The following is a 103,980-nucleotide window of genomic DNA, read 5'->3' on the forward strand; positions in this document are numbered from 1 at the left end:
AGGATCCATCGTTCAGCTGCTCAGGTCTTTGCAGGACGGCCGAGGTTTGAGCGGTCGCCGGCATGGGCCCTCGCCACGGGGGCGAGGGAGGCGGAGTTTTGTTGCTGGGCGCGGAGACGGCCGGCGTCGCGGAAGCTGAAAACGGCCCCCCTCCGGCCCTTCGGGCCACCTCCCCCAGAGGGGGAGGATCTTGGCTAGCGCTGCGCCTGCACCACCTTCACCGCAGGCGCGTTCTCCCAGCCGCCGCCTAGCGCCAGGAAGAGGTTGACCTGATCGGCGGCCACGGCGGCGTCGGAGGCCGCGAGGGCGGCTTCGGCGCCGGCCAGGGTGCGTTGGGCGTCGAGGCCTTGCAGGTAAGGCGTGCGGCCGGCCTTGTAGAGGGTCGCGGCCTGGCGTTCGGCCTTGGCGGCCTCGTCGCGAGCGGCGCGCAGGGCGGCGTTGCGGTCGAGTTCGTGGGCGTAGGCGGTGAGGCTGGTTTCGGTCTCGCGCAGGGCGTTCAGCACCACGCCGTCGAACCTGGCCAGCGCCCCGTCGGCGCCGGCCTCGGCGCCTCGGATGCGGGCGCGCTCGCCCTCGCCCGGCAGGGTCCAGGAAACCAGGCCCGACAGGCTCCAGCGGTTGGCGGCCGGTTGGCCGATGTCCGCCAGCAGGCCCGTCGAGCCGGCGCCCAGGCCGAAGCTGATGTTCGGATAGAGCGCGCCGCGGGCCACGCCGATGCGGGCCGTGGCGCCGGCCAGGGTGCGTTCGGCCTGGCGGACATCCGGACGACGCTTGAGCAGCGCCGCGCCGTCGCCGACCGGCAGGGGCTGGGACAGCTTCGGCGGCGACGCACAGGCCTCGACGGCTTTCGGAAACTCGGCGGGCGGCTTGCCGGTCAGGACGGCCAGCTTGTAGAGCGCGGCCTTGCGATGGGCCTCAAAGGTCGGGATGGCGGCGCGTTGCAGCTCGACCTGGGCGCGGGCGCGGGTGGCGTCCAGCGCCGTGCCGCGGCCGGCGGCGATCAGGCGGTTGGTGACGTCCAGGCTCTTGTGCTGAAGATCCAGGGTCTGCTCGGCGACGTGGATCTCGTGGCCGGATGAGCAGGCCTCGACATAGGCGCGGGCCACGTCGGCGGCGACGCTGACGCGGGCCAGATCGAGGGCCGCCTGGCTGGCGTCTTCATCGGCGTGGGCGGCCTCGGCGGCGCGCTTGAGGCGGCCGACCAGATCGACCTGGTAGGAGACCTTCACCCCGGCGTCGGCCAGGTTCTCGACCGGCAGGGGCTCGGTCATCAGATATTGCTCACCGGACTCCCGAGCGTGCATCGCAGCGGCCGAGGCGCCGGCCGAGAAGCCGCCGGCGTCGTCGGCCTCGCCGGCCACGGCGCGGGCGCGGGCCAGGTTGGCGGCGGCGACGCGCAGGTCGGCATTGGCGGTCAGAGCTTGTTCGACCAATCCGTTGAGGGTCTCGTCGTCATAGAGCTTCCACCAGCCGTCGGGGACCGGGTCCTGGCTGATCGCGTCGTTCGAGGCGCCCATGAACGCGCCCTGCGCGGCCGGTTCGTTGATCTTGGCGGCGTCGGGGCGCTTGTAGTCGGGGCCGACGGTCGTGCAGGCGGCCAGGACCAGCAGCGAGGCGGCCGCGCCGAGGGTGCGCAGCGCGCTCACTTCGCCCCCCCCAGAACCGCGACGGTGGCGGTGCGGCCGGCGATCAGGCGCAGGTCCTTGGGGGTCTCGTCCAGCGCGACCCGGACGGGCACGCGCTGAGCCAGGCGCACCCAGCTGAAGGTCGGGTTGACGTTGGGCAGCAGGCTGGCGCCCGAAGCGCGGTCGCGGTCTTCGATGCCGGCGGCGATCGACTGGATGTGGCCGTGCAGCGGACGGTCCTCGCCCATGACCCGGACGTCGACCTTCTGGCCGACGTGCAGGCCCTTGAGCTTGGTCTCCTCGAAATAGCCCTCGACCCGGAACGAGCGGCTGTCGATCAGGGCCAGCACCGGCTTGCCGGCGGTGACGTAGTCGCCGGTGCGCAAGGTGAGGTCAGACAGGAAGCCGTCGGTGGGCGCGGTGACCAGGGTGCGCTTGAGGTTCAGGGCCGCGAGATCCCGGGCGGCCTCGGCCTGGGCCAGGGCGGCCTGGCCTTGCTCGACCTTGGCCAGGCTCTGCTCGGTGACCTCGCCGGCGACGAGGTCGCCCAGCAGGCGGTTGCGGGCCAGTTCGCGGCGGGCTTGGGCCAGCTGGGCCCTCTGGGCGGCGACGGCGGCGTCGGCCTGGCGGACGGCGAGCGCGTAGCGGTCGCGGTCGACATAGAACAGCGGCTGGCCGGCCTTGACCGTCTGGTCGTTGACCACCTGGACGTCGGTCACCAGGCCCGAGACGTCGGGGGCGACCTGGACGATGTCGGCGCGGACGCGGCCGTCACGGGTCCAGGGATCGACCTGGTAGTGGTCCCAGAGGCGCTTGCCGCCGACAGCGGCGACGGCGACGACGGCCAGGGTGACCGCGACGCGGCCGGCTTGGGGGAGGATGGTCTTGAGCTGGGGCATGGTTTTCTACGGACGGACGAGGGCCACGGCGGCGGCCCAGAGGATGACGAAGAGCGCGGTGTCGAAGAGCGCCGGGTGCCAGACGAGGCGGTAGGCGCCGGTCCAGGACAGCACGCGGCGCAGCACGAAGGTGGCGGCCAGGGCGGCCACGGCCGAGACGAGGACGGACGACAGGAAGACGCCGTCGATGTTGTATTCGCCGATCATGCGGCGGGCTCCGGATTGAAGGCGGGGGCGTCGGGGAAGAGGTTGCGGCGCAGGCCGACGAGACCGGTGACGCCGCCGGCTACGAAAGTGGTCTGGCCCATGCGGATCAGGGCGCGGTCGAGGCGGGCCAGCAGGTCGGCGTGCGGCGGCTGGCGGCGGCCGGCCGACAGCGCGGCGTAGTGATCGCCGATCCCGTCGAGCACGGCGTCGAGGGAGGCGCGGGCCTGGCCAGAGACCTCGCCCCGCGCGCCCTGGACGGCGACGAGGTTCATGCCCACCCGCAGGTCGCGCAGGACGTCGACGCCGACAAGGTCATGGCGCTCGCCGACCGCGGCCAGCTTGGGGGTCAGAAGGCCCAGGCGGTCGACCAGGGTGGCGGCGAAGGCGGCCGGTTCGGGCGCGTTGCGGGCGCGGGCCAGGCGGGCCAGGCCCTTCCAGGTGCGCGACAGCAGGCGGCGGGCGCCGGCGTCGATGCTCATCGAGCGCATGGCGGCGGTGACGAAGATCGCCGCCCCCAGGCCGACGAACTGGCCCAGATTGACGTTCAGGAAGCTGGCGAAGTCGGCGCTGAAAGTCTCCTGCAGGGCCATAGCGTTGCAGAATCCCATCAGCACGGCCAGGGCCGCCCCCATGGTCTTGGGATTGGGAATGAACAGGCCGATGAACAGCAGCGGCGGGGCCAGCGTCAGGACCAGCAGCGGGAAGCCGTCGATGGCCGGCAGCACGGCGAACATGTAGAGCGCCGACAGCGGCAGCGAGACCAGGGTGAAGATGCCGAAGCTGCGGATAGCCGGCACGGGATCGTCCATGGCCGCGAAAAAGCAGCAGAACACCGCCGCCATGACCGGGGCCGAGGCGCCGTCGCCCCAGCCGGAGACGATCCAGATGGCGCAGGACAGCAGCACGGCGATCGCGGCGGCCGCGCCCGAGAGCAGCGCCAGCGGGAAGTCGCTGTGCATGCGGCGGCGGGCGGCGGTGAGCGTGGCGGCGGCCAGGGCCGGCGACAGCGGGGCGTCGGGATTCTCGAAGCGGACCATCAGGGCGTGGCCCTCGGCCAGGGCCTGGACGGTCTCGGCCAGGCGCACCAGCAGGCTTTCCACCAGCAGGGCGTTCCAGTCGCCGCCGCGGCGCGTGGCGGCCTCGGCGCGCAGGTGGTCGATCAGCTCCAGGCCCGGACCGCGCGTGGCGCCGGCCTCGATCCAGGCGACGACGGCGTCGAGCGCCTGGCGGGCGGCCGGGTCGCGGACGTCCTTGAGGGCCAGCATGCGGTCGGATAGGCCCGACAGCAGCGGGATGAGGATCAGCAGGCGTTCGTGCAAAGCCCGCACGACGCCGGTGGTCTCGCGCAGCCGCGAGGTGTCGAACGGCAGGTGGACGGCCAGCATCTGGATCTCGCTGGCGGCGGCGGCGAGATGCCGGCGGTCGCGGGCGAAGGCCTGGGCGTCGGCGCCCTTCAGCACATCCAGCGCCCAGCGGTCGGCCTCGCCCAGCCAGGCGGTCAGGCGGGCGCGCAGCACCGTGCCGACCGGGCGCGGAAACACAAGGCTATGGACCAGGGTGGCGCAGACGATGCCAAGGCCGATCTCGACCACGCGCCAGACGGCCAGGTCGAAGATGGCCGACGGCTGGCTGACGGCCGGGAAGCCGATGATGGCGGCGGTGTAGCCGGCCAGCATCAGGACATAGCTGCGCGGCGTGCGGTCCAGCAGCGAGACGGACAGACACCCGCCGACCCACAGGGCCAAGGCCAGGCACAGCAGGACCGGCGCATTGACCAGGGCCGGGACCAGGGCGACGGCGGCCGCGCCGCCCAGCATGGTGCCGAGCACACGGTACAGCGCCTTGGAGCGCACGGCGCCGGCCAGGGGCTGGCTGACGATATAGGCCGTGGTCATGGCCCAGTACGGACGCGGCAGGCCGACGGCGAAGCCGATCCAGAGGGCGAGCATGGCGGCCGCGAAGCTGTTCACCGAGAACAGCAGCGTCCACCGATCGAACTTGGGCATGGCGGGGACCTAAGCCCCCTGCCCGTTGGCGGCTTCAAGCGCCGCCTCGAAGGCGGCGAAGGTGCGCAGGGTGGCGGCGAGATCCTCGTCGCTGACGCCGACCAGCAGGCGCGAGCGGACGGCCTGGACGGTGTCTTCGGCGATCACGGCCAGGGCCTGGCCGTCGGGGGTGAGGTGCAGGGTCTTGGCGCGACCGTCGGCCGGGTCGTCGCGGCGCTCGACCAGACCGGCGGCGCACAGCTGGTCGAGAATACGGACCAGGGACGGCCCTTCGACGCCCAGTTCCTCGGCCAGCATCCCCTGGCGCAGGCCGCCGCCGGCGCGGGCGATGTGCAGCACCGGCAGGGCGCGGGCGTCGGACAGGCCGTGCTCGGCCAGGGCGCGATTGACCTCGCGGCGGTAGATGCGCGCCAGGCGCAGGATGGCGCCGGTGAAGGCGCGCTCGCTGAGGATGCGGACGTCGGTCATGGAACGATGCTCGAAGAACGATAGGTAGCTTGCTATCTATTTAGATAGCTTCCTATCGATGTTCGTGCAAGCGGGCGAATGACGAAAAACGGCCCCGCTCGTGGAGCGGGGCCGTTTCAAGTTGTCGCAGTGTGAGGAGAGACCCTCCCGATGGATGGCGTCATCAATGACGCCCAACCCAAACCGCCTTCCTGGGCCTCGTGCCCAGGATCCATCGTTCAGCCTGCTCAGACCTTTGCATGATGGCTCAGGTCTGAGCAGCGGCCGACATGGGCCCTCGCCACAAGGGCGAGGGAGGCGGCTCTTTTTCGGAGCTAGAACAGAGCCCCCCTTGAGAGGCTCCCCTTCCCTACTTCCCGGCCAGGGCCGCCTGAGCGGCCGCCAGGCGGGCGATCGGCACGCGGTAGGGCGAGCAGGAGACGTAGTCGAGGCCGACCTTTTCGCAGAACGCGATCGAGGCCGGGTCGCCGCCGTGCTCGCCGCAGATGCCGAGCTTGGCGTCCGGACGCACGGCCCGGCTGCGCTCGGCGGCGATGCGGATCAGGTCGCCGACGCCTTCCTGGTCGAGGCTGACGAAGGGGTCCTTTTCGAAGATGCCCTTGTCGATATAGGCGCCCAGGAACTTGCCGGCGTCGTCGCGGCTGATGCCGAACGTCGTCTGGGTCAGGTCGTTGGTGCCGAAGCTGAAGAACTCGGCGTTGGCGGCCAGGTCGCCGGCCCGCAGGGCGGCGCGCGGCAGCTCGATCATGGTGCCTACGGTGTACTTCAGGTCGACGCCCTGCTCGGCCAGCACCGCCTTGGCGACGCGGTCGGTCAGTTCGCGCAGGTACTTCATCTCCTCGCCCTTGGCGACGAGGGGGTGCATGATTTCCGGCACCGGGGCGGCCTTGCCCGACTTGGCGATCTCGCAGGCGGCCTCGATGATGGCCCGGACCTGCATCTCGTAGATCTCGGGATAGGAGACGCCCAGGCGGCAGCCGCGGTGGCCGAGCATGGGGTTGGTCTCGTGCAGTTCCTTGGCCCGGCGCAGCAGCTTGGCGGCGTCCAGACCCGTGGCCTGGGCCACGGCCTGCACGTCTTCTTCGGTGTGCGGCAGGAACTCGTGCAGCGGCGGGTCGAGCAGGCGGATGGTGACCGGCAAGCCTTCCATGATCGTGAAGAGCTCGACGAAGTCGGCCTTCTGGAAGGGCGCGATCTTGGCCAGGGCCGTACGGCGGCCGGCCTCGTCGTCGGCCAGGATCATCTCGCGCACCGCGGCGATGCGGGTGTCGTCGAAGAACATGTGCTCGGTGCGGCACAGACCGATGCCTTCGGCGCCGAACTGGCGGGCGGTCTTGGCGTCGAGCGGCGTCTCGGCGTTGGCGCGCACCTTCAGGCGGCGGACCTGGTCGGCCCAGCCCATCAGGGTGGCGAAGTCGCCGGTCAGCTCGGGCTCGACCATCTTCGGCGAGCCGGCGAGGATCTCGCCGGTGGAGCCGTCGATGGTGATGACCTCACCGGCCTTAAACTCGCGGCCCTTGGCCCGGAACAGGCCTTCCTTGGCGAAGATCGACACGTCGCCGGCGCCCGAGACGCAGGGACGGCCCATGCCGCGCGCCACGACGGCGGCGTGGCTGGTCATGCCGCCCCGGGCGGTGATGATGCCGCGGGCGGCGTGCATGCCGTGGATGTCTTCCGGCGAGGTCTCTTCACGCACCAGGATGACGGCTTCGCCATTGGCGGCGGCCTTTTCGGCCTCGTCGCTGTCGAAGACGATCTTGCCGGTGGCCGCGCCGGGCGAGGCCGGCAGGCCGACGGTGACGACGTCGCGGTGGGCGGTCGGGTCGATGGTCGGGTGCAGCAGCTGGTCCAGCGAGGCCGGCTCGACGCGCGAAACGCCCTCTTCCTTGCTGATCACGCCTTCGGCGGCCATGTCGACGGCGATCTTCAGCGCGGCCTTGGCGGTGCGCTTGCCGTTGCGAGTCTGCAGCATGTAGAGCACGCCCTGCTCCACCGTGAACTCGATGTCCTGCATGTCGCGATAGTGGCGTTCCAACGTCTCGACCACGGTCTTGAACTGCTGGAAGACGGTCGGCATCGCCTCTTCCATCGACGGCGAGGTGTCGCCCATCTCTTCGCGGGCGGCCTTGGTCAGCGACTGCGGGGTGCGGATGCCGGCGACGACGTCCTCGCCCTGGGCGTTGATCAGGAACTCGCCGTAGAGGCGGTTGTCGCCGTTCGACGGGTTGCGGGTGAACGCAACGCCCGTGGCCGAGGTGTCGCCCATGTTGCCGAACACCATCGACTGGATGTTCACGGCCGTGCCCCAGCTTTCCGGGATGTCGTGCATGCGGCGATAGAACTTGGCGCGGTCGTTCATCCAGCTGGCGAACACGGCGCCGACGGCGCCCCACAGCTGCTCCTGGGCGTCCTGCGGGAACGGCTTGCCCAGCTCGTTCTGGACGGCGGCCTTGTAGTCCTTGATGACCGCGGCCCAGTCGTCGGCGGTGAGGCCGGTGTCGACGTGGACGTCGAGGCGGTCCTTATGGTCGTCGAGGATCTCCTCGAACATGTGGTGCTCCAGGTCGAGCACGACGTTCGAGTACATCTGGATGAAGCGGCGATAGCTGTCGTAGGCGAAGCGGCGGTCGCCCGACAGCTTGGCCAGGCCCTCGACGGTCTCGTCGTTGAGGCCCAGGTTCAGCACGGTGTCCATCATGCCCGGCATCGAGGCGCGGGCGCCCGAGCGCACCGACACCAGCAGCGGGTTGGTCACGTCGCCGAAGCGCTTGCCGGTGATGGCTTCCACCTTGGCCAGGCCCGCGGCGACCTGCCCGGCCAGCTCGGCCGGGTACTGCTTGCCGTTGCTGTAATAGTGGACGCAGGCCTCGGTGGTGACCGTAAAGCCGGGCGGAACGGGCAGACCCAGCGACGACATCTCAGCGAGATTCGCGCCCTTGCCTCCGAGGAGGTTCTTCATCGAAGCGTCGCCATCGGCGCCGCCTCCCCCGAACGAATAGACCCAAAGGGACTTCGTCAGCGTCTCAACCGGCATTTTGAATTCACCCTGCGATAAAGTGAAAAAAGGCCGCGCCCTCTATCGGGGTCGTCTCGCCTTGGAACATGACCGCGTTCTTGAATCCCGCAGTGCAATATCCGTGGCCTCCCTAGCATTTTGGCCAAGAACGCGTCCACCTGCGCTTTGCGTTCCCGCAGTTTTGCCAAGAATTCAGCAAATCATTGCTATGACAACGTTGTCTTGATCGCAGTTTGACGGCGCTCGCCATTTCAAAGGCACGAAACGTCGCCACACGGACAATTACGCCGCCTTTTCGGGACTGGCGGACGACCACCGCGCGTCGCCGATTTGAATTGTGATCGCACAGCGGGAGTCGCGAGACGGACTCATGGGGCCAGCGGGGGGCGAGCGCCCTCGCCGCTCAGCGCTTCTTGCCGAGCTCGGCGGCGATGTCCTTGGTCATCTTGCCGACCTTGCGGTGGGCGGCGGTCAGCTGGTCGCGGGTGACGCCCCAGCGCTTCATCCAATATTCGACGGCCTGGCGCTCGGAGAGGTCGAGGCGCTCCTTGTCGATGAAGCCACGCTTGTCCTTGAGACCGGCCATCAGCTGTTCCACGGCTTGGAGGAGCCGGCCGCGATGCGGTTGGCCTGCTCACGTTGGAAGCGACCGCCGCGCGGCGGCTTGGGACGCGCGGCCAGGGCCGCCTGCTTGAGCCGCAGGGCGCGCTGGATCGGGGTCTCGCCCGGCGGGCCGTCGTCGTTGGAGTCGCTCATTTGGGGGAGCCTAGCACGGGTCTGGACCTGCCCCACATCCGTAAAACCCCCGCGAAAGCGGGGGCCCAGGCTTTTTCTGAAACGCGGGGCGCTAGACGACAAAACGCCTGGGTCCCCGCTTTCGCGGGGATTTTACGGAAGAGATGGTTCCCGCCGGGAAAGCCTCAGCCCTCGATGATGTGCGGCACGAACCGCGCCAGGTTCTTGGTGACCTGACTGTCGTCCTCGCGGATGCCCATGCCCACGGGCTCGGCCCCGACGATCCAGGCGCCGACGACCGGATGCCTGCCGTCGAAGCTGGGCGGCGGGTGGAAGGCCTGGACGATCGCGCCTTCGGCTCCGTAGCCCTGGTCGAGCACGGGCTCGGCGCCCGCCCCGACGATCTCGATATTGGCCCCTTCGCGCGAGAACAGCGGCTTGCGCACATAGTTGGCGCCGAGATTGGACGCCGCCGGGTCGCCCTCGAAATAGGCCTCCAGCAGGTTGGGGTGGCCCTTGTGGCGCTCCCACAGCAGCGGAAGGATCGCCTTGTTGGACAGGATCGCCTTCCACGGCGGCTCCAGCCAGCGGACCTTCGCCGTCGTGAGGTTGGCCGCGTAGGGCTCGCGCAGCATGTCTTCCCAGGGATAGAGCTTGAACGCCGCCTGCAGCAGGTAGCCGTCGGTGTCGACGAACTGCCCCTCCTCGTTCAGGCCGATGGCGTCCATGGCCACGAACTTGGGGTCCAGCCCCGCCTGGGTGGCGAGGTCTTCGAGGAAGCGCACCGTCTGGCGGTCCTCGACGGCGTCGGCGTCGCTGGCGAAGTGCACGAAGCCGCCCTTGGGGAACAGCACGCCGAAGCGCTCGCGCATGGCCTCGAACAGGCTGTTGAACTGGTCGGTCCCCGCCGGCAGCGTTCCTTGCGCCAGCAGGTCCTCGAGCCACAGCCACTGGAAGGTGGCGGCCTCGAACAGGCTGGTGGGGGTGTCGGCGTTGTACTCGTAGAGCTTGGGCGGGGCCGAGCCGTCATAGCCGAAGTCGAACCGTCCGTAGAGGGACGGCTCCTTGGCGCGCCAGGAGGCGGCGACGAAATCCCAGTGCTCGGGCGGGATCGCCAGCTTCTCCAGGAGCTCTTCGCTGGCGACGGCCTCGTCGACCAGATCCAGGCACAGGTCGTGAAGCTGGGCCGCGGCCGGCTCCAGGTCCTCCTCGACCTCGCGCAGGGTGAAGGCGTACGCCGTCCCCTCGTCCCAATAGGCCTGTCCGCCGGTGTGGTGGTAGACGAAGCCGACGGCTTCGGCCTTCTCGCGCCAGTCTGGGCGCGGGGTCAGGGAAAGACGGCGCACGCGGGTTCCTTATTCGGTCTTCGAACCGTCGGTGGACTTCTGCTCGATCTGCAGCGGCGGGGCGGCCGGGGCCAGGCGAGCCAGGATGTCGTCGGCCGACGACTGGCCCGGCAGGATGCCGGCCACGCGCAGCTTCTCGTCGAGATCCGCGCCGGTGCGGCGGTCTTCCAGTTCGCCGGCGGCCTTGATCTTCTCGCCGCGGACCATCTGGCGCTCCTTGATGCGCGCCAGACTGTCGGCGGCCGAGCCGAGGGACGCGCCGGCGCCCGCGCCGCGGGCGGTGACGGCGGCCTGGGCGCGCTGCACCGACTCGTTGACCTTCACGACCTCGACTTCGCGCTTGAGCGTGTCGATGCGGCGGTCGGTGGCGGCGATGGCGGTGTGCAGCTGGTCCTCGGCCTCGCGCATGCCGCCGATCTGCGGCTCCTTCAGCGCGATGTCGCTTTCGAGGTCGGCGATGCGCTGGGCCACCTGGCGGGCCAGGTCCATGTCGCCCTTGGTGACGGCGGCGCGGGCCGAGTTCTCGTACTTGGCGACCTGCTCGCGCAGGCTCTTGACGTCGTTCTCCTGGATGCGCCGGCGGGCGACCAGTGTGGCCAGGTTGTCGCGCGCCTTGGCCTGGGCCGTGTCGGCGTCGCGAATCTCCTGGTCGAGGATGCGGATGGCGTTCGCGTCGACGACGGCGGACGTGGCTTCGTGGGCGCCGGCGCGACCCAGGGTGAACAGCTTGCGCCAGATGGACATCGGAGGGCTCCGGGAAACTTCGGTTAGGGTCAGGCGGCGGTGGAGAACGAGGCGCGCAGGTCCGAGGCGGCCTCGATGGCGTTCTCGGCGAGGGTGCGCAGCTCGATGACGATATCCTCGATCGAGGTCGTGGTCGAAAGCTCGCCGAACAGCTCGTAGTAGTCGCGGCCGCCGACGGCGCTGATGCCGAAGTTCGACAGCGGCACCAGCTTCTGGGCCTTCAGCAGGAATTCGTTGAAGGCGTGGCGGTCTTCCTGTTCGTCGACGGGCCACAGCAGGGCCGAGGCGGCGATCTGCTGGTCGCTGACGCTGACATAGATCTCGAGGTCGCCCTGCCAGTGCATGGTGGCCAGCAGGATCGGGTCGGAGCCTTCCAGCACCCGCACGCTCAGCTCGTCGGCGCCCACGCCGGGCGCTTCGTCCAGGGCCGCCTTCAGGGAGCGGACAGTCCAGGGCGTCTGACTCATCGGGTCGTGATCCTCTCTAGCCGGCCATCTTGACCGTTTCATACAAGATGGGAGGCCGAAGGCCAGTCGTCGAGAGCGAGCATGGCCCCTTTTACAGCGCAGGCTGGCGCCGTACATGAGGAAGCGTTCTTTCAGGGACCAGCCATGTTCAGTCGCTTATTCGGCCGCAAGGAGCCCGCTCCCGAGTCGGCCCTGCCCGCCATCCGCAACGTTACGCTGGGGCGGACCGTCTGGCTGGACCCTCTGGCCTGGAAGCGCTTCGGCGCCGACAGCAAGTTCCCGCTCGACCACGACACGCTGGAAATCACCGCTCAGGGCCTGGTGGACCTGAAGGACGGCGGCTTCGTGCACCGGTTCTACACCGACGACCACGTGATGTTTCAGGCGGTGTCCGACGACCGCGAGGGCCAACGGCTGACCGACGTCACCCTGTTCGTCCCCTGGGACAGCGCCTATCCGGGCGGCCGCGCCGATCGCGACGCCTGGGGCAAGCGCCTGCGCGCCCGCACCTTCACGCCCGCCGGCCTGCCCGAGTACCACCGCTTCTGGTTCGGCGAGGACGCCGAGAGCCAGGAACCCGTGACCTTCTGGGAAGACCTGCACGACGACCGGGACGGGATCCCCGACCGGCGGATCTTCCAGACCTGCATGCTGTTCGCCCGCGACCTGCCGGGCGAGGGCCGTGAACTGCTGCTGGCGATCGAGATGGAGACCGAGGACCGCGAGGTCTCGTTCGAAACCATGATCGGCGTGCCGCTCGAAGTCGGCGAATTCCGCGCCTGAACCAAGGTCCATAGGGGAAACTAGAGATGTTCGACGTCCAAGCCTTCGGCGAAAGCGCCCTGGCCTTCCTGGTGGCCTTCGTCGCCGCCGGCGTGTTCACGGTGATCTTCAAGATCGTCTACCAGGCGGTGACGCCCTACAACGAGGCCAAGCTGATCCGCGAGGGCAACGTCGCCGCCGCCATCGCCCTGGGCGGCGCCGTGGTCGGCTACGTGCTGCCGCTGGCGTCCGCGCTCAGCCACACCGTCAGCCTGCTGGAGTTCGCCGCCTGGGCCCTGCTGGCCGCCGTCATCCAGATCGCCGCCTTCACCCTGGTGCGGTTCACGGTGCTCAAGGACCTGATCGACCGGATCGAGAAGGCCGAGGTCGCCGCCGGCGTCTATCTGGCTTCGATCTCGCTGGCCGTCGGCCTGCTGAACGCCGCCTGCATGACCTCGTGAGGCCGGACATGAACGCCCACTCCCCCGCCCCGTCCCGCCGCCGCAAGCGCTCCAGCGCCGTGGCCCTGACGGGCCTGATGGCCGGCTCGGCCTTCACCCTGTCCGCGTGCGGCGATCCCGGCTCGGCCACCCAGTGGGGCGACCCGCCGGCGGCCGTCTCGGGCAAGAAGGTCGACGCCTCCAGCTTCGCCAATCTCGACGAGTGCAAGGCCTCGGGCGATTTCACGGCCGACCAGTGCCAGACGGCCTATGACGAAGCCCAGAAGGCCAGCGCCGAGAACGCGCCCAAGTTCTCCGACCAGCAGAGCTGCGAGGAGCGCTACGGCGTCGACCAGTGCGTGCCGCGCAGCCAGGCCAATGGCGGCGGCAGCTTCTTCACCCCGCTGCTGACCGGCTTCATCATCGGCCAGGCGCTCGAGGGCATGAACAACCGCGGCTATCGCGGCGCGCCGATGTACCGCGACCGCGACGGCACCTACTACAGCGGCTCGGGCTATCCGGTGTCGCGCGACTATCTCTCGGGCCGCAGCCGGGTGCGCAGCGACAGCTTCGACGCCCCCTCGCGCTACGAGGCGCCGACCCGCGTGCAGAGCCGCAGCAGCGTCATCTCGCGCGGCGGCTTCGGCGGCGGCTCGCGCGGCTTCGGCGGCTAAACGGAACTAAAGGCGGGTCGTCTCGCGTTGGTTGGTCGACGACCACGCGAGGCGACCGCATGACCGACAAGACCATCACCGGCGTTCCCCATCCCCGATGGTGGCAGCGCCATCCGACCCTGGCCCTGTGCGCGGCCTGGGGTCTGGGTCTTGGACTTCTGGCGACCGCCGTCGCGCTGGGACTTCAGGCCGCGGCCTGAACGCCGGCGCGCTCCATGGCGCGCACCGCCGACAGCAGCCTGGCCGGCGTCACCGGCTTTTCGAGCCACAGGTCGGGCTCGACCTTCAGCACGCGCGGATCGCTGGCCGAGACCATCAGCACCGGCGTCCCCCGCCCTTCGAGCGAACGGATCAGTTCGGCGCCGGTCATGCGCGGCATGGCGTTGTCGGTGATCAGCAGGTCGGGCGCGAAGGCCTCGAAGGCTTCCAGCGCTTCCTGGCCGTCACGGCTCCACAGCACCTCGAAACCCGCCTCTTCCAGCAGGATCTCGTAGACGCCGCCGAGCAGCATGTCGTCTTCGGCGATGAGGATCCGTCGCATGGCAGCCCGCCCGTCGAATTAAGTGAATTCGAATGTGTAAATAGGTCTTAACCATGCCTGCGCCCCCGGTGTCAGCGTGCGCAATCGTCGCATCGCCGAAAGTTGAGCAATCGGGGCGGGAGCGCCGAGAATCACTTCATCCGCAGGCTTAGCCCAGCGACGACCAGTTCAACGGCGTCGGCGACGGCCGCCAGGGCCTGATGCAGACGGCCGGCCTCGTCGCGGAACCTGCGGGCCAAGGCGTTGTCGGGCACGACGCCCCAGCCGACCTCGTTGGACACCAGCCAGAGTTCGCCGTCGACGGCCGAGGCCGCCGCGACCAGCGCTGCCGCTTCGGTCGAGAGATCTTTTTCCGCCAGCATGAGGTTGGTCAACCAAAGGGTCAGGCAATCGACCACCGCCACGCTGCCCGACGGCAGGCCGCGCAAGGCGGAAACGAGATCGAAGGGCGCCTCCAGGGTGGTCCAGGCCTGGCCGCGATCGGCCTGGTGGCGGGCGATGCGCTCCTCCATCTCGGCGTCGAAGGCCTGGGCGGTGACGATCATCACCGGCCGGACGCCGACCGCGGCTGCCATCGCCTCGGCCGCCCCTTGCGCGAAGGCGCTCTTACCCGAACGCGCGCCGCCCAGAACGAGTGTCAGTGACAACGGGGAACTCCAGATTGACGGTGTGCAGCGCACCCTATAGTCCAGCCGGCGCGACAGGTTCCTCCCAAAGAGGATGAAAAGGGAACTCGGGTGTGAAACCCGGGCTGCCCCCGCAACTGTAAGCGGCGAGTTCGCGCGTCACACGCCACTGGGTCTGTTCCTCGGAAAAGAGCTGGGAAGGCGACGCGCAGCAACGATGACCCGCGAGCCAGGAGACCTGCCTGTCGCAGTCGTCCTTCGTCCGGCCGGGGTGCGCCGTACGATCGGGTCTTCCCGCATGGCGACGCTTCGGTCCGGGCGTGTTCACCAGAACACGCTCCTTCTTGTCGCGCACGGAGGAATGACATGCGCCCTGTTTCCCTGCTGGCCCTCGCGGCCGCAGTTCCCGCCCTGGCCCTGCCTGGCCTGGCTTTCGCCGATACGGCCGTGGCCGAAGTCGATCAGGTGGTGGTCACCGCCGGTCGCGAGCCTGAAAAGCTGTCGGAAGTCTCGACCAGCATGACCGTGATCGACGCCGAGGCCCTGAAGAAGGCCCAGGCCGTCGTGATCTCCGACCTGCTGTCGCGCACCCCGGGCGTCACCGTCACCCGCAACGGCGGCGTCGGCGGCACGACCCAGCTGCGCATCCGCGGCGCCGAGACCGACCAGACCGTGGTGCTGATCGACGGCGTCAAGCTGAACGATCCGTCCTCGACCGGCGGCGGCTACAACTTCGCCACCCTGCTGGCCGGCAACGTCAACCGCATCGAGGTGCTGCGCGGCTCGCAGTCGACCCTGTGGGGCAGCCAGGCCATCGGCGGCGTCGTCAACCTGCTGACCGCCACGCCCAGCGGCCCGCTGACCACCCAGCTGGCGACCGAGGTCGGCTCGCGCGACACCGCCTACGGCAACGCCGCGCTCAGCGCCGGCGGCGACTGGGGCGGCTGGCGGATCGCCGGCGCCTACTACACTACCGACGGCGTCTCGGCCTTCGGCAAGTCGTACGGCGGCAAGGAAAAGGACGGCTACCGCAACGCTGGGGTCAGCGGCCGCCTGGACCTGAACGTCACCGACTGGGCCACCGTCGACCTGCGCACGTCGTACGCCGCCTCGAAGAACGAGTTCGACGGCTTCCCCGCCCCGCTCTACGCCTTCGCCGACAGCCCCGAGTACGGCAAGACCAAGGAACTGGTCAGCTACGCCGGCGTGCGCCTGAGCGCCTTCGACGGCGCGCTGAAGAACCGCCTCGGCTTCGGCTACACCCAGACCGACCGCGACAACTTCGATCCCAGCTCGTCGGTCCCCAAGACCTTCGACGCCCGCGGCACCAACAAGCGCTTCGAGTACCAGGGGACCTGGCAGGTCAGCGAGATCCTCCGCGCAACCTTCGGCGCCGAGACCGAGCGCTCGTGGTTCCGCACCGCCTCGCCGTCGGAATGGGAACCGAACCCCAAGCCCGACAGCCACGCCGCGCGCACCGACAGCCTGTACCTGCACCTGCGCGCCCAGCCGCTCGAAGGCCTGACCCTGACCGGCGGCGTGCGCCGGGAGGACCACTCGGCCTTCGGCGACGCCACGGTCTACCAAGCCGGCGCGTCCTATTCGCCCAACGGCGGCGTGACGGTGTTCCGCGCCAACTACGGCGAGGGCTTCAAGGCCCCGTCGCTGTACCAGCTCTACAGCATCTACGGCGATGCGAACCTGAAGCCCGAGGAGTCGGAAAGCGTCGACCTGGGCGTCGAGCACAGCGTACTGAACGGCCGGGTGCGCGCGGGCCTGACCTGGTTCCACCGCGACATCACCAACCAGATCGACTACGTCTCCAACAACACCCCGCCCAACTACGGCGGCTACGCCAACTTCGCCAAGACGGAGACCAGCGGCGTGGAGCTGGAGACCACCATCGAGGTGACCTCGTCGCTGCAGGTGACGGCGAACTACACCAACATGGACCCGATCAACCGTTCGGCCGCCAACAACGGCAAGCGCCTTCCGCGCCGCGCCGGCGAAACGGCCAACCTGAACGCCGACTATGACTGGAAGAGCGGCCTGACCACCGGCGTCTCGGTGCAGTACGTGGGCGAGAGCTACGACAACGCCACCAACGCCCGCCGCCTGAAGAGCTACGCCCTCTTCGACCTGCGGGCCGCCTATCCGCTGAACGACACCTTCGAGGTGTTCGGCCGCGTCGAGAACCTCTTCGACAAGGAATACCAGACCATCTACCGCTACGGCTCGGTGGGCCGCGGCGCCTTCGCCGGCGTCCGGGCGAAGTTCTGATGAACGGCTCGCCGTCGTCCCTTTCCGGACACGGCGGCCGCCTGGCGGCGGCGCGGGTGCGTTTTCCTGACGCGCCCGCGCCGTGGCTGGACCTGTCGACGGGGATCAATCCCCGCCCCTATCCGGTTCCGCGCCAGGCCTTCGAGGACTGGGGCCGACTGCCCGATCCGGCCGACCTGGCGCGGCTGGAGGCCGTGGCCGCACGGGCCTTCGGCGTCGATGACTCCGCTCGCGTCGTCGCCGTACCCGGCAGCGAGACGGCGATCCGCCTGCTGCCCAAGCTCCTGCCGCGCGGCCGCGTGAGCTTGCCGGTTCCCACCTATTCCAGCCATCCGCTCGCCTGGCGGCGCGTCGGTTCCGAGGTCGTGGCCGACCCGGACGAAGCCGACCTCTGCGTGGTGGTGAACCCCAACAATCCCGACGGCCGCAGCCTGGCGCCCGAGGCGGTGCTGGCTTTGGGCCAGCGCGGCGCGGTGGTCGACGAGGCCTTCGTCGAGTGCCAGCCGTCGCTGTCGGTCGCGGCCTTCGCCGGTGCGCCCGGCCATGAGCGGCTGATCGTGCTGCGCTCGTTCGGCAAGTTCTACGGCCTGGCGGGCCTGCGCCTGGGCTTCGTGATCGCCCGTCCCGCGCTCGCCAGGCGTCTGCGCGACACCCTGGGCGAATGGCCCCTCTCCGCCCCGGCCCTGGCCGCGGGCCTGGCCGCCTATCCAGACGCCGCCTGGGCCGACGCGACGCGCGCCAGCCTGGCCGACGACGCCGCGCGGCTGGACGCCCTGCTTGTCGGCGCCGGTTTCGAGGTGCTCGGCGGGACCAGCCTGTTCCGCCTGGCCCGTGCGGCCGACGCAACCGTCCGCTTCGAGGCCCTGGCGCGCGCCGGGATCCTCACCCGCCCCTTCGATCACGACCCGAGCCTGCTACGGTTCGGCCTGCCCGGTTTCGACGCCGACTGGGCGCGCCTGGCCGCCGCCCTGGAGATCCAGCAATGAGCGACAACGCCAACGAGCAGCACGCCGAGGCGATGCGCGCCCTCAAGGCCGAGCGCGAAGAGCTGATGAAGACCAAGACCCTGGAGAAGGGTCTGCTGCTGGTTCACACCGGCGACGGCAAGGGCAAATCCTCGGCCGGCTTCGGCATGGTCGCCCGCTCGCTGGGCTGGGGCATGCAGGTGGGCGTGGTGCAGTTCATCAAGGGCAAGTGGAAGACCGGCGAGCGCCTGTTCTTCAGCCGCTTTCCCGACCAGGTTCGCTACCGCGTCATGGGCGAGGGCTTCACCTGGGACACCCAGGACCGCGAGCGCGACGTCGCCGCCGCCAAGGCCGCCTGGAAAGAGTCCAAGGCGATGATCGCCGATCCGACGCTCGACTTCGTGCTGCTGGACGAGATCAACATCGCCCTGCGCTACGACTATCTCAACATCGACGAGGTGGTGGAGACGCTGAAGGCCCGCCCCAACGACAAGCACGTCTGCCTGACCGGCCGCAACGCCAAGCCGCAACTGCTGGAGATCGCCGACCTGGTCACCGAGATGACCCTGGTCAAGCATCCCTTCGAGCAGGGCTTCAAGGCCCAGCGCGGGGTGGAATTTTGACTGGTTTCAGCAGGCGTGTCGCTCTGGGCGCAGGCCTTACTGTCGGCCTTGGGGCGTCCGCGCCCTGGGCGCCGATCCAGAAGCCGCGCCTGGTCTCCCTCAATCCCTGCCTGGACGGCGTGCTCGTCGAGGTCGCCGACCGCGACCAGATCGCGGCGCTGAGCCACTACGCCCGCGATCCGCAGCAATCGAGCATCGCCGAGCGGGCCAAGTCCTATCCGATGACCTACGAGAGCGCCGAGGAGGTGATCGCGCTGCGGCCCGACGTGGTGCTGAGCGCGGCCCATTCCTCGCCCGCCACCCGCGCGGCGCTGAAGCGGCTGGGCGTGCGGGCCGAGCTCTTCAAGGTGCCCAACAGCTGGGCCGAGAACCAGGAAGACATCCGCCGCATCGCCGCCGCCGCCGGCAATCCCAGACGCGGCGAGGCGCTGATCGCGCGGATCGACCAGGCCCTGGCCGCCGCCGCCCCGCCGCCGGGCTCCAGGCCGCTGGAGGCGCTGGTCTTCCAGCCCAACGGCTTCGCGGCCGGCGAAGGCACGCTGGTCGACGAGATGCTGACCCGCACGGGATTTCGGAATGTCGCTAGCCGCTACGGCCTGAAGAAGTGGGGCAATGTCCCGCTGGAGCGGCTGCTGGCCGATCCGCCGCAGGTGCTGCTGGCCGGACAGGCCCGCCCCGACGCCCCGACCTGGGCCGAGCGGATGCTCAACCACCCCGCCCTCGCCAAGGTGAGCCATCGCATGACCCGCGAGACCTTCCCCGAGCGGCTGCTCTATTGCGGCGGCCCGACCCTGATCCACACCGCCGCGACCCTGGCGGCCGCCCGCCGCCACGCCCTTGAGGCCCGAGCATGAGCCACAATCGCCGCACCCTTCTGCTGATCGCCGGCCTGCTGCTGGCCGTCGCGGTCCTCTTCGGGCTGTCTCTGATGAGCGGCCGCGTCTGGGCGCCGTGGAGCGCCTGGGTCGATCAATCGGACCCGCGCTGGGCGATCATCTTCGAACTGCGCCTGCCGCGCACCGTGCTGGCCGTGGCCATCGGCGCGGCCCTGGGCATGTCGGGCGCGGCCATGCAGGGCTACACCCGCAACCCGCTGGCCGACCCGGGCGTGCTGGGCGTGTCGTCGATGGCGGCGTTGGGGGCGGTGATGAGCCTCTATCTGGGCCTGGCCTTCACCGCCACCTGGCTGCTGCCGGCCTGCGCGGTGCTGGGCGCGGCGGTCGGCGTCGGCCTGATGCTGGCCCTGGCCGGCACGACCGGCGGCGCGGTGACCTTCCTGCTGGCCGGCGTGATCCTCAACACCGTGGCCAGCGCCGGCGTCGCGCTCGCCCTGTCGCTGGCTCCGAACCCTTGGGCGGCGCAGGAAATCATCAGCTGGCTGCTGGGTTCGCTGGCCGACCGCAGCGTCGAAGAGGTGCGCCTGGCCGTGCCGCTGATCGTGGCGGGCCTGGCAGTGCTGCTGACCCTGCCCCGCTCGCTGGACGCCCTGACCCTGGGCGAGACCGGGGCTACGGCCCTGGGCGTCAACCTGTCGGCCGTGCGGGTGCTGCTGGCCGTCGGCGTCGGCGTCGCCTCGGGCGCCAGCGTGGCGGTGACCGGCCTGATCGGCTTCGTCGGCCTGATCGCCCCGCACCTGGTGCGGCCGCTGGTCGGGCACCGGCCGGGCGCGCTGCTTGTGCCCTCGGCCCTGGCCGGCTCGGCCCTGGTGCTGGCGGCAGACATCGTCGTGCGCCTGACCCCCTCGGCGGCCGAGATGCGGCTGGGCGTGGCCACCGCCGCCGTCGGCGGGCCGTTCTTCCTGGCCCTCCTGATCACCATGCGCCGGAGGCTTGCATGATCCCCCCGCTCTCTGGCGACATCCTTTCGGCCGAGAACCTGACTGTCGCCTTGGGCGGCCGCGCGGTGCTGCAAGGCGTCAGCGCGGATTTCCGCCCCGGCGAAGTCACCGCCGTGGTCGGCCCCAACGGCGCGGGCAAGTCGACCCTGCTGGCGTGCCTGGCGGGCCTGCGCAAGCCGGACGCCGGCGGCGTCTCTCTGGGCGGCGCGCCCCTGGCCTCCCTGGCGCATCGCGAGCGCGCCCGACGCATCGGCTTCCTGCCGCAGACGCCGGAGGTGGCCTGGGCCGTCGACGTCGAGACCCTGGTGGGCCTTGGCCGCACGCCGCACAGCGGCGCGCGGGGCCTTTCAGAGGCCGACCGTCTGGCCGTGGCCAGGGCCCTGAAACAGACCCACCTCGAAGACCTGGCCCTGCGCGAGGTCAAGAGCCTGTCGGGCGGCGAGCGCGGCCGGGCCCTGTTTGCCCGCGTGCTGGCCGGCGAGCCGTCGTGGCTGCTGGCCGACGAGCCGCTGGCGGGGCTGGACCCCGGCCACCAGCTGGACGCCGTCGACCTGATGCGCGACTTCGCCGCCAGGGACGGCCAGGGCGTGGTCATGACCCTGCACGACCTGGCCGTGGCCGCGCGCCTGGCCGATCGGGTGCTGGTGCTGGTGGACGGACGGCTGATCGCCGACGGCCCGCCGCGCGAGGCCCTGACCCCGGATGTCCTGGCCAGGGCCTACGGAGTCACGGCAAGGCTGGTGGAGGGCCAGACCGGCCCGCTGATCGAACTGGTCGGACGCCATGGCTGAACCGCTGCTGCTCGCCCCTCCGCTGGCCCTCGTGATCGAGGCCCTGGTCGGCTATCCGGCGAGCCTGCACGCGGTCATACCCCATCCGGTGACCTGGATCGGCAAGGCCATAGACGCCCTGGAACGGCGCTGGAACCGGCCGGAGACCTCGGAGCTGCGCCGCCGGGAGCTGGGCGTCGTCACCGTGGCGCTGCTGATCCTCGGCGCGGTGCTGATCGGCGGCGCGCTGGAGTCGATGTTCGACAGCGGCCTGCTGGCGACCCTGGCGATCGCTCTGCTGGCCACCCTGGGCCTGGCCCAGCGCAGCCTGCACCAGCACGTGATGGCCGTGCTCGACCCGCTGGAGGCCGGCGACCTGCCCGCCGCCCGCCTCGCCGTCGGCAAGATCGTCGGCCGCGACGTCGAGGAGCTGGACCTGCATGGGATCACCGCGGCGGCGCTGGAGAGCCTGGCCGAGAGCTTCAACGACGGGGTCGTGGCGCCCGCCTCGTGGCTGACCCTGTTCGGCCTGCCCGGCCTCTTCGCCTACAAGGCGGTGAACACCGCAGACAGCCAGATCGGCCACATGGAGCCGCGCTGGCGCTCGTTCGGCTGGGCGGCGGCCAAAACCGACGATGTGATGAACTTCGTCCCGGCGCGGCTGGCCGGCCTGCTGATCTGCCTGGGCGCGGGCTGGAAGGGCTGGGACGTCATGCGCCGCGACGCCCGCAAGCACGCCTCGCCCAACGCCGGCTGGCCGGAAGCCGCCATGGCCGGCGCCCTGGGCGTCAAGCTGGGCGGCGCCGCACGCTATGACGGCGAGACGACGGAGCGCCCGAGCTTCGGCGACGGCCGCGCGCCGGACCTGACCGACCTGCGCCGGGGCCTGCAGATCTATCGCCGGGCCTGCGCCCTGCTGTGGCTGCTGGTGGCCCTGGCCTGCGCCGCCGGCTGGAGACTTGTGCAATGACCTTCACGCCCCCCGCCATCCCCGCCGTCGACCGCGCCCTGGAAGCGAGCTTGCGCGCCAGGCTCGACGGCAAGGCCAAACCGCCAGGGTCGCTGGGCCGGATCGAGGACCTGGCCGTCCAGCTGGGCCTGATCGAGGACCGCCTCTCGCCCCGCGCCGCCCGCACGGCCCTGCTGGTGTTCGCCGGCGACCATGGGCTGACCGAGGAAGGCGTCTCCAGCTATCCGTCCAGCGTCACCGTGGCGATGGTCGGCCTGTTCCTGAGCGGCCGGTCCAGCGTCAACGCCTTCGCCAAGGCGACGGGCGTGACGGTGAAGGTGGTGGACGCCGGCGTCGCCGCCGACCTGCCCGCCCATCCCGACCTGATCGACGCCAAGGTGCGCCTGGGCGCCCGCAACGCCTCCCGCGAAGCCGCGCTGACGCCGGAGGAGACGACCCTGGCCCTGACGCGCGGGATCGAGATCGTCGGCCGCGCGCTGGAGAGCGCCGACGTGCTGGCCATCGGCGAGATGGGCATCGGCAACAGCTCGGCCGCGGCCCTGGTCATGCACCGGCTGGCGCCGGCCCCGCTGGAAGCCTGCGTCGGCCAGGGCACGGGCCACGACGAGGCCGGTCTGGCCCGCAAGACCGCCGCTATCGCCCGCGCCGCCGCACGCAGCGACGCGACCGAGCCCTTCGCCGTGCTGTCGCAGTTCGGCGGCTGCGAGATCGCCATGATGGCCGGCGCGGTGCTGGGCGCGGCCGCGCGCCGGCGGCCGGTGCTGGTGGACGGCTTCATCGCCACAGCCGCGGCCCTGGCGGCCGTGCGCCTCGTCCCTGAAGCCCTCGACTACTGCGTCTTCGCCCACGGCTCGGCCGAGAAGGGTCACGGCGCCATGCTGGCGGCCCTGGGCGCGAAGCCCTTGCTCGACCTTGGCCTGCGGCTGGGCGAAGGCACGGGCGCTGCGCTGGCCGCGCCCCTGCTGGCGGCGGCCGCCAATCTGCTGACCGAGGTCGCCGACCTCGCCGACGTGCTGGGATGATGGGCCGGCAGGTCCAGCTGCTGCTCTGCGCGGTGCAGTTCCTGACGCGCCTGCCCACCCCGCCCCTGCGCGGTTTCGAGCCCGACTGGATCACCCGCTCGGCGCGTTACTACCCGCTGGTCGGGCTGATGGTCGGCGGGCTCTGCGCCCTGGTGCTGCTGGGCGCGAGCCAGGTGTGGAGCGGCTGGGTTCCGGCGATCCTGGCCCTGGGCGCGGGCTTCCTGTTGACCGGCGGTTTCCACGAGGACGGCTTGGCCGACACCGCCGACGGCCTGGGCGGCGGCCAGACCCGCGAGCGGCGGCTGGAGATCATGAAGGACAGCCGGGTCGGGACCTACGGCGTCCTGGCCCTGGTCGTGGTGCTGGGCGCCAAGGCCGCGACCCTGGCGACGCTGACGCCCCTGCACGCCGCCCTGGCCCTGCTGGCCGCCCACGGCGTCGGACGCGTGGCGGCCGTCGCCGCCATGGCCGTCCTGCCCCACGTCAGCGACCGCGCCGACGCCAAGTACAAGCCCGCGCCAGACGGCGTGAAGCCGGTCGAGGTGCTGGTCGCCGCCGTTCTGGGCCTGTGGCCGCTGCTGCTGGCGCCGCCGGCCGCCGCTGTCGCCGCCCTGGCGCTGGCCGCCGTCCTTGCCATCGCCCTGGCCCTGCTGTCGCGCCGGCTGATCGGCGGCTATGTCGGCGACGTGCTGGGCGGCATCGAGCAGGTCGCCGAGCTGGGCGCGCTGCTGGGCCTGGCGGCGGTGCTGGCGTGATCCTGGCCGTCTGCCCGCTCAGCCGGCTGGACGAACAGCTGGCGGCGCATAGCCCCTCGCACCTCGTCAGCCTGCTGTCGCCCGCCGCCGAGCCGCCGCCTTTCGAGGGCGTGGAGCGGCTGCATCTGGCGTTCCACGACATCGCCGAGCCCCGGCCCGACCTCGTCGCGCCGGACGCGGCCATGGTCGCCGCCCTGCTGGCCTTCGCCGAGGGCTGGACCGGCGAGCGGCCGCTGCTGCTGCACTGCTACGCCGGGGTCAGCCGTTCCACCGCGGCGGCCTTCATCCTGGCCTGCGCCCGACGCCCGGACCGCGACGAAGCGGAACTGGCCCAGGCCCTGCGCCGCCTGTCGCCCTCGGCCACGCCCAACCGGCTGATGGTCGCCCTGGCCGACGCGGCGCTGGGACGCGAAGGACTGATGTCGGCGGCGATCGAGGCCATCGGGCGAGGCGCTGAGTGCTTCGAGGGCGAGGCCTTCGCCTGGGACCTGTCCAGGGATCTCGTCAGTAGGTGACCGTCGCCACCACCTGGTCGCCGTAGGAGGCCGGGGCCGGCGTGGTCTGGGCCGGCACGCGGCCATAGAGCGTCAGCGGCTGGGCCCCGCCCGTTCCGGTTCCGCCGGCCGTCTGGCCCGCCGTCGATCCCCACGGCGAGCCGCGCGCGACGTCCTGGTAGATGCCGTAGGTGACGTACGCGGCTCCCGCCTTCATCCGCCGCGCCGTGGCCGAGGTTCCCTGCTGGCCGTTGTCGAGCCCGATGGCATAGGGCGTGTCCTTGGTGCAGGTCACCGACATGCCGCTCTGGGCGTCCTTGGCGGCGCTGAGCACCCCGACGCTGCCGAAGCTGAGATTGCCGGTCGAGATCGTGCAGTCGGGGATCAGGGTGGCGCTGAAGGTGAAGGTCGCCGGCACGACGGCATAGCCGATGGTGACGCCGGCGCAGGTCAGCAGGTTCAGGCCCCAGAAGAAGTTCTGGCCGGAAAAGCTGGTCGAATAGGCCCCGGGAACCGTCGTGGTCGTGGTCGTCAGCCTCAGATAGACGGTCTGGTTGACGTTGATCGAGGTCCCCGTGCCGGGGCTGGCGGTGATGGTCGGCACCGTGCCGAACACCAGCAGCGACGAGGATCCCCAGGTCTGGGTGCGGCCGGCGTCCTGATAGATCTGGAACGCCACCGTCGCTCCGCCCGGCCCGACCATGTAGCGCTGGCCCGCGCCGTCGCTGCCCCCCGAGCCCGCGTCGAGATTGGGGCACAGCGAATAGCTCAGCAGCGACCCAAGGCCCGTGCAGCTGAAGTTGAGGTTGGCCGTGGCGTCCACCGTCCCCGCCGTCAGCGGGCTGAGGGTCGAGCCGAGATTGACGCTGGTGACAGAGGCCGTGCAGCTGGCCGCGGCCTGGGCCGAGGACGGCGCGCCGAACCAGACGAAGGCGGCGACCAGCAGGCCGGCCAGCGCGACGAAGCGCGCCCGCCAGGGGCTAACGACAGACGGCGTCGACCACATGCCGGCCTCCCTCGCTGGCGGCGCCGATCACCAGGCGCGCGGCGCATTCGTTTCCATCCTCGACGACAACGCGCAGGTCGGCGTCCTCGCTCACCCCGGTCAGGAAGGTCTGGCCGTCGTAGCCGACGATGGCCCGCTCGGCGACACCGGCGCGGATCACCTCGGCGCCGGGCGGAACGAAGCTTCCGTCCGGGCGGCGCAGGGTCAGCAGCACCGCCGGCGGGCTCTTGCCGACGCCGAAGCGGACGATCGCGCCGCCGTTGGCCATTGGGACCACGCTGCGCTCGGTCTGGGCGGCCTCCAGCTCCAGCGGCAGGTCCTGGCTGTCGATCGACAGGCGATTGACGTCGAAGGCCTCGAGATTGCGCACCAGCAGCCGGCCGTTGCGATCGCTGCGGCCGACCTTCTGGTTCTGGTACAGCACCGGGACATCCGGCGCGCCGACCTCGACCAGGGCGAACGAGCCTTCGAGGCGGTTGGTGGTCGCCGCGCCGCCGCCGAGCCAGGCCACCGCGCCGTCGACCTGAAGCTGGCCGCGCACCGCGCCATCGGCGTACTGGGCGGCCGCCGAGACCCGGGCGTTGCGGCCGCGATAGGCCGCCTGCCCCTCGAAACCCTGGCGGGCGCCCTGCTCGATGCGGGCCCGCCAGCCGTAGGTTCCGTCGGCCTGGGTCTCGGCCCGGCTGGCTTCGACGAAGGCCGTGGTGTCGCTTCCCTGCACCTGCACGCCGGCCGACGAGGAGGTGCGCGACCCCAGCGGCACCGACAGGCCCAGGAAGGCGCCCGCGTCGCGTCGCTCGCCCTGGCTGACATAGCCGGTGGCGTAGGCGGTCAGCCGCTCGCCGAAGGTATGGCGCAGCGAGCCGCTCCACACCTGCCGGCGCGGGCCGGCGGCGGCGGTCTGGGCGCTGTAGGAGACGCTGGCCACCGGCGCGTCGCCCTTGCGCATCAGCAGGGCCAGGCGCAGCGGCGTCGAGACGGTGAGCTGGTCGATGGCGCGCGGCGGCTCGTCGCCGCCCATCTTCCAGTTGCGATAGAACGAGGGCCGCGAGGTGACGGCGGCCAGGTCGCGATAGCCCGCCGTGGCGCGCATGCTCATGCCCGACAGGTAGAAGCCGGCGAAGCGGCTGTCGAAGACCACGGCCGCCAGCGCGCCGCTCTGGTCGTCGGTCCGGCTGGCGGCGAAAGAACCCGACACCACGCCCAGGCCGCCGACCTGCGCCGTCAGGCCGCCGCCGCCCTGGATCAGGCCCGCCCCGGCCTCGACATGGCTTTCCACCGTCAGGGCGTCGCGCAGGCCGTAGCGCAGGCTGGCCGAGGCGATGGGCGAGCCGGCGTAGTCGGCGGTCTCGACGCCATAACCTCGACGAGCGAAGCCGGCCTCCGCCGAGAAGTCGGCCAGGCCCTTGCGCAGCAGCAGCGGCGTGGCGAAGAACGGCGCGCTGACGGCCACCTGCCGCCCGGCCGCGTCGGCCAGGACCAGGCGCACGTCGCTATAGCCCTGGCCCGGCGGCAGGCCGTCGATCTCGATCGGCCCCGCGCCGACGGGCCGGCTGAGGATCCGGGTGTCGTTGACGTAGAGCTCCAGCGTCGAGGGCGCGGCGGCGGTGGCCGCCAGGCGCGGCGACGGCATGGTGACGATGTCTGGCCGCGTGGCGAAGTCGCGCCGCAGCTGGAAGCCCGCCATGCGGATCGGGCGCGTCCAGGCGAAGCCGCCGTTGATGTAGTCGCCCGCCTTCACGCCCATCATCCGCCGGGGCTCGTACCAGGACCACGTCGTGTCGAGCCGCACGATCCGCTCCGTGTCGCCGACCCGGCTGGCGGCGAGGCTGCTGGACAGCGTCCCGAACCGGCCGAAGACCCGGCCGTCCAGCGCCAGGCCCAGCGAGTCCACGCCCAGGCCGTCGTTCTGGTCGATCTGGCCGCCGTCGGCCGAAAACACGTAGTTGAGCACCGCCCCCAGGTCCTGGCGCGGCGCCCCCGCGGCGTCGCGGCGGACGGCCAGGTTGAAGCGCTGGACGGCGAGCAGGTCGATGTCGGCGGTGACCATCAGCCGCTGGCCGATGTCGTCATAGGCGGCCAACAGCCCGCGGATCGCGGACAGGTCCACCAGCCCCACGCCGCTGGCGCTCAGGCCCACGGCCTGCATCTCGTCGGCGCGCATCTCCAGCCGGCCGTCGGCCTCGCGCGCGACGGCGGCCACCAGGCCGGTGTTGCGTCCGTTGATCCAGACTTCCAGCTGAAGGTCTTCACGCATCGTCTCGACCGCCTTCAAGTCGGGCAAGGGCAGGTCCTGAGCGAGAGCCGAGGGTCCCAAGGCGGCGAAGGCGAGGCTGAGGGCGACCGCTTCAGTCGCTCTTGAGCGGCGCATCGATTGGCCCGGTGTCGGTGTCGGCGATCAGCCGCACGCCGGCGGCGGGCTGGAACGCCCCCGCGGGCCAGGAGACTTCCGCTCCGGGCAGGACATAACCCACAAGGCCCTTGCGTTCGGCAAGGACCGCGCCGCTGGCGTCGCCGATGCGCAGGTTGGCCAGGCGCAGGCGACGGGTTCCGGTGTTGCGCCCGACGAGGGCCGCGCCGCCGTCCTCGGACGGCTGCAGGCGCCACTCGATCCTGGGCCGCTCGCGACCGGAACCGAAGAACAGGGGAATGGAATGGCGCATCAGGAGCGTCACCTGCCGGCCGGCCTCGCTGAGGGGCGGCGGCAGTTCGTCGACGATGAGACGGTAGGACTCCTCGCCTTCCGGCGGGCGGCCGTCGAGGCGCACCACCCGCACCGTGCGGCTGGCGCCAGGATCGACCTTGGCGATCGGCGGGCTGACGACGACGCCGGTGGCGGGCACCAGCACGTCGCGACGGTTGGCCTGGGTCCAGCGGAAGACCCGGATCTGGACGTTCAAGGCCGTCGCGTCGTCGTTCTGCAGCGTCAGGGTGGTCGCGTTCTGGCCGGCGGGCAGGTCCAGGCTCACCGGGCTGACGCGCAGCGACGCGGCGGTCGCATGCGCGCCGCCGAGCGCGGCCAGGGCCAGACCGGCCAGGAGAGCGACCGCGCGCATGTCAGTAGGTGATCGTCACCGCGACCAGGTCGCTGTACGCGCCCTGGGCGGGGGTGGATTGGGCCGAGACGCGGCCATAGGCGGTGTAGGACTGCACGGCCCCGTTGCCGGTGCCGGCCTGGGTGTCGACGTTCTGGGTGACGCCCCACACCTGGGTGCGGCTCGCGTCGCGGTAGAGACCGTAGCCCACCGTGTCGTTGGCGGCGCTGGTCATCTTCCGCGCGGCCACCGTGGCGCCCGTACCCGCCCCGGCGCTCAGGGCGACGGTGTAGGGGGTGGAGTTCGTGCACTGAACGCCGATGGTGCTGGTGGTGTCGATGTTGGAATCGATGACGCCGTGCGACCCGAAACTCAGATTAGAGGCCGACTGCACCTTGCATTCGCCCTGGATGGTCAAGTTGACCTGAAAGGAACTCGACGCCGTGGCTGCCGTCGCCGAACCAGACATCGTCATGACCGCCAGGGTTCCAATGACGAAAACTGAAGTCGCTATTTTTTTCATGTCCGGCCGCCCCTTCTGGAAATTCGAACAGGTTTTCACTCGCGTAAGACTTGCTGCGCTCGCCATTGCCGAGTGATTAACGTGTATTAGGGGTCGGATGCGACGGCCCGCCGCACAGGTTCACTCGCCCAGGCGGAGAATTTCGATACACGCCTCTATCGAAAGTGGAGATCGGTCCACTTTCGGGACGCGGAAAGATTGAGTCAGCAAGGGAAACATCGGTTTTTGACCGCTGTTATCCAAGCTTGGCCGCAAGAGCGGATTTTCGCCCTTTTCCGCAAAGTCCGGATCCGTTGCAGGGGCAACATGTCGCACCCCGCCGATCGCAGAAAAACGCTCGTATCAGGCTGAAAGCCGCAACGGATGCGCCTGCTTTCGACAAAAGCCGGAGACGGCCTCCAATCCTGGGCGCCGCCCAGTCGCCAGTATGGCCCTGTCGGTCGAGCGCCTCACCGCGGCGTCGACCGATCCTCGCGGCCTCGCCTCTCCCCCAAGACGGCCGCCCGACCGCCGCCTCGCCCCTCCCCGCCCCCCGGAGGCGAGGCGGCGGCCGCAGGGAAAAGGGAACGTCCGGCCGCGCTACGGCTTCCTAGCGGATAGGAGGCCAGCCATGCCCGACGCCGATCCGACCAAGATCATCCCGCCCGCCCGCAAGCCCGACCTCCCGGCCCGGGCCGAGCAACGCGCGGCCACCCCGCAGCGCGACGCCATCGATCTCGAAGAGCCCCGCACCGTCCGCTACTGGACCGAAACCCTGGGCGTCAGCGAGGAACAGCTGCACACCGCCGTCGAACACGCGGGGGTGTCGGCCGAGGAGGTGCGGAAGTACCTGGGCAGCCACAGCTGAGGGGGCGGACCTCCCAGCCCCTCGATCTCCCAGGCCCTCGATCTCCCAGGCCCTTGCGCCGCGAGCCGCGCGCCCTAACTAGCGTCACCATGAGCAGATACACCTTCACCGTCGACCACGGCGGCAAGACCTATTCGTGCGAGCGCATCGTCTCCGGTACGCGGACCCTGACCCAAACCGTTTACGTCGATGGATATGGGTCCAGGTCGGACATGAGGAGCTACGGCGGGAGCACCGGCGTCCCGGCCGCGAGCATGATCGTCAACGCAATCATGCTCGCGAGGGATATCATCTCCGCGGAGGACTAACCGGCTCTCAAGCCCAGCAACGTGGCGAGGGTGGTAGGCCTGGAGGGACTCGAACCCCCAACCAGACCGTTATGAGCGGTCGGCTCTAACCATTGAGCTACAGGCCCCCAGGGACCGCGCGGAACAGCAGAGTCGGCGCGGGCGAGGACGGGTCGATTAGCATGGGCTGCACGCGGCTTAAAGGTGCGGTTCAGGTTGAGTTTGCGACACGGGAACCAACCGAGGGGCGACGCACTGTGGCGTCCTGTCCCTCGCTGGAGAACGAGCATGACCCGCACCCGCACGAACGCCCTGGCTATCGCCTCTTTCGGCGTCGCCGCCTTGGCCCTGTCGGCCCTGCCCGCGAGCGCCCAGAGCGCGAACGACGCGGCGTTCCGCGCCACCACCTTCAACCTGTCGGCCACGGGCGAGACGGTGATCGCGCCGGACATGGCGACCATCACCCTGGGCGTGCAGACCGAAGGCGCCAGCGCCCAGGCGGCCCTGTCGGCCAACGGCGCGGCGATGAACAAGGTGCTCGCGGCGCTGAAGAAGGCCGGCGTCGCCGAGCGCGACATCCAGACCTCGAACCTCAACGTCAATCCGCAGTACGTCTACGAGCAGAACCAGCCGCCGCGCCTGACCGGCTACCAGGCCAGCAACCAGGTGACGATCCTGGCGCGCGACCTTTCCAAGCTGGGCCAGACGATCGATGCGGCCGCCTCGGCCGGGGCCAACACCGTGGGCGGCATCAGCTTTGGCCTGCAAGACCCGCAGAAGGCCGAGGACGCCGCGCGCGTGAAGGCGGTCGAGGCCCTGAAGGCCAAGTCCGACCTCTACGCCCGGGCCACGGGCTACAAGGTGGTGCGCCTGGTCAGCCTGAACGAGGCCGGCGGCTACACGCCCTCCCCGCAGCCCGTGCCGATGTTCGCCATGGCCAAGCGCGAGATGGCCGATTCGACGGCGATCTCGGGCGGCGAACTGAAGGTGCGGATCGAGGTCAGCGCGACCTACGAGGCGCGCCAGTAAAGACTGTCGCGTGGTCCTCGTCCTTCGACAGGCTCTAGGGATGAGGACCACATTTCCCATTTTCCCGTCATTCCCGCCCTTGTGGCGGTAGTGACGGGAGTTGGAGGATCTAGAACCCAGCGCGGACGAAGGCCCGCTCGACGCGGTCCTGGATCTCGATGCCCGGCAGGGCGCGCTCGCCCTCCATGACGGCGAGGTAGCGCAGGCCGGAAGGCTGGCGGCCCTTGCCTGCCGGGACCGGGCCCATAGCCCAGCCGACGGTGTTGGCGCCGGCGCTGTCGCAGCTGAGGAAGCGGGCCTCGCCGGACAGATTGGCCTTCAGCACGTCCTGCGCCGTCGTCACCTTGCCTTCGCAGGTCGGCAGGTTGCGGGCGCAGGTGACGTAGCCGCCGCCGGTCCAGACGGTCTTGCCCCTGGCGTCGGCGACCAGCACGCAGGTCGAGGCCGAGCCGATGGCCCTGCCGACATACTGGGTCAGGGCGTCCTGATCGACGCTCTTGGGCAGCTTGGGGCCGCAGCCGGACAGCGCCAGCGCGCCGGCCAGGAGAACCAGGACGGCGCCGGACCGCATCAGGCGGCCTTCTTGATGACGTTGCCTTCGTCGAGCAGCACGACAGTGGGGGCGTAGTTGCGCGCCTCCTCGGCCGGCATCTGGCAGTAGGTGACGACGATGACGGTGTCGTTCTTCTGCACCAGGCGGGCGGCGGCGCCGTTGACGCCGATCACCTTCGAGCCGCGCGGGGCCTCGATGGCGTAGGTGGTGAAGCGCGCGCCGGTGGTGATGTTGAGCACGTCGACCTGCTCGTTGGGCAGGATGCCCGAGGCGTCCAGCAGGTCGCGGTCGATGGCGATAGAGCCTTCGTAGTCGAGGTCGGCCTGGGTCACCGTGGCGCGGTGCAGCTTGGCCTTCATCATGGTCAGAAGCATGGCGACGCCCCTTCTTATCTTCTTGAACTACTGGGATTTCGCGAGGTCGCCACACACATGACCCGCGTTCAGTCAGGGCCATATAGACAGGAAGACGCTCGCGTTCAATCGCAGCGCAGCACGGGAATGGTTAACAGCAGCCCGCCTCTCGGCTAAGGTCGCGTAACGGCGTGATGCGAGGGGGCGTTCATGCGGACGAAGATGGGGCTGGCTCTGGCGGCCGGACTGGTCGCGGCGGCCGGCCTGGGGGTCGCGTTTTCCCAGACGAGAGTGGACCCGGCGACCGGCGCGGCGATCCCGGGGACGCGCGCGCCCGTGGCCGCGGCGACGACCGTGGCCCGTCCGCGCGGGGCGGTGGACTGGCAGGGCGCGGTCGGCGGCCTGCGGCGAACCGGCGGGGCCGGCGACACCCTGGCCGGCAATCTCGACCGGGCCGCGGTCGACCGCACCCGCGTGCCGATCCTGCTGCCGCTCGATCCCAAGCTGACGGCCGGGGCGCGGATCTATTCCTTCGGCGATTACTACACGATCACCGCCGACGCGAAGGGCGCGGGCGTGTCGCTGAGCGGCACGACGGCGGTGATCCCGATCGCTAAGCCTCTCAAGGTCGAGGTCGGGCCCGAGAGCCTGACGGTGCAGCGCACCGTCGACGGCCAGCTGGCCAGCTTCGTGCGCTACGGCGTGCTCTACACGGTCGAGGTGCGCTGCGACGCGCCGGGCGACCTGCGCTGCGCCGACGACAACTACCTGCTGGGTCTGGTCGGCAAGACCACGGCCGTGGTGCTGGGCGCGGCGGCCCGGGCCGAAGCCGGGCTGGGAGGCTGAACGCGATGCGCCCCTCCCCGCTCCTGCCGGTCCTCGCCGTATTGCTGCTGGCCGCCTGCAACGACGATCCGCCCGCCGCCGGAACCGGCGGCGAAGTGAAGACCCCGGCCTCGACCGCGCCCTCGGCCCCGACCAGCGACGACGCGCCCGCCGACGGCGGGTCGGAACAGGCCGCCGACGAGCCCCTGCCGCCGGGCGAGACCGCGCCGCCCGCTCCGGCCGAGCCGGACGCCGGCCTCTCCTTCGCCCACGGACCGCCGGGCGTGCTGCCGGCCGGCCAGGGCGCGGGCTATCTCGACCGCACCGTCTGGGCGCCGGCCATGTGCTGGCCGCTGATGGAGGCGGGCTATCCCAACTCGCAGGTCTACGGCCACGGCGGCGGCATGGGTCCTGGCGGCGGCCAGTGCGACAGCGAGAATTACGCCTTGCCCTGGCGCGACAACTTCTGCGAGGCCCGTTCGCGCGCCAATCCGCTGTGCGGCGGCTCGGGAACCGGCCACCAGGGCCAGGATATCCGCCCCGCCACCTGCAAGAAGAACCAGCACTGGGCCGTCGCGGCCGAACCGGGGATCATCACCGACATCGGCAGCTATACCGTCACCCTGGTCGGCTCGGCCCCGCCCCATCGCACCTATCGCTACCTGCACATGCAGATGGAGGCCCTGGCGGTGAAGGAAGGCGACAGCGTCGTCGCCGGCCAGAAGCTGGGCAAGGCGGCCAACGACTTCGGCGGCGCGGCCACCACCATCCACCTGCACTTCGAGATCCGGGCGGGCCTGGCGGGGGTGACGACCGACGGCAAGCCGGTGGCGCTGCACACCTTCCTGCCGCCGTATCTGAGCCTGGCCCAGGCCTATCAGCGCAAGCTGAACGGGGGGACGTGCGGCAGCTAGGCGACGATCGCCCTTCCCTTTTGCTTTCCTGGACCTTGCGCCCAGGACCCAGCGTTCCGCCCGCGAGGCGTAGACCGCCTCATCTCCTTCGAATCCGCCGAGCAAGCCGACGCATGGATCCTGGGCACAAGGCCCAGGAAGGCGTGGTTTGGTGGTGGAGCGTGGAGCCTGCTAGCCAGCCCCAGCCCCAGCCGCAGCCGTAGCCGCCGCCTTCAGGAACGCCGTCATCCGCGCCAGCACCGGCGCCTTTCCCCGGAACGGCCGCGACAGGGCCAGCAGCGGCGCGGCGTGGTCGAGGCCGGGATAGACCTCCTCCTCCACAGTGACGCCGGCGTCGCGCAGGGCCTTGGCCAGCTTGCGGGTGTTGCGCGGGCGGACGGTGGTGTCGGCCTCGCCCGTGGCCAGGAAGGCGGCCGGGGCGTCGGGACGGGCGAAGGTGATCGGCTGGGTGGCCGGCAGGTCGGGCGCGCCGCCGAAGGTGCGGGTGGAGATCTCCCCGTCCAGCGGCAGGAAGGCGTAGGGCCCCGAAAGGCCCGCAAAGGCCTTCACCGCGCCGGGATCGACGCCGGCCGCCCGCAGGTATCGCGCATCCAGCGCCAGCATGGCGGCGATATAGGCGCCGGCCGAATGGCCGGCCAGCAGCAGGCGGGAGGCATCCCCACCCAGGCCGGCGGCGTGATCGACGGCCCAGCGCACGGCCTGGGCGCCGTCCTCCAGGAAGCTCGGGAACCGCACCTCGGGATAGAGCCGGTAGTCGGGCACGACGACGAGGAAGCCCTGGGCCGCCAGCGCCCGTCCGACCCAGCCGTATTCGGCGCGCCGGCCGGAATTCCAGCCCCCGCCGTAGAAGAACACCAGCACCGGCGCGCCCCGGACCCCGCCCGGCGGGGCGTAGACGTCCAGCCGCTGGCGCGGATGGCCGCCATAGGCCGTCCCGCTCAGCGGAGCGGTGGCCGCGTCCTTGGGCGTCAGGGTGGCGAACAGCGACAGCGGCGAGCAGGCCGAAGCCACGCCCGCCGCCAGGGCCGCGAGGCCCGTCCGGCGCGTCATTCGAAGATCCATGCCCGCATCCGTCCCTCGCGTTCGCAGGAGATACGGAAGCGGGAGGCGGCCGGAGGCAAGGCTACAGCTTGAATCCGCCCGCGACGATCTTGGCGTGCACCGCCTTGGTGATCTTCACATAGCCCTTGCCGGGTTCGCGGAAGTACAGCGGATCCTTGATCTTGGCCGGGTCGAAGCCTTCCTGGACCAGGTCGATCTTGCGGTACTTGAAGGTGCCGGTGGTCTCGATCTCGGGCTGCAGGCGCACGAACACCGGACGGGCGTAGGCCGGCATCTCGCGGTCGACGTACTCCGCCAGGTTGTCGATCTCGAACTCGGGGCCGACGACCAGCGAGGCCATGCCGGCCTTGCCGTCGAGGTCGCCCACCGGCACGCCGTAGACGTTGATCTCCTTGACGCCCGGGAAGCCGGCGAGGCGCTCGGAAACCTCGCTGGTGGCGACGTTCTCGCCCTTCCAGCGGAAGGTGTCGCCGATGCGGTCGACGAAATAGATGTAGCCGTCGCTGTCCTGGCGCATCAGGTCGCCGGTGCGGAACCAGGCGTCGCCCTTTTCGAAGACGTCGTGCAGCACCTTCTTCTCGGTGGCGGCCTTGTCGGCGTAGCCGGTGAAGTTGGAGCGGGCGTCGCTGGCGATGTGGCCGATGCATTCGCCGATCTCGCCGGGCTTGACCTCGACGCAGCAACCGTTGGGGCCGCGCACCGGGGTCTCGGTCTCGACGTCGAACTTGACGATGCGGATGTTGAACTTCTTGCGCAGGTAGCCCGGCACCCGGCCGATGGCGCCGCGACGGCCGTCGAAGTTGAACAGCGAGACGTTGCCTTCGGTCGCGCCGTAGAACTCCAGCACGCCGCCCACCTTGAAGCGGTCGAGCATGTCGTCCCAGACGTCGGGGCGCAAGCCGTTGCCGAAGATCAGGCGGATCTTGTGGGCGCGCTCGTACTCGTTCTCGGGCTGATTGGCGAGGTAACGGCACAGCTCGCCGATATAGACGAACATGGTGCACTTCTCGGCGACGATGTCGCTCCAGAAGTGGGTGGCCGAGAACTTCTTGCGCAGCACGATGCTGCCGCCGTTCAGCAGGCCCGCGCCCATGGCGCAGAGACCGCCGGTGGCGTGGTAGAGCGGCAGGGTGACGTAGATGCGGTCGCTGGCCCGCGAGTCCGTCGAGCCGGCGAAGCCGCGCATGTAGAGCTGGGCGCGCATGTGGGTGATGCGCGCGGCCTTGGGCAGGCCGGTGGTGCCGCTGGTGAAGATGTAGAGGGCGGTGTCCTTGGCGGTCAGGCCGCCGCGGGCGGTCTCGCGGTCGGGGCGCAGCTGGCTGCAGCTCTTCAGCGCGTTGACCAGGTCGCGCTGGTCGCCGTGGACCGGGCCCAGCACCCACTGCTGGATGTGACGGCCCAGTTGGTCCTTCACCTGCTCGAAGCAGGGCGAGGTCTCCGGATCGACGATGCAGTGCAGCGCCTGGGAGATGTTGAGGCAGTGCGCCAGCGCGGCGCCCGTCAGTTGGTTATTGATGAGAGCGGTGGCGACACCGACCTTCGAAAGGCCGTACCAGATCGCCAGGTACTCGACGCGGTTGGGCATGAAGAGGGCCACGGTCTGGCCTCGCGTGATCCCCTGCCCCTTCGCCCAGTGGGCGTAGCGGTTGGCGATGGCGTCGAGTTCGCCATAGGTGATCGTCTTGCCCTCGAAGGTGATCGCCGGGCTCGACTTCCATTTGTCGACGGCGGCCTCGAGGTCGTCGCAGATCAGGTTGTCGCTGTCCGGCGCTATCGAGTTCACGCGCTTCAGAGTGCGAGTCAGCCCCTTGAGGAACCGCCACTCCCGCTTCAACTTGGCCTGCAGACGCATAAATTCACTCCCTTCAAACAACCATTGGAGAGCGCCGGGCTAGCGGTCAAGTCGTTGGAAGGTCTTGCGTGTGCATCTGCGAAACGCAATCGCTCGCAAGGGCGAAATCGTCTCCCATGCCGTAAGGGCACTATTGAAAGGGCCGCGTGGAACTGATCCACGCGGCCCCTTTGGTCTCGGATTCGAGCTTTCCCTTAAGGTCAGCTCGAACTGTGCTTAGCCGTTGGCGGCCTTGCGTTGATCGTCGCGGGCGGCCTTCAGCTTCTCGGCCACCAGGAACGCCAGCTCCAGAGCCTGCTCGCCGTTCAGGCGCGGGTCGCAGTGGGTGTGGTAGCGGTCGGCCAGATCGGTCTCCGACACGGCGCGGGCGCCGCCCAGGCATTCGGTGACGTTCTGCCCGGTCATCTCCAGGTGCACGCCGCCCGGATGGACGCCTTCCGAATGGGCCACTTCCACAAAGGTCTTCACTTCGCTGAGGATGCGGTCGAACGGACGGGTCTTGTAGCCGGTCGAGGCCTTCAGCGTGTTGCCGTGCATCGGGTCGGTGGCCCAGACCACCGAGCGGCCGTCGGCCTTGGTGGCCTTCATCAGGCGCGGCAGGCGGTCGGCGATCTTGTCCGAGCCGAAACGGCCGTACAGCGTCAGGCGGCCCGGCTCGTTGTTGGGGTTCAGCACGTCGATCAGGCGCAGGAGGTCGTCGCCCTCCATGGTCGGACCGCACTTCAGGCCGATCGGGTTCTTAACGCCGCGCATGAACTCGATGTGGGCGCCGTCCAGCTGGCGGGTGCGCTCGCCGATCCACAGCAGGTGGGCGCTGGTGTCGTACCAATCGCCCGAAGTGCTGTCGACGCGGGTCATGGCTTCCTCGAAGCCCAGCAGCAGGGCCTCGTGGCTGGTGAAGAACTCCACGCGCTTCAGGTCGGGCTGGGTGTCGGGCGTGACGCCGACGGCCGACATGAAGGTCAGGGCCTCGGAGATCTTCTCCGACAGTTCGCGGTAGCGCGCGCCCTGCGGGCTGTCGCCGACGAAGCCCAGGGTCCAGCGGTGGATGTTGTAGAGGTCGGCATAGCCGCCGCTGGCGAAGGCGCGCAGCAGGTTCAGGGTCGCCGCCGACTGGCCGTAGGCCTTCAGCAAGCGGTCCGGGTCGGGAACGCGCTCGGCCTCGTTGAAGTCCATGCCGTTGATGATGTCGCCGCGATAGGACGGCAGCGTCGTCTCGCCGATCGTCTCGATCGGCTCCGAGCGCGGCTTGGCGAACTGGCCCGCGATACGGCCCACCTTCACCACCGGCTTGCCGCCGGCGAAGGTCAGCACCACCGCCATCTGCAGGATCAGGCGGAAGGTGTCGCGGATGTTGTCGGCGTGGAATTCCTTGAAGCTTTCGGCGCAGTCGCCGCCCTGCAGCAGGAAGGCCCGGCCTTCGGCCACGTCGCCCAGCAGGCTCTTCAGGCGGCGCGCCTCGCCGGCGAAGACCAGCGGCGGCATCTGGCGGAGGGTCTGCTCGACCCGCTCGACAGCGCCTGCGTCCGGATAATCCGTCGGCACGTGCTTGGCGGGTTTGGCTCTCCAGGTCGCGGGGGTCCACCGGGCGGTCATGATGTTCTCAAACGTTCTAAAGGGGAGCGCTGATAGCGCACCCCGAGGGTAAAAGCAAAAATCGTGCGGATAAGGGTTATATTTTAAGCCGTCGGGGAAATTTCAACCCACTCGTCTCGGTATTCGCTGCTCGACCGCCGCAGCGCGATGCAGGCGACGATGGCCAGGGCCCCGACGGCGATCCACCACTCCTGCCAGACGCCGAAGCTGAGCGCGCCGATGACCAGATAGCTGGTCAGGGCCGCGCCCGCCGTCGCGGCCGAACCGCGGTCGGTCTCGGCCGTGCGGGCGACGCCGTAGGCCAGCCAGCAGAAGAAGGCGCCGGCCAGGGCCGCGCCGATCGCGCCGAGCTCGAGCCACAGCTGAAGCTGGGCGTTATGGGTGTGCAGCGGGATGGCGTCGCCGAAGGTGCGGCTGGCGTCCAGGCCCCAGCCGCGGAACGGATGCGACTGCACGTGGTCGGCCGCGAAGGCCCAGATGTTCAGGCGCGCGTCCCAGGACGGCGGCACCAGGGCGTGCAGCCAGGCCCAGAAGCCCGTCTGGATCGCCCACAGCACCGCGATGGGCGCGATGACGAACGGCAGGGCCACGGCCAGGGTCAGCACCCGCCCGCCGATCTTGCCGCCGAACTTCAGCAGCGCCCAGACCGCCAGGCCGGCGGCCAGCGCCACCAGGCAGGAGTCGGCGCTCGACAACACCGAGGTGACGATCACCCCCGCCAGCAGCAGCAGGACGGCCGGTCGCTTGCCGCGCCGCGCCAGGGCGGCGGCGGCCGGCCAGAACATCACCGCCAGCACGTAGCAGCCGATGCCGATCTTCACCTTGGCCACGTCGGGCCGCACCGGGTCGCCGGTCAGTTCGCGAAAGCGCTGGAAGATCGAGGCGCCGGTCAGGGCGTCCAGCCCGACGACGACCGCCAGGATCAGCACGCCGAACCCCATCACAGCGGCGGCGCGATCGGCCGCGCGCACCGACAGGCGCATCGCCGCGCCCACCGCCGCGCCATAGAGCGCCAGCTGCAGGACGAGCTTGGCCGCCGTCAGCGTCTCGATGTCGCCATAGTCCTTCAGCGAGCCGGGGGCCGGCGCGGCCGGGCTCCAGGCCATGCTCCAGGCGCCCCAGAGCGCCAGCAGCAGCAGGATCAGGGCCGGCGCGATCGGCGCCCGCGGCCGTCCCATGACCGGCAGGGCGAGAAGTCCGACCAGCGCCAGCAGCGGCGCGAACCCGAGCTGCGCGAGATAACCCAGCACCGGGGTCATCGCGAACAGGAAGATCATGACGCCGCCCAGCCAGGGCGTCGCCTTCTCCGGAACGGCCCCGTCGGTCATACGCCGCCCACCTCGGCCGGCACGTACTTCTCGCGCATGGTCACCAGCTCCTCGGCCAGGGTCGGGTGGACCGCGCAGGTGCTGTCCCACTGCGGCTTGGTCACGCCCATCTTCACCGCGATGGCGGCCATCTGGATGATCTCGGGCGCGTCGGGACCGACCACGTGGACGCCGACGACCTGGTCATTGTCCTGGCGGACGACCAGCTTGATCAGCGCCCGCTCCTGGCCGCCGTAGAAGGTGACCTTCATCGGCCGGAAGACCGAGCGGTAGACGTCGACCTTGCCGAAGGCGTGGCGGGCCTCGGCCTCGCTCATGCCCACAGCGCCGATCGGCGGCTGCGAGAACACGGCCGAGGCGACCAGGTCGTGATCGAAGGTGGTCGGGTTGCCGTAGAACTCGGTCTGGGCGAAGGCCGCGCCCTCGCGGATCGCCACCGGCGTCAGGTTGATGCGGTCGGTGACGTCGCCGACGGCCCAGATGCTGTCGACATTGGTCTTCGAATGGGCGTCGACGGCGATCGCGCCCTTGTCGTTCAGCTTCACCCCGGCGTTGTCGAGGCCCAGGCCCTCGACATAGGGGTCGCGGCCGGTGGCGAACAGCACCACGTCGCTCTCGAAGGTCAGGGCGTTGTTGAAGGTGCTGACGAGGCCCGTGTCGGTCTTTTCGATCGACTTGTGCGAGCAGCCCAGCACCACCTTGACGCCGCGCTTCTCCATCTCGTCGGCGAGGTGGGCGCGAACGTCGTCGTCGAAGCCGCGCAGGATGTTGGAGCCGCGATAGCAGAGCGTGGTCTCGACGCCGAGGCCGGCATAGATGCCGGCGAACTCGACGGCGATGTAGCCGCCGCCGACCACCAGAACCCGCTTGGGCAGGGTCGGCAGGTGGAAGGCCTCGTCCGAGGTGATGCCGTATTCGGCGCCCTCGAACTCCGGACGCACCGGACGGCCGCCTGTGGCGACGAGGATGCGTTTGGCGGTGTAGCGGCCGGCGTCGTTCGAGCCCTCGCGCGGCAGCACCTCGACGGTGTGAGGGTCGAGGATGCGGGCCTTGCCGTGCAGCAGGTGGGCCCCGGCCTTGCGCAGGTTGGTGACGTAGATCCCCGACAGGCGCGCGATCTCGACGTCCTTGTCGTGCAGGAAGGTCTTCCAGTCGAAGCTGGCCTGCCCGATCGTCCAGCCATAGCCCTTGGCGGTCTTCAGCTGGCTGGAGACCTCGCTGGCGTAGACCATGAACTTCTTGGGCACGCAGCCGCGCACCACGCAGGTGCCGCCGACCCGGTATTCCTCGGCCACGGCGACCTTGGCGCCCGACAGAGCCGCCAGCCGCGCGGCGCGCACGCCGCCCGAGCCAGCGCCGATGACGAAGAGGTCGAAGTCGTACTCAGCCATCATCGGCTCCGGATCAAGTCGAACTGGAAACAGCGGGATCGGGATATGGGATCAAGGCAGAAGCTTGACCACCCCTTCGTCGGTCCCGATCAGGGCCTCGTCGGCCAGATCCAGGAACAGGCCGTGGTCGACGACGCCGGTGACGGTCTTCAGCGCCGCCGCCAGGGCGGCCGGGTCGGGGATCGCGCCCGAGGCCATGTCGTAGATCACGTTGCCGCCGTCGGTGGCGACGACGCCGCGGTCGGCCATGCGCAGGCGCGGCGGCGGCAGGTCGAACTCGGCGGCGATGTCGGCCAGGCGATAGCCGGTGTGGGGGTGGCCGAAGCGCACCACCTCGATCGGCAGCGGGAACTTGCCCAGCACCTTCACGTGCTTGGCGGCGTCGGCGATGACGACGCAGCGGCTGGAGGCTTCCCAGACCAGCTTCTCGCGCAGCAGGGCCGCGCCGCCGCCCTTGATCAGCGACAGGCCCGGGCCGATCTCGTCGGCGCCGTCGACGGTCAGGTCGATCGTCTTGACGTCGTCCAGCGCCACCAGCGGGATGCCGAGTTCGCGGGCGAGACTGGCGGTGGCCTCCGAGGTCGGCACGCCGCGGATATCGAGCTTGCGGGCGGCCAGGGCCTTGACGAACCAGGCGGCGGTCGAGCCGGTGCCCAGGCCCACGACCATGCCGGTTTCCACCAGCTGCGCGGCCGCTTCGCCCGAAATTCTCTTCTGGTCGTCGGCGCTCATGCCTTCTTGTCCTTTTTCGCCTGCTTTTGGGCCTGCTTGAGGGCGCGGAACCTGGCCGCCCACCCGGTCTTGTTGGCTTGCGGCGCGCGGCTCAGGGCCAGGTCGCCGGCGGGAACGTCGGCGGTGATCACCGAGCCCGAGCCGGTCATGGCCCCGTCGCCGATCCGCACCGGCGCGACCAGCGCTGAGTTGGAGCCGATGAAGGCGCCCGCGCCGACATGGGTCTCGAACTTGTCGAAGCCGTCGTAATTGCAGAAGATCGTGCCGGCCCCGATGTTGGCCTTCGGGCCGACCGAGCCGTCGCCCAGATAGGTCAGGTGGTTGGCCTTGGCGCCGGCCCCGACCTTGACCTTCTTGACCTCGACGAAGTTGCCGATGTGGGCCTCGGGGCCGATCTCGGCGCCCGGACGCAGGCGGGCGTAGGGACCGATCAGCGCCCCCTCCCCGACCATCGCGCCCTCCAGGTGGCTGAAGGCCTTGATCACCGCGCCGGAAGCGACGCTGACGCCCGCGCCGAACACCACGAACTGTTCGACCGTGACGCCGGCGGCGATCGCCGTGTCCCACGACAGGTGGACGGTCTCGGGCGCGGGCATGGTCACGCCCTCGGCCATCAGAACGGCGCGGCGGCCGGCCTGCCAGACGGCCTCGGCGGCGGCCAGTTCGGCCTGGGAATTGACGCCCTGCACGGCCGCTTCCGGCGCGAAGGCCGCACGGGTGGCCAGCTTGCGGTCGTGGGCGATGCCGACGATGTCGGTCAGGTAGTACTCGCCCTTGGCGTTGTCGTTGCCGACGGCGGCCAGCAGGTCGAAAAGCTGGGCGCGGTCGGCGGCCAGCACGCCGGAATTGCAGTGCTTGAGCGCCAGCACGGCCGGCTCGGCGTCCTTGGCCTCGACGATGCGCAGCAGCACATGGCCCGGGGCCAGCACCAGGCGGCCGTAGGCGCCGGGATCGGCGGCCTCGAAGCCCAGCACGGCGACGTCGGTCCCTGCGGCGCGCAGGTCGAACAGCGGCGCGATCACCGGGGCGTTCAGCAGGGGACAGTCGGCATAGGTGACGACCACGTCGCCGTCGAAATCGGCCAGGGCGTCCTTGGCGGCCAGAACGGCGTGGCCGGTGCCCAGCGGCGGGTCCTGCACGACGGTGGCGTCGGGTCCCAGGCGCGTCCTGGCGTGCTCGCCGACCTGCGGGCTGTGCGCGCCCACCACGACCACGATGCGCTCGCAGCCCAGGGCCTGGGCGGCGTCGATGGCGTGGTCGAGCATCGGCCGCCCGCCGACCCTGTGCAGCACCTTGGGCGTCGGCGACTTCATCCGGGTGCCCTGGCCGGCGGCCAGGATCACCGCCGCGCGCGGGCGGCCATTGTCACGGGATGAGGCGGTCGTAGTCATGACCAGAGCGACTCCGAAGCGAACCAAAGTTGCATTAGCCGCGCCTTTAGCCGAAAGGCCAGAGCATGTCTCTTCCGCACGCCCACGAAACCGTCCTTCGGGACACGACGATCGCCTTCGACCTCGATGGCACCCTGGTCGACACCGCGCCGGACCTCGTGGGCGCGCTGAACACCATCCTCGCCGAGGAGGGCCTGCTCGCCCTGCCCTTCGACGACGTGCGCAAGATGGTCGGCCGCGGCGCCAAGGCCCTGCTGGAGCGCGGCTTCGCCGCAGCCGGCGCGCCGCTGGACGCCGAGCGCGCGCCCCGGCTGGTCGAGCGCTTCATCGCCATCTATCTGGGCCGCATCGCCCACGAGAGCGCGCCGTTCGAGGGCGTGGTCGAGGTGCTCACGGACCTCAAGGCCGCCGGCGCGCGCCTGGTGGTCTGCACCAACAAGCTGACCCACCTGTCGGTGGCCCTGCTGGACGCCGTGGACCTGACCCGATTCTTCGACGCCGTGGTCGGCGCCGACGACGCCCCCGCTCCCAAGCCCGACCCGCGCCACGTGCTGGCGGCGATCGCGGCGGTCGGCGGCGACCCGGCCCGCGCGGTGATGGTCGGCGACAGCATCAACGACGTGCTGGCCGCCAAGAACGCCAAGGTCCCGGCCCTGCTGGTCTCGTTCGGCTACACCGAGGCTCCCGTCGAGACGCTCGGCGGAGATCTGTTGATAGATCGCTTTTCCGAGGTGCCGGAGGCCGTAATCTCGCTTTTGGGCACTTGCGGCGCGGAAAAGAGCGGTCTATAGCCCCCTTCCTCTCGCGGCGGGGACTTCTTCGGAGGGCCCGGCCGACACGGCGGATGCTTAGCTCAGCGGGAGAGCACCTCGTTCACACCGAGGGGGTCGCAGGTTCAATCCCTGCAGCATCCACCATTTTCTCTCTTGAAATCATTGATCTTGCGTCGTCCGGACGCAGCCTGACACGTGTCAGAGATGGACGCCGGCGCGGGGCGCTCGCGCGTCGCTGTCGGCGCTGTTGATCAGGAAGATCGCCAGCACCGTGGCCGCCTGGGCCAGGTCGTCGGGCGACAGCCGTTCCAGCGTGTCCAGGCTCGTGTGGTGCGCGCGGCCGTCGTAGTCGAGCGGGTCCTGCAGGAACGAGATTCCCGGCAGGCCGATCTCGGTGAAGGCCGACTGGTCGGCCGGCCAGTGCGGCCCGTCATAGACGGCCAGCACGCCAAGATCCTTCAGCGGCGCGATCCAGGCGCGATAGAGTTCGGCCAGGGCCGGATTGCCTCCGGTGAACACGCCGCGGATACGGCCCGATCCGCCGTCCAGATTGAAGGCGACGCTGAAGTCCTCGTACTCCGGCCCCTTGCGCAGCGGCCCGACCTTGGCCCGTCGCCCCTCGACCGGCAGGGCCATCTGTTCCGGCGCAGTGGAGCGCGGGATCTCGCCCAGCCTCCGCCGGGCATAGGCTTCCGAGCCGTAGAGCCCCTGCTCCTCGCCGCCGTAGAGAACCACCCGGATCGTGCGGCGGGGCCTGGCCCCGACCGTGCGCAGGATACGGACGGCCTCCAGGGTGGCGGCGACGCCCGCCCCGTTGTCGGCCGCGCCGACGCCGGCCGCCCAGCTGTCCAGGTGCGCGCCGGCCAGCACGACCTGCGATCTCAGGGCCGGGTCCCGCCCCGGGATCTCGGCCACGACGTTGTAGCCCGGCTCGCTGGGGTCGCCCTCCTCCGTGGCGATCTCCAGCCGCAGGCGCGGCGCGGCGCCGCCCTGCGCCAGGCGCCAGCAGCGGGCATAGGCCTCGCCCGCCATGGTCAGCGCCGGAAACGCCGGGCGCTCGGCCGCCAGCCAGGGCCGGCCGCCCAGTTCGCTTCCATCGACGACCATGGCGCCGGGCTGCGCCCCGCCGCCGTAAACCACAACCGCCGCCACGCCCTCGGCGGCCAGGAAGGCGTTGCGGCGGGCCTTGAACAGCCCTTCCCGCCCCTGGCGCGCGCGCCGCTCGGCGACGGTGCGGTAATAGGCGCGCACGGCCTCGGCGGCGTCGCCCTTCAGGACCTCTTCGTCGCTGTAGCGGACGATCGCCTGCGCCTCGGCGGGCGCGGACTTGGGCGGTCCCAGCAACACGACCTTGCCAGACAGGCGCCCCTTGAACCGCTGCAGATCCTCGTCGTCGTCGAGGCGCACGGCGACCATCTCGCCCTCGACCGCTCCCTTCGTCGCCACCGACCAGGGGCTGGCCGCGACGACCAGCTGGGCATCGCCCGGCGCGGTCAGCCGCGCCCAGGCCAGGGTCTGGCGCCAGGACAGGCCGAACGGGCCGATCGGCTCGAGCCGGAGATCGCTGAGGCCCAGCGCCCGCAGCCGCGCCAGCGACCAGTCGTAGGCACGCCGCATACCGGGCGAGCCCATCAGCCGCGCGCCGACCTCGTCGACCAGACTCTCGGCGTAGGCCATGGCCTGGCCCCGCTTCAGCCCCTCGTCGCGGATCGCCTGGTAGAGAGCCGGATCGGGAACCGTCGCCCCCCGCGCGAAGGCTTTCGGCCCCAAGGCCAGCGCGCCGAGACCGGCCAGGGCCTCACGCCGCGCCAGCCGCATCTCAGCGACCCGCCGGCAGGCGGATCACCCCGACGTCGCCCTCGATGTCGATGCGCGTGCCGAACTGCGTCGAGGCCGCCTGGATGCGCTTGAGGATCCGCTGGGCGTCCTCGTGCGACGGCGACTTCGGCGTGCCCTGCAGGCGCTCGTCTTCCAGGTTCTGCACGAACGGATGGATGCGGATCACGGCGACGCGGCCGTCGCGATACTCGCTGACCGCAACGGCCCCGTCGTACCATTCGGCCGGCAGGGTGAAGCCCCGGAACTGGCGGTTCCTGTCGCCGACCTGGAACATCAGGCTGCCCATGCCGTAGAAGATCGGCCGGCCCTTGTAGATCTCCACCCCCAGCAGGGCGTGCGGCCCGTGGCGCACCACCGCGTCGGCGCCGGCGTCGATCAGCTCGTGGAACAGCGGCGTCATGTAGTCGGCCGGCCGGATGTCCTCGGGATCGGACGAGGCCGTCTCGTGGGCGTGGATCGAGAACACCACCAGGTCGGCCTTGCCCCGCGCCTCCCTGACGCTGGCCAGGGCCGCGGCCCGGTCGCCGATGTCGAGATCGTAGCTCAGCCCCGGACGGTCATCGACGCGGAAGGTCGTGCGGCCGATGGTCAGTTCCTCGCCATTTTTGGCGGCGCTGAACACCTCGGGATTCTTGGTCGCGTCGGGCGTCGCCGAGCGGGCGGCGATCTCGCGCAGGGTGCGCATCTGCTCGGCGCTCACCCGCTGCAGCTCGCGCGAGCGCAGCGGCGCCAGGCCCGGGCGGGCGCGGAAGCCCCGGGCGGGATTGGGATCGGCGGCCAGGGAGATGTCGGTATAGGTGCCGGCGAACGACACCAGGGCCACCGTCCCGCGAGCGGTCTTGGCGTAGGCGGGGCTGCGCGCGGCCGTCAGGCTGTCGCCCGTGCCGGCGTGGACCACCCCGGCCGCGTCCAGCGCGCGCTGGGTTTCCAGCATGCCCTCGACGCCGAAATCGGTGGCGTGGTTGTTGGCCATCGACATGACCTTGAAGCCCAGGGCCTTGAGGTCGAAGGCGACGGCGGCGTCATTGATCGGCGTGCCGCCGCCGTTCTGGGCCGCCGGCCAGCCGGGGAACCTGTCGAAGTCGAACACTGCCCCTTCCTGATTGCCGAAGGCCGCGTCGGCGCCCGACAGCAAGCGCTGGATCCTCACCGTGCCGGGATCGCCGTAGCCGGTGATCGGATGCTCCGGACCGATCAGGTCGCCGGTCACCGCCAGCGAGAAGCCGTCCTTGACGCTCGCCGGGGCGGGATCCTGCGCGAAGGCCGCGCCCGCGACCGAGGCCAGGAGCAAGGCGGTGATCAGTAGACGCATTTCAGCTGCTCCGTCCCGGGCTTGCGGGCCCACTGATAGACCTGCGCCGTCTCGCCCCGGGGCAGGTAGGTCAGCGGAAAGGTCCTGCCGTCGCGTGTGACCTTCAGGGTCAGGGTCGCGGCCGGATCACCCTGCACGCCGTCCAGCGCGACCGCATAGGTGACGACGTCGCCGTCCTTGAGGCCGGCCTTGGCCGCTTCCGAGCCGGGGATCAGCCCCCGGATCGTCTTGGTCGTCCCGACCAGCGACTTCGGTTCGAAGCCCAGTTCGAACCGGCGCACCCTGGCCGTCGTGCGGGTGAAGCAGGGTCCGAAGTCGTCGGGCCGCGGCAGCATCAAGCCGCCGGCCAGCATCGTCTCGTGCAGCTTGCGGCCGTCCTCGCCCAGTTCCCGGGTCACCAGCTCGACCCAGGCGGCGTCGTCGGTCTTCTGTCCCGCGGCGTAGCGGCGGTTCATCTCCAGCACCAGGTCGTCGACCGATCGCTTGCCGCCGCTGGCGCGACGGATGCGCCCGTCCAGCACCGCGAAATAGAGCCCGCCCCGGTCATAGGGCAGCACGCGGATGCGGCTGTCCTCCCAGAAGCGCGGCGCGATCTCAGCGTCCGGCGTGCCGTTCAAGGGATTGGCGTAGTAGCGGCGGGCGGTGTCGTTGAGATCTTCCAGGAACTCCTCGGGCGACAGCAGGCCGGCGCGGAACGGCAGCAGGCCCTGGTAATGCACCGCCACGCCCTCGCCGTACCACTGGCCGGCGTCGGACTCGGTCCAGGTGTGGATCATCTCGTGGGCCAGGGTGCCCTTCAGGCTCTCGCCCCTGGTCGCCGCGCCATAGGTGGTCAGGAACGAGCGGGTCAGGGCCGTGCCGCCGCCGGCGTTGATCGGGTTGTAGCGCAGGAACACCCGGTACGGCGGGACGGTCTTGTCCTGGAAGAAGCCGCTCATCCAGCCGTGCAGCCGGTTGGTCCAGGCCATCAGCGGCGCGGGATCGAAGGGCGGCGTTCCCATCCAGGCCGACGAGAAGCCGGTCTCCGACACCGCGCCCGGCTCGCGCTTCATCGGTCCGGCCATGAACACGGTCGAGGCCAGCTGCTCGGCCGGCCCGTCCGGCAGGGCGACATCGCCCTCGCCGAAGCTGGAGGTCGCCGTCGAGCCCTCGGGCAGCGCCCGCAGGTCCCAGCGCAGGCGGATGCTGCGGGCGGTCTTGTCCTCCGGCAGCAGGATGAAGGTGTTGCCCACGCCCGAGACGCCGCCGCCCTCGGTGCGCAGAGCGTAGGGCGGCCCCGAGCCGCGCGTGGGCGGGGTGTTGTCGACGGGCGCCAGGTAGCGCACCACGACGGGGCCGCGGGTGGCGCGCCCGGCCAGCCAGTGGCGCGACCAGACCATGCCCTTGGCCGGATCGTCGCTGACGGTCAGCGGGATCTCGCCGTCGGCGTCGGTCGCCTTCAGCCCGGTCAGGGTGTCGGCGACGGTGGCGGTGTTGGCGATCACCAGCGGCAGGGTCAGCAGCGGCGCCCCGGCCTGGACCGACAGTTCGGAGAACCGCAGCTCCACCGCGACGCTGCCCGCGCCCCTGGCCTCGTCCATCCGGCCAGGCGCCAGCAGCACGGCCAACGACGGCGGCGGCGGCTCGGGCTGGGCCAGGGTCGCCGCGCCGAACGCGGTCACGACGACGGCGGCCGCCGCGCCGGCCAGATGGCTTTTCAGTTTCATGGCGCCTGCTCGTGAAGATAGGCCGCGGCCGCCAGGTCCTGCACGGCGTGGCCGATCGACTTGTACACGGTAATGTCCGACGGCGACCGGCGGCCGGGCCGGGTTCCGGCGAAGACCTCGCCGATCTCGGCCTCGATGCAGTCCTCGTCGACCAGGCCGGCGGCGATGGCCCGCAGGAACTCGCCCGCGCCGTTTTGCGCCGACTCCCGGCTCTCGACGAAATAGCGGCCGACCGACACCACGGCGGCCTCGGCCTCGGCGGCCGAGGCGACGCTGGCGCCGACCAGGTTCACGTGGGTTCCGGGGGTCAGCCAGTCGGCCATCAGCACCGGCTCGACCGCGCCGGTGACGGTGCAGACGATCTGGGCTTCGGCGAGGGCCTCGCGCGGGTCGGCGACGGCGACGACCGCAAGCCCGGTCGCCTCCGACATCTGGTCGCAGAAGACCCGGGCCCGCTCGATCGAACGCCCCCAGACCCGCACCTCGCGCAGCGGCCGCACCCGGGCCAGGGCCTCGACATGGGCGCTGGCCTGGTGGCCGTGGCCCATCAGGGTCAGCCGCTCGGCGCCCGCCACGGCCAGGGCGTCGGTCGCCGCGGCCGTGCCGGCGGCGGTGCGGATCTGGGTGATCGCCCCGGCGTCGGCCACGCAGACCGCCTGGCCGCTCTCGGCGTCGAACAATACCACCACGCCCTGGTGGGCGCTGCGCCCCGGACGGTCGGGCTCGGCGAAGACGCTGATCAGCTTGGCGCCGAAATAGCCCCCCGTAATCAGCGCGCCGGGCATCTGCCCGAACAGCCGCCCCGCGCCGATCGGGATGATCGAGCGCGGCAGCTGCCGGGTCTGGCCCGCCGACAGGGCGACCATGGCCGCCCGCACCGCCGTCCGGCAGCCGTCGAGATCGAGGCGCTGCAGGACGGAGGCTTCGTCGAAGAACCGCATCCCTAGAAGCTGCGGCTCAGGGACAGGCCCGCGGTGCGCGGCTGCAGGAAGATGGCCTGCGGCGAGCTGGTCCCGCCCCGCGTCGTCGCCTCCACGACGCCGCGCTCGTCGCCGACGTTCTTGATGTAGGCCGTCAGCCTCCAGTCGTCGTTATAGGCCCCGGCGCGCAGGTCGACCGTGGTGTAGGACGGCAGCTTGATGCGCGCGCCGTAGGCCTCGTTGGCGCTCGCCGTCGGCAGGATGTTGGCGAAGTCGCCGTAGCGCTCGCCGACATAGGCCACGCTGGCCCCGACCGTGGCCGAGAAGCCGTGACCGATCGACCAGTCGTAGTCGCCCGACAGGCTGGCCGAGACCTTGGCCGAGCCCGGCAGGCGGTCGCCCTTGTCGCCATAGATCGGCGAGGCGCCGGCCGGCGACTTCAGGCCATCGGTCAGCTTGGCGTCCAGCAGCGTCACCGCGCCCTCGAACGACAGGCCGCCGATCGGCGCCCAGCGGCTCGACAGCTCCAGGCCCTGGCTGCGGGCGGTCGAACCGTTGGTGTAGTAGGTGAACTGCGAGTCGACGTCGGTGGTCAGCAGCTGGATGTCGTCCCAGTCGACGCGGAACAGCGCCGCCTCGTAGGTGAAGCGCAGGGCCGGAACCACGCCCTTCAGGCCGAGTTCGTAGCTGACCACGCTGTCGGACTGGAACGACAGCGGAATGCCCGAGACGCCGGTGCTGTTGGGGCCGCCCGGGCGATAGCCGGTGGCGACGCGCAGATAGGCCATCATGTCCGGCGAGATCTTGTAGCGCGGCGTGAACAGCCAGGTGACCGCGTCGTCCGACGACTTGGCCTGCGGCACCGACGAGCTGGGGCCGAAGAAGCGCGTCGCCTGCGAGGCGATGGTGGTGGTCGAGGCGCTGTCCTGCTCGTTCGAGGAATAGCGCGCGCCCACCTGCACGTCGAAGGCCGGGGTGAAGTGATAGGTGACGTCGGCGAACGCCGCCTTTTCCTCGAACTTCGACGGTGCCACCGAGGCGTAGGCGGTGGCGTCCGAACCCGTGGTCGGTCGAACGATCAGCGTCTGGTCCACGGCGATCTTCTCGTGGGTGTAGAAGCCGCCGACCAGCCATTCCAGCGGACCGTCCGAGGTCGAGGCCAGGCGGATCTCCTGGCTGAATTTCTCGGTCTGGTCGGCGTTGATCAGCGAGACGCTGGAGCCGCTGGGGGCCGCGAACGCCGACAGCAGGAAGCCGAAGGTGTTGGTCTGGTCCAGATCCGAGGCCGACTTCACGCGGTTGAAGGCGCTGACCGAGGTCAGGTCGGCGAAGCCCAGGTCAAGGGTGGCGCGGCCCTGGTACAGGGTGACGTCGACGTCGCGCTTGGTCGGGGCGATGTTCAGCGTCAGGTCGCCGTAATAGGGCGTGAAGTCGACCGCGCCGGTGAAGGCGCCGGTTCCGCACGAGCCGCAGACGCGGATCTGCGGGCTGCCGTTGAACTTCGACTCCTGGCGCAGCACCGACAGGTCGATGGTCAGGGCCTCGCTCGGCTTGAACAGCAGCGCCGCGCGGCCGCCCTGGACGCGGTTGTCGTTGACGTCCTCGCCCGCGGCCTTGGCGTTGATGTTGTCGAGATAGGGCGCGTCGTGACGGGTGAAGCCGCTGACCCGCAGGGCCAGCTTGTCCTCGACGATCGGCAGGTTGACCGCGCCGCGCAGCGACCAGCCCTCCCCGCCTCCGGAGACGGTGTTGGCGCCGGCCTCGATGCGGCCGCTGAAGCGCTGGGCGTTCGGGCTGATCGTCACGTACTTCACCAGGCCGCCCAGGCTGGAGGCGCCGTACAGCGTGCCCTGCGGGCCGCGCAGGATCTCCACGCGCTGCAGGTCGGACGGGTCGATGTCGATCAGCGGCGACTGCGCCGAGGCCGCGCCCGAGGTCAGCGGCGCGTCGTCGAGGGCGAAGGCCACGGTGGCCGCCGTGCCGCCGCCGGTAGTGACGCCGCGGATGGCCACGCCGTTGGCGCGCTGCTCGGTCCCGCCGCCGCTCAGCGAGACGCCGGGCACGCGGTTATAGAAGTCGCGGATCTGCACCAGGTTCTGCTGGGCCAGGCTCTCGCCCGTCACCGCCGCCACCGACACCGGCACGTCCAGCAGGCGCTCGGACTTCTTCTGCGCCGTCACCACGATTTCGCCGATCGTCGTGTCTTCGGCGACGTCCTGAGCGTGGGCCAGAGACCCGGCCAGGAGGCACGCGCCACCCGAACCCGCCAGCAGAACAGCCTTGAAACCCTTGCGCATCGCAGACCCCCAGAAGCGGAGCACGGCGCGAGACGCCTGCCCCAAGACCCTTGTTCGTCAAGAGCTTTGCAACAGAACGAAGACGTCTTCAACGTTTTGTTGAATACATCGACGCAACGTTGAGGCTGACGGGATTTCGTATGCATTCCAGGCTATTGCAGGTCAAATTACAGGCGCCCAGCCGTTCGTCGACGCCGAACGGCGATCGTGCTAGGCGCTGATCAAGGTCGGAATATCAACGCTCTGTTGAATTTCGCGCCCTAACCTGCTTCCACCATCGTCCCCACGCCCTCGCATGAAGGAACCGGTCTCCGTGCAAGACGAACAGGCCCTGCTGGGCGTTCTCCAAGGCGTGGCCAAGGCGCTGGAATGCGCCCTGAACCAGCACACCGAGGTGGTGGTCCACAATCTGCGCCGGCCCGAGTCCTCGATCATCGAGATCGTCAACGGCCATGTCAGCGGACGCCGCGTCGGATCGGCGATCATCGCCGGCCCGGCCGAGGACAAGGCCTTCGACACCCTCGTCGCCAGCAAGGCCGGCGCCCACCCCAACGAGGTGCGCGTCGTGGCCAACTACACCTCCAAGGCGGGAGACGGACGCGCCCTGCGGTCCTCGTCGGTGGTGCTGTTCGACGCCGAGGGCGTCCCGGCCGCAGCCCTGTGCGTCAATGTCGACCTGGGCGCGTTGGAGCGCATCCAGCGCGACGTGCTGGGCGCGCTGGTCCCGACCATCCTGCCGCCCCTGCCCGCCCCGCGCTCGGAGACCAGCATCGAGGACCTGATCGAAGAAATCATCACCTCGGCGCTGGACGCCGCCGGCGCGCCCGTCGAGCGCATGTCCAAGGCCGAGAAGAAGGCCGCCGTCGCGACCATGCACGAGCGCGGCCTGTTCGTGATCCGCGGCTCCGTCGAGCGCGTCGCCGCGCGCCTGGGCGTCACCAAGTTCACGATCTACAACTATCTCGACGAGATCGGCGCCAAACGCTCGAACGGGTAAGCGGCCCTCGCTTCGAGGTCGGCGCGCTACCTCACCTGGCGTTCAGAACCCTGAAGGCGTCGCGGGTCGCGAAGGCCGGCGGCGTCTGCCCATCGAGGGTCGACGCGGCGCGCGGCTTCTCGTGCTCGCCCTGCACCGTGACGACCGCCAGGCAGATCAGCAGGCCGATGATCTTGGCCATTTCGTTCCTCCCATGTCCCGCCTCGCCGGTCGGCCGCAAAAGCCGCTCCGCCAGGACGCCGTTGGAATTTCAGCTTTCCAATCTGGACTGGAGGCTAACAGCGATCGGCGGCCATCCACCAATTCAAAGGTTGGAAGCCAACCCATCGACGGCATGGATGGATGGCGGCGTCAGCCCGATTGGCCGAGCGCGCCGCGCAACTCGTTCAGGAACCAGGTCACGCCCGGATCGCCCTCGCGCGAGCGATGCAGCTGGACCATCTGGCGCATCGGCGGAAACTCGAACGGCAGCGGCGCGCAGGCCAGCGGCAGCACCTCCATGCTCAGCCGCGCCAGGCGCTCGTGCATCACCGCCAGCCGATCGGTGCCCGGCAGCAGCCAGGGCACGACGGCGAAGGAAGAGGTCGTCACCTCCACCCGCCGCTGGCGGCCCAGCATGGCCACGTGCCGCTCGGCGAACGAGCTGCGGCGTTCCTTGCCGATCTCGACGATGATGTGGCCCGCGTCGAAGAACGCCGCCTCGTCGATGGTCCCGCCCGCGAAGGCCGGGTTTCCCGACCAGCCCACCACCACGTGCCGCTCCTCGAACAGCAGTTGCGAGGGATGGTCCGACGACAGGAACTCCTCGGGCGTGATGATCAGATCAAGGTCGCCGGTCTCCAGGGCCCGCAGCATCAGCTCCGACGGCGGGAAGGTGTGCACCTGGACGCCCGGCGCGACCGCCTGCAGGCGGCGCAGCAGCGGCGAGACGGCCACCAGGCTGATGTAGTCAGAGGCCCCGATGCGGAACTGCCGCTGCGAGGTGGCCGGATCGAAGGCGGTCGTCGCCGAGACCAGGGCCTCGATGTCGACCATCGCCCGATCGACCAGCGGCGCCAGGCTCTCGGCGAACGGCGTGGGGGCCATCCGCCGGCCGTAGGTGACGAACAGCGGATCGCCGAAATAGTCGCGCAGCCGCCCCAGGCCGGCGCTGACCGCCGGCTGGCTCAGATGCAGCCGGCGGCCGCTCTCCGACACGCTGCGCGTCGCCAGCAGCGACGACAGCAGCACCAGCAGGTTCAGGTCGAGGTTCTTGAAGCGCACGGTTTCCTCCGCGCCGGTCTGCGCCGGCGACGGCCCATCAACGCCAAGGATGGGTCGGGCGTCAAAGCATAAACGCGAGCGACGTCAGCCCTGCGCCGCCTTCTGGTCGATCGCCCCGAACAGCGGCCCGCCGTCCACGCCCACCGCCTCCATCCGCACGCGGTCGCCGAAGGCCATGAACGGCGTGCGCGGCGCGCCGGACGCGACGATCTCGGACCCTCGCCGCTCGGCGATGCAGCTCGACCCGACCTCGGCATGGTCGAAATTGGCCACCGTGCCCGAGCCGACGATCGTGCCGGCGCAGAGGTCACGGGTCAAGGCGGCATGGGCGACCAGATCGTGGAAGCCGACCTCCATGGCCCCTCCGTGGGCGTTTCCGAACCGCTCGCCATTCCAGTCGACCGCCAGCCGCAGGTTCACGCGGCCGTCCGCCCAGGCCTCGCCCAGCTCGTCGGGGGTGACGGCCACCGGGGCCATGGAACAGGCCGGCTTGGCGCGGATCCAGCCAAAGCCGGTCTTCATCTCCACCGGCGCGATGGCCCGCAGCGACCAGTCGTTGATCTGCACCAGCAGCTTGACGTGATCCATCGCCGCCTCGGGAGAGACGCCCATCGGCACGTCGTCGGTGATCACCCCGAACTCGCCCTCGAAGTCGATGCCGTCGGCGGCGCTGGGGAAGCGCGCGGCCTCGTGCGGCCCCAGGAACCGGTGCGACATCCCCTGGTACATCAGCGGCCGGTCGGTCTCCGGATGGGCGATGCCGAACGCCTTCGACATAAGCGCCCCGTGGCTGGGAAAGGCCGAGGCGTCCAACCACTGATAGGCGCGCGGCAGCGGAGCCATGGCCTGCTTGGGATCGAACGGAAAGGCGCCGACCGCGCGGCCGGCGTTGAGCGCGGCGTACAGCGTCTCCAGCCCGTCCCGCGCGCCGGCCCAGCTTTCCAGGGCCGCCTGCAGGGTGGGCAAAGCCTTGCCCGCCGAGACGGCCACCCGCAGGTCGCGCGAGACGACCACCAGCCAGCCGTCGCGGGTTCCGTTGTCGAGGCTGGCGAGCTTCATGCCTCCTCCAGCCCGTCTTCGTAGACGCCGTCGATCAGGATGAAGGCGATGCGGCAGGGCTTGTCGCCGCGATTGGCCCAGCCGTGGTTGGTGCCGCGCTGCACGACGATGTCGCCGGCCCGCACCGTGGTCTCGCCCACGTCCATGATCAGCACCAGCTCACCCTCCAGCACGATGCCGTAGTCCACCGTCTGCGTACGGTGGAAGCTGGCGTGACGGTCGCTGGTCGCGCCCTTGAAGTTGTCGCTGGCGGCGATGTTGTCGAACACCTCGTCCAGTTCGATGTTCGGGTCGTCCGGCGGAATGTCGAGCACGCGGATGCGCGCCCCGCCCTTGGGCGGCGCCAGGGTCAGGCGCTCTTCCGGCGGCTGGCCGCCCGCCCGGTCGATGCGGGCCGGGGTCTCCTGGGTGTTCCAGATCTCGTGGAACACCAGGCCCTCCTGGCCCAGCTTGTCATGGACGCGGTCGGTCGCGCCGTCCGACTGGATGATGGCGCGGCCGACCGCGTCGTGGCCGGTGACGACGCGGCGGACAGGACGGATGCTCATGCGGTTTGCTCCCCGAAGGTCTCGGCGATCCAGTCGGCGATGAAGTCGCGACCGAAGCTCATATTGTCGACGCCCACGTGCTCGACCCCGCCCTCGCGGTCGGTGAACACCTTCAGCTCGCGCTTGGGGCTGCCGGTCAGCTGGTCGAAGGTGGCGTGGGCGTATTCCAGGCCGATCTGCCGATCGCGCTCGCCGTGGGTGACCAGGAACGGCACGCGGATCTTCTCGGCCACGCCGTCCAGGGTCATGCCCTTGGCCTTCTCCAGGAAGTCGTCCATGTCGGACGCGCCGAACACCCAGCGCACGTGCTCCCAGTAGTGGGGCACGGGGTTCTCGCCCTCGCGGGCCAGGCGCTTCTGCTGCACCTGCGCCCAGTCGTGGTTGGCGCCCCAGACGACGCCCAGGGCCAAGCGCGGCTCCATGGCCACCGCCCGCGGCGTGTAGTAGCCGCCCAGCGAGATGCCGGTCATGCCGATGCGCGCCGCGTCGAACTCGCCCCGCGCCTCGATCCAGTCGACCACCTTGCTGGCCCAGCGCTCGCTCTCGTGGGTGGCGGGAAGGTCGTGCAGTCGCAGCGCCTCGCCCGAGCCCGGCTGGTCGATGCACAGGGTCGAGACCCCGCGCCGCTCCAGGGCCTGCGGCAGGCCGCTGAAATAGAGCAGCTCCTTGCAGCTATCGAGGCCGTTCACATAGATCACGATCGGCGAAGGCCCCTGCCCCGCCGCGCGGGTCAGGACGCCGGGGATCACCCCGCCCTCGTAGGGGATCTCCACCCGCTCGGCGTTCTCGCGCCCCAGCGCCATGGCCCGGTCGAAAGCCTGCCGGGCCTTGGCGTAGGTCGCGCCGCGCCCCGGATGGCCGTGGCCCTGCATTCGTTCGGCGGTAACGTAGTAGAGGCTGGCGCGCTGCAGCTTCTTGCCGGCGCTGAACCTGCGGCCCAGGGCCTCGTCCTCGGCGGCCAGCTCCGATAGCTTGTCGGCCATCGCCACCCAGTGCTTGAGGAACTCGCCGGTGCCGGCGTCCTCGCCCCGGGCGGCCGCGTCACGCAGCGGCCGGCACATCTCGTCGATCTCGCCGATCTGGGCGCCGCTCTCGATGGCGATGTCGACCGACAGGTTCCAGACGTAGTTCTTGGGAAAATACTCGAACATCGGAATTCCTCAGAAGGCCGGGGCGCGCCACAGCAGGGCGTCGGGGATCGGGGCCGGCATGTCCTTGGGACCGCCCACGCCGTAGCCCCACTGGTCCATGATCTCGAGCGAGGGTTTGTGGACCGTCACGGCCCAGGCCGCGTCGTCCACCTCGACCAGCTCGGAGGTGTATTCGACCACGAACTGACCGGGCGTGATGAAATAGGAGAAGGTGTTGTCGCCGGCGGTGTGGCGGCCGGGGCCCCAGACCACGTCGTGCTCGGCGGTCCGCAGCTTGGCCACGCCCCGCATCATCGCGTCCACGCTGGGCACGTCGTAGGCCACGTGGTTCAGGGCCGGCGGACCGGGCACGAAGGCCAGGCGATGGTGCCAGCTGTTGCAGCGCAGGAAGCACATGAAATCGCCGAGCCAGTCGGAGACCTTGAACCCGAGCGCCTGCTCGTACCACTCGACGGCGGCGGCCACCTTGGGGGTGTGCAGCACGATGTGGCTGATCTTGGCCGGCACCGCCTCGTTGCGGGTCAGCGGGCGCGAGGGCCCCTGCTCCACCTCGGCCGAGATCTCTAGGGCGTGACCGTCGAGGTCGAAAACCCGGAAGCCGTAGCCGCCGCCAAGGCCCGCCAGCTCGGCCGGCGCCGAAATGACCTTGGCGCCGAACGCGACCAGATGGGCGTGCAGGGCGTCGACCTCGGCTCGGCTTTCGGCGGCCCAGCCCATCAGCTCGACCGAGCGCACCTCGGCCTGGCGCAGGCGCACCACGAACTTCTCCGGCGAGCCCGGCGCGGCCAGGTGGACGACGCCGTCGTCAGAGCCGGCGACCTCGATCAGGCCCCAGGTATCGACATAGAAGCGCCGTTCGCGCTCCAGGTCGGGGACGGCGTAGGCGATGAAGCGCACGTCGCTGACGCGGGCCATGGGCGGTTCTCCTTGAAAGACGGCGACGGCGCGATCCTCAGATCGGCTGCGCGGTGACCTCGAACATCTTGCGGGACTCGGTGGCGGTGTCGGCCGGTGGCCCCTTGCCCAGCTGGGCCTCGCAGATCGCGCGCGAGCGCTCGACGATGTAGCGGCAGCGGTCCTTGCGGCGGGCCTCGAAGGCGGCGAAGGCGGCCTGCGGCGTGTCGGCGGCGGCCAGTTCCTCGGCCAGCACCAGCGAGTCCTCGATGGCCATGCCGGCGCCCTGGCCCAGGTGCGGGGTGGTGGCGTGGACGGCGTCGCCGATCAGCACGACCCGGCCCTTGCTCCAGTCGCCCTCGACGAACAGCCACTCCAGCGGCTTGTAGACTACCTCGGCGTCGTCGGTGATGTCGCCGGCCAGGGCCGCGATCCTAGGCGGCGCCTTGGCCAGGCGCTCGCGCATCGCCGCCGCCAGACCTTCGCGCTCGAAGCGCTTGCCGGCCGGCTCGGGCGTGGTGACGTACATGTACATCCGCCGCTCCGACAGCGGCACCAAGCCCACGCCCGTCGGGCCTTCGTAGGCCTGCAGGCTGACGACGTCGTCGGGGCGGTCGAAATTGTAGCGCCACACCGACTGGCCGGTGGGCTCGGGCGTCTGGGCGTCCGGGAACAGCGCCTGGCGCGTGGTCGAATAGAGGCCGTCGGCGCCGATGACGAGGTCGTAGCGGCCGCGCGAACCGTCGGAGAAGGCGACGTCCACCCCCGCGCCGTCGTCGTCGAGGCTTTCCGCCGTCACGCCCAGGCGGACCGCCGCGCCTGCGGCCTTGGCCCGGTCGCCCAGCACCTTGTGCAGGGCCGGTCGGCCGATGCCGACATTGGCCGGATAGCCCTCGGCCAGCTTCGGCGTGGGGATCTTGGCCACCATGCGCCCGTCGGGCAGGTAGACCTCGACGTGGTCGTAGCCGAAGCCGGCGTCCAGATAGTCGTCGAGGATGCCAAGCGCCGCCACGGCGCGCACGACGTTCGACTGCTGGATGATGCCGACGCCGTAGACGGTCCAGGCCGGGTCGCGCTCGATCACCTCGACCTCGAAGCCCCGCCCGCGCAGGGCGATGGCCGAGGTCAGGCCGCCGATGCCGCCGCCGATGATCAGGATCCTGGCCTGTTCCAAAACGCGTCTCCCTTGCCGCGGGTCGAGCCGCGCACCTTGATTGCCCCGACCCTAGGCGTGCGAAGCGTCATTCGAAAAATGCATTGTTTTGATGCTGACCCATCCATTCAACGGATGGATCAGCATGCGATCACGCCGGCGCGAAGATCCGCTTCAGCGCCCAGGGCGTCACCACGGCCGCCAGGGCCGCGCCATAGGCGACCTTGATCGAAAGCAGCGTCGCAAAGGCCATCGGCGGAACAGTCAGGCTCAGCAGCATCGCCGCACCACCCAGTCCGACCGCCGCCGCCAGCGCCGTTCCCAGCGCCCGCCGCCATAGCGGCCCGGCCGGCGCCGCCACCGCTCCGGCCAACCCTCCTGAACGCAGCCGCGCCCGGGCGATCAGCGACGGAACCGTCACGCTCATCAACGCGACCATGAAGGTCTGGACCGGAAAGTCGGGCGCGAAGCCGCCGCTCCCGAAGGCGGGGATCATCCCCCGCCCCGAGAACAGCAGCGCCGCGAAGCCCGCGCTCAGCGCCCCGTTGACGGCGGCGCTGACCCCGGCCTCGATCGCCAGGAAACGCGTCAACCCCGCCACCTCAGAACCTCGCCGACAGCCGCAGGCCATAGATCCGGGGCGGACGCACCTGGTTGTAGATCACCCCCGCCTTGGCCGGGCTCTGCAGCGAGTTGGCGAACACCACCTCGTCCTCGATGTTGTTGACGTAGCCGGTCAGCGACCAGCGCCCGTCCACCGCCTCGTAGGTCAGGCGCGCGTTCGACATGGCGTAGGCGCCCTGACGCCCCGCCTCCAGGAAGTCGACCGACAGGTAGCGCGAGCTTTCCAGCCGCGTGTCGGCGCCCAGGATCACCTTCGCCCCGCTGGCCAGCGGGAAGCTGTGCTCCCAGCCGAGGTTCAGCACCCACCTGGGCGCATTGACCACCGGCTTGCCCGAGCAGTCGACGTCGTAGATTTTCGCCGCCGCGCTGGCCCCGGTCAGGCTGGTCAAGGTGACGGCGCAGCCCACCGACGGCGCCGGTCCCGTGGTCGAATAGGCCTGGTAGCGCAGCTCGTCGTACTGGGCGTGCAGGTATTGCAGGTTGGCCGAGATCAGATCGTTCGACGTGGCCTGGAACAGCAGCTCCATCTCCGCGCCATAGATCGTCGCCTTGCCAGCGTTCTCGGTCTTGAACAGCGGGGCGTAGATGCTCCCGGCCGGCGTCGTCGCCGCCAGGATCGCCCCCAGGTGCGAGATCTGCTGGTCCTTGTAGTCCCAGTAGAAGCCCTCGACGTTCAGCTGCAGCCGGTTGTCGAGGAAGCGGTTCTTGATCCCCACGGTGTAGGCCGTCAGCTCCTCCGGCTGCGACCAGTTCTGGCCGCTGGCGGCGAACAGCACGCCCGACTTGTAGCCGGTGGCGACCGACGCATAGAGCAACGAACGCTCGGCCAGGTCATAGTCCAGCCCCGCCTTCCAGGTGGCCTTGTCGAAGCTCACGTCGGTCCTGGCCGTCGTCGGCACCACCAGGATGATCGGCGCCATGGCCGGGGTGAAGCCGACGAACGGCCGGCTTTCGGCGTAGCTGTCCTGCTGCTTCTCGTCCTTGGTCCAGCGCAGGCCGCCCGTCGCCCGCAGGCGGTCGGTCAGCGACCACGAGGCCTGGCCGAACACCGCCACGCTCCTGGTCTTCAGTTTGGAGCGGATGTACGAGGCGTTGCTGGCCTGGTCGAACAGCTGGTCGGCGTCGACGTCCTCCGAGAAGCCGTAGGCCCCGACCACCCAGGTCAGCCGTTCGCCCTTGCCGGCCAGCCGCGCCTCCAGCGAGGCCTGCTCCGAGGCCTCGACCACGTCGATCAGGAAGCTCGACGCATAGCTGCGGAAGTCCAGATCGGTCTTGCGCCAGGCCGGGATCACCGTCAGCTGGGCGAAGCCTAGGTCGGCGTTGATGGTGGCCGTCGCGCCGTAGAACTTGTTGTTCTGGTAGCCGTCGTTCCTGGCGATCAGCTGCGGGACCGGCGCGGTCGGGCTGCGGGCGGTGTAGGCCGCGATCACCCGCGGGTCGCTGGGCCCCAGCCGCGCGTCGCCGCCGACCAGCGGCATGATCGTGCCGCCCGAGCCCATGCCGCCGACGTCGGCGTAGTCGAGCGAGAAAGTGGCGTCGAAGCCGCCGGCCGGGTCGTAGCGCAGTTGGGCGCGCACGGCCTTGGTGTCCTCGTCATCGTAGCCGTCGCTGAAATAGCCGTCGTGCCTGGCCAGCTGGCCGGCGATGCGCAGGGCCGCGTCCTCGCCCAGCGGCAGGTTCACCGCGCCCGAGACCTTCACCGCATCGTAATTGCCGTACTCGGCCGAGACCTGGCCGCTGGTCGACCCCAGCTTCGGCTTGGCGGTGATGACGTTGATCGCCCCGCCGGTGGCGTTGCGGCCGTAAAGCGTGCCCTGCGGACCTTTCAGCACCTCGATCCGTTCCAGGTCGTAGAACAGGCCGGCGGGCGCGGCGGGCCGCGACAGGTAGACGCCGTCGAGATTGAAGGCCACGCCTTGCTCGGCGAAGGCGTTGGCGCCGAAGGTGCCCACCCCGCGCAGATAGATCTGGGTGAACGAGGCGGCCGGCGCGATCTGCACCGACGGGATCAGCCGCGTCAGGTCGGTGGCCTGGGTGACGCTGGCCTTGGTCAGGGTGTCGCCGGCCACGGCGCTGACGGCCACCGCCGCCTTCTGGAGATTTTCCTCGCGCCGCTGGGCGGTGACCACCACCTCTTCCAGCGCCACGCCCTGGGTCGTCGCGGGCGCTTCCTGCGCGACCGCCGCCGTTGCGCCGAACGCGCAGGCGAGCGCGCTGCCGGCCAAGAGCCAAGCCTTCATGATCGTTGTCTCCCTCTGGCGCCGCTCTGTCGGCGACGCTTCTGGGGGCCATGGTCATGTCAGTCCCGACATATAGGAAATGTATTGTTTTTATGGGTTTGCATCAATGAAACGGATGGGTGAGCGCCATCCGCCTCAGTCGAAAAGCACCTTGGGCATGCGCCGGCTGAGCAGGGCCGACAGCGCCAGCAGCACGACCAGCAGACCCGCCGTCGGGGCGTAGGCGGCCCTGGTCGCCCCGGCCTCCGCCGCGCCGTGGGACAGGCCCAGATACACCGCCCCGACCGCCGCCGCCCCAGCCGCCGCGCCCAGCTGCTGCACCGACTTCAGCACGCCGCTGGCCGCGCCCGCCTGGCTGGACGGCACTCGCGCCAGCACGATCGGCGACAGCGGTCCGGCCACCGCTCCCATGCCCAGACCCGCCGCGAGCAGCAGGACCAGCAACAGCCAGAGCGGCAGCTCCGCGCCGGACAGGCCTGGAACCATCAGCGCGATCGCCGCCGCCATCAGGGCGCCGCCGGCCGCCACCACGCCGCGTCCGAACCGGTCCAGCAGCCGCCGCCCCAGCACCCGCACGCCGAGCCCGACTCCCAGGGCGAACGGCGCATGGGCCAGGCCGGCCTGCAACGGCGTCATGCCCAGCCCCACCTGCAAGGCCAGGGTTAGCACCAGCAGGAAGCCGGCGCAGGCGATGGCGAAGACCAGCGACACCGCCACCCCGCTCGAAAAGCCGCCGTCACGAAACAGACCCAAGTCGACCAGCACCGCCTCTCCCGCCCTCGCCCGTCGGCGCAGGTGCAGCACCAGTCCCGCCGCCAGCGGCGCCGACGCCGCCAGCGCCGCCCAGCACCAGATCGGCCAGCCCCAGTCGGCGCCCTGCACCAGCGGCACGACCAGGGCGCAGACCAGCGCCACCGCCAGCAGGTTGCCCACCGGATCCAGCCGCGCCCCGCCCGGCGCGCCGCCCTCCGGCAGCCACAGGCGCGCGGCGACCAGGCCCGCCAGGCCCACCGGCGCATTGATCAGGAAGATGGTCCGCCAGCCCAGGCCCGCGATGTCGGCCTCGACCAGCGCCCCGCCGACCATCGGCCCCAGCACCGCCGTCAGCCCGCCCAGCACCCCGAACAGCGACAGCGCCTTGACCCGCTCGCGCGGGCTGAACAGCAGTTGCGCCAGGGCCAGCACCTGCGGTCCCATGAAGGCCGCCGCCGCGCCTTGCAGCAAGCGCGCGGCCACCAGCTGCCAGGCCTCCTGCGCCAGGCCGCACAGCACCGAGGCCAGGGTGAAGCCGGCCATCCCCGCCACGAACACCCGCCGATAGCCGAGGATGTCGCCCAGCCGCCCGCCGGTGATCAGCAGCATCGCAAAAGCCATGGAGTAGCCGGCGATCATCCACTGCACCGCCGTGCCGCCCGCCCCCAGCTCGGCGCGGATCGCCGGGGCGGCGACATTGACGATCGTGCTGTCCAGCACGTCCATGACGAAGGCGACGATCAAGGTGGCGAAGGCCAGGTTCCGCTGCCGCGCGGTGAAGCCGCCAAGGGCCGTCTCGGCGTCGCGCGGCATGGAAAGGTGGCGGCGGATCGTGGGCTTCATCGCTCTCTCGTTGACAGCTCGCTGAAGAGCGGTCTATCGATATTAGAACAATAATTCTAGTCCGAGTATGCGGACGGAGGAAACCTTGGAAACACCGATCCGCAACCCGGACCCGGCGGCGCGCACGGCCGGAATCGGCCAGGGCGCGACCATCGTCGTCGCCGCCTTCCTGCCGATCATGGCCATCGTCTCGCTGGCCCCGGCCGTGCCCAGCTTCTTCAAGCATTTCGGCGCCGTGCCGAACGCCATCACCCTGATCCCGCTGCTGGTCACCGCGCCCGGCCTGATGATCGCCATCTTCGCCCCGGCCATGGGCTGGGCCACCGACCGCGTCGGCCGCCGGCCGATCCTGCTGGCCGCCACCCTGGTCTACGGCTTCTTCGGCGTGGCTCCGTTCTTCCTCGACAAGCTGGGGCCGATCTTCGCCAGCCGGCTGGGGGTGGGCGTGGCCGAGGCGGCGATCCTCACCGTCACCAACACCCTGATCGGCGACTACTTCACGCCTGAACGCCGCCGCACCTGGCTGACCGTGCAGGGCGTCGTCGGACCGATCTTCGGCACCTCGGTGATCGCCCTCTCGGGCGTGCTGACCGAAAGCCACTGGAACGGCGCCTTCCTGATCTACGCCGTCGCCCTGCCGATCTTCGTGGCCATGGTGCTGTTCATCTACGAGCCGGCCGCGGCCCTGAAGGCCGAGCACGAACCGGCCCAGGCGGCGGGTCCCTTCCCCTGGGCCACGGTCATGGGCTTCTCGGCCGTGACCCTGTTCTCCTCGACCCTCTATTACGTGTTCATCGTCCAGGGGGGTCTCGCCTTCGACGCCATCGGCGTGAAGTCGCCCAAGACCCTGGGCCTCTTCATCTCGGTCGCCAGCATCGGCGTGCCGGTCGGCGCGATCATCTTCGGCCTGCTGTCCAGGAAGGGCTCGCCGGCCCTGCTGGTGGCGACCTACCTGACGTGCCTGGGCCTGGGCATGATCGGCATCGGCCTAGCCCGCGATCCCAAGCTGATGGCCGGCCTGGCCATGATCCAGCAGGTCGGGGCGGGCATGGCCGTGCCCAGCCTGATCTTCTGGGCCACCGGCGCGCTGTCGCCCGCCCATCGCGGCCGCGGCATGGGCTTCTGGGCCGCCGCCTTCTTCCTGGGCCAGTTCACCAGCCCGATCCTGGTCGGCGCGGCCCGCTCCGCCACCGGCGGCATCCTGGGCTCCTTCGCCGTCCTCGGCGTCGTGGCCCTGGTCGGCGCCGTCGTCGCATTCGTCATGTCGCGCCGCCTTCCTGCCGGCGCGCGCACCGCACTCGCCTAACGATCTCCCCAAGCGAGCGCGGCCTTCACGGCGCGGCCCCCAAAGGCCGCGCCGTTCTTTTGTTTTTTCTCCTCTCCCCCTGCGGGAGAGGGTGGCCTCCCGCAGGGAGGTCGGGTGAGGGGTCGCACAAACGAAAACGCCGCGACGGCCTCTCAGCTGTCGCGGCGTTTCATGTCTGAGAGACCCCTCATCCGTCGGCCTTCGGCCGCCACCTTCTCCCGCAAGGGGAGAAGGATTTATATCCGTCCGTCCTTCAGCATCGACACCGCAGCGTCCACAGCCCGCGCCGTCAGCGCCATGTAGGTCAGGGACGGGTTCTGGCAGGCCGAGCTCGACATGGCCGCGCCGTCGGTGACGAACAGGTTGGCGACCTCGTGGGCCTGGTTCCAGCGGTTCAGGACGGAGGTCGAGGGATCATGGCCCATCCGCGCCCCGCCCATCTCGTGGATGGACGAGCCGCCCGGTCCCGGACGGTCGAAGCCGAGGATCACCTTGCCGCCGGCCGCCTCCAGCATGGTCGCCGCCTGGGCCTTGGCGTCGGCCAGGGCGCGGCGTTCGTTGTCGCCGTGCTCGAAGGCGATGTTGAGCACCGGCGCGCCGTGCGGATCGGTCTTCACCGGATCCAGCGTCAGGCGGTTGGAGGCCCGCGGCAGGCTCTCGGCATAGGTGACCAGCACCATTCGCCAGGGCCCAACCTCGCGCAGCTTCTTCTTGTACTCGGCGCCCAGGCCCGGCTCGCGCTTGCCGCGCGTCCAGGTGCCCTGGAAGGCGCCGCCCTGGTAGGAATAGCCGCGCACGAAGTCGGTCCCCTCGCCTTCCCGCAGGTTGCGGAAGCGGGGCACGACGATCCCGGTCGGCCGGTTGCCGAAGGTCGTGTGGTCCTCGAAGCCGAACATCAGCGCCGCCGCCGACAGCGTCGAGGCGTGGTCCATGATGTGGGTGCCCAGCACGCCCGAGCCGTTGGCCAGTCCGTTCGGGAAAGCTTCCGAGCGCGAGCGCAGCAGGATGTGGTTGCTGTTGAAGGCCCCGGCGTTGAGGAACACCAGCCGCGCGGTCACCCGCCGCCGTTCCCCCGTCGTCGTGTCGAGGATGCGAACGCCCGTGGCCCGCATGGTCGCCGGGTCGTAGTCGACGCCCTCGACCACGCTGTCGGTGACGACCGTCAGGTTGCCGGTGGCCTTGGCGGCCGGAAGGGTCGAGCTCTGGGTCGAGAAATAGGCCCCGTAGGAGCAGCCGCGCGAGCAGATCGAGCGGTACTGGCAGGCCGAACGGCCTTCCTTGGCCTGCGTCAGGTTGGCGGTGCGGCCGATGGTCAGCCGGCGCTCGGGCCAGCGATCGGAGAACACCGAGCGGCAGTGCTCCTCGACGGCGTTCAGCGCCATCGGCGGCTGGAACTGGCCGTCGGGCAAGACATCAAGGCCCTCGTGCGCGCCGGAAACCCCGACGAAGCGCTCCACATGGTCGTACCAAGGGGCGAGGTCGGCATAGCGGATCGGCCAGTCGGTCCCGTGGCCGTCGGCCTTGTTGGCCGAGAAGTCGCGGTCCGACCAGCGGTAGCACTGCCGACCCCAGGTCAGCGACCGGCCGCCCAGCTGGTAGCTGCGCCACCAGTTGAAGGCCCCGCCCTCGGGCACGGCGTAGGGGTTCTCGACGTCGTTGACGAAGTGGTTCTGCGTCCACTCGGTGAAGTGGCGGTTCTTGGACTGGACGGGAAACTGCTGCGCGAACACCTCGGCGTCCCCCAGGCCGCGGAACGGCAGGTCCCAGGGCGCGGCCAGTTCGGTCTTGTAGCCTGAGCCGTGCTCGATGTTGCGGCCGCGCTCGACCATCAGGACCTTCAGGCCCTTCTGCGTCAGCTCCTTGGCGGCCCAGCCGCCGGTGATCCCCGAACCGACGACGATCGCGTCGAACTCAACACTCATCCGAAATCCACCGCGGTCCAGTCGCTGGAGAAGGCGTGCGTTCCGGGGACGTGCGGCAGGTCCGCGTCCCAGCGGCCCGGCACGAGCTCGTATTGCAGTTCCTGCGATCCCCCGGCCTCGGAGGTGTAGTAGCCGATGAGGATCAACTGCTTGATCTTGAGCCAGGGCGGCTCGGCTCCGCGCGGCGCGGCGAAGGCGGCGGCGTCCAGCGCCGTAAGCGTCGCCAGGCGCCGCTGGGGCGAGGCCTTCAGGAAGTCGCCGCCGCAGCGGCCGTCCAGCTCCCAGGCCAGGGCGTCCAGCAGGTACAGCCCGCCCTCGGCCTTGGCGCCGTCGGCGCCGAACGCCCGGGTGTCGTTGAGGCCGTGGCTCAGCGCCAGCGCGACGAACTCGGGCGCGCCGACCTGCACCGCGCCCGGCGTGTCGGTCCTGGGGATGACGAGGTCGCAGACCACCGCCAGCAGCAGGCGCTGCCGCTCGGTGGCCGCTCCGCTCTCGCCGTGGCGCAGGCGGCTCCACACCGCCATGGGGGCGACCACCGCCCCCCCGATCAGCAGTCCCGAAAGCAGCAGCTGGCGCCGATCGACCGGCGTCGTGTTCGGATCGTCGGCCATCGGCGCCTCGCTACTCTTAGAACTTGTAGCCGACCTGGATCCCGTAGGTCCGGGGCGCGCCGAAGATGTAGTTGTAGAGGTTGATGCCCGAACCGGTGAAGGCGGCGTAGGTCATGACCCGGTAGTCCTCGAGGTTGCGCACGTAGCCCTGCACGCTGAGCTTGTCGCCAGGCGCGATGTATTCGAGGCTGAGGTCGGTCTGGGTGTAGGACTCCTGGCGGTCGGCGGCGTAGTTGAAGGCCGTCAGGAAGTAGTCCGACTTGTACTTCGAGAACACGCTGGCCACGAGCTTGTGGTCGCCGAACTCGAAGGTGTGGTCGTAGCCCAGAGCGATGGTCCACTTCGGCGCCTGGGGCGGGCTGTTGCCCTTCAGGTTCGGGGCCTGCACGCCCGCCGTGACCGGATCGATGTCGGAGACGTTCGAGGTCAGGCCCGGCAGCACGGCCGGGAAATCGGTGAACTCGGCGTTGAGATAGTTGACCGACGCCGTCAGCTTGTCGTTCGGGGTCAGCAGGAAGGTGGTGTCGTTCTCGATCCCCCAAATGCGGCTTTCGCCGGCGTTGAAGGTCTGGGCGCCGGTGGCCGTGGTCAGGAACACCTGCACCTGCTGGTCGGTGTAGTCGTAGTAGAAGGCCGAGACGTTGAACTCGAGGCGGCGGTCGAGGAAGCGGTTCTTCGAACCGGCCTCGTAGGCGATCAGGCTCTCGGGCTGGTAGGCGCCGACATTGTCGAAGCCGCCGGCCTTGTAGCCCTTGCTGACCTTGGCATAGAGCAGACTGTCGTGGACCGGCTTGTACTCGACGCCGACCGTCCAGGTGGTCTGGCTGGAGCTCTGCGTCGGATAGGTCTTCACGCCGGCCGGATCGTTCTGCGACGGGCGGTTGAAGCCCAGGCCGAAGCGCGGGCCAAAGGTCGTGAACTGGCCGTTCTTCTCGTCCTTGGTCGAGCGGATGCCGGCGGTCAGCGACAGCTTGTCCTCGATCAGCCAGTACGAGCCCTGCGCGAACACCGCCTTCGATTCCGAGGTCAGCGGACGGTAGTAGTAGTTCAAGAAGCTGCCGCCGGCCGCCAGCGGCAGGAACAGGCCGCGTTGCGTGTCGCTGGTCTCGCGGAAATAGAAGCCGCCGGTCTGCCAGATGAACTTGCCTTCCTTGCCGCCCGACAGGCGCAGCTCGTGGCTCTGGGTCTCGGAATCCAGCTTGTCGTTGTAGAAGGTGAAGGTCTCCGGCAGGAAGCCGTTCAGGGGCTGCACGGCCTTAACCCGGGTGTCGCGGAAGCCGCCGGCATAGGTCAGCTCGCCGAAGCCCAGGTCGTAGTCGATGCGGGCGCGGATCGCCGCCTGCTTGGACTTGAGGACGCCGAGGCTAGCCAGCGGGAAGCCGTCGCGCGGCAGGTTGAAGGTGACGTTGCTGGGCACGCCGCCGCCTTCGATCGTGGTGGTCGACGGCACCGGATCGGTGACGCCCGGCGTCGAGGAGGTCACGGCCACGCCGTACTGCGACGGCGCGTGCTGGTCGACGTCGACCACCTCGCCGGCGATGTAGACCTTCAGCTTGGAGGTCGGCTCGACCAGCACGCCCATGCGCAGGGCCGTGGTGTTGGCGTCGTCGCCATTGCCGACCGCGCCGTTGTCGCTGTAGCCGCTGTGCTCGTTGTGCATGGCGGCGAAGCGGAAGGCCGCCTTCTCGCCCAGCGGCAGGTTGACGTAGCCCTGCACCATGCGGGCGTCGTAGTTGCCCAGGCCCGCGAGGATCGAGCCGGAATACTGCTCCAAGCGCGGCTTGGCGGCGATGATGTTGATGGCGCCGGCGGTCGAGTTACGGCCGTACAGCGTGCCCTGCGGCCCGCGCAGCACCTCGATGCGCTCGAGGTCGAAGAACGAGGCGTTCAGGGCGACCGGGCGGTTGATGTACTCGCCGTCGATCGAGGTGGTCAGGGCCGGATCGCCGGCTTCCGAGATGTCCTGGCTGGAGACGCCGCGGATCGAAAGCTTGTTGAACACCGTGTCGGTGGTCAGGGCCAGGTCCGGCGCCAGGCGTTGCAGGCCGGCGATGTCGGAGACGTTGGCCTTCTCCAGCGCCGCGCCGTCATAGGCGCGGATGGCGATGGGGGTGTCCTGGATGTTGGTGGCCCGCTTCTGGGCGGTGACCACGATCTCCGTCAGGCCGGTGGGGCTCTCGACGGTCGAGCCGTCCTGCGCCAGCGCGGCGCCGCCCAGAGCCGTCACGCCGCAACCGGCGAACAGCGCGATAGTCCAAGACCGCTTCATGGTCTTCCCTCCCTTGCATCGTTCCATCACCGGGCTCGATCCCGGTTTTTGAATTAGAACTATAATTCTGTTATGGCTCGAAATTGAGCCATGTCAAGGCGGTGATCTCACAGTCCGAGCACCTTTCGATTGGTCGTGGCGTCGACGCCCGAGGCGGCGAAGTCGTCGAAGGCGTGCGGCGTCACGCGGATGATGTGGTCGCGGATGAAGGCGGCCCCTTCCCTTGCGCCATCCTCAGGATGCTTCAGGGCGCACTCCCACTCCAGCACCGCCCAGCCGGCGTAGTCGTACTGCGCCAGCTTCGAGAAGATGGCCTTGAAGTCCACCTGGCCGTCGCCGAGCGAGCGGAAGCGGCCCGGCCGGTCGACCCAGCCCTGATAGCCGCCATAGACGCCCGAGCGGCCGTTGGGCCGGAACTCGGCGTCCTTGACGTGGAAGGCCTTGATCCTCGGGTGGTAGAGGTCGAGGAAGGCCAGATAGTCCAGCTGTTGCAGCACGTAGTGGCTGGGATCGTAGAGGATGTTGGCGCGGGGGTGATCGTCCACCGCCGCCAGGAACCGCTCGAAGGTCGCCCCGTCGTGCAGGTCCTCGCCCGGATGGATCTCGTAGGCGACGTCGACCCCGGCCTCGTCGAAGGCGTCGAGGATCGGCCGCCAGCGCCGGGCCAGCTCGGCGAAGGCCTCCTCGACCAGACCCGCCGGCCGTTGCGGCCAGGGATAGACGTAGGGCCAGGCCAGCGCTCCGGAAAAGGTGGCGTGCGCCGAAAGGCCCAGATTGGCGCTGGCCTTGGCCGCCAGCGTCACCTGCCGCGTCGCCCATGCCTGCCGCTCGGCGGGCTTGCCCCTCACCTCTGGCGGCGCGAAGCCGTCGAACAGGGCGTCATAGGCCGGATGCACGGCCACCAGCTGGCCCTGCAGATGGGTGGAAAGCTCGGTCGGCTCGATCCCGAACTCGGCCAGCCGGCCCCGCAGGTCGTCGCAGTAGGTCTGGGACCCGGCGGCGGTCTCGAGATCGATCAGGCGCGGGTCGCAGGGGATCTGGATCCCCTTGTAGCCCAGGCCGGCGGCCCAGCGGGCCAGGTTGTCCAGGGTGTCGAACGGCGGCTGGTCGCCCATGAACTGGGCCAGGAAGATCGCCGGCCCCTTGATCGTCTTCATCGGATGTCCTTTCAGGCCAGCGGGGTCCAGCCGTCGCCGGTGACGGCGGCGGCGACGAAACGCATCGAGCGCAGCCCGTCGGCGATCCCGGGCACGAGGCCCCGGTCCTCGCCCCGGACCGCGCCGGCGAAGTCGCGATAGAGATTGGCGAAGGCCTCCAGATAGCCCTCCGGATGGCCGGCAGGCAGGCGGCTGGCCGCCGCCGCGTCGGCCCCGACCGCGCCGCTGCCGCCGAACACCGTGCGCACCGAGCCGTCGGGCAAAACGAAGCTGAGGCGGTCGCAGGCCTCGTGGCTCCACTCAAGGCCGCCCTTTTCGCCCCAGACCCGCAGGCGCAGGTGATTGCGCTCGCCGGTGGCCACTTGCGAGGCGGCCAGGATTCCGCGCGCGCCGCCGGCGAAACGCAGCAGCACCGTGGCGTCGTCGTCCAGCGCCCGGCCGGGCACGACGGCGGCCAGGTCCGGCAGGATCGCCTCGACCGGCGCCCCGACCACGAACTCCGCCAGGTTGAAGGCGTGCACGCCGATGTCGCCGATGCAGCCGCCCTGCCCGGCCTTATCAGGATCGACCCGCCAGGCGGCCTGCTTGTGACCCTCTCGCTCGATCGGCTCGGCCAGCCAGCCTTGCAGATATTCGACCACGACCTTGCGGATGGTCCCGAGCTCCCCGGCCGCGATCCGAGCCCGCGCCTCGCGCACCATCGGATAGCCGGTATAGGTGTAGGTCAGACCGTAGAGGCCGCCGGTGCGCGCGACGATCGCCGCCAGGTCTTCGGCTTCCGCAAGGGTGGCGGTGGCCGGCTTGTCGCTGAGCACGGCCAGGCCGGCCTCAAGCCCGGCGCGGGCGGCGTCCAGGTGCAGGTGGTTGGGCGTGGCGATGGCCAGCATCTCGATCCCGTCGGGCCTGGCGGCCTCAGCCGCGATCATCGCCTCGACGCTCCCATAGGCCCTGGCCGGGTCGATCCCATAGGCCTCGCCCGCCGCCCGCGAGCGCGCCGCGTCGCTGGAGAAGGCGCCGGCGACCAGCTCGACCTTGCGATCCAGTTCGGCGGCGATGCGATGCACCGGCCCGATGAAGGCGCCCGGCCCTCCTCCGACCAGTCCCAGCCTGACCCGTTGCATTCCCGCCCTTTTCAATAATTAGAATTATGGTTCTATTTGTTGTCATCCGCGGAGACGGATGCTGTCAAGACGGGAGGATCGGATGGCGTGGACGCGACGCGGGCTGGCGGGCGCCGCCCTGGCTGCGGGATTGACTGCGGGACTGGCGGGGACGGCCCAGGCCGCGACGAAGCCGGCCGACAAGATCAAACGGATCGCCGCCGAGGAAGGCTATTCGATCCCGGAACTGATCGACGCGGTGAACGCCTTCATGGCCAGGCGCGGCGACGAGGAGCCGGGCTTCGCGGCCCTGCTGCAGGGCTCTCCCCTGCCCGGCGGCCCGAAGATCCTGGATCCCGAGACGCGCCTGGCCGACATGGACGCCGCCGGCGTCCAGACCCAGATCCTGCTGCTGAACTCACCTGGCGTGCAGATCTTCGACCCGCCCCAGGCGATCGAACTGGCGAAACTGGCCAACGACCGCGTCGCCGGCTGGATGCGCCGATGGCCCGACCGCTTCGCCCCGCTGGCGGCCTTCGCGCCGCAGGACCCGGACGCCGCAGCCCAGGAGCTGGAGCGGGCGGTCAGGACGCTCGGCCTCAAGGGCGGGATCGTCAACTCGACCACCCGCGACCAGTATCTCGACGATCGCAAGTTCTGGCCGATCTTCGAGGCGGCCCAGGCCCTGGACGTTCCGATCTATCTGCACCCGCGCGAGCCGACCCGGCAGATGCTGACGCCCTACCAGCAGGCGGGACTGCAAGGTGCGATCTGGGGCTATGCCGCCGACACCGGCCTGCACGCCCTGCGGCTGATCATGGCCGGCGTCTTCGACCAGTTCCCGCGCCTTAGGATCGTCGTCGGCCACCTGGGCGAAGGCATTCCCTTCTACCTCGACCGCATCGACAACCGCTTCGCGACCATGCACGGCGCCGAGCGCTGGAAGCTGAAACGCCGGCCCAGCGACTATTTCCGCGACCACTTCGTGGTCACCTCCAGCGGCTGCAACTGGGCGCCGGCGGTGCGCTTCACGCAAGGCGTGCTGGGCGCCGACAAGGTGCTCTACGCCATCGACTACCCGTTCGAGGACGGCCCCGAGGCCACCCGCGCCGCCGACGCCATCCCGATGAGCGCCGAAGACCGCGCTGCGTTCTTCCACGGCAATGCCGAGCGGGTGTTCAAGCTGTAGGCGGCGACGCGGACAGGGCGGCTAGAGGCGAGACGGCTCAGGGCGTGTTGATTGTGAAACTCTTCTGCGCGCCGTCCACGAAGGGCGTGAAGACCAGCACGTAGGTCTCCTTTGCCCCCAGATTGGCGGTGCTGGTCAGGATGTAGACGCTGGAGCTCCGCTGAGAGACCGTGATCTCCTTCGGCGCGACCCCGCCCCAGCTCCAGCTGTGCTGGCCGCCGGTCACGGTCAACTCATAGACCTGCGACTTGGCGAGCGTGATCGGCCCCGTCGGCGACACGATCAGCATCACCGCCCCCGGCATACAGGCGTTGAGGTCGAGCACGCCGCTGTCGGCCGGCAGATCGGCGATCGCCTCCGTCGCGGCCTTGATCGCATCGTTCAAGTCGTCGATGTGTCCCCTGACGGCCGTGATCGCCCTGTCTTCGTCGGTTGCCGACCCCGCTAAGAACCTGGAGCCCGCCGCCGGCGGCAAGGTCGGCTTGGACGCCGGCGTCGTCGTTGCGGTTCCCGTCGTGGGGCTGGCGACGGAGAGGCTCGCGAACGCCTTGCGCACCTCGGTCGGATCGGCGACGACCTTGCCAAGCTGGGTGTTGGTGGAGGTCACCAGCGTATCCACCCCCACGCGAACCTGCTGAAAGACCCGCGACTGGTGGGCGTTCACGAAAGTCTCCGCCAGCGCGATGGCGTTCTTCGCGTATTTCTCCGCGGCGTCCTTTCCGGCGGCCTTGGCGGTCAGCACATCCGGCGCACTGAGGTCCTCCTCCAGCGCCAGCTTGGCGGTGACCACCTGTTGCAGGGCCAGTTCCCGGACGCTGGCGCCGGGATAGGCGGCCTCCGCGCGGGCGCTCATGCAGTCCAACGCGGCGAGGCCCGCGTCGACGACTTCCAGCTGCGCTCGCGGCCGCAGCGTCTGGCTCGTCGCGTAGCTCGCGGCCGACAGCCCCGAAGCCCGGATCACCTTCTTGGACGACCAGCCCAACGCGCCGCCCATCAGCGCGGCCAGGGATCCTCCGGCGGCGCCGGCGTTGAAGATCCCCTCCCCGGTCAGCACCTCGTCCCGCCGCGCGGCCAGCTCCAGGCGGGCCGTGTGCACATAGGCCCTGGCGGCGCCGACGTTGTTGACATCGACCATCGACGCCTTGGCGGTGTCGAACTGGGTCTTGTCCGGATAATCGACCTGGGCGCAGCCGGAAACCGCCAGCACGCACATCAGCGCCGCACCGGCGCGCATCGAACCCATCCCCATCATTCGCCCCCCGACGAAATCGCATGACGGCGCAACCCTGAGAGCAGGACGCGCCAGAAACACACGCCAAGCTACACATCGGCATCGACGGGGCAAGGGCGTTTCGACCGCCCGCGGATTGAATGCGCGCGAGCGGACGCGCGCGAGGCAGTGACGCCTACCCCGCCGACCTCAGAAACGCCGAGCACATGCGACCCAGGTCTTCCTTCAGGTACGCCCAGTCGCCCTCCCAGGCGGCCGTGGTCGACGAGCCGAAGCCGAGGTAGCGGGCGATGGCCGCGTACATGATCCGGTACGACGACGAGACCGCCCGTTCCGGGTCAGGGTGGCGAATCTCGTCGCGACGGGACAGCAGCAGGTCGCGAACCTGGCTTTCGGCGGCGATGTAGCTGCGCTTGCCGGCCAGGGCGACCACCGGGTCGTTGGTGGCGCGCAGCATCAGCGGACGCATGATCTCGGCGTGCTTGCGCAGGGTCTCGGCGATGCCGTCGACCAGTTCGCGGATCAGGGCGTCGAGCCCGCCGGCGCTTTCCTGCGCCTTGGCGATCACCGCCTGCTGGTCGGCGTCCATGGTCGCCAGGGCCATTTCCTGCACGACGTGGATCAGCACGTCCTTGCTGTCGAAGCGGTTGTAGATCGAACCGATCGAGACCTGGCCGCGCTGGGCCACCTCGTTCAGCGTGAACTCGTCCGAGCCGCGCTCGCGCATCAGGGCCTCGGCCGCCGCGACCATGCGCTCGTAGGACGCGCGGCTGCGCCCCTGCTGGGGGGCCCTGGTCAGCGCGGCCGGCGCGGGGGCTTCCCCATCCATCGACAAACTCCCGTTGACAGCCGACGCCGGGCGTCGCTATCTGTAAATCAGAATGACGGTTCTAGTTCTAAACCGTCCAACAGATTAGGCAGTCCGCACCCGGAAGGCAAATCCGGTTTCAACCGGAGGCGGCGCTGCACCCAGGGAGAGAAACCAAGTGCGCTTTTCGGTTTTCCTGAACGCCCGCACCATGGGTCCCGACGAGGATCGCGCCCTGCTGCTCGACCTCGTGGATCACGCCACCCGCGCCGAGGCGCTGGGCTTCGACGCGGTGTTCCTGCCCGACCATCACTTCACCGGCTACATGCCGATGGCCAGCGATCCGATGATGTTCGCCGCCTATCTGGCCGCCACGCTGAAGAAGGTGCACTTCGGCTTCTCGGTGACCTCGGTGCCGCTGCACAGCCCGGTGCGCTTCGCCGAGCGGGTCAACATCCTCGACCAGCTGACCGAAGGCCGGCTGCTGGTAGGCGTCGGCTCGGGCACCACGCCCGAGGAGATGATCGGCTTCGGCGTCAACTACAAGGACGCCTCGAAGATCTCGGAAGAGAACCTGGCCATCGCCCAGGCCCTGTGGGCCAAGCGCCCCGAGGATCCGCCGATCGCCTTCGACAACGGCCCCTACAAGGGCGAGGTTCTGCAGCGCATCGCGCCGGCGCCCTACAGCAAGGGCCACGCCCGGCTCATGCCGGTGGCCATGAAGGAGGCCAGCGCCCGCCGCGCGGCGCAGAACGGCTGGCCGGCGTTCATCCCCGCCTTCACCCCGCCCAACATCGGCGGCCGCGAGCCCTTCACCCACGTGAAGAAGTATTTCGACGCCTACAAGGCCCTGCTGCTGGGCGCGGGCCATGCGCAGGCGAGGATCGACGACGCCCTGTCGTGGACCACCCACACCTACCAGTGCGTCCATATCGCAGAGACCGACGAGCAGGCCCGCGCCGAGCTGGAGCAGATCCTCACCGCCTACCAGGCCGCCGTCGACCGCGAGAAGGCCTTCAACGACAAGGCCGAGGAAGGCGACGCCAACAAGAAGACCGACCAGACGCCCCTGGCCCTGACCGAGGACTGGATCGCCACCTGGTGCCTGTACGGCAGCCCCAAGACGGTGATCGAGCACCTGGAGCCCTATGCCGAACTGGGCATCGGCAACATCCTGTGCGGCACGACCACCGGCCCGCTGACGGCCCAACGCCGCGCCTGGGCCGACCAGACGCTGGACCTGCTGTCGCGCGAGGTGATGCCGCACTTCAAGGGAGCGGCCGGCAAGGCCGACGCCGCGGCATGAGCGCCCCGCTGATCGTCGGGATCGGCGGCACCACCCGCCCCGGCTCGTCCGGCGAACGGATGGTCCGCGCCGTGCTGGCCGAGGCCGAGGGCTTGGGCGCGCGCACCCGGATGTTCGGCGGCGCGGACCTGTCCGCCCTGCCCCACTTCGCCCCGGAAAGCGCCGAGCGCACCCCGGCCCAGCGCGACTTCGTCGAGGCCGTGCGCACCGCCGACGGCATCGTCATCGGCTCGCCCGGCTATCACGGCGGCGTCTCTGGCCTGGTCAAGAACGCCATCGACCTGCTGGAGGACCTGCGCGACGACGCCCGGGTCTATTTCGACGGCCGGGCCGTCGGCCTGGTGGTCGTGGCCGCCGGCTGGCAGGGCTGCGGCGTCACCCTGCAGGCGCTGCGCGGCATCGTCCACGCCATGCGCGGCTGGCCCACGCCTCTGGGCATCACCGTCAACACCGTCGAGCAGAAGCCGTTCGACGCCGACGGCCGGCTGATCGACGAGGCGGTGCTCGGCGCCGTCCGCGCCCAGGCCCGGCAGGTCATGACTTTAGCAAGGGCCGCCGCATGAGCCTGACGCCAAAGGACCGCATCGCCCTCAGCGCCGGCCGCGACATGTGGTCGACCGCCGAGATCCCTCACGCCGGCGTCCCGTCGGTGAACATGGCCGACGGCCCGATGGGCGTGGCCAGCGGCCGCGTCGACGAGCGCGACGTCTCGGTGCTGACCCCCAGCGGCGTCTCGCTGGGCGCGACCTTCGATCCCGACCTCGTCGCCCGCGTCGGCGCCGTGGTCGGCGGCGAGGCCAAGCGGCGCGGCGTCGACCTGATGCTGGCCCCCAACCTCAACCTGCAGCGCACGCCCCTGGCCGGCCGCGCCTTCGAACTCTACGGCGAGGATCCGCTGCTGGCCGGGGTCATGGGGGCGGCCTGGACCAAGGGCCTGCAAAGCCGCCAAGTCGGAGCGGTGGCCAAGCACCTGGTCTGCAACGACACCGAGACCGGCCGCGACCGCTATGACGCCGTCGTCGATGAGGCGACGCTGCGGGAGGTCTACCTGCTGCCTTTCGAGCTGGCGGTGAAAGCCGGCTGCGCGGGCGTACTGACCGCCTACAACAAGGTCAATGGCGACTACTGCGCCGAGAGCCGCCACCTCGTCACCGAAATCCTCAAAGACGAGTGGAGCTTCAAGGGTTTCACCGTCAGCGACTGGTTCGGCACGCACGACACCGTCCGCAGCGCCCAGGCCGGCCTCGATCTCGAAATGCCCGGCCCCGCCCGCATCTATGGCGAGAAGCTGGAAGCGGCCCTGGCCGCCGGTGAGGTTGCACAAGGCCTGCGCGAGGACGCCGCCGAGCGCGTCGCGACCGCAGCCCGCGCCTGGGCCGGCGGCGATCCCGGCCCCGAGCCCTCCCTGCCCGCCGAGGTGTTGACGGAGGCCGCGGCCGCAAGCTTCGCCCTGTTGCGCAACGACGGCGGCCTGCTGCCGCTGATCCCCGGCGCCCATCGCAGGATCGCGGTGATCGGTCCCAACGCCCTGGCGCCCTGCTTCCAGGGCGGCACCTTCGCCAAGATCGCCGTGCGCCCCGACGCCATCACCCCGATAGACGCCATCCGAGCCCGCTATGGCGCGGAGACGGAGATCGTCTTCGCCCCCGGCGCCGATCCCTCGCCTCGCCTGCCGTCCATGGCCGCCGCCCCGGCGCGCGACCTGGGCGACGGCTCCGGCAAGGGCATGACGGTCGACTATTTCGACGGCCACGACTTCACGGCCCCGCCGATCGCCAGCGAGACCCGCGACACCAACAGCCTGACCTGGTTCGTCGGCATGCACGAGGTCGGGGTCTTCGACCGCCCGGCCGGCGTGCGCGCCAGCGGCTGGTTCACCCCGACCATCGACGGCCTCCACCGCGTCCACATCGGCGGCACGGCGGGCCTGACCCTGCGCCTGGACGGCGTCGAGCATCTGGCCCTCGACCAGGACGTCGCTCCGGCCGACCTGATGGGCGTGCTGAAGGGCGGCGACAGCCGGTCGGTAGAGGTCGCCTTCATGGCCGGCCGGCCGGTCTTCGTGGAAGTCGAGCTGCGTTTCGCGCCGCGCCGCGCCCACGGCCTGTGGTGGGGGATCCGCGCGCCCGGCGACGCCGAAAGTCTTCTCGCCGAGGCCGAGCGTGTCGCCAGCGAGGCCGACGCGGTGATCCTGGTGGTCGGCGAGACGGCCGACAGCGGCGTCGAGAGCAAGGACCGCCCCGACACCCGGCTGCCGGACGATCAGGTCCGGTTGGCGCAGCGCATCTGCGCGGCCAATCCGAACGTGGCGGTGATCGCCAATGTCGCCCACGCCTTCGACGCGGCCTTCGCCGAACAGGCCAGGGCGCTGATGGTCGTCTGGTATCCGGGCGAGGAGTTCGGCCCGGCCCTGGCCCAGGTTCTGGCCGGCGACCGCGAGCCCTCCGGCCGTCTGCCGGTGACCTTCGCCCGCGACGAGGCCGACTATCCGGTGCTGCACGCCATCCCCGACGCCGACGACAAGGTCGTCTACGCCGAGGGCGCGCGCGGCGGCTATCGCCATTTCCTCGACAACGGCGCAGCCCCGGCCTTCGCCTTTGGGTCAGGCCTGGGCTACGGCGAGTTCACCTATGAGGACGCGACCGTCGCCGCCCGCGCCGACGGCGGCCTGACGGTCGAGGTCACGGTGCGCAACGCCGCCTCGCGCGCCTCGTCCGAGGTGGTCCAGGTCTATTCGATCGGCCCGCGCGCGGCCCTGCTGGGCTTCGCCAAGGCGGAAATCCCGGCCGGCGAGACCCGACGCCTCGTCGTCCAGATCGACCCGATCGCCCTGCGCCGCTGGACCGACGCCGGCTGGATCCCAGACGTCCCGGCCCGCCTCGCCGTCGGCCGCTCGGCCGTCGATACGCGCCTCGTACTCGAAACCCCCACCGCCTAAGACAAGGACAAGACCCGTGTTCCAGCGTGGCGTCAGCCTCTACAGCTTCCAGGAAGAACTGTTCCTCGGCCAGATGACGGTGGAGGACTGCGTAGCCTTCGCCGCCTCCATCGGGGCCAAGGGCGTCGAGCTTCTGCCCGAGCAGAACCTGCCCGGCTTTCCCCTGATCACCGACGCCCAGGTCGACGCCTGGCACGGCTTGATGGACAAGTACGGCACGGTCCCGACTTGCTACGACATGTTCCTCGACACCAAGCGGCGCAAGGACCGCCTGATGACCGACGACGAGCAGGTCGTCTCGATCGTCGCCGACCTCAAGCTCGCCAATCGTCTTGGCTTCAGGAACATGCGGGTGCTGGTGTTCGTGCGCCCCGACATTCTCGAGGCTTGCGTGCCCTATGCCGAGCAGTACGACGTGCACATGGGCGTCGAGGTCCACGCGCCCTGGCACATGGAGCACGCCTGGATCCTGCGCACGGTGGAGATCGCCGACCGCCTGGGCACCAAGCATCTGGGCCTGCTGCCCGACATGGGCATCTTCATGAAGCACTATCCGCCGGAGTTCCGCGACCGCTTCCTGCGCCAGGGCGCGCGGCCCGAGGTGGCCCAGTTCATCATCGACCAGCACGAGCAGAAGGTGATGGCCGAGTACACGATCTTCGAGGTGGCGGTGAAGATGCGGGGAAACAAGGCCGAGGTGGCCATGGCCGAGACCCTGCGCCACGCCCCCTACTCCAACCCCAAGCGGCTCAAGGACTACGCGCCCTACTTCAAGCACATCCAGGCCAAGTTCTACGGCATGACGGCCGATTGCGAGGACCCGACCATCGCCTATGACGAGGCGATCGACGCCCTGGTCGAGGCCGGCTGGGACGGCTTCCTGTCCAGCGAATACGAGGGCAACCGCTGGATCCAGGACGTCGAGGCCGTCGACAGCCGCGAACAGGTCCGCCGCCAGCACGTGATGTTCGAGCGCCTGGGCGAGGCCGCCCGCGCCAAGCTCGCCGCCAAAGCCTCCTGAGGGGATCCGCGATGTTCGACAAGTACCTGATCGACGCCGCCAGCGTCCGCAATCTCGGCCCCGCAGAGGCCCCCGATGGTTTCGCCTTCGAGGCCAGGCTCGGCTACTATCGCGGCCTTGGCCTGTCGATGGTCGAGAACCTGCTGGTGACGGTCGACGGCGAGCAATTGCCCCGCGAGTCCGTCCGCTTCGACGACGGTCGCGGCGCGCTGAGCCTCGACGAGATGGAAACGGCCTATGACCGTCGTTGGGAGTTCGGCGCGCCCGCGACCGTGCTGGTCGCCTATCCCGGCGGCCTGCGGCCCGGCCGGCATCGCCTGGCCCTGACCGAGACCCTGAGGATCTCCTACCTGCCGTTCCCGATGACGGCCACGGACGAGAAGGCCGTCGCCGTGGAGGCCGCCTGAGCAGACCTGGCGCGGGATGGGACTCGGTCGCCGCCGGGCCGTCCCGCGCCAGCTAGCCTGCACGGCCATGATCGAGGCGAATCTCACGCCGCCTCCCAATGCTTCACGCGCCGTTTCACCAGTTGGGAAACGTGCGCGCGGAAGGCGAGATATAATTCAATTTAGATATCTACATTGCCGCATAATATCCATTCAATTTCCAAGAATACAGACTGACCGAAATTCGCCGTTATATCGTCACGAAGCACGATCTCGCGAATTGACAAAACCCTGACTTCTATAAAATTGCCGGCATCGCCACAGAGATCAAAATATCCGTGGCGAACGTGAAGACCGCTCTGATGCGCGACGCCGCGACAACCCCCGCGTACGATCGCCAAAACGCCGAGACATGACGTCGAAGACTTCGACGCTCGTGTATTCGCCCGCGAACCGCCGCTGCCGACGCAACGAAGCGCCGGCGACCGGCCGTTCGAGCCTCGGCGCCCCGCACGCCAGCATCGATCCCATCGCCAACGCCGCGGCAACAGCGGCTGCCGGCGTCCGGTCTGACGCGCCTCTCATTCGGCCAACACGTCGCGGCGACCACAGGGCGCCGCGCTGAACAAGGGCGGTCACCGCCTGTACTCTCGGAGGGAACTCATGAAGAACGTCCGCAGATCACGCTTCGAAACCCAGCTGCTTATGACCAGCGGCCTGGCCGCGGCCATCCTGGCCTCGAGCTCGTCGATCGCCCTGGCCCAGGCCGCCCAGACCACGACCGCCTCTCCCGAAACCACGGTCGAGAACAAGGTCGATGAAATCGTCGTCGTCGGCACCCGCGCCAGCCTCCAGAGCGCCATGGGCCGCAAGAAGCGCGCGGGCACGGTCTCGGACTCCATCGTCGCCGAGGATATCAGCCAGTTCCCCGACAAGAACGTCGGCGAAGCGCTCGGCCGCGTCACCGGCGTGCAGCTCGCCCGCGACTTCGGTGAAGGCAACGCGGTGTCGATCCGCGGCGTCGAGCCCGACCTGAACCGGGTCGAGATCAACGGCATGAGCACCCTGTCGACGGCCGGCAACCTGTCGGTCTACGGCGGCGGCGGGCGCGCCAACGACTTCCGCGAACTGGCCTCGGAACTGGTCAAGTCGATCGACGTCTTCAAGGGCTTCACTGCCGACATGACCGAAGGCGGCGTCGGCGGCACGGTCAGCGTCACCACCCGCAAGCCGCTGGACTTCAAGAAGCCGACCCTGTCGTTCACTGGCTCGCTGCAGAACCTCGACACGGTCAAGGGCTGGAAGCCGCGCGGCAACGTCTTCGCCGCCACCCAGCTGTTCGACGGGCGCCTGGGCCTGATGGCCAACGTCACCTACGACAACGTCAGCACCCGGGGCGACTACGTCCGCAACTCGTCGTGGGGCCGCTTCGCCGACTTCGACGGCTCCGCCGACAAGACCGTCGACTACTACTCCACGGCCTACAGCCAGCAGATCAACGACTTGGCGCGCAACGTCACGTCCTATTCGGGCTGCTCCAGCCTGACGACGCCGGACTCGAGCCAGATCTCGACCACCAACCTGCGCACGGCCTGCCAGAGCCAGTGGTACGACTACGCCCCGCGCGTCGCCCGCTACGGCGTCTGGACCCGCAACGACGAACGCCTCTCGGCCGAGTTCACCGCCCAGTACAAGTTCACCGACAAGTTCGACATCTGGGCCAGCTACAACCGCAATGAGCGGTCGCAGACCCTGAACGACATCAACTACGGCACCGACTTCACCTCGGCGACCCGCCTGCGCAACACGGCGGCGAACGGCACGTCGTGCTCGTCGACCGACACCACGGCCAGTTCGGTCAAGGTCGACGCCAACCACAACGTCATCGCCTACACGCTGGGCAACTGCCTCACCACCTCGGGCAGCGGCGGCTACAACGGCTTCGGCATCTCGTCGCGCGACTTCGCCTACGACAGCCAGAGCAACTACTACAACTTCGGCGCCAACTACCGGGGCGACCGCCTGCAGGTGGAGTTCCAGGGCTCGAACGCCGACACCTCGACGGTCTCCCAGACCAACAACGTCAGCGTCAGCTTCGACACCCCCGGCATGACGGTCACCCTCGACCCGACCACCGGCAAGCCGTCGTTCACCTTCGCCGCCGGCTACAGCCCGTCGGACGCCTCGGCGATCCGTCAGTGGCAGATCCAGTACCGGCCCTCGAACTCGCAGACCGAGGAAAAGCAGTACAAGCTCGACTTCGACTACGACACCCGCTGGTCGTTCCTGCCGAAGATCGAGTTCGGCGGCCGCGCCACCGACTACGAGACCTCGGGCTACGGCTACGGCGGCTACATCCTCGACGGCGGCTCCAACTCGTATTCGACCGCTGACGACCTGGTGCTCTACACCAACGCCGTCAATTCGACGGCGACGGTCAGCAACACCCAGACCGCCGACCAGACCGCGGCGACCAACGCCTCGGCCGCCTACACCACCGGCTACTGGTCGACGACGGAAAGCTGGTCGCGGGCGTTCTCGAACGCCGTCTTCGCCCAGGCCATGACCCAGCTGCCGGACGCCTTCTACTACGGCGGCGGCTCCCTGCCCTCGACCTGGCTGTATCCGAACTTCAATTCGGTCGCTCAGTACCTCGACACGTCGCACTTCAACCTGAACAACCTGGTGACCACCACCGGCAGCGACGGCAACAGCTACAGCCAGATCCCGTCCTATCGGATCCAGGAACAGACCGACGCCCTGTACCTGAAGTTCAACTACGCCTTCCCGGTGTTCGGCTATGACGTGAGCGGCAACTTCGGCTGGCGTCGGGCGCACACCAAGACCACCGCCACCGGCTCCTCGACCCGCAGCGAGACCTACGCCTCCACCAACGGCGGCACCTCGACGACCTACGTGCTGAGCAACGAGCAGGTCACGATGAACAAGGAGTACACGGCCTGGCTGCCGAGCTTCAACGCGGGCGTATGGGCGATCCCCAACAAGCTGTCGGCGCGCTTCGGCTTCGCCCAGCTGATGGCCCGTCCGCGGGTCGACTTCCTGATCCCGGCGGTGAGCTGCACCACCGACAACTCGCCTGACGCCAATGGCGACTACGACGAGCCCAGCTGCACGGCCGGCAACCCCGAGCTGAAGCCCTATCGCGCCAACCAGTACGACCTGTCGTTCGAATACTACCCGAACAACGACACCCAGATCTCGGTCGGCCTGTTCTACAAGGACATCAAGTCGTTCTACCTGTCGTCGAAGACGCTGATCGGCAAGGTCGACGTCTATGGCGACGGCACGCTCTACAACTACAACACCTACATCAACGGCAACGGGGCCAAGATCTCGGGCGTCGAACTGACCGGCAAGACGGCCTTCACCTTCCTGCCGGGCCTGCTGTCGGGCTTCGGCGTCGACGCCAACTACACCTACCAGGAAGCCAAGGACGTCGAGCTCTATTCGACCCTCGACGGCTCGCCCCTGCCCTTCCCGGGCCTGTCGAAGAGCAGCGCCAACCTGACGCTCTGGTACGACAAGCGCGGGGTCAACGCCCGCCTGGCCTACAACTATCGCTCCAAGTACCTGTCGTCGGCCGCCGACACCTCGGGCCAGCCGGTCTTCAAGGAACCGACCGGCTATCTCGACGGCAAGATCAGCTGGAAGCCTGGTCCGACGGGCCTGCAGTTCTTCGTCGAAGGCAAGAACCTGACCAAGGAAGACGAAGTCTCGACGGCGGGCGACATCCGCCTGATCGAGCAAGGCTACTTCGGTCGCCGGTTCTTCATGGGCTTCACCTACAAGTACTAGACCTCTGAAACCGAGGCCGCGCGCCACCCCAGTGCGCGCGGCCGAGGCCATTTGCTGCAAGCCTCGATCCGGTCGTACTGGTAAGCCACCCTCACGGAGTCGCTTACGGAAGACCGGTCATGAATTTCTCGACGCTGCGCACGACCAGCAAGGTCACCACCGAGTGGAAGTACAGCCAGCCGACCGCCAGCAAGAGCGGCCTGCTGCAGGTCGACACCGCGCCCGACCACAAGCTCTACTGGGAAGAATACGGCAACCCGGACGGCGAGCCGGTGATGTTCCTGCACGGCGGCCCGGGCGGCGCCTGCGCCCCGCCGATGGCCCGGTTCTTCGATCCCGACCGCTATCGCGTCATCCTGTTCGACCAGCGCGGCTGCGGCAAAAGCCAGCCGACCGTGGCCTCGGCCGGTCCGCAGGTCGCCCTGACCAACAACACCACAGATCACCTCGTGGCCGACATCAATAAGCTGCGCGACGCGCTGGGGATCACCGGCCGCATGCATGTGTTCGGCGGCAGCTGGGGCAGCACCCTGGCCCTGACCTACGCCATCCGCCACGCCGACAAGGTGGCCTCGCTGATCCTGCGCGGCATCTTCCTCGGCGCGACCGAAGACCTGCTCTACATGTACCAGGGCAATGCGGCGGCCTTCACCCAGACGCCCTACGCCCTGACCGAGCCGGGCGCCTACATCGCCTATCCCGACGAGTGGAAGGCCTTCGTCGAGATGGTCGCGCCGGAAGACCGGGGCGACATCATGGGCGCATACAAGCAGATCTTCGACATGGTTCCGACCAATGAAGCCGAGCGCCGGCGCCAGCTCGAGGCGGCCGTGGCGTGGTCGGTCTGGGAAGGCACGATCTCGAACATGATCCCCGACAACGCCGACGCCGGGAAGTTCGGCGAGGCCGACTTCGCCCTGTGCTTCGCCCAGATCGAGGCCCACTTCTTCGCCAACGGCCTGTTCCTGGAACCGGACTACATCGTGCGCAACACCGGCGCGCTGAAGGGCCTGGACATCCACATCGTCCACGGCCGCTTCGACCAGGTCTGCCCGCTGTCGCAAGCCTCGCGCCTGGTCGCGGCGCTGGAAGAGGTCGGCGCGCCGCCGGCCAGCTACGTGAAGACCGACGCGGGCCACAGCGCCATGGAGGGCCAGACGGTTCTGGCCCTGACGGCGATCATGGACGGGCTGCCGGCTATCGCGAACTGATCTTCCATCCAAAAGCTACGTCATCCCGGACGGCCGAAGGCCGATCCGGGACCCAGGGGCCGGCGCACTGCAGTCGCCCCTGGGTCCCGGCTCTCCGCTTCGCTGCGGCCGGGATGACGAACTTTTTTGGAGCGATTTAAGCCGCCCTGCGGCTCGTCTCGCCGCACATGCGTCGATAGCGCTCCAGCAGCCGGTCCAGCGTCGCCCGCTTGACCGGCCGCCCGTCGCGCAGCTTGACCCAGGTGGTCTCGCTGATGCCGAAGGTGTCCTGCAGGCAGGCCTTGGTGGCCGCCGGCAGGACCCGGCGCAGGGCCAGGAAGGTGTCGCGGTCGATCACCGCGTCGGCCAGACGCTCGGCCATGTCACTTCCCCGCCGGCGCAGGCGTCGTGGCCTGGACCAGGTCGAGGCGCGCCTTCGACGGATCCGGGCCGACCTTCACGCCGTCGTTGGTGAAGTCGATGATTACGTCGCCGGCCGCGTCGTACTTCGGCCAGGCCGGCTGGCCGGCGGCGTCCGGCGTCCCCTTGGTCGCAAAGGCGATCCAGTAGGCGTGGGCGGCCTTGGCGGCGGCCGCATCGGCCGGGGTCAGGGCCGCGCCATAGCGGGCGTCGACGGTGTCGAAGACGAACGGGATCTCGGTGGCGTGCGGGGCGCTCCACCAGTCCTTGCGCTGGCTTTCGGCCACGTAGGAGAAGCGGAACGACCAGACCGGCGCGCCCTGGGCGGCCAGGGTGCGGGCGACCTCGCGGGCCGGCTCGATGAACATCCGGTCGCCGGCGGCCTTCCAGCCATAGACCTTGATGTCGCCGTCGCCGGTCGGGTCGTAGAGCTTTTCGGCCTCGGCCCGCCTGTCGCCGAACGGGGCGAAGACCTGATCGCGCGTGCCGCCGAAGAAGAAGCCATCGGCGCCGGTGGCCCCGACCAATACGGGCGTCTTCGTCCATTCGCCGGCAGCGTAGGCGTCGAGCACGGGCTTGGTGACGAGCTTGCCGTCGACCATCGGCCCGCCGTTCCAGGTGGGCACGCCGGAGGTGGCCATGTTCAGGCCGTCGACCACCGCGTCGGCCGGCAGGGCGCGCAGGGCGACAAGGGCTTCGGCCCCCTCCCCGGTGACGCCGGCCTTGGCGGCGAAGGCGACGCCGACGCTCTCGGCCGAGCGCTCGCCCGGCGCAGCCTTGATCGGCAGCGACGGCAGCAGGCGCGGCCGGCCCCCGCCCGACTGGATAATGGCCTTGTCGAACAGGCCCTGCGCCAGAGGCGTGGTCAGCAGGGCGTGGACCGACATGCCGCCGGCCGACTCCCCGAAGATCGTCACGTTGTCGGGATCGCCCCCGAAGGCGGCGATGTTGGCCTGAACCCACTTCAAGGCCGCGATCTGGTCCATGAAAGCGTAGTTGCCCAAGAGGCCGCCGTCGGCGTTCTCGGTCGACAGCGCCGGGTGGGCGAAGAAGCCGAAGCGGCCGACCCGATAGTTGAAGCTGACCAGCACGACGCCGTCGCGGGCGAAGCGATCGCCGGCATAGACCGCCGGCGAGGAGCCGCCGTTGACGAAGCCGCCGCCGTAGATCCAGACCATGACCGGCTTCTTGGCCTTGGCCTTGATCGCGTCCTTCGGCGTCCAGACGTTCACATAGAGGCAGTCCTCGGCCGGCTTGACGCCGAGCGGCGCGGCGTCGCCCGGGAACGGGTTCTGGGCGCAGTCGGGACCGTATTCGGCGGCGGAGCGGACGGCGGCCCAGGCCCTGGGGGCCTGGGGCGCGCGCCAGCGCAGCGGGCCGACCGGCGGCGCGGCGAAGGGCACGCCCTTGAAGGCCGCGACCGAACCGGTCTCGACGCCTTCGACGGGACCGGACGCAGTCTTGACCACGGGACCCGCGAGAACGGGAAGCCCGACGGCGAACGCGAGCGCCAGGCCGGAAACCAGAGACTTCATCACTACGCCCTCCCCTACGGCTTCAGCGTCCGCGCCTTGACCTTGGCGCCGCCCTTCAGGGCCAGATCGGTCGCCGAGGCGCCGACGGCCACCTGATAGTCGCCGCCCGTGACGACCCAACGATGGCCCTTGGCGTCGAAGCTGGCCAGCAGGCGCGGATCGGCGGTCAGGGTGACGCGGCGGGTCTCGCCCGGCTTCAGGGCCAGCTTGTCGAAGCCGATCAGGCGCTGCAACGGCTTGCCCGCCGCGCCGGTCAGATAGACCTGCGGGGCGTCCTTGCCCTCGACCTTGCCGGTGTTGGCGACGTCGAAGCTGACGGTCACGCTGGCGCCGCCTTCCACCTTCAGGTTCGAATAGGCGAACGAGGTGTAGGACAGGCCGTAGCCGAACGGGAACAGCGGCTTGTCGCCCGTGGCGGCCAAGCGGCGGTAACCGACGTCGGCGCCTTCGGTGTAGTTGACGTCGAACTGGGTCTTCTCGGGCAGGCCGCGCCCCGGCAGGGCTTCTCGTGGATACTGGCTCAGCGAGGCCGGGAAGGTCATCGGCAGGCGGCCCGACGGATTGACCGCGCCGAACAGCACGTCGGCGATGGCCTCACCGCCCTTGGCGCCCGAGTACCAGGCCTCGACCACCGCGCCGGCGTCGTTCAGCCAGGGCATGGAGACCGGGCCGCCCGTCTGCAGCACGACGATGGCGTTGGGGTTGGCGGCCGTGACGGCGGCGATCAGCTCGTCCTGGCCGTTGGGCAGGGAGAGATCGAAGGCGTCCTCGCCCTCGCCCATCCACTGGTTGCCGAACACCACCACGACATCGGCGGCCTTGGCGGCGGCGACAGCCGAGGCGATGTAGCGGCCGTCGTCGAAGGTGACCTTGGCGTCCGGCGCGCTCTTGCGGATCGCGGCCAGCGGCGAGGAGCCGTTGAAATACTGGCTGCGGAACGGACCCATCATGCCCTCGCCGCCCAGCGGCACGACGCGCTTGGCGCCGCCCGGAGGCACGACCTGCGAGGAGCCGCCGCCAGACAGCACGCCAGCGTCGGCGTGGCCGCCGATCACGGCGATGGTCCTGGCGGTCCTGGCCAGCGGCAGCAGGCCCTCGCGGTTCTTCAGCAGCACCACGCCTTCGGTCGCCGCGGCGCGGGCGATCTCGGCGTTGGCGTCATAGTCGATGGCGCCGCCCGGGGTCACCGGCTTGTCGAACAGGCCGGCGGCGAACATCGAGCGCAGGATGCGGCGGCTGGCGTCAGCCAGGCGCGCGGCGGGGACCTCGCCCTTCTCGACGGCGGCCTTCAGCGGCTCGCCGAACCAGATCTTGGCGTCAAGCTGCTCGCCCGACTGCTGGTCCAGGCCCTTGAGGATGTAGTCGGTGGCGTGGACCGCGCCCCAGTCCGACATCACCCAGCCCTTGTAGCCCCAGTCGCCCTTCAGCACGTCGTTGAGCAGGTGCGGGGCGCCGCAGCTGTAGTCGCCGTTGACGAGGTTGTAGGCGCACATCACCGAGCCGGGCTGGCCCTTCTCGATCGCGATCTGGAAGGCCAGCAGGTCGCTCTCGCGATGGGCGGCCTCGTCGATCACCGAATTGGCGAAGTGGCGGCTGGTCTCCTGGCCGTTCAGCGAGAAGTGCTTGATCGTCGAGACGATGCCCTGGTCCTGAATGCCCTTGATCTGGGCGGCGGCCAGGTTGGCGGCCAGCCAGGGGTCTTCGCCGAGATATTCGAAGTTGCGGCCGTTGCGCGGATCGCGCGCCAGGTTCACGCCGCCGGCCAGCTGGACGTTGAAGCCCTTCGCCCGAGCCTCGCGCCCGACAACGGCCCCGCCCTCATAGGCCAGCTTGGAATTGAAGGTCGCGGCCAGCGACAGGCCCGAGGCCAGCGCCGTAGCGCCGTCGCCGGGACGCACGCCCAGCGGGTTGGTGACCCCGAGGCTGGCGTCGCTTTCCTGCAGGGCCGGCACGCCCAGGCGCGGGATGCCGGGGATGTAGCCGGCCGAGCCGATCGCGCCCTCGGGCTTCTTGATGCCGAAGATCGGCATCGACATCGGCCCGTGGACCAGGCCGATGCGCTCGTCGAGGGTCAGTTCCTTTTCCAGCAGGGCCGCGCGCTCGTCGGGCGAGAGCTTGGTGTTCATCCACGGCTGGGCGGTTTGGGCGGACGCGGCGGAGGCCAGCGAAAGGGCCGCGATGCTGGCGGCGGTCGTCAGACGGATCATGGTCGCGGGTCCTTAGTAGGTCAGGCCGTAGTGGATCGGGTAGAGCGGCTTTTCGCTGTCGTGCGGGGCGTCCTCGGCCTGGGCCTCGACGGCCGCCATCGAAGACGGCAGCTCGAAGGGCAGCTTGCCGCGAGCGTGCGCCTTGCCCGTCACGGCGTCGAGGAAGGCCTCGTCGCTGGCGCCGAAGTCGCCGATCAGCACGGCGGCCTTGTCGCGGACATTGGTCAGGATCGCCGGGCGGTCGAGATAGACGCTGACGATGGTCGGGACCTTGGCCGAGGCGGCCTTGATCGCCTCGTAGTCGGCGTTTCCGTCCTTGAACGACAGGTCGCCCTCGTGCTGGAAGCTGCCGAAGGTGTAGTTCGGGTGCAGGGTCTCGAACGGCGTCGCGGCGCGGATGATGGCCAGATCCGCCTGGGCAATATCCTCGACCGGCGTCAGGCCGTAGGCCTTGGCCACGTCGGGTGAGACGCCCTTCAGCCAGACCTTGCGGCTGGTCGCCTTCAGCGGCAGCAGGCCGTTCTTGTTCTCCAGCACGGTCAGGGCCGCGCTCTGGGCCGCCTGGCCCTCGGCGACGAAGGTCTTGGAGCCCACCGTGGCCGTCGCGGCCTTGGGATCGACATAGGGATTCTCGAACAGGCCCTGCTCGAACTTCACGACCAGGATGCGCTTCACGGACTCGTCGATGCGGGCCTCGGTGATCTTGCCGGCCTTCACCGCGGCCACCAGCTCGGCCGTGTCCTCGACGCCGCCGAACTGGTCCAGGCCCGCGTTGACGCCCTTGGCGTAGCGGTCGACCTTGGCCAGGTCCTCGACGCCCCAGGCGGTGGAGAAGCCCTCGAAGCCGGGACGCACGCCGGCCGGGAAGCCGTTGCGGCAGGTCTCGCCGCAGTCGTTGGTGATCGCCCAGTCGGACACCACCACGCCCTTGAAGCCGTGCTTGCCGCGCAGCAGGTCGGTCAGCAGTTGCTTGGAGAAGCCGGCGGCGACCGGCTCCAGGGCCGTGCCTTCGAGCGAGACGCCCTGGAGGATGGCGTAGGTCGGCATCACACCGACCACGCCGGCCGAGAACGCCTCGTCGAACGGCTTCACGTGCAGGTCGAACTGCCCCTTCGGGAAGACGGCGTACCGGCCGTAGCTGTTGTGGCCGTCGAAGCCCTTGGCCGAGGCGCCGTAGCCGACCCAGTGCTTGACCACGGCCGACACGCCGTTCGAGACCAGACCGGTGTCGCCGCCCTGGAAGCCCTGGATGTAGGCCTTGGTCATCTTGCCGACGAGATCGGCGTCCTCGCCGAACGTGCCGTTGGTGCGCGGCCAGCGCGGTTCGGTCGACAGGTCGGCCATCGGCGACAGGGCCTGATGGATGCCGACCGCGCGGTATTCCTGGCGGGCGACGTCGCCGAAGCGCCGCACCAGCTTGGCGTCGCCGATGGCGGCAAGGCCCGGGGCCTCGGGCCACTTGGAGAAACCGCCGGCCTCGACGCTGGCGCCGGCCGTGAACTGGAAGTGGTGTCGCGGATCAGTGCTGATCGTCGCCGGCACGCCCAGGCGGCCCTTCTCGGCGACGGCCTGGATGGCGTTGTTCTGCTCGGCCAGGAAGGCCGGAGCGCCGGCGAGACGGGTGATGAAGGTGGTGACGTGGCGGTCGATGACCAGCGGCGTCGCCTTGGCCATGTCGTAGCCCGAGCCCATGCCGGCCACGCCCATCGGCCCGGTCGCCGGCAGGGTGCCGTGCATCATCTGGCCGGCCTTCTCGTCCAGCGTCATGCGCCCAGTCAGGTCGGCGGCGCGGGCCTCGGGCGACAGCCGCCAGTCCTCGTAGGGCTCCAGCTTGCCGTCGCGGTCGAGGTCGCGGAACTTCAGGCCGTCGACCGTGATGACCTTGCCGTCGCGGACGCCCAGTTCGGGCTGCTTAGGTGCGGCGGCGGCCGCACCGCCGAGGATCGCGGCCGAAGCGGCCAAGAGCAGAAGGCGGCGGTCGAGGATCATCGGCTAAACTCGCTTGCGGACACGAAAAACAAAGCGCGCCCGGCGGGCAGGGTCCGCCGGGCGCGAGGGGGAAGTGAGGAGGCTTAGAAGGTCACGCCCAGACGCAGGCCGTAGGTGCGCGGCGGGGCGTAGAACTCGCCGGCTCCGTTGGTCGCCAGGCCCGTAGTCGAGTTGGGCGACGAGGCGGTGCGGACCGCGTCGTCCTCGAGGTTGCGGACATAGCCCTGCAGGGTCCAGCGATCGTCGGCGCTGGCGTAGGTCAGGCTGACGTCGGTCTTGGTGAAGGCCCCTTCCCGGTTCTGGGCGAAGCCGTGGTACTCGAGGTTCTTGGCGCTTTCGTAGTGGCTCTGGATCCGGCCCGTCAGGGTCCCGCCGATGCTCAGGTCCCAGATGTGCTGGTAGCCGAGATTGAAGGTCCATTCCGGCGTGCGGGCCATGCGGCAGCCCGAGAAGTCGGTCGAGCGCGGAGCGGCGGCCGAATAGTTGGCCGAATAGCAGGCCGCGATCGTGGCGTTGGCGTCGTTGTTCGAGAACGAGTCCCCGCGCGGCAGCACGAACTCCTTGTACTCCGCATGCAGCCAGCCCAGCGTGGCGTCGATGCGGTCGTGCTCGGTCAGGGCCAGGTTGGTCTCGAACTCCAGGCCGTAGACCTCGGCCTTGTCCGCGTTGAGGGTGACGGTGGCGTCCTGGCCGCCGATGGTGCCCAGGGCGCTGACCTGGAAGTCGCGGTAGTCGTAGAGGAACGCCGTGGCGTTCACCTGCAGGCGGTTGTCGAAGAAGCGGTTCTTCACCCCGGCCTCGTACGAGGTGATCTTCTCCGGCGCATAGACGTTGTCGGTGACCCCGTCATAGTAGCCGCCCGCCTTGTAGCCCGTGGCGATGTTCGCATAGAGCATCGAGGTCGAGGTCAGGTCGAAGTCGGCCCCGATCTTCCAGTTGGTGGCGTCCCACTTGGCGCTGGCGATGTTGGCCACCACCGTCGAGACGATCGCCCCGCTGGAATTGGTGATGTAGGTGCCGCCGGTGCGCCCCTTCTTGTCTTCGGTGTAGCGCAGGCCGCCGGTGACGCGGAACCGGTCGGTGACCTCGTAGGTGGTCTGGCCGAAGACGGCGATGCTTTCGGCGGTGACCTCGGGCTGGATGAACGACAGGTACGAGTTGGTCGCCAGGAAGACGCGGAAGTCGACGTCGTTGTCCTCGGTGAAGCGGTAGAGGCCGACCACCCACTTCAGCTTGCCGGTGTCGCCGCCCAGGCGCAGTTCATGCGACCAGGTGTGATCCTCGCCCCAGAAGTAGTTGGGGGCGCCGCTGCTGGCGTTCTCGCCGGTGCGGTCCAGCTCCGAATAGTTGTAGCCGACCAGGTAGGTCAGGTTCGCGAAACCCAGGTCCCAGTTGGCCTCGGCGCTGGTGCTGAAGAAGCGGTTGTTGCGGTAGAGGTTGGTCGAGCAGTTGCAGGTCCACGGATCGCCCGTGACCCTGGCGGTGCCGTAGGTGCCGTCGCCGCCGCCGGCTCCGCCCTGATGCAGGTAGTCGGCGTTGACCAGCAGCGAGAAGGCGTCGCTGGGCTTCCACAGCACCCGCACGCGGGCAGACTTGTCGTCCTGGTCGTAGCGGTCGTTGCCGCCAGTGCCCGAACCGTTCTTCAGCGACTCCACGTAGCCGTCGTGGCGGCTCTGCTGGAACGAGGCGCGGACGGCCAGGGTGTCGCCGAGCGGCACGTTGACCATGCCCGAGGTGGTGATGGCGGCGTAGTTGCCGACGTCGATCGAGCCCGCGCCCTCGTACTCGCCCAGGACCGGCTTCTTGGTGATCACGTTGATGGCGCCGGCCGTGGCGTTGCGGCCATAGAGCGTGCCCTGCGGGCCGCGCAGAACTTCGACGCGGTCGACGTCGTAGAACAGCGCGCCCAGCGAGCTGGAACGGGCCTGGTAGATGCCGTCGATGTGGTAGGCCACCGCCGGGTCGCCGACCTCGGTGGTGTTGGTGCTGCCGATGCCGCGCAGGAAGACCTGCGCCGTGCCGGCGCCGCTGGAGGTGATCTGCAGGGCCGGCACCTGGCTTGCCAGGTCGACCACGGTCTTGACCCCCTGGGATTCCAGCTTGTCGCCGGTGACCGCCGAGACGGTCAGCGGGGTCTTCTGCAGATTTTCACTACGCCGCTGAGCGGTGATGACGACCTCGTCGAGCTGCACGGCCTCGCCCTCCTGGGCGAAGGCTGCGGGCGCGTTGAAGCACACGACCGCCAGGGCGGCCGAAGCGAAGAGCATGGTGCGCATGTCTGTCCCCTTTCCTGCGCGGACCGGAAGACGGATCGACGCTTTCACGTCGCCGGTTCCAGCCGGTTCCCGGCGCCGTTTTGGACGTCCGGGATGTTTCCTCCGCCCCTTGTCCCGAGGCTTGAGCCGACGTTGCGCTGGCGGGATGTCCCGATGACGACAACGTTGTCGTAAATTGACACCACGATACGACAACGTTGTCTACGTCATTTTCAAAAGACACCGCTGTCTGGAATTTTGATCGCTATATCATCGAACTATGGAGATTCAGAATCCAATAATTCCGGAAATCTCGATCACAACCAACCTCAACCACGCCGAGAGCCTAAGGCTTCGGAGACGCCGAAGAGTCGCGCTCCACGAGGTGATAGTCGAGCTGCCTGGCGGCCGTGCGGTTGCGGAAACGGGGGTCGCCGAATCCTTCGATCAGCATCTGCGCCGCCGCCTCGGCCATTTCGGCGATCGGCTGGTGCACGGTGGTGAGGCTGGGCCAGGACGATTCAGCCAGCGGACCATCGTCGAAGCCGACCACGGTGAGGTCCTGCGGCAGGGAAAGGCCGCGCTTCGACGCCGCCGATATCACGCCCAGGGCCATGGCGTCATTGGCGGCGAAGATCGCTGTCGGCGGCTCGGACAGCGCCAGCAGTCGGTCGCCGGCCTCCAGGCCCGACAGCGGCATGAAGTCTCCATTGGCGACCCATTCGGGCCGCACCCGCGCGCCGCGTTCGGCCATGGCGGTCATGTAGCCTTCGCGCCGACGGCGGGCCGAACCGTGGTCGGCGGGCCCGTCGATGAAGGCGATCCGGCGGTGTCCCAGATCCCACAGGCGGGCGGTCATGTCGTGGGCGGCCTGCTGGTCGTCCATGAACACGTACGGCGAGCGGCCGAAGTCGCGGCCGGGCGCGACGCGCACATAGGCCAGCCCCTGGGCCTCGATGGTCGCCAGGATCTCGGGGTCGTCGCAGATCGGGGGCGTCAGGACGAGGCCGTCGAAGCGTCCGGCCTTCAGCGCCTCGGCGAAGGTGGGACCCCTGCCCTGCCCCAGGTCGTCGACCTGCTCGATGACGAGGTGATAGCCGGCCCTGCGACAGGCGCGCATGGCGCCGACCTGGACCTCGCCGACATAGTGATAGGCGCCGACCCGCATGAAGACCACGCCGATCAGGTAGCTGCGGCGGCTCGACAGCGAGCGGGCCGAGACGTTGGGGCGATAGCCGAGCTTGGCGACCAAGTCCTCGACCCGGGCGCGGGTCTCCGGACCGACGCCCTCCTCGCGATTGATCACCCGCGAGACGGTCTTGATCGACACCCCCGCCTGCTTGGCGATATCGACGATGGTGATGTCGCTCATGCGTCCCGCTCGGCCCTTCGCGGACCACCGCGAACACCTGTCGTAGCGGGCGAGGCGCTGGCCTCGCAAGTCCTGCCCTAGCGGCAATCGACGACGCGGGGATCCAGCAGGGTCCGGGCGGCGCAGGCCGCGTGGGTCAGGGGTCGATGATAGGTGAAGGGCGCGTAGGCCAGGAAGCCCAGCAGCACCGCGCCCGCCCCGCCCGCCAGCAGCACGCCGCGCCGGCGCGCGAAGGCCGGCCAGCGGGCGCAGGCCTCCTCGAAGGTCAGGACCGCCAGCGCCCAGCTGAGCAGCAGTCCCGGGAAGTAGTGGTAGAGGTACAGGACCCTCTGCTGGGCCAGCACCAGGTGCGCGATCATGAAGATCGCCCACCCTGCCAACAAGGTCAGCATCAGGCGCCGACGCGTGGCCGCCGCGTCATCTCGCGCTCCACGCAGGACGAGCACAACCGCCGCGCCGAGCACGCCCAGCAGCCCGATCGTCCAGCCCGCCGGATTGCCGGCCAGTTGCAGGTAGCTGGTCGTGCGACCCTCGCTGTCCCAGCGGTAGTTGATCGCCCCGCCCATCACCGACCAGGCCAGCGGCGAGGAGCCGTTCGGGTCGGCCTTGGGCGTGCCGGCGAAATCGCCGGCGATGTAGCGCCGATAGTCCGCGCTCGCCGCCCAGATCACCGCCGGCGACAGCGACCGCCGCCCTTCGAGGAAGGCCTGGTAGGTCGGCGAGACGAAGGAAGCATCGCGCGCGCCGGCCGGCTCGCCACGCATCGGCGGCAGGGGCGCGACCGCCAGGTGGACGACCATCGTCGCCGCGACCGCCGCCAGGCCGCCGACCATCAAGGCGCCGGCGTGAACGGTCGCCGTTCGCCATGGGCGCGGACCGCGCAGAGCCAGGATTGGCAGCAGCAGACCGATCGGCGCCAGGACGAGAGCGTTCAGCCGCACCATCGCCGCCAGACCGATCAGCGCGCCGAAGGCCAGGGCCTCGACGATCCGGGGTCGCTGCCGGTGCGCGGCGAGCGCCAGGACAAGTAATGCCGCCAGCAGGAAGGCCGACTGGAAGGCGTCCAGGTGCCCGGCCCGGAACTGCACGGCCAGGGCGTTGTCGAAGATGTAGAGGTTGGCGAAGGCCAGGGCCGCGCCCAGGCGGTCGCCGGCCAGCACGAGGGCCAGCCGGAAGAACAGCACTGCGCCGAAGATCCCGAACAGCGCCGAGGCCGCGCGGACGCCCCAATAGCTGTAGCCGACGGGGACGTCTTCGCCCTTGACCGACTTGGTCTCGGCCAGGCGATGGACCGGCAGGTCCTGGTTGTCGTTCACGACCAGAGCGCCCGCCGCGATCAGCATCAGGCCGAGCGGCGGGTGCGAGGCGAACTGGGCGGTGCGCTCCAGATAGCGCTGGGTCGAGGTCAGGTAGTAGGCCTCGTCCCAGATCGGTTGGCTCGGAGACCCCAGGCGCGGGACGAGGACGAGCGCCGACAGCACGGCGACCAGCAGGGTCGCCAGCCATCGCTCCCTCGCCCCCGCCCGCATCCGTCAGACCGCCAGGCCGACGACGACCGTGCCGGTGTAGCCCGCCGACACGCTGCCGCTGAGGCTCGGCGTCTGGGCGGCGATCTGGGCGCTGGTGTTGTCGCCGAAGACGTTGTCGCTGGCGATGGTGATCGCGGCCTTGTTGGTGACGCTGGCGCTGTAGCCGGTGGCCCCGGCGTAGACGGTGTCGCTGATCGCGCTGGGCATGGCGAACTGCGAGGTCAGCACCCGGTTGGCGTAGCTCGTGGCCGTGGCCAGGCTCGGATAGACCTCGAAGTGGATGTGCGGCCAGCGGCCCGAATAGCAGCCCGGATAGATCGTGGTGAAGGTCACCTGGCCGTTGCTGTCGGTCACCTGCACGCCGCGCAGGTAGTTCTCGCCGGTGATGCCGCTGGAATAGAGCGAGTAGTTGCCGTCGCGCGTGCAGTGCCAGAGGTAGATGGCGTAGCCCGACAGCGCCGCGCAGCTGTTGTTGGTGTTGACCAGGGTGATGGTCAGGGTCAGTTGCACGCCCGGCGCCGTGGTCGTCGAGCTGCCGAAGCTGGACCGAATGTCGCTGCGCACCACGCCGCTGACGGCCAGGATGTTCGACACCGTGCCGTTGACGCTGTTGGAGCCGTCGCTGGGATAGGGTCCGTTGGTCTCGGTCGGGTCGGCGATGCAGCTGCTGACCGAGGACGAGCTCGACGAGCTGCTGCTGGAACTGGAGCTCGAGGAACTGGACGAGCTCGAGCTGCTGCTCGACGAGGAAGAAGAGGTCGAACCGCCCGAACTGGAACCGCCGCCTCCGCCGCAGGCGGCGACCAGGGCGGCCGTGCCGCCCGTGGCGAGCCAGGCCAGCATGCGGCGGCGCTCGACGATGCGAGCGCTCATGATCGCCAGGTCATGCTGCAGGCCCAGATCGTGCTCTTCGATAGGGTGGTCGTCGTGCATGATGTCGCTGCTCCTCCGTGCATGCGTCCCGAGCTGCCGCCCGCGTTGCTCGGGCCGGCGCTTCGGCGTCCTGCTTTTGAAACAGTGTAATTCGCTGGAAATATGCCGGATGGGTATTTCGGGCGTATCAGCGCCCCGAAAGGCGATACAAAACCAATACATAACGACAAATTGCGGCCGACTTGACCTCCCAATACTGGCCGCATGGGTTGGGAACCGCAAAGATTCCGTACTTTTCAGCAGCAATCGCGAAAGCTGGCGGCCGCCTGCGGTCTGGCGCTAGTCGCCACTGGCGCGGCCCACGCGCAGGTGTTGCAGATCGAAGACGACGGCGCGGTGCGTCGGGTCGGCGGCGGCTGGTCCCAGGCCGTCGAAGCCACTCCCGCTCCGCTCGCTGAAACCACGAACATCCCCGCGCCCTATCGCGACGCCGTGCTGGCCGCGGCCGCGCGCTACGACCTCAGCCCCGCCCTGATCGACGCCGTCGCCCGCTCGGAGTCGGGCTACGACGCCAAGGCCGTCTCGCCGGCCGGCGCGATCGGCGTGATGCAGCTGATGCCGGCCACCGCCCGCGCGCTGGGCGTCGATCCGGCCGATCCGGCGCAGAACATCATGGGCGGCGCGGCCCACCTGCGCGCCCAGCTCGACCGTTTCGACGGCGCCGTGGACCTGGCCCTGGCCGCCTACAACGCCGGCGGCGGCCGGGTGGCGCAGTACGGCGGCGTGCCGCCCTTCAAGGAAACCCGCGCCTACGTGGCGACCAATCTCGACCGGCTGGCCAAGGCCGCCGCTCCCCCTGCCCTTTCTGGAGAAGCCCCATGACCGCCCGCCTGTTCACTGCTGTTACGGCCGCTTCCCTGGCCGTCTCGGCCCCAGCCTTCGCCAGTCCGCAAGGCGCCCAGCCGATCGCCAACGCCGTGGCCTGGGTGCAGGGCACGCTGCTGGGCAATGTGGCCACCGCCGTGGCGGTGATCGCCGTGGCCATGGTCGGCTTTCTCATGTTGACGGGCCGGATGAACTGGCGGTTCGGCGCCACGGTGGTGCTGGGCTGCTTCATCCTGTTCGGGGCCGGCACCATCGTCGCCGGCATCCGCGCCGCGGCGGGCTGACCGGTCATGGCCGATCTCGTCCGCACCCCGATCTTCCGCGCCCTGACCCAGCCGCAGATGTTCGCCGGCGTCACCTACAGCTTCTTCGTGATCAACGGGATCGTGACGACGGAAGCCTTCCTGGTGACCCGCTCGTTCTGGGCGCTGATCGTCGCGGTGGTCGTGCACGCGATCGGCTACGTCGCCTGCCTGAAGGAGCCGCGGATCTTCGACCTGTGGCTGACGCGGGTGAGCAAGTGCCCCCGCGTCGGCAACTGGCGCCGCTGGCGCTGCAACAGCTACGCCCCCTGAGAGCCTGGCCATGACCCGCAAAAAGCCCCGCTGGACCGGTTTCGCCGCCTGGACGCAAGGCGAGCAGCGCGCCGGCGACCGCCTGCCCTATGAGGGCCTGATCGACGAGCGCACCGTGCGCCTGCGCGACGGCGCGCTGATGCAGGTGCTGCACCTGGAAGGCTTCGCCTTCGAGACCGCCGACACCGAGGAGCTGAACCACCGCCAGGCCCTGCGCGAGGCGGCGCTGCGGGCGATCGGCGGCTCGCGCTTCGTGGTCCGCCACCACATCCTGCGCAGGCGGGTGCAGGCGGGGCTGACGGCCAGCTTCGCAGACCCGGTCTGTCGGATGATCGACCAGCGCTGGCAGGCGCGGATGGCCGGCCGCAGCCTGTTCGTCAACGACCTGTTCCTGACCATCCTGCACCGCCCGGCGCGCGGCAAGGCGGGCCTGGTGGACCGCGCCGCCCGCCTGCTGAACGCCGGCATGGGCGAGACCGCCCGCCAGGCGCAGGAGGCCCGCGACCTGCGCGACCTCGACGCCGCCCGCGAGGCGCTGAGCGCCGCCCTGCAAGCCTATGGTCCGCGCGCGCTGGCCAGCTACGAGACCCCGGCCGGCCGCTGCGCCGAGCCGCTGGAATTCCTGTCGGCCCTGTTCAACGGCGAACTGCGGCCGATGCTGTGGCCGGCCGGCGACGTCGGACAGCACCTGCCCTATCGCCGGGTCAGCTTCGGCCTCGACGCCCTGGAGCGCTCGGACCTCGGCGAGGGCAAGAACTATGCGGCGATCCTGTCGCTGAAGGACTATCCGCCCTCGGCCGCGCCGGGGATGCTGGACGCCCTGCTGCGCCTGCCCTTCGAGATGACCCTGTCGGAGAGCTTCGCCTTCGTCGACCGGCAGATCGGTCTGGAGCGGGTAGACACCGCCCTGCGCCGCTTCCGCGCGGCCGACGACGACGGCGCCAGCCTGCGCCAGGGCCTGGTCGAGGCCAAGGACGACCTGTCGTCCGGCCGGTCGGTGCTGGGCGAGCACCAGATGAGCCTGCTGGTCCGTGCGCCGGACCTGGCCAGCCTGGACGGCGCTGCCGCGGCCTGCCTCTCGACCCTGGCCGATCTCGGCGCCGTCGCCGTGCGCGAGGACCTGGGCCTGGAGCCGGCCTTCTGGGCGCAGTTCCCGGGCAACGAGGCCTATGGCGCGCGTCGGGCCCTGATCTCGACCGGGGCCTTCGCCAGCCTCGCCTCGCTGCACAGCTTCCCGACCGGCCGCGCCAAGGGCGTGCACTGGGGCCAGGCGATCACCGTGCTCGAGACCACCTCGGCCACGCCCTATTTCTTCAACTTCCACGCCGCCGATCTGGGCAACTTCACGATCATCGGCCCGTCGGGCTCGGGCAAGACGGTGGTGATGAACTTCCTGGCCGCCCAGGCCCAGAAGGTGCGGCCGCGGACCATGATCTTCGACAAGGACCGCGGGGCCGAGATCTTCGTTCGGGCCATTGGCGGCGGCTACTCGGTGCTGCGGCCGGGCGAGCCGACCGGCTTCAATCCGCTGCAGCTGCCCGACAGCCCGGTCAACCGCGCCTTCCTGCGCGACTGGATCGCCCGCCTGGCCTGCGGTCCCGGCGAGACCCTGACGCCGGACGAGGCGGCGCTGGTCGCCGCGGCGGTCGACGCCAACTACGACCAGGATCCGGCCTTCCGCCGCCTGCGCTATTTCCGCGAACTGCTGGGCGGTCGCCGCCGGCCCGCGCCGGGGGACCTGGCCGCACGGCTGGCCCCGTGGTGCGGCGAGGGTCCGCACGCCTGGCTGTTCGACAACGAGACCGACCGCCTCGATCTGGACGCCAAGGTTCTGGGCTTCGACATGACCCAGCTGCTGGACTCGCCGGTGCTGCGCACCCCGGCGATGATGTACCTGTTCCATCGCGTCGAGGAGCGGCTGGACGGCGAGCCGACCATGATCCTGATCGACGAGGGCTGGAAGGCGCTGGACGATCCGGTGTTCGCCGCCCGCATCCGCGACTGGATGAAGACCCTGCGCAAGCGCAACGCCATCCTGGGCTTCGGCACCCAGAGCGCCCGCGACGCGCTGGAAAGCCAGGTCTCGACGGCGATCATCGAGCAGGCCGCCACCCAGATCTTCATGCCCAATCCCCGCGCCCAGGCAGAAGACTACGCCGACGGCTTCGGCCTGACCGAGCACGAGCTGGACCTGGTGCGCGCCCTGCCCGCCCATGCCCGCTGCTTCCTGGTCAAGCATGGCGCCCACAGCGTGGTGGCGCGGCTGGACCTGTCGGACATGCCCGAGATCGTCACGGTGCTGTCGGGCCGCGAAACCACGGTGCGCCGCCTCGATGAGTTGCGCAGGCGGCTGGGCGATCACCCGGCCTTCTGGTGGCCGGAGTTGACCGGCACGGTCTATCCCGGCCCGACGCCCATCGTCGTCGCCAGCGAAGACGTGATCCCGCTGCGGAGCGCGGCCTCGTGAGCGCCTGCCCCGCCCTGCTGACCGCGGACGGCGGCCTGGCCGACGGCATGGCGGCGCTGGACTGCCAGTTGAACCTGGCGGTCAGCGCCGGCTACGGCCGGCTGTTCGGGATGGGCGGCGCGTTCGGCGCGACCCTGACCGGGCTGCTGACCATCTATGTCGCCTTCGTCGCCTACGGCCTGATCACCGGCCGCACGCGCCTGGGTCTCTCGACCCTGACGCCGCGCATGGTGGTGCTTGGCCTCGTCCTGACCTTCGCCACCGCCTGGCCGGCCTATCAGGCCGTGGTCTATGGCCTGCTGACCGGCGGCCCCGACCAGATCGCCGCCGCCCTGCTGGGCGCGCCGCACGGCGCGGCCCGGGCCTTCGCCGCACGGCTGGACGTAGTGTTCGAGCAGGTGGCGGACCTAGCCAAGGACCTCGGTCAGGCCGGACCGGCCAACGACCCGCAGGTGCAGACGGCCGTCAAGCTGACCTGGGCCAGCGCCCTGATGCTGCTGATCAGCACGGCGGGCCTGCTGATCGTCGCCCGCATCGTGCTGGCGGTGCTGCTGGCGGTGGGTCCGATATTCGTCGTGCTGGCGCTCTTTCCCCGCACGCGCGGCCTGTTCGAAGGCTGGATCAAGACCGCCGGCGCCCTGGCCTTCACCCCGATGCTGCTGACCCTGGGCGGCGCGGGCGTGCTGGCGGCGCTGGGACCGGTGATCGCCGCCATCGGCGACGACCCGGCCGCCGCCGTGGCCGAGACCCGGCCGATCCTGACCCTGTTCCTGGGCGCGATCATCTACGTGCTGCTGCTGCTCGCCCTGGCCTGGGCGGCGTGGAACATCACCCGCGCCTGGCGGCCGTTCGGCGGCGCGAGCGAAGCCGCGCCAAACCCCGGCCTCTCCCTCCAGTCCATGCCGAGCGCCGCCCCGGCCGGAGTTGAGGGACGAGCGGCCGTGAACGCCCGCACCGCTGCGGTGGTCGCCGCCGTCTCCGCGTCGTCGGCCGGATCGCGCCAGACCCACGTCGATCGCCGCACGGCGATCGCGCCGCCGCCCGCCTCCCTCGCCCCACAGGTCCAGCCCCGCCGCGCCGCCGCCCGTCCCCGCGCCGAAGGCCTGGGGCAGCGTCATCGCCCCCAGCCCGCCGCCTCCACCCTGACCGCGAACCCTGGATCATGAGACACGCCCTGCTCCTGCCGGCCCTCGCGGCCGCGCTCGCCCCCTTCGCCGCTCAAGCCTCGGACGGTCGCATCCGGATGGTCGACTACGACGACGCCGTCGTGGTGCGCGTCGATGGCTGCTTCGGTTTCCAGACGATGATCGAGTTCGCCCCCGGCGAGCGGATCGAGAACGTCGGCCTGGGCGACGCCGCCCAATGGCTGGTCGCGCCCAACAAGCGGGCCGACATGCTGTTCGTGAAGCCGGCCTACAAGACCAGCCACAGCAACATGACGGTCTCGACCGACAGGCGGCGCTACAGCTTCGAGCTGGTCGCCAGGCCGACGGCGGCCTGCGCCAAGGGCCAGGTGGTCTACGACCTGCGCTTCCACTATCCGCACGAGCCCGCGGCCGAACTGGCCGGCGCCGCGCCCGCTCCGGCGGCGCCCGCCGAGCCTGTGGTTCCGCCGCCCGAGCAGCGCAACCTCGCCTACACCTTCACCGGCGCGGCCGACACCGTGCCGATGCGCGTGTTCGACAACGGCAAGGCGACCTATTTCCGCTGGTCCGAAGGAACGACCACGCCGGCCGTCTACGCGGTGGCCGCCGACAAGTCCGAGAGCCTGGTCAGCTTCACCTCGCAGGGCGACTGGCTGGTGGCCAGCCAGGTGGCGCCGGCCTTCGTGCTGCGGCGGGGCAACGCCGTGGCCGTGCTGCACAACGATTCCTACCAGACCCCGGCGCTCGACGCCGCCTCGCCGCAGCCGCGCCCCGAGCCGCCCGCCAAGCGCTCGCGGCTGGCGCTGTTCTTCTCCAGCAAGGGCAAGTCCGATGTTCGCTGAAGCCACCGGACACGACCCGCGCCGCCGGCTGTCGGCCGACGACCTGCGGCTGGCTTCGACGACCGCCGCGCCGGACGTCGCCCGTCCGCCCTCCGCCACTGACGGCCTGGGCCTGGCGGCGGGCGTGGTCGCGGCCGTCGCCCTGGGCGGGATCACCCTGCTGACCCTGAACGCCAAGCGCACCGCGCCGCCGCCCGCCAGCTTGGAAGCCGCGCCGACGGCGACCGCGCCCGCAACGCCGGCGCCGCCCGCGCCGGTGGTCCTGGCC

The 103,980-nt window shown here is 69.8% G+C and carries 93 protein-coding genes, 2 tRNA genes, 2 pseudogenes and 1 riboswitch; of the genes and pseudogenes, 39 read left to right on the top strand and 58 right to left on the bottom strand.

Annotated elements, in window-relative coordinates; all coding sequences use genetic code 11:
- Positions 1-194: 194 nt before the first annotated feature.
- The 11 genes from AC07N1_RS16500 to AC07N1_RS16550 form a co-directional block, all read right to left on the bottom strand.
- Positions 195-1,646, bottom strand: a complete 1,452-nt coding sequence (locus AC07N1_RS16500) for a TolC family protein (protein ID WP_494672788.1) — start codon at positions 1,644-1,646, stop codon at positions 195-197.
- Entirely contained in the window at positions 1,643-2,524 is an 882-nt protein-coding gene (locus AC07N1_RS16505; protein WP_494672789.1) for an efflux RND transporter periplasmic adaptor subunit, read from the bottom strand. The genes AC07N1_RS16500 and AC07N1_RS16505 overlap by 4 nt, the downstream gene beginning before the upstream one ends.
- Before the next feature lie 6 nt (positions 2,525-2,530).
- On the bottom strand, positions 2,531-2,731 hold the full coding sequence (locus tag AC07N1_RS16510; RefSeq protein WP_110118573.1) for a DUF1656 domain-containing protein: 201 nt from the start codon (positions 2,729-2,731) through the stop codon (positions 2,531-2,533).
- On the bottom strand, positions 2,728-4,737 hold the full coding sequence (locus AC07N1_RS16515) for an FUSC family protein (protein WP_494672790.1): 2,010 nt from the start codon (positions 4,735-4,737) through the stop codon (positions 2,728-2,730). Before AC07N1_RS16515 ends, AC07N1_RS16510 begins: the two co-directional genes overlap by 4 nt.
- Positions 4,738-4,746: 9 nt before the next feature.
- A complete protein-coding gene (locus AC07N1_RS16520) occupies positions 4,747-5,115 on the bottom strand; it encodes a MarR family winged helix-turn-helix transcriptional regulator (protein ID WP_494672870.1) in 369 nt (122 codons plus the stop codon).
- A gap of 439 nt (positions 5,116-5,554) precedes the next feature.
- Positions 5,555-8,239: a pyruvate, phosphate dikinase gene (gene ppdK, locus AC07N1_RS16525; protein WP_494672791.1), complete on the bottom strand. Its 2,685-nt coding sequence runs from the start codon at positions 8,237-8,239 to the stop codon at positions 5,555-5,557.
- Positions 8,240-8,624: 385 nt separating this feature from the next.
- The gene (locus AC07N1_RS16530; RefSeq protein ID WP_110118570.1) at positions 8,625-8,807 is read right to left on the bottom strand and encodes a DUF3606 domain-containing protein; all 183 of its coding nucleotides are present in this window, start codon (positions 8,805-8,807) and stop codon (positions 8,625-8,627) included.
- Positions 8,807-8,977: a hypothetical protein gene (locus tag AC07N1_RS16535; RefSeq protein ID WP_198574898.1), complete on the bottom strand. Its 171-nt coding sequence runs from the start codon at positions 8,975-8,977 to the stop codon at positions 8,807-8,809. Before AC07N1_RS16535 ends, AC07N1_RS16530 begins: the two co-directional genes overlap by 1 nt.
- Positions 8,978-9,141: 164 nt before the next feature.
- The gene (locus AC07N1_RS16540; RefSeq protein WP_494672792.1) at positions 9,142-10,302 is read right to left on the bottom strand and encodes a glutathionylspermidine synthase family protein; all 1,161 of its coding nucleotides are present in this window, start codon (positions 10,300-10,302) and stop codon (positions 9,142-9,144) included.
- A 9-nt stretch (positions 10,303-10,311) separates the two neighbouring features.
- Positions 10,312-11,046 (bottom strand): PspA/IM30 family protein, encoded by a 735-nt coding sequence (locus tag AC07N1_RS16545; RefSeq protein ID WP_487291576.1) that lies wholly within the window; start codon positions 11,044-11,046, stop codon positions 10,312-10,314.
- Between the two features lie 29 nt (positions 11,047-11,075).
- Positions 11,076-11,513, bottom strand: coding sequence for a YjfI family protein (locus tag AC07N1_RS16550; protein WP_494672793.1), 438 nt, complete (start codon positions 11,511-11,513; stop codon positions 11,076-11,078).
- Positions 11,514-11,657: 144 nt separating this feature from the next.
- Here AC07N1_RS16550 and AC07N1_RS16555 point away from each other — a divergent pair, with 144 nt between their 5' ends.
- The 4 genes from AC07N1_RS16555 to AC07N1_RS16570 are packed head-to-tail and all read left to right on the top strand — an operon-like array spanning position 11,658 to position 13,589.
- Positions 11,658-12,296, top strand: a complete 639-nt coding sequence (locus AC07N1_RS16555) for a YjfK family protein (RefSeq protein ID WP_494672794.1) — start codon at positions 11,658-11,660, stop codon at positions 12,294-12,296.
- A gap of 26 nt (positions 12,297-12,322) precedes the next feature.
- Positions 12,323-12,736 (top strand): DUF350 domain-containing protein, encoded by a 414-nt coding sequence (locus tag AC07N1_RS16560; RefSeq protein ID WP_487291575.1) that lies wholly within the window; start codon positions 12,323-12,325, stop codon positions 12,734-12,736.
- 8 nt (positions 12,737-12,744) lie between these two features.
- The gene (locus AC07N1_RS16565) at positions 12,745-13,389 is read left to right on the top strand and encodes a DUF1190 domain-containing protein (protein WP_494672795.1); all 645 of its coding nucleotides are present in this window, start codon (positions 12,745-12,747) and stop codon (positions 13,387-13,389) included.
- A 59-nt stretch (positions 13,390-13,448) separates the two neighbouring features.
- Positions 13,449-13,589: a hypothetical protein gene (locus AC07N1_RS16570; protein ID WP_494672796.1), complete on the top strand. Its 141-nt coding sequence runs from the start codon at positions 13,449-13,451 to the stop codon at positions 13,587-13,589.
- Here the strand turns inward: AC07N1_RS16570 and AC07N1_RS16575 are convergent.
- Together AC07N1_RS16575 and cobU are read right to left on the bottom strand one after the other, a co-directional pair.
- Entirely contained in the window at positions 13,574-13,930 is a 357-nt protein-coding gene (locus AC07N1_RS16575) for a response regulator transcription factor (RefSeq protein WP_494672797.1), read from the bottom strand. The two genes, AC07N1_RS16570 and AC07N1_RS16575, sit on opposite strands and share 16 nt — an antisense overlap.
- A 131-nt stretch (positions 13,931-14,061) precedes the next feature.
- Positions 14,062-14,577, bottom strand: a complete 516-nt coding sequence (gene cobU / locus AC07N1_RS16580; protein ID WP_494672798.1) for a bifunctional adenosylcobinamide kinase/adenosylcobinamide-phosphate guanylyltransferase — start codon at positions 14,575-14,577, stop codon at positions 14,062-14,064.
- 38 nt (positions 14,578-14,615) lie between these two features.
- Positions 14,616-14,816: riboswitch (cobalamin riboswitch) on the top strand.
- Between the two features lie 106 nt (positions 14,817-14,922).
- On the opposite strand from cobU, the gene AC07N1_RS16585 reads away from it, so the two are divergent.
- From AC07N1_RS16585 to AC07N1_RS16630, 10 genes are read left to right on the top strand one after another with little or no spacing between them, the layout of a single operon-like run.
- Complete coding sequence (locus tag AC07N1_RS16585) at positions 14,923-16,836, top strand: TonB-dependent receptor plug domain-containing protein (protein WP_494672799.1); 1,914 nt, start codon at positions 14,923-14,925, stop codon at positions 16,834-16,836.
- Positions 16,836-17,822, top strand: coding sequence for a threonine-phosphate decarboxylase CobD (gene cobD / locus AC07N1_RS16590; RefSeq protein ID WP_494672800.1), 987 nt, complete (start codon positions 16,836-16,838; stop codon positions 17,820-17,822). The genes AC07N1_RS16585 and cobD overlap by 1 nt, the downstream gene beginning before the upstream one ends.
- Positions 17,819-18,424: a cob(I)yrinic acid a,c-diamide adenosyltransferase gene (gene cobO / locus AC07N1_RS16595; protein WP_494672801.1), complete on the top strand. Its 606-nt coding sequence runs from the start codon at positions 17,819-17,821 to the stop codon at positions 18,422-18,424. The genes cobD and cobO overlap by 4 nt, the downstream gene beginning before the upstream one ends.
- On the top strand, positions 18,421-19,278 hold the full coding sequence (locus tag AC07N1_RS16600) for an ABC transporter substrate-binding protein (protein ID WP_494672802.1): 858 nt from the start codon (positions 18,421-18,423) through the stop codon (positions 19,276-19,278). Before cobO ends, AC07N1_RS16600 begins: the two co-directional genes overlap by 4 nt.
- Positions 19,275-20,261 carry a FecCD family ABC transporter permease gene (locus tag AC07N1_RS16605; protein ID WP_494672803.1) on the top strand — a complete coding sequence of 329 codons (987 nt, stop codon included), beginning with the start codon at positions 19,275-19,277 and terminating at the stop codon, positions 20,259-20,261. Before AC07N1_RS16600 ends, AC07N1_RS16605 begins: the two co-directional genes overlap by 4 nt.
- The gene (locus AC07N1_RS16610) at positions 20,258-21,052 is read left to right on the top strand and encodes an ABC transporter ATP-binding protein (protein WP_494672804.1); all 795 of its coding nucleotides are present in this window, start codon (positions 20,258-20,260) and stop codon (positions 21,050-21,052) included. Before AC07N1_RS16605 ends, AC07N1_RS16610 begins: the two co-directional genes overlap by 4 nt.
- Positions 21,045-22,001, top strand: a complete 957-nt coding sequence (gene cbiB / locus AC07N1_RS16615) for an adenosylcobinamide-phosphate synthase CbiB (RefSeq protein ID WP_494672805.1) — start codon at positions 21,045-21,047, stop codon at positions 21,999-22,001. The genes AC07N1_RS16610 and cbiB overlap by 8 nt, the downstream gene beginning before the upstream one ends.
- Complete coding sequence (gene cobT / locus AC07N1_RS16620) at positions 21,998-23,023, top strand: nicotinate-nucleotide--dimethylbenzimidazole phosphoribosyltransferase (protein ID WP_494672806.1); 1,026 nt, start codon at positions 21,998-22,000, stop codon at positions 23,021-23,023. Before cbiB ends, cobT begins: the two co-directional genes overlap by 4 nt.
- Entirely contained in the window at positions 23,020-23,778 is a 759-nt protein-coding gene (cobS, locus tag AC07N1_RS16625) for an adenosylcobinamide-GDP ribazoletransferase (protein ID WP_494672807.1), read from the top strand. The genes cobT and cobS overlap by 4 nt, the downstream gene beginning before the upstream one ends.
- Entirely contained in the window at positions 23,775-24,293 is a 519-nt protein-coding gene (locus AC07N1_RS16630) for a tyrosine phosphatase family protein (RefSeq protein WP_494672808.1), read from the top strand. Before cobS ends, AC07N1_RS16630 begins: the two co-directional genes overlap by 4 nt.
- On the opposite strand, the gene AC07N1_RS16635 is transcribed toward AC07N1_RS16630, so the two are convergent.
- From AC07N1_RS16635 to AC07N1_RS16650, 4 genes are all read right to left on the bottom strand, one after another.
- On the bottom strand, positions 24,283-25,278 hold the full coding sequence (locus tag AC07N1_RS16635) for a Csu type fimbrial protein (RefSeq protein ID WP_494672809.1): 996 nt from the start codon (positions 25,276-25,278) through the stop codon (positions 24,283-24,285). The two genes, AC07N1_RS16630 and AC07N1_RS16635, sit on opposite strands and share 11 nt — an antisense overlap.
- The gene (locus tag AC07N1_RS16640) at positions 25,253-27,562 is read right to left on the bottom strand and encodes a fimbria/pilus outer membrane usher protein (RefSeq protein WP_494672810.1); all 2,310 of its coding nucleotides are present in this window, start codon (positions 27,560-27,562) and stop codon (positions 25,253-25,255) included. Before AC07N1_RS16640 ends, AC07N1_RS16635 begins: the two co-directional genes overlap by 26 nt.
- A 64-nt stretch (positions 27,563-27,626) precedes the next feature.
- Positions 27,627-28,334, bottom strand: coding sequence for a fimbrial biogenesis chaperone (locus AC07N1_RS16645; protein WP_494672811.1), 708 nt, complete (start codon positions 28,332-28,334; stop codon positions 27,627-27,629).
- 1 nt (position 28,335) lies between these two features.
- Entirely contained in the window at positions 28,336-28,788 is a 453-nt protein-coding gene (locus AC07N1_RS16650) for a Csu type fimbrial protein (RefSeq protein WP_494672812.1), read from the bottom strand.
- On the opposite strand from AC07N1_RS16650, the gene AC07N1_RS16655 reads away from it, so the two are divergent.
- The 3 genes from AC07N1_RS16655 to AC07N1_RS16665 all read left to right on the top strand — a co-directional run bounded on the left by AC07N1_RS16655 (position 28,757) and on the right by AC07N1_RS16665 (position 29,991).
- Positions 28,757-28,912 carry a hypothetical protein gene (locus AC07N1_RS16655; RefSeq protein ID WP_494672871.1) on the top strand — a complete coding sequence of 52 codons (156 nt, stop codon included), beginning with the start codon at positions 28,757-28,759 and terminating at the stop codon, positions 28,910-28,912. The genes AC07N1_RS16650 and AC07N1_RS16655 overlap by 32 nt on opposite strands.
- A 534-nt stretch (positions 28,913-29,446) precedes the next feature.
- The gene (locus AC07N1_RS16660) at positions 29,447-29,683 is read left to right on the top strand and encodes a DUF3606 domain-containing protein (protein ID WP_494672813.1); all 237 of its coding nucleotides are present in this window, start codon (positions 29,447-29,449) and stop codon (positions 29,681-29,683) included.
- A gap of 89 nt (positions 29,684-29,772) precedes the next feature.
- The gene (locus tag AC07N1_RS16665) at positions 29,773-29,991 is read left to right on the top strand and encodes a hypothetical protein (protein ID WP_494672814.1); all 219 of its coding nucleotides are present in this window, start codon (positions 29,773-29,775) and stop codon (positions 29,989-29,991) included.
- Between the two features lie 31 nt (positions 29,992-30,022).
- On the opposite strand, the gene AC07N1_RS16670 is transcribed toward AC07N1_RS16665, so the two are convergent.
- Positions 30,023-30,098 (bottom strand) — tRNA-Ile (locus tag AC07N1_RS16670).
- Between the two features lie 160 nt (positions 30,099-30,258).
- On the opposite strand from AC07N1_RS16670, the gene AC07N1_RS16675 reads away from it, so the two are divergent.
- Positions 30,259-30,999, top strand: a complete 741-nt coding sequence (locus tag AC07N1_RS16675; protein ID WP_494672815.1) for an SIMPL domain-containing protein — start codon at positions 30,259-30,261, stop codon at positions 30,997-30,999.
- Positions 31,000-31,108: 109 nt separating this feature from the next.
- Here the strand turns inward: AC07N1_RS16675 and AC07N1_RS16680 are convergent, their stop codons facing one another.
- Positions 31,109-31,570: a hypothetical protein gene (locus AC07N1_RS16680; RefSeq protein ID WP_494672816.1), complete on the bottom strand. Its 462-nt coding sequence runs from the start codon at positions 31,568-31,570 to the stop codon at positions 31,109-31,111.
- A complete protein-coding gene (gene panD, locus AC07N1_RS16685) occupies positions 31,570-31,926 on the bottom strand; it encodes an aspartate 1-decarboxylase (RefSeq protein WP_165256208.1) in 357 nt (118 codons plus the stop codon). Before panD ends, AC07N1_RS16680 begins: the two co-directional genes overlap by 1 nt.
- A 189-nt stretch (positions 31,927-32,115) precedes the next feature.
- Between panD and AC07N1_RS16690 the strand changes: the two genes are divergently transcribed.
- Positions 32,116-32,751, top strand: a complete 636-nt coding sequence (locus tag AC07N1_RS16690; RefSeq protein WP_494672817.1) for a hypothetical protein — start codon at positions 32,116-32,118, stop codon at positions 32,749-32,751.
- 5 nt (positions 32,752-32,756) lie between these two features.
- Entirely contained in the window at positions 32,757-33,644 is an 888-nt protein-coding gene (locus AC07N1_RS16695) for a M23 family metallopeptidase (protein WP_494672818.1), read from the top strand.
- Between the two features lie 171 nt (positions 33,645-33,815).
- Here the strand turns inward: AC07N1_RS16695 and AC07N1_RS16700 are convergent, their stop codons facing one another.
- From AC07N1_RS16700 to glmU, 7 genes are all read right to left on the bottom strand, one after another.
- A complete protein-coding gene (locus AC07N1_RS16700; protein ID WP_494672819.1) occupies positions 33,816-34,694 on the bottom strand; it encodes an alpha/beta hydrolase in 879 nt (292 codons plus the stop codon).
- A 73-nt stretch (positions 34,695-34,767) separates the two neighbouring features.
- Positions 34,768-36,558 (bottom strand): long-chain-acyl-CoA synthetase, encoded by a 1,791-nt coding sequence (locus AC07N1_RS16705; RefSeq protein WP_494672820.1) that lies wholly within the window; start codon positions 36,556-36,558, stop codon positions 34,768-34,770.
- A gap of 216 nt (positions 36,559-36,774) precedes the next feature.
- Positions 36,775-38,154, bottom strand: a complete 1,380-nt coding sequence (locus tag AC07N1_RS16710) for a class II 3-deoxy-7-phosphoheptulonate synthase (protein WP_494672821.1) — start codon at positions 38,152-38,154, stop codon at positions 36,775-36,777.
- A gap of 83 nt (positions 38,155-38,237) precedes the next feature.
- Positions 38,238-39,482 (bottom strand): O-antigen ligase family protein, encoded by a 1,245-nt coding sequence (locus AC07N1_RS16715; protein ID WP_494672822.1) that lies wholly within the window; start codon positions 39,480-39,482, stop codon positions 38,238-38,240.
- Positions 39,479-40,873: a glutathione-disulfide reductase gene (gene gor, locus AC07N1_RS16720; protein ID WP_494672823.1), complete on the bottom strand. Its 1,395-nt coding sequence runs from the start codon at positions 40,871-40,873 to the stop codon at positions 39,479-39,481. The genes AC07N1_RS16715 and gor overlap by 4 nt, the downstream gene beginning before the upstream one ends.
- 51 nt (positions 40,874-40,924) lie before the next feature.
- Positions 40,925-41,605 carry a ribose-5-phosphate isomerase RpiA gene (gene rpiA / locus AC07N1_RS16725; RefSeq protein ID WP_494672824.1) on the bottom strand — a complete coding sequence of 227 codons (681 nt, stop codon included), beginning with the start codon at positions 41,603-41,605 and terminating at the stop codon, positions 40,925-40,927.
- The gene (glmU, locus tag AC07N1_RS16730) at positions 41,602-42,996 is read right to left on the bottom strand and encodes a bifunctional UDP-N-acetylglucosamine diphosphorylase/glucosamine-1-phosphate N-acetyltransferase GlmU (protein ID WP_494672825.1); all 1,395 of its coding nucleotides are present in this window, start codon (positions 42,994-42,996) and stop codon (positions 41,602-41,604) included. Before glmU ends, rpiA begins: the two co-directional genes overlap by 4 nt.
- A gap of 65 nt (positions 42,997-43,061) precedes the next feature.
- Between glmU and gph the strand changes: the two genes are divergently transcribed.
- Both gph and AC07N1_RS16740 read left to right on the top strand, forming a co-directional pair.
- Entirely contained in the window at positions 43,062-43,787 is a 726-nt protein-coding gene (gene gph / locus AC07N1_RS16735) for a phosphoglycolate phosphatase (RefSeq protein ID WP_494672826.1), read from the top strand.
- Between the two features lie 51 nt (positions 43,788-43,838).
- A tRNA-Val gene (locus tag AC07N1_RS16740) sits at positions 43,839-43,913 on the top strand.
- Positions 43,914-43,967: 54 nt separating this feature from the next.
- Here AC07N1_RS16740 and AC07N1_RS16745 read toward each other — a convergent pair.
- The 5 genes from AC07N1_RS16745 to AC07N1_RS16765 are packed head-to-tail and all read right to left on the bottom strand — an operon-like array spanning position 43,968 to position 51,843.
- A complete protein-coding gene (locus tag AC07N1_RS16745; protein WP_494672827.1) occupies positions 43,968-45,587 on the bottom strand; it encodes a M20/M25/M40 family metallo-hydrolase in 1,620 nt (539 codons plus the stop codon).
- A 1-nt stretch (position 45,588) separates the two neighbouring features.
- Positions 45,589-46,920 carry a CapA family protein gene (locus AC07N1_RS16750; protein ID WP_494672828.1) on the bottom strand — a complete coding sequence of 444 codons (1,332 nt, stop codon included), beginning with the start codon at positions 46,918-46,920 and terminating at the stop codon, positions 45,589-45,591.
- Positions 46,908-48,626 (bottom strand): M61 metallopeptidase family protein, encoded by a 1,719-nt coding sequence (locus AC07N1_RS16755; protein WP_494672829.1) that lies wholly within the window; start codon positions 48,624-48,626, stop codon positions 46,908-46,910. The genes AC07N1_RS16750 and AC07N1_RS16755 overlap by 13 nt, the downstream gene beginning before the upstream one ends.
- Positions 48,623-49,567 (bottom strand): ornithine cyclodeaminase family protein, encoded by a 945-nt coding sequence (locus AC07N1_RS16760; protein WP_494672830.1) that lies wholly within the window; start codon positions 49,565-49,567, stop codon positions 48,623-48,625. The genes AC07N1_RS16755 and AC07N1_RS16760 overlap by 4 nt, the downstream gene beginning before the upstream one ends.
- A gap of 2 nt (positions 49,568-49,569) precedes the next feature.
- Positions 49,570-51,843 (bottom strand): TonB-dependent receptor, encoded by a 2,274-nt coding sequence (locus tag AC07N1_RS16765; RefSeq protein ID WP_494672831.1) that lies wholly within the window; start codon positions 51,841-51,843, stop codon positions 49,570-49,572.
- 313 nt (positions 51,844-52,156) lie between these two features.
- On the opposite strand from AC07N1_RS16765, the gene AC07N1_RS16770 reads away from it, so the two are divergent.
- Positions 52,157-52,840 carry a helix-turn-helix transcriptional regulator gene (locus AC07N1_RS16770; protein WP_494672832.1) on the top strand — a complete coding sequence of 228 codons (684 nt, stop codon included), beginning with the start codon at positions 52,157-52,159 and terminating at the stop codon, positions 52,838-52,840.
- Positions 52,841-52,871: 31 nt separating this feature from the next.
- Here the strand turns inward: AC07N1_RS16770 and AC07N1_RS16775 are convergent, their stop codons facing one another.
- The 10 genes from AC07N1_RS16775 to AC07N1_RS16820 all read right to left on the bottom strand — a co-directional run bounded on the left by AC07N1_RS16775 (position 52,872) and on the right by AC07N1_RS16820 (position 63,368).
- Positions 52,872-53,021 (bottom strand): hypothetical protein, encoded by a 150-nt coding sequence (locus AC07N1_RS16775; protein WP_494672833.1) that lies wholly within the window; start codon positions 53,019-53,021, stop codon positions 52,872-52,874.
- 170 nt (positions 53,022-53,191) lie between these two features.
- Positions 53,192-54,103, bottom strand: a complete 912-nt coding sequence (locus AC07N1_RS16780) for a LysR family transcriptional regulator (protein ID WP_494672834.1) — start codon at positions 54,101-54,103, stop codon at positions 53,192-53,194.
- Between the two features lie 84 nt (positions 54,104-54,187).
- Positions 54,188-55,162: a fumarylacetoacetate hydrolase family protein gene (locus AC07N1_RS16785; protein ID WP_494672835.1), complete on the bottom strand. Its 975-nt coding sequence runs from the start codon at positions 55,160-55,162 to the stop codon at positions 54,188-54,190.
- On the bottom strand, positions 55,159-55,710 hold the full coding sequence (locus AC07N1_RS16790) for a cupin domain-containing protein (RefSeq protein WP_494672836.1): 552 nt from the start codon (positions 55,708-55,710) through the stop codon (positions 55,159-55,161). Before AC07N1_RS16790 ends, AC07N1_RS16785 begins: the two co-directional genes overlap by 4 nt.
- Positions 55,707-56,861, bottom strand: coding sequence for an alpha/beta hydrolase family protein (locus tag AC07N1_RS16795; protein WP_494672837.1), 1,155 nt, complete (start codon positions 56,859-56,861; stop codon positions 55,707-55,709). Before AC07N1_RS16795 ends, AC07N1_RS16790 begins: the two co-directional genes overlap by 4 nt.
- A 9-nt stretch (positions 56,862-56,870) precedes the next feature.
- Positions 56,871-57,776, bottom strand: a complete 906-nt coding sequence (locus AC07N1_RS16800) for a VOC family protein (RefSeq protein ID WP_494672838.1) — start codon at positions 57,774-57,776, stop codon at positions 56,871-56,873.
- Positions 57,777-57,813: 37 nt separating this feature from the next.
- A complete protein-coding gene (locus AC07N1_RS16805) occupies positions 57,814-58,929 on the bottom strand; it encodes an FAD-dependent oxidoreductase (protein ID WP_494672839.1) in 1,116 nt (371 codons plus the stop codon).
- A 130-nt stretch (positions 58,930-59,059) separates the two neighbouring features.
- A complete protein-coding gene (locus AC07N1_RS16810) occupies positions 59,060-59,500 on the bottom strand; it encodes a hypothetical protein (RefSeq protein WP_494672840.1) in 441 nt (146 codons plus the stop codon).
- A gap of 10 nt (positions 59,501-59,510) precedes the next feature.
- Positions 59,511-61,772: a TonB-dependent receptor gene (locus AC07N1_RS16815; protein WP_494672841.1), complete on the bottom strand. Its 2,262-nt coding sequence runs from the start codon at positions 61,770-61,772 to the stop codon at positions 59,511-59,513.
- Positions 61,773-61,907: 135 nt separating this feature from the next.
- A complete protein-coding gene (locus tag AC07N1_RS16820; RefSeq protein WP_494672842.1) occupies positions 61,908-63,368 on the bottom strand; it encodes an MFS transporter in 1,461 nt (486 codons plus the stop codon).
- A gap of 85 nt (positions 63,369-63,453) precedes the next feature.
- On the opposite strand from AC07N1_RS16820, the gene AC07N1_RS16825 reads away from it, so the two are divergent.
- On the top strand, positions 63,454-64,674 hold the full coding sequence (locus AC07N1_RS16825) for an MFS transporter (protein WP_494672843.1): 1,221 nt from the start codon (positions 63,454-63,456) through the stop codon (positions 64,672-64,674).
- A 236-nt stretch (positions 64,675-64,910) separates the two neighbouring features.
- On the opposite strand, the gene AC07N1_RS16830 is transcribed toward AC07N1_RS16825, so the two are convergent.
- From AC07N1_RS16830 to AC07N1_RS16850, 5 genes are all read right to left on the bottom strand, one after another.
- Positions 64,911-66,596 (bottom strand): FAD-dependent oxidoreductase, encoded by a 1,686-nt coding sequence (locus tag AC07N1_RS16830; RefSeq protein WP_494672844.1) that lies wholly within the window; start codon positions 66,594-66,596, stop codon positions 64,911-64,913.
- On the bottom strand, positions 66,593-67,207 hold the full coding sequence (locus AC07N1_RS16835) for a gluconate 2-dehydrogenase subunit 3 family protein (protein WP_494672845.1): 615 nt from the start codon (positions 67,205-67,207) through the stop codon (positions 66,593-66,595). The genes AC07N1_RS16830 and AC07N1_RS16835 overlap by 4 nt, the downstream gene beginning before the upstream one ends.
- 16 nt (positions 67,208-67,223) lie before the next feature.
- Positions 67,224-69,476, bottom strand: a complete 2,253-nt coding sequence (locus AC07N1_RS16840) for a TonB-dependent receptor (RefSeq protein WP_494672846.1) — start codon at positions 69,474-69,476, stop codon at positions 67,224-67,226.
- Positions 69,477-69,583: 107 nt separating this feature from the next.
- Positions 69,584-70,633 carry a sugar phosphate isomerase/epimerase family protein gene (locus tag AC07N1_RS16845; protein ID WP_494672847.1) on the bottom strand — a complete coding sequence of 350 codons (1,050 nt, stop codon included), beginning with the start codon at positions 70,631-70,633 and terminating at the stop codon, positions 69,584-69,586.
- A gap of 11 nt (positions 70,634-70,644) precedes the next feature.
- Positions 70,645-71,754 (bottom strand): Gfo/Idh/MocA family protein, encoded by a 1,110-nt coding sequence (locus AC07N1_RS16850; RefSeq protein WP_494672848.1) that lies wholly within the window; start codon positions 71,752-71,754, stop codon positions 70,645-70,647.
- Between the two features lie 82 nt (positions 71,755-71,836).
- Here AC07N1_RS16850 and AC07N1_RS16855 point away from each other — a divergent pair, with 82 nt between their 5' ends.
- Positions 71,837-72,922 (top strand): amidohydrolase family protein, encoded by a 1,086-nt coding sequence (locus AC07N1_RS16855; protein ID WP_494672849.1) that lies wholly within the window; start codon positions 71,837-71,839, stop codon positions 72,920-72,922.
- A 37-nt stretch (positions 72,923-72,959) separates the two neighbouring features.
- Here AC07N1_RS16855 and AC07N1_RS16860 read toward each other — a convergent pair whose 3' ends face one another.
- Both AC07N1_RS16860 and AC07N1_RS16865 read right to left on the bottom strand, forming a co-directional pair.
- Entirely contained in the window at positions 72,960-74,156 is a 1,197-nt protein-coding gene (locus AC07N1_RS16860; protein WP_494672850.1) for a hypothetical protein, read from the bottom strand.
- Positions 74,157-74,328: 172 nt separating this feature from the next.
- Entirely contained in the window at positions 74,329-74,982 is a 654-nt protein-coding gene (locus AC07N1_RS16865; RefSeq protein ID WP_494672851.1) for a TetR/AcrR family transcriptional regulator, read from the bottom strand.
- Positions 74,983-75,139: 157 nt separating this feature from the next.
- On the opposite strand from AC07N1_RS16865, the gene AC07N1_RS16870 reads away from it, so the two are divergent.
- The 7 genes from AC07N1_RS16870 (at position 75,140) to pip (ending at position 85,639) form a co-directional block, all read left to right on the top strand.
- The gene (locus AC07N1_RS16870; RefSeq protein WP_494672852.1) at positions 75,140-76,267 is read left to right on the top strand and encodes an LLM class flavin-dependent oxidoreductase; all 1,128 of its coding nucleotides are present in this window, start codon (positions 75,140-75,142) and stop codon (positions 76,265-76,267) included.
- Positions 76,264-76,830, top strand: a complete 567-nt coding sequence (locus AC07N1_RS16875; protein WP_494672853.1) for an NADPH-dependent FMN reductase — start codon at positions 76,264-76,266, stop codon at positions 76,828-76,830. Before AC07N1_RS16870 ends, AC07N1_RS16875 begins: the two co-directional genes overlap by 4 nt.
- Positions 76,827-79,205, top strand: a complete 2,379-nt coding sequence (locus AC07N1_RS16880; RefSeq protein WP_494672854.1) for a glycoside hydrolase family 3 C-terminal domain-containing protein — start codon at positions 76,827-76,829, stop codon at positions 79,203-79,205. Before AC07N1_RS16875 ends, AC07N1_RS16880 begins: the two co-directional genes overlap by 4 nt.
- A 16-nt stretch (positions 79,206-79,221) precedes the next feature.
- The gene (locus AC07N1_RS16885) at positions 79,222-80,226 is read left to right on the top strand and encodes a sugar phosphate isomerase/epimerase family protein (protein WP_494672855.1); all 1,005 of its coding nucleotides are present in this window, start codon (positions 79,222-79,224) and stop codon (positions 80,224-80,226) included.
- 11 nt (positions 80,227-80,237) lie between these two features.
- Positions 80,238-80,633 (top strand): C-glycoside deglycosidase beta subunit domain-containing protein, encoded by a 396-nt coding sequence (locus AC07N1_RS16890; RefSeq protein WP_494672856.1) that lies wholly within the window; start codon positions 80,238-80,240, stop codon positions 80,631-80,633.
- Positions 80,634-81,275: 642 nt separating this feature from the next.
- Positions 81,276-84,428, top strand: a complete 3,153-nt coding sequence (locus AC07N1_RS16895; protein WP_494672857.1) for a TonB-dependent receptor — start codon at positions 81,276-81,278, stop codon at positions 84,426-84,428.
- A gap of 119 nt (positions 84,429-84,547) precedes the next feature.
- Positions 84,548-85,639 carry a prolyl aminopeptidase gene (gene pip, locus AC07N1_RS16900; protein WP_494672858.1) on the top strand — a complete coding sequence of 364 codons (1,092 nt, stop codon included), beginning with the start codon at positions 84,548-84,550 and terminating at the stop codon, positions 85,637-85,639.
- On the opposite strand, the pseudogene AC07N1_RS16905 reads toward pip, so the two are convergent.
- The 9 genes and pseudogenes from AC07N1_RS16905 to AC07N1_RS16945 form a co-directional block, all read right to left on the bottom strand.
- Positions 85,626-85,767 (bottom strand): annotated as a pseudogene (locus AC07N1_RS16905) (hypothetical protein); the annotation flags it as partial. The gene pip and the pseudogene AC07N1_RS16905 overlap by 14 nt on opposite strands.
- An 8-nt stretch (positions 85,768-85,775) precedes the next feature.
- Positions 85,776-86,000, bottom strand: a complete 225-nt coding sequence (locus tag AC07N1_RS16910; protein WP_487291521.1) for a hypothetical protein — start codon at positions 85,998-86,000, stop codon at positions 85,776-85,778.
- Between the two features lies 1 nt (position 86,001).
- On the bottom strand, positions 86,002-87,573 hold the full coding sequence (locus AC07N1_RS16915; RefSeq protein WP_494672859.1) for a carboxylesterase/lipase family protein: 1,572 nt from the start codon (positions 87,571-87,573) through the stop codon (positions 86,002-86,004).
- Positions 87,574-87,587: 14 nt separating this feature from the next.
- Positions 87,588-89,780, bottom strand: coding sequence for a beta-glucosidase family protein (locus tag AC07N1_RS16920; protein WP_494672860.1), 2,193 nt, complete (start codon positions 89,778-89,780; stop codon positions 87,588-87,590).
- Between the two features lie 12 nt (positions 89,781-89,792).
- Positions 89,793-91,769 carry a glycoside hydrolase family 3 protein gene (locus AC07N1_RS16925; RefSeq protein ID WP_494672861.1) on the bottom strand — a complete coding sequence of 659 codons (1,977 nt, stop codon included), beginning with the start codon at positions 91,767-91,769 and terminating at the stop codon, positions 89,793-89,795.
- Positions 91,770-91,852: 83 nt separating this feature from the next.
- Positions 91,853-94,045, bottom strand: coding sequence for a TonB-dependent receptor (locus AC07N1_RS16930; protein ID WP_494672862.1), 2,193 nt, complete (start codon positions 94,043-94,045; stop codon positions 91,853-91,855).
- A gap of 325 nt (positions 94,046-94,370) precedes the next feature.
- The gene (locus tag AC07N1_RS16935; RefSeq protein WP_494672863.1) at positions 94,371-95,396 is read right to left on the bottom strand and encodes a LacI family DNA-binding transcriptional regulator; all 1,026 of its coding nucleotides are present in this window, start codon (positions 95,394-95,396) and stop codon (positions 94,371-94,373) included.
- Between the two features lie 77 nt (positions 95,397-95,473).
- A complete protein-coding gene (locus AC07N1_RS16940; protein WP_494672864.1) occupies positions 95,474-96,925 on the bottom strand; it encodes a phospholipid carrier-dependent glycosyltransferase in 1,452 nt (483 codons plus the stop codon).
- Between the two features lie 3 nt (positions 96,926-96,928).
- A complete protein-coding gene (locus tag AC07N1_RS16945; protein WP_494672865.1) occupies positions 96,929-97,858 on the bottom strand; it encodes an intradiol ring-cleavage dioxygenase in 930 nt (309 codons plus the stop codon).
- A 309-nt stretch (positions 97,859-98,167) separates the two neighbouring features.
- On the opposite strand from AC07N1_RS16945, the gene AC07N1_RS16950 reads away from it, so the two are divergent.
- The 7 genes and pseudogenes from AC07N1_RS16950 to AC07N1_RS16980 form a co-directional block, all read left to right on the top strand.
- The gene (locus tag AC07N1_RS16950) at positions 98,168-98,680 is read left to right on the top strand and encodes a lytic transglycosylase domain-containing protein (protein WP_494672866.1); all 513 of its coding nucleotides are present in this window, start codon (positions 98,168-98,170) and stop codon (positions 98,678-98,680) included.
- Positions 98,677-98,967 (top strand): TrbC/VirB2 family protein, encoded by a 291-nt coding sequence (locus tag AC07N1_RS16955; RefSeq protein ID WP_110119443.1) that lies wholly within the window; start codon positions 98,677-98,679, stop codon positions 98,965-98,967. The genes AC07N1_RS16950 and AC07N1_RS16955 overlap by 4 nt, the downstream gene beginning before the upstream one ends.
- Positions 98,968-98,973: 6 nt before the next feature.
- Positions 98,974-99,258 carry a VirB3 family type IV secretion system protein gene (locus AC07N1_RS16960; protein ID WP_110119444.1) on the top strand — a complete coding sequence of 95 codons (285 nt, stop codon included), beginning with the start codon at positions 98,974-98,976 and terminating at the stop codon, positions 99,256-99,258.
- A gap of 10 nt (positions 99,259-99,268) precedes the next feature.
- Positions 99,269-101,725, top strand: a complete 2,457-nt coding sequence (locus tag AC07N1_RS16965; protein ID WP_494672867.1) for a VirB4 family type IV secretion/conjugal transfer ATPase — start codon at positions 99,269-99,271, stop codon at positions 101,723-101,725.
- On the top strand, positions 101,722-102,891 hold the full coding sequence (locus tag AC07N1_RS16970; protein ID WP_494672868.1) for a TrbL/VirB6 family protein: 1,170 nt from the start codon (positions 101,722-101,724) through the stop codon (positions 102,889-102,891). Before AC07N1_RS16965 ends, AC07N1_RS16970 begins: the two co-directional genes overlap by 4 nt.
- Positions 102,888-103,712, top strand: coding sequence for a TrbG/VirB9 family P-type conjugative transfer protein (locus AC07N1_RS16975; RefSeq protein ID WP_494672869.1), 825 nt, complete (start codon positions 102,888-102,890; stop codon positions 103,710-103,712). Before AC07N1_RS16970 ends, AC07N1_RS16975 begins: the two co-directional genes overlap by 4 nt.
- Positions 103,702-103,980 (top strand): annotated as a pseudogene (locus AC07N1_RS16980) (hypothetical protein); the annotation flags it as partial. The gene AC07N1_RS16975 and the pseudogene AC07N1_RS16980, both read left to right, overlap by 11 nt.

The organism is Caulobacter sp. GW821-FHT09B11 (genome assembly GCF_059418205.1).

What these genes read in the sequence shown, in the direction of transcription:
- AC07N1_RS16860 (WP_494672850.1), bottom strand. Translation starts at nt 74,156, where the DNA reads ATGCGCGCCGGTGCGGCGCTGATGTGCGTGCTGGCGGTTTCCGGCTGC.
- AC07N1_RS16920 (WP_494672860.1), bottom strand. Translation starts at nt 89,780, where the DNA reads ATGATCCGTCTGACGACCGCCGCCAGCATCGCGGCCCTTTCGCTGGCC.
- AC07N1_RS16820 (WP_494672842.1), bottom strand. Translation starts at nt 63,368, where the DNA reads ATGAAGCCCACGATCCGCCGCCACCTTTCCATGCCGCGCGACGCCGAG.
- rpiA (WP_494672824.1), bottom strand. Translation starts at nt 41,605, where the DNA reads ATGAGCGCCGACGACCAGAAGAGAATTTCGGGCGAAGCGGCCGCGCAG.
- AC07N1_RS16570 (WP_494672796.1), top strand. Translation starts at nt 13,449, where the DNA reads ATGACCGACAAGACCATCACCGGCGTTCCCCATCCCCGATGGTGGCAG.
- gph (WP_494672826.1), top strand. Translation starts at nt 43,062, where the DNA reads ATGTCTCTTCCGCACGCCCACGAAACCGTCCTTCGGGACACGACGATC.
- pip (WP_494672858.1), top strand. Translation starts at nt 84,548, where the DNA reads ATGAATTTCTCGACGCTGCGCACGACCAGCAAGGTCACCACCGAGTGG.
- AC07N1_RS16895 (WP_494672857.1), top strand. Translation starts at nt 81,276, where the DNA reads ATGAAGAACGTCCGCAGATCACGCTTCGAAACCCAGCTGCTTATGACC.
- AC07N1_RS16890 (WP_494672856.1), top strand. Translation starts at nt 80,238, where the DNA reads ATGTTCGACAAGTACCTGATCGACGCCGCCAGCGTCCGCAATCTCGGC.
- AC07N1_RS16650 (WP_494672812.1), bottom strand. Translation starts at nt 28,788, where the DNA reads ATGACGATGTCTGGTTCGGCGACGGCAGCCACGGCGTCGAGTTCCTTT.
- AC07N1_RS16635 (WP_494672809.1), bottom strand. Translation starts at nt 25,278, where the DNA reads ATGTGGTCGACGCCGTCTGTCGTTAGCCCCTGGCGGGCGCGCTTCGTC.
- AC07N1_RS16610 (WP_494672804.1), top strand. Translation starts at nt 20,258, where the DNA reads ATGATCCCCCCGCTCTCTGGCGACATCCTTTCGGCCGAGAACCTGACT.
- AC07N1_RS16715 (WP_494672822.1), bottom strand. Translation starts at nt 39,482, where the DNA reads ATGACCGACGGGGCCGTTCCGGAGAAGGCGACGCCCTGGCTGGGCGGC.
- AC07N1_RS16560 (WP_487291575.1), top strand. Translation starts at nt 12,323, where the DNA reads ATGTTCGACGTCCAAGCCTTCGGCGAAAGCGCCCTGGCCTTCCTGGTG.
- ppdK (WP_494672791.1), bottom strand. Translation starts at nt 8,239, where the DNA reads ATGCCGGTTGAGACGCTGACGAAGTCCCTTTGGGTCTATTCGTTCGGG.
- AC07N1_RS16695 (WP_494672818.1), top strand. Translation starts at nt 32,757, where the DNA reads ATGCGCCCCTCCCCGCTCCTGCCGGTCCTCGCCGTATTGCTGCTGGCC.
- AC07N1_RS16765 (WP_494672831.1), bottom strand. Translation starts at nt 51,843, where the DNA reads ATGCGCAAGGGTTTCAAGGCTGTTCTGCTGGCGGGTTCGGGTGGCGCG.
- AC07N1_RS16875 (WP_494672853.1), top strand. Translation starts at nt 76,264, where the DNA reads ATGAGCGCCCCGCTGATCGTCGGGATCGGCGGCACCACCCGCCCCGGC.
- AC07N1_RS16565 (WP_494672795.1), top strand. Translation starts at nt 12,745, where the DNA reads ATGAACGCCCACTCCCCCGCCCCGTCCCGCCGCCGCAAGCGCTCCAGC.
- AC07N1_RS16645 (WP_494672811.1), bottom strand. Translation starts at nt 28,334, where the DNA reads ATGCGCGCGGTCGCTCTCCTGGCCGGTCTGGCCCTGGCCGCGCTCGGC.
- gor (WP_494672823.1), bottom strand. Translation starts at nt 40,873, where the DNA reads ATGGCTGAGTACGACTTCGACCTCTTCGTCATCGGCGCTGGCTCGGGC.
- AC07N1_RS16535 (WP_198574898.1), bottom strand. Translation starts at nt 8,977, where the DNA reads ATGAGCGACTCCAACGACGACGGCCCGCCGGGCGAGACCCCGATCCAG.
- AC07N1_RS16975 (WP_494672869.1), top strand. Translation starts at nt 102,888, where the DNA reads ATGAGACACGCCCTGCTCCTGCCGGCCCTCGCGGCCGCGCTCGCCCCC.
- AC07N1_RS16865 (WP_494672851.1), bottom strand. Translation starts at nt 74,982, where the DNA reads ATGGATGGGGAAGCCCCCGCGCCGGCCGCGCTGACCAGGGCCCCCCAG.
- AC07N1_RS16575 (WP_494672797.1), bottom strand. Translation starts at nt 13,930, where the DNA reads ATGCGACGGATCCTCATCGCCGAAGACGACATGCTGCTCGGCGGCGTC.
- AC07N1_RS16795 (WP_494672837.1), bottom strand. Translation starts at nt 56,861, where the DNA reads ATGTTCGAGTATTTTCCCAAGAACTACGTCTGGAACCTGTCGGTCGAC.
- cobO (WP_494672801.1), top strand. Translation starts at nt 17,819, where the DNA reads ATGAGCGACAACGCCAACGAGCAGCACGCCGAGGCGATGCGCGCCCTC.
- AC07N1_RS16775 (WP_494672833.1), bottom strand. Translation starts at nt 53,021, where the DNA reads ATGGCCAAGATCATCGGCCTGCTGATCTGCCTGGCGGTCGTCACGGTG.
- AC07N1_RS16680 (WP_494672816.1), bottom strand. Translation starts at nt 31,570, where the DNA reads ATGCGGTCCGGCGCCGTCCTGGTTCTCCTGGCCGGCGCGCTGGCGCTG.
- AC07N1_RS16815 (WP_494672841.1), bottom strand. Translation starts at nt 61,772, where the DNA reads ATGAAGGCTTGGCTCTTGGCCGGCAGCGCGCTCGCCTGCGCGTTCGGC.
- AC07N1_RS16555 (WP_494672794.1), top strand. Translation starts at nt 11,658, where the DNA reads ATGTTCAGTCGCTTATTCGGCCGCAAGGAGCCCGCTCCCGAGTCGGCC.
- AC07N1_RS16505 (WP_494672789.1), bottom strand. Translation starts at nt 2,524, where the DNA reads ATGCCCCAGCTCAAGACCATCCTCCCCCAAGCCGGCCGCGTCGCGGTC.
- AC07N1_RS16845 (WP_494672847.1), bottom strand. Translation starts at nt 70,633, where the DNA reads ATGAAGACGATCAAGGGGCCGGCGATCTTCCTGGCCCAGTTCATGGGC.
- AC07N1_RS16750 (WP_494672828.1), bottom strand. Translation starts at nt 46,920, where the DNA reads ATGCGTCTACTGATCACCGCCTTGCTCCTGGCCTCGGTCGCGGGCGCG.
- glmU (WP_494672825.1), bottom strand. Translation starts at nt 42,996, where the DNA reads ATGACTACGACCGCCTCATCCCGTGACAATGGCCGCCCGCGCGCGGCG.
- AC07N1_RS16945 (WP_494672865.1), bottom strand. Translation starts at nt 97,858, where the DNA reads ATGCACGACGACCACCCTATCGAAGAGCACGATCTGGGCCTGCAGCAT.
- AC07N1_RS16960 (WP_110119444.1), top strand. Translation starts at nt 98,974, where the DNA reads ATGGCCGATCTCGTCCGCACCCCGATCTTCCGCGCCCTGACCCAGCCG.
- AC07N1_RS16760 (WP_494672830.1), bottom strand. Translation starts at nt 49,567, where the DNA reads ATGCGGTTCTTCGACGAAGCCTCCGTCCTGCAGCGCCTCGATCTCGAC.
- AC07N1_RS16690 (WP_494672817.1), top strand. Translation starts at nt 32,116, where the DNA reads ATGCGGACGAAGATGGGGCTGGCTCTGGCGGCCGGACTGGTCGCGGCG.
- cobT (WP_494672806.1), top strand. Translation starts at nt 21,998, where the DNA reads ATGACCTTCACGCCCCCCGCCATCCCCGCCGTCGACCGCGCCCTGGAA.
- AC07N1_RS16710 (WP_494672821.1), bottom strand. Translation starts at nt 38,154, where the DNA reads ATGACCGCCCGGTGGACCCCCGCGACCTGGAGAGCCAAACCCGCCAAG.
- cbiB (WP_494672805.1), top strand. Translation starts at nt 21,045, where the DNA reads ATGGCTGAACCGCTGCTGCTCGCCCCTCCGCTGGCCCTCGTGATCGAG.
- AC07N1_RS16930 (WP_494672862.1), bottom strand. Translation starts at nt 94,045, where the DNA reads ATGCGCACCATGCTCTTCGCTTCGGCCGCCCTGGCGGTCGTGTGCTTC.
- AC07N1_RS16840 (WP_494672846.1), bottom strand. Translation starts at nt 69,476, where the DNA reads ATGAAGCGGTCTTGGACTATCGCGCTGTTCGCCGGTTGCGGCGTGACG.
- cobS (WP_494672807.1), top strand. Translation starts at nt 23,020, where the DNA reads ATGATGGGCCGGCAGGTCCAGCTGCTGCTCTGCGCGGTGCAGTTCCTG.
- AC07N1_RS16910 (WP_487291521.1), bottom strand. Translation starts at nt 86,000, where the DNA reads ATGGCCGAGCGTCTGGCCGACGCGGTGATCGACCGCGACACCTTCCTG.
- AC07N1_RS16785 (WP_494672835.1), bottom strand. Translation starts at nt 55,162, where the DNA reads ATGAAGCTCGCCAGCCTCGACAACGGAACCCGCGACGGCTGGCTGGTG.
- AC07N1_RS16925 (WP_494672861.1), bottom strand. Translation starts at nt 91,769, where the DNA reads ATGATCCTCGACCGCCGCCTTCTGCTCTTGGCCGCTTCGGCCGCGATC.
- AC07N1_RS16745 (WP_494672827.1), bottom strand. Translation starts at nt 45,587, where the DNA reads ATGCGGCTGGCGCGGCGTGAGGCCCTGGCCGGTCTCGGCGCGCTGGCC.
- AC07N1_RS16585 (WP_494672799.1), top strand. Translation starts at nt 14,923, where the DNA reads ATGCGCCCTGTTTCCCTGCTGGCCCTCGCGGCCGCAGTTCCCGCCCTG.
- AC07N1_RS16935 (WP_494672863.1), bottom strand. Translation starts at nt 95,396, where the DNA reads ATGAGCGACATCACCATCGTCGATATCGCCAAGCAGGCGGGGGTGTCG.
- AC07N1_RS16700 (WP_494672819.1), bottom strand. Translation starts at nt 34,694, where the DNA reads ATGACGCGCCGGACGGGCCTCGCGGCCCTGGCGGCGGGCGTGGCTTCG.
- AC07N1_RS16510 (WP_110118573.1), bottom strand. Translation starts at nt 2,731, where the DNA reads ATGATCGGCGAATACAACATCGACGGCGTCTTCCTGTCGTCCGTCCTC.
- AC07N1_RS16955 (WP_110119443.1), top strand. Translation starts at nt 98,677, where the DNA reads ATGACCGCCCGCCTGTTCACTGCTGTTACGGCCGCTTCCCTGGCCGTC.
- AC07N1_RS16835 (WP_494672845.1), bottom strand. Translation starts at nt 67,207, where the DNA reads ATGGCCGACGATCCGAACACGACGCCGGTCGATCGGCGCCAGCTGCTG.
- AC07N1_RS16850 (WP_494672848.1), bottom strand. Translation starts at nt 71,754, where the DNA reads ATGCAACGGGTCAGGCTGGGACTGGTCGGAGGAGGGCCGGGCGCCTTC.
- AC07N1_RS16665 (WP_494672814.1), top strand. Translation starts at nt 29,773, where the DNA reads ATGAGCAGATACACCTTCACCGTCGACCACGGCGGCAAGACCTATTCG.
- AC07N1_RS16705 (WP_494672820.1), bottom strand. Translation starts at nt 36,558, where the DNA reads ATGCGTCTGCAGGCCAAGTTGAAGCGGGAGTGGCGGTTCCTCAAGGGG.
- AC07N1_RS16550 (WP_494672793.1), bottom strand. Translation starts at nt 11,513, where the DNA reads ATGAGTCAGACGCCCTGGACTGTCCGCTCCCTGAAGGCGGCCCTGGAC.
- AC07N1_RS16675 (WP_494672815.1), top strand. Translation starts at nt 30,259, where the DNA reads ATGACCCGCACCCGCACGAACGCCCTGGCTATCGCCTCTTTCGGCGTC.
- AC07N1_RS16515 (WP_494672790.1), bottom strand. Translation starts at nt 4,737, where the DNA reads ATGCCCAAGTTCGATCGGTGGACGCTGCTGTTCTCGGTGAACAGCTTC.
- AC07N1_RS16545 (WP_487291576.1), bottom strand. Translation starts at nt 11,046, where the DNA reads ATGTCCATCTGGCGCAAGCTGTTCACCCTGGGTCGCGCCGGCGCCCAC.
- AC07N1_RS16940 (WP_494672864.1), bottom strand. Translation starts at nt 96,925, where the DNA reads ATGCGGGCGGGGGCGAGGGAGCGATGGCTGGCGACCCTGCTGGTCGCC.
- AC07N1_RS16660 (WP_494672813.1), top strand. Translation starts at nt 29,447, where the DNA reads ATGCCCGACGCCGATCCGACCAAGATCATCCCGCCCGCCCGCAAGCCC.
- AC07N1_RS16605 (WP_494672803.1), top strand. Translation starts at nt 19,275, where the DNA reads ATGAGCCACAATCGCCGCACCCTTCTGCTGATCGCCGGCCTGCTGCTG.
- AC07N1_RS16855 (WP_494672849.1), top strand. Translation starts at nt 71,837, where the DNA reads ATGGCGTGGACGCGACGCGGGCTGGCGGGCGCCGCCCTGGCTGCGGGA.
- cobD (WP_494672800.1), top strand. Translation starts at nt 16,836, where the DNA reads ATGAACGGCTCGCCGTCGTCCCTTTCCGGACACGGCGGCCGCCTGGCG.
- AC07N1_RS16790 (WP_494672836.1), bottom strand. Translation starts at nt 55,710, where the DNA reads ATGAGCATCCGTCCTGTCCGCCGCGTCGTCACCGGCCACGACGCGGTC.
- panD (WP_165256208.1), bottom strand. Translation starts at nt 31,926, where the DNA reads ATGCTTCTGACCATGATGAAGGCCAAGCTGCACCGCGCCACGGTGACC.
- AC07N1_RS16915 (WP_494672859.1), bottom strand. Translation starts at nt 87,573, where the DNA reads ATGAAGTCTCTGGTTTCCGGCCTGGCGCTCGCGTTCGCCGTCGGGCTT.
- AC07N1_RS16800 (WP_494672838.1), bottom strand. Translation starts at nt 57,776, where the DNA reads ATGGCCCGCGTCAGCGACGTGCGCTTCATCGCCTACGCCGTCCCCGAC.
- AC07N1_RS16830 (WP_494672844.1), bottom strand. Translation starts at nt 66,596, where the DNA reads ATGAGTGTTGAGTTCGACGCGATCGTCGTCGGTTCGGGGATCACCGGC.
- AC07N1_RS16755 (WP_494672829.1), bottom strand. Translation starts at nt 48,626, where the DNA reads ATGAAACTGAAAAGCCATCTGGCCGGCGCGGCGGCCGCCGTCGTCGTG.
- AC07N1_RS16530 (WP_110118570.1), bottom strand. Translation starts at nt 8,807, where the DNA reads ATGGCCGGTCTCAAGGACAAGCGTGGCTTCATCGACAAGGAGCGCCTC.
- AC07N1_RS16880 (WP_494672854.1), top strand. Translation starts at nt 76,827, where the DNA reads ATGAGCCTGACGCCAAAGGACCGCATCGCCCTCAGCGCCGGCCGCGAC.
- AC07N1_RS16965 (WP_494672867.1), top strand. Translation starts at nt 99,269, where the DNA reads ATGACCCGCAAAAAGCCCCGCTGGACCGGTTTCGCCGCCTGGACGCAA.